A 110,055-nucleotide genomic window follows, 5' to 3' on the forward strand; every position below is an offset into this window, starting at 1 on the left:
TCAGCACGCCCGACAACTGGCTGGGCATCATGGAGACCCAGGGCGACCCGGAGCTGCGCGTGTTCCAGGTGCCCGACACCTCGCCCACCGGCAGCACCGCCCTGGCCCGCGTCACCGTGACGGTGAAGCAGGTGCCGGACGTCGCTTCTTTCCAGGACTACGTCAACGTCGCCACCGCCAAGGCCAAGGGCCTGACCGGCTACCAGCCCGGCAGCAGCCCCGCGCCGAACGCCAGCACCTACACCGCGCAGGAGAACGGCGCGCAGTTCAGCTACGTGGAGCGCTACTGGTTCCGCGAAGGCCACGCCATCCAGCTGCGCTGCGTGCGCCCGGCGCAGAGCCAGGCCGGCGCGGCCTGGAAAACCGCCTTCGACAAGGGCTGCGACGCCATCGCCGAGCGCCTGAAGTAAGCGCGGCGGCAATGCGAAGCCCGGGCCCGGCGCCCGGGCTTTTTCTTTGCCCGCCGGCTTGGCCTAAGCTTTAGCGGTTTTCCGCGTGGGACGAGATCTCGATGTCGACCGCTTACCAAGCCACCCTCGAATGGGCTCGCGCCCAGGACGCCGCCGATCCGCTGCGCGCGTTCCGCGACGAGTTCCTGATTCCGCCGCACCAGGGCCGCGACAGCCACTACTTCTGCGGCAATTCCCTGGGCCTGCAGCCGCGCGCCGTGCGCGAGGCGCTGAACGCCGAACTGGACGACTGGGGCGCGCTGGCGGTGGAAGGGCATTTCAAGGTGCGCCTGCCGTGGCTGGACTATCACGAGTTCGTGCGCGACGACCTCGCCGCCCTGGTCGGCGCCCTGCCGTCCGAAGTGGTGGCGATGAATACGCTGGGCGTGAACCTGCACCTGATGATGGTGAGCTTCTACCGCCCCACCCTGGAGCGCCACGCCATCCTGATCGAGGCCGGCGCCTTCCCCACCGACCGCTACGCGGTGGAATCGCAGATCCGCTTCCACGGCTTCAGCCCCGCGCTGTCGCTGATCGAACTGCAGCCGGACGAACCGAACGGCACGCTGTCGATGGAAGCGATCGAGCGGGCGCTGGCCGAGCATGGTGAGCGCATCGCCCTGGTGCTGCTGCCGGGCGTGCAGTACCGCACCGGGCAGGCCTTCGACTTGAAGGCGATCACCGCGCTGGCGCATGCGCAGGGCTGCGCAGTCGGTTTCGATCTCGCCCATGCGGTGGGCAACCTGCCGCTGCAGTTGCACGACAGCGGCGCCGACTTCGCCGTGTGGTGCAGCTACAAGTACCTCAACTCCGGCCCCGGCGCGGTGGCCGGCACCTTCGTGCACGAGCGCCACGCCAACACCGAGCACCTGCCGCGCTTCGCCGGCTGGTGGGGCCACGACAAGCAGTCGCGCTTCCGCATGGGCCCGGATTTCGTGCCCATGCCCGGCGCGGACGGCTGGCAGATTTCCAACCCGCCGATCCTGTCGCTGGCGCCGCTGCGCGTGTCACTGCAGATCTTCCAGCGCGCCGGCATGGCGCAACTGCGCGAGAAGGCGCTGCGCCTTACCGGTTATCTGGAATGGCTGGTGCAGACGCAACTGGGCGACGTCCTGGAATCGGTGACGCCGCGCGAGCCCTCGCGCCGCGGCTCACAGCTGTCGATTCGCGTGCTGGGCGGGCGCGAACGCGGGCGGGCCTTGTTCCAGTACCTGATGGACCGCGGCATCGTCGGCGACTGGCGCGAGCCGGACGTGATCCGGCTGTCGCCGACGCCGCTGTACAACCGCTTCGAGGACTGCATGGCGCTGGTCGATGCGGTGCGCGAATGGGCGCACCGCATCGCCTGAACTCTCGTAGGTTGGGGTGAGCCGGCAGGCGAACCCCAACATCGCCACCATCAAGCATCGCGCCATGTTGGGGTTCGCCTGCCGGCTCACCCCAACCTACTCGCTAATCGCAGCGCTCACGTTGCGCCTTCAACCCCGGCAGATCCGCATCGTCGAAGGCGAACACGAAGAAGCGGTTCGGATTGTCGGCGCCCTGCGGATGCAGATCGTCGGTGACGGTGGCCAGGAAATCATTGTCGTTGGCGATGAACAGCGTGTGGCGGCGGTGGCCGTCCTGGGTCACGTCCGGGCCGAAGCTGAGGCCTTCGAGCTTGGCGGGAATCTCCGACGGCAGCATGCCGTGGCGGCCGAGCTCCGCGACCACGTCCAGGAACGGCGTCTTCTGCACCGCCACCGCGGCCAGCGCGGCGGCGCCGCTGAGCTTGCCCACTTCCGCCGCGCCATCCAGGTCGATCAGATACACACGCTTGAACTTCGCTTCCGAACCGTCGCCGAAGCCCTTGCCGTCGCGCTCGTCCACCAGTAGCTGGTGGTCGTTCACCGCCAGGATCTCGCTCACGCCGTTGTACTTCGGCTTGGCCGCCGTGCCGGAATTGGTCAGCGGATAGGCGTACTCGCGCACCTGGCGCGTGCGCAGGTCGATACGCGCGATGCGCAGCACCGGTGCGCCGTCGCCGCCATCCTGGATCAGCGGCGCCTGCATCGCGCCGAACAGCACGCGGCCGTCGGGCGAGATGGCCAGACCTTCCATGCCCTTGTTGGCGACGCGCCCGGAAGTGTTGCCGGCGATTTCGTCGGCGCCGCGCGAAGCGGTCTTCGCCACGTAGAAATGCGCCGGCAGCGCGTAGCTGTCGAGGCGGCGGCCGCTGCGGCGGTCGAACTTGTAGACGTAGGGGCCGTATTCGTCGGAGACGAACACCGCGTCGCCATCGGCCGAGACGCGGATGCCTTCCGGATCCAGGCGGCCGTTCAAAGGCCAGCCAGAGTTGCGCGCCGGATCGGCGTTATCGGAGCGGCCGGTGAAGTAATGATGGAAGGCGTGGTTCTCGCGCGGCGCGCCGTTCGGCAGATTCGCCGCCTTGCCGTCGCCGTAGTACAGGCCGAACAGGTCCCACAGCAAGGTGGTGCGTTCCAGCTTCGGCGTCAGCGCGAACGGCAGCGCGGCGCCAGCGCCGGCGGGGCGCAGGTCCATGCGCAAGGTGTGGAAGCGGGCGATGTACGACGAGGTGTCGTCCACGGCGCTGTCGTAGGAGACCGCGTTCGGGCCGCGGTCCGGCAAAGCCACGAACGTGCCGCAACCGGCATAGGCCAGAGCCGAACCCAGGCCGCCGAGCAGGTTGCCCTGCACGCCGTTCTCCAGCGGGCGGGCGGTGCGCATGGCGCGGTCGCCCTGGTGAGCATCGAGGCTGCCGGCGGCGATCAGTTCCACGCCGGCGTGGACGGGAGCAGCGGCGGCGAACGCGGCGAACACAGCGAAAGCGAGCTTGGTACGCATGCGGGGCACTCCAGGCTGGGACAAGCTGCCGAGCGTGCTACCGCTGCGTTGCCGGGGTGTGACGCCCGCGAGCTGCCGCCAACTACCGGCGTAGGTTGGGGTGAGCCATAGGCGACTGCGAAGGCAGGATGCCGTAGCGAACATCCGCGTAGCGGATGGCCCGAAGGGCTGGCTGCTGATGCAGCCAGTAACCCCAACATCGCCAACTCCATGCGTCTCGCACTGTTGGGGTTCGCCTGCGGCTCACCCCAACCTACGCATGGGTATTCACGATTTGCTCTCGGGATGCCGCACCTGCCCTTCCCCGCGCACCACGAAGCGCTCCACCGTCAGCGCTTCCGCGCCCATCGGCCCGTAGGCATGCAGGCGCGTGGTGGAAATGCCGATCTCCGCGCCCAGGCCCAGCTCGCCGCCGTCGCTGAAGCGCGAGGAGGCATTGACCATCACCACCGCCGAACGGATGCCGCGCACGAAGCGGCGCGCGGCTTCGTCGTCGCCGGTGGCGATCACCTCGGTGTGGTCGGAGCTGTAGCGATGGATATGCGCCAGCGCGGCGTCGAGATCGTCGACGATGCGCACGGCGATGATCAGGTCCAGGTACTCGGCCGCGTAATCCGTTTCATCCGCGGCCTTCATCGCCGGCACCAGCGCACGGCTGCGCTCGCAGCCGCGCAGTTCCACCTTGCGCCGGCCCAGCGCATCGGCGGCGCGCGGCAGAAAGTCGGCGGCGATGTCCCGGTGCACCAGCAGCGTCTCCAGCGCATTGCACACGCCGGGGCGCGAGGTCTTGCCGTCCACCAGCAGATCCAGCGCCAATGGCTGGTCGGCGGCGCGGTCCACGTAGAGATGGCAGACACCCTTGTAGTGCTTGATCACCGGCACGCGCGCATGCTCGGCGACAAAGCGGATCAACCCTTCGCCGCCGCGCGGAATCGCCAGGTCGACGATGTCGGTGAGCTGCAGCAGCTCGACCATGGCCTCGCGGCGCAGATCGGTCACCAGGGTCAGCGCCGCTTCCGGCACGCCGTGCGATGCCAGCGCCTGGCGCAGCAACTGCGCGATCGCGGTATTGGAATGCAGCGCCTCCGAACCACCGCGCAGGATCACCCCGTTGCCGGCCATCAGGCACAGCGCCGCCGCGTCGGCGGTGACGTTGGGGCGCGCCTCGTAGATCATCGCGATCACGCCCAGCGGCACGCGCACGCGTTCGACCTGGATGCCGTTGGGCCGCGTCTCGCGGCGCGTGACGATGCCGACCGGGTCGGGCAGCTCCGCCACTTCGCGCAGCGCGGCGACGATCTTCGCGACGCGCTCCTCGTCCAGCCGCAGCCGGTCGAGCATGGCGCCCTGCACGCCCTTCTCCTGCGCCGCGGCCATATCGCGCGCATTCGCCGCCAGCACGCCGGCCGTGCCAGCCAGCAGCGCATCGGCCATGCCCTGCAGCAGGGCGCGCTTGGCCGACGTGCTCAGTTCCGCCATGGCCAGCGCCGCGTCGCGGCAGGCCAGTGCCTGGGTTCGCATCTCGCTCATGAAAGCATCTCCGCCAGGACGACCAGGTCGTCCCGATGCACGATTTCCGCGCCGTAGCTGTAGCCGAGCACCGCATCGATCGCGCTGCTGTGCTTGCCGGCCAGACGGCGTACCTCGGCCGCGCCGTACTGGCACAGGCCGCGCGCCACCGGGCGCCGGGTGACGTCGACGATCTCCACCATGTCGCCGCGGTGGAAATCGCCGTCCGCGCCGACGATGCCGCCCGGCAGCAGCGAGGCGCGGCCGCCGGTCAGTGCGCGCGCGGCGCCGTCGTCGACCAGGATGCTGCCCGGCGCCGCGGGCGCATGGCGCAGCCAGTATTTGCGCGCCTGCATGCGGTTGCGCGGCGCGTCGAACAGCGTGCCGTGCAGCTGGCCCGCGGCCAGCGCCGCCACGGTGTCGGTATTGCGGCCGTCGAACAGCACGGTCGGCACACCGGCCGCACCGGCTTTCACCGCCGCCTCCAGCTTGGTATGCATGCCGCCGGTGCCGACCGCGCTGCCGCTGCCGCCAGCCATCGCCATCACCTCCGGGCTCAGCACCGGCACGTGCGGCACCGGCGCGGCGGTAGGAACACGGCGCGGGTCGGCGTCGTACAGCGCGTCGATATCGGAGGCGATCAGCAACAGGTCGGCATCGACCAGGGCGGCGACGATGGCGGCGAGGTTGTCGTTGTCGCCGAGCTTGAGTTCATCCACCGCCACGGTGTCGTTCTCGTTCACTACCGGCAGCACGTCGAGCAGCAGCAGCTCGCGCAAGGTCGCCCGGGCATTCAAGTAACGGCGGCGATGGCGCAGGTCGTCATGGGTGAGCAGCACCTGCGCCACCGGGCGCGGCGACAGCGATTGCCACAGCGCGATCATCGGCGCCTGGCCCAACGCGGCCAGGGCCTGACGCGCGGCGAGGTCGTCGCCGGGCAGCGCGCGTTCGCGCAGCAGCGCGCGGCCCGCGGCCACCGCGCCGGACGACACCAGCACCACCTGCCGCCCCTGCGCATGGCTGTCGCCGACAAAGGTGGCCAGGGCGCGCGCATGGCGCGGCGTCAGGCCGCCGCCGTCGGCCGCGAGCAGGTTGCTGCCGACCTTCAGCACCGCGCGCCGCCACGCGGGCAAGGCTTGCGCCGGCAGGCGTTCAGCCATCGACCGTCTCCCGGTCGCCATGGCTCTTGGGCGAGGACACCACGATAAAACGCAGCTCGCCGTCCGTTTCGTTGCGCATCTGGTGAGCGGCGCCCGGCGGCACGTGCAGGCCTTCGCGCGCCGCCAGGCGATGCGCCACGCCTTCCAGCTCCAGCACCGCCTCGCCTTCCAGCACGTAGAAGAACTGGCGCGCACGCACGTGGCGGTGGCGCACTTCGGCCGTACCCGGCGGCATGCATTCCTCGATCACGCTGAGGTCGAAGCCTTGCAGCAGATGCCAGCCGTCGCACTGCTGGCCCCAGGTGTAATGCGGTGCGTTGGCAGTGCTGACGGCTTTCATCGCGATGGCCTCAAGTGTGGAGCGCGGCCAGCCGCGCCTTCAGTTCGTCCAGCCGCAGGTCGTGGCCCGCGCCGGGCGATACGCGCGCGGCCAGGCTGCCTTCGGGCGTGCGTCCCTCGCCCGCCGAGGCCGCGGCATCGGCGGCGGCGCGGTAGGCATCGCGGAACGGCACGCCGGCGGCGGCCTGCTCGATCGCCACGTCGGTGGCGTACATGGCCGGCTCGATCGCCGCGCGCATAGCGGCTTCGTTCCAGGCCATCCGCGCCAGCAGGTCCGGCACCAGTTCCAGCGCGGCCAGGCCGTGGCGGCAGCCATGGAAGAGCGAGCCCTTGGAGAACTGCAGGTCGCGCTGGTAGCCGGAAGGCAGCGACAGCAGCTGCTCGATCTCGGTGCGCGCGGCGGCCACGCTGGCGTAGCTGGCGCGCAGCAGCTCCACCACGTCGGGGTTGCGCTTGTTCGGCATGATCGAGCTGCCGGTGGTGTATTCGGACGGCAGCTGCACGAAGCCGAATTCGGCGGTGGTGAACAGCGACAGATCCCAGGCCAGCCGGCGCACGTCCAGCACCGCGGCGGCGATCGCCTCCAGCACCGCCATCTCGAACTTGCCGCGCGAGAGCTGCGCGTAGATCGGCGAGATCTGCATGCGCGCGAAGCCGAGCGCCTGCGTGGTGTGCTCACGGTCCAGCTTCAGGTTCACGCCGTAGCCGGCGGCGGTGCCGAGCGGATTGCAGTCGATCAGCTCGGCGGTCTGGCGGGCGCGCAGCGTATTGTCGATAAACGCTTCGGCGAAGCCGGCGAACCACATCGCGGTGGACGAAACGACGGCGCGCTGGATATGCGTATAGCCCGGCAGCGGCAGCGCCGGCTGCGCGGCACGCTCCAGACACACTTCGGCGATGGCGTGGCAATGCCGCTCCAGCGCCGCCAACTGCTCCTTCAGCCACAGCCGCGTGGCGACCAGGATCTGGTCGTTGCGGCTGCGCCCGGTGTGCACGCGGCGGCCGGCATCGCCGAGGCGCTCGGTCAAGCGCGCTTCGATGGCGGAGTGGCCGTCTTCGTAGCGTTCGTCGAGCACGAAACTACCGGCACGGAAATCGTCGGCCAGCGCATCCAGCTCGCGCTTCAGCGCGGCGGCCTCGTCGGCGCTGACCACGCCGATGTTGGCCAGGCCTTCCACGTGCGCCTTGCTGGCGGTGATGTCATGCAGGAAGAACTCGCGGTCCAGCACCACGTCGTCGCCGGCCAGGAAACGCATGATGCGCGCGTCGATCTGGATGCCGGATTTCTGCCACAGGGGTTGGGTCATGGGGAGGTCCAGAGAGGGGAAGGTCCGGAAAACGTGGGATCAGCCTTCGAGCGGAATGGACGTGTACTCGTCCACGCCGATCGCGCGATTGATGTTCTGGATGGCCTGGGTGGCGGCGCCCTTCAGCAGGTTGTCGAGGGTGGCGACCACCACCACGCGCTTGCCGTCCACCGACACGGCGAAGCCGCCGACGTCCGCATGGTGCTTGTGCGCGATCTGGCTGACCCACGGCGCCTCGTCCACCACCTTCACCAGCTTCTCGCCTTCGTAAGCGTGGCGGAAACGCTGCAGGATCTCCTCGCGCTTCATCGGCCGCACCAGGTACAGATTGGTGGTGACGGTGAGGCCGCGGAAATGCGGCGCGACGTGCGGCATGAATTCCACCGGCAGGCCGAGATGGCGGCTGGCTTCCTGCTCGTGCGTGTGGCCGGTGAGCGAGTACGGCATCAGGTTGTCGCGCAGCTTCTCGGGGTTGTTCTTGTCCGAGGGCGTGGTGCCGGCGCCGGAATAGCCGGACACGCCGAAGCTCACCGGCGGCGCCGCCAGCACGTCCTTCAGCGGCGCGATGGACAGCTGGATCGCGGTGGCGTAGCAGCCGGGATTGCTGATGCGCTTTTCGCCGCGCCACTTGTGCCGGGTGAGTTCCGGCAGGCCGTAGTACCAGCGCTCGTTGAAGCGGTAGTCGGCGGAGAGATCGAGGATCAGCGTGTCGGGCCTGGCCGCATCGATCGCTTCCACATACGGCGCCGCCTTGCCGTTGGGCAGGGCCAGCACCACCACGTCGGCGCCCTGGGCGGCGACGGCGGCGGGGTCGAGGCTGGCGTAGCGCAGCTCGCCGGCGTAGCCGTCGACCTGGTCGGCCACACGCTGGCCGTCGAGTTCGCGCGAAGAGACGAAGCTCAGTTCCAGCGCCGGATGCGCAGCGATCAGGCGGACCAGCTCCGCGCCGGTATGGCCGCGCGCGCCGACGATGCCGATGGTTTTCTTGTCAGTGCTCATGGGCTTTCCGTCCAGCGAATCAATCAACCAGGGTGGCGGGACGCACGGCGCAATGCGCCACGCAGCGCTCGATCTCGGCGAAGTCCTTCAGGCCGTACCAGAACACCTTCCAGCGCTCCTGCTTGAAGCAGCCGTCGGACTCGGCGTAGTAGAAGATATTGACCTGGTTGCCATGGCGCGAACGCCAGAACAGCTGCGGGTTCTCTTCGCGCATCACCTGCCACACGGCGCGGCCGAGGCCTTCGCCCTGCGCGTCGTCCAGCACGGCGAACTTGTCGAGATAGGCCAGGCCTTCTTCCCGGGTGAGGATCATCGCCGCACGGTAGTTCTCGCTCACGTAGATGCGGTACGGCGTGGTGCGGGTGAAGTAATCCGCCACCACCTTGCGGCCGAAGCTGGATTCGATCAGCTCGCGCATGCGCTCCAGATCGATGCCTTCCCACGACTCGTAGCGCAGCACTTTCTCGCCGCGGCGTACCAGGGTGCCGGAACCCTTGTGGGTAAACAGCTCCTTGGCCAATTCCGACGGCTGGGTGATCGAGACCGACGAGGTCAGCGGCAGGCTGGAAAGCAGATCGGCGATCTGTTCGATCTTCACGCGCATGCCGCCGTTGATCCACGGCTGCGCCATCAGGTGCTCGTACTCGGTGCTGAGGTTGATCGAGTCGATGATGCGGCCCTTGTCGTCCAGCAGACCGCCGGTGCCGGTCAGGAACACGATCTTGTACGGCTGCAGCACGCGCACCAGTTCGTTGGCGGCGAAGTCGGCATTGATGTTGAGGATCTGCCCTTCCGCGGTCTCGCCCAGGCTGGCGATCACCGGGATGGAACCGGCGCGCAGGCTGGCTTCGATCGGGGCCAGGTTGATGCTGCTGACCTTGCCGACCAGGCCGTAGACGTCGCGGTCCAGGTATTCGGACGTGAACACGCCGGACGGCACCGAGGTGGCGCGCGTGTCCATGCCCTGCAGCGCCTCGACCAGGCGCAGGTTCTGCTCCTGGAACACCTTGCGCACGATGGCCAGCGCCTTGGGCGAGGTCACGCGCAGGCCGTTGACGGTCTGCTTCTGGATGCCGGCGGCGGACAGCTCCTCGTCCAGCTGCGGGCCGGCGCCGTGCAGCACGATGGGCGTGAGGCCCACCTGCTGCAGGAAGGTCAGCGAGGAAGTGAGCGCCGGCAGATCGTCGCGCAGCACCGCGCCGCCGACTTTCACCACGGCGAAGCGCTTGGCGTCCAGCTGCGAAAAACGCTTGAGGTACTGCTGGATTTCCTTGGCGCTGCCCATGCTCGACAGCAGCCGGACGATGGTCTTGCGGGTGTGCTTATGCGCTTCCACGGTCAACGATCCGGTAGATGGTTTGTGCGTAATGGTCGAGCTGGTCCAGCGCCACCCATTCGTCGGCGGCGTGCGCCTGGGCGATGTCGCCGGGGCCGTAGACGAAGGAGATGTAGCCGGCGGCGGAGAACAGCGCCGCCTCGGTCCAGAAGTTCACGGCATTGCCGACCGGGATGCCCAGTTCGTCGGCGAGGTCGCGCGCGGCGAGGCGGCGCGTTTCGGCGGTGGCGGTGTCGCCGGCCGGCAGCGAATCGCCGCGGAAGGTTTCGCCGAATTCCACCGGCTGCGGATCGACCAGGGTGCGGAAGGTTTCCAGCATCTGGTCCGCGTCCATCGACGGCAGCGGGCGGAAGCCGAAGCGTACGTCGGCGGTGGGCGCGATCACGTTGGCCTTGATGCCGCCCTCGACCTTGCCGATGTTGAAGCGCAGGCCGGTGAGCCCGCCGAAGCGCTCGTGCGCCTGCCGGTCCACGTACTCCAGCGCCGCGGTGCCCCAGCGGATCGCCTGGTGCACCGCGCTGTCGGACGGCTTCTGCTCGCCCGAGGCATGGCCGGCCTTGCCGCTGAAGCGCATCTGCACCGAATGGATGCCGCGATGCGCCAGCACCGCCTCGCCCTTGGTCGGCTCGGCCACGATCACCGCTTCGTACACGGGGTGGTCCTTGAGGAAGCCGGCGATGCAGCGCGCGTCGTTCGCTTCCTCGTCGGTGGACAGCAGCAGCGCCATGTCTCCCTGGGTGGCGTTGGCCACGGCCACCAGCGCGGCGGCCGCGCCCTTGATATCGCAGGCGCCCAGGCCGATGGCGCGGTCGCCTTCCACGCGCAGCACGTGCGGGTCGGCGCTCCAGTGCGGCGAATCGGGCACGGTGTCCAGGTGCACGTTGAACAGGTATTTCGGCGTGCCGCGCACGGCATAGAGGTTCACGGCGCCGGCGCCGAAATCGGTGACGGTCACTTCGAACCCGGCGAGCTGTTCGCGCAGGTAGTCGAAGATGCCGCCGGTGCCGATCTCGCGCGGCGGATTGCGCGTGTCGTAGCTGACCAGGGCCCGGAGATGCCGGAGGGTGTCGTCGAGTAGGTGGCTCATGAAATCCGTCTTGTGTTTGTTATTCCGGGGTGGTCATCGTCGGGCGGCTTGGTAGATGCCCGGTTGGTAGATTTCCATCAGGGTGTCCGGCTTGTGCGGCGGCGTGAAGCCATAGCGGGCGTAGAGCTGGTGCGCGTCGAAGGTGGCCAGGGTGAAGCGGCGCAGCCCCTGCAGTTCGGGGTGGGCTATGACCGCTTCCACCAGCTGCTTGCTGTAGCCCTGCCCGCGATGCGCGGGCAGGACGAACACGTCGACCAGGTTGGCGAAGGTGGCGTAGTCGGAAATGACCCGCGCGAACGCCACCTGCCGGCCGCCGAGATAGCCGCCGAAGCACAGCGAATGCTCGATGGACTTGCGCACCGTATCGAACGAAATGCCCTGCGCCCAGCTGGAGCCGGTGGCAAGGAAATCGTGGATCAGCGCAAGGTCCAACTCGCTTTTATCCGTACCGATGCACAAGGTTTCGCTCATGGCTCAGGCCTTGCGGTTCACTTCGGCCCACAGCGTGCTGCTCATGCCGAACAGCTTGATGAAGCCCTCGGCCTCGGCCACGCCCCAGTCGGCCGACTGCGCGTAGGTGGCGCCCTTGGCGTTGAGGATATGCGGCGAGCGCACTTCCACCGCGGTGACCTGGGCGCCGGCGGTTTCCAGCACCACTTCGCCGTTGACCTGCTGCTGGCTGGAGGCGAGGAAGGCTTCGAGGTCGGTCTTGACCGGATCGTGGAAGAAGCCTTCGTACACCACTTCCACCCACTTGCGCGCGATCTCCGGCTTGAAGCGGTTCTGCTGCTTGGTCAGCACGGCTTCTTCCAGCGCGCGGTGCGCGGCCAGCAGCGAGATCAGGCCCGGCGCTTCGTACACGATGCGGCCCTTCAGGCCGATGGTGGTGTCGCCGGTGTACATGCCGCGGCCCACGCCGTAGGGCGCGAACAGCTCGTTGAGCTTGGCCAGGATCTTCGCGCCCGCCAGCTTCTCGCCGTTGAGCGAAACCGCTTCACCGTGTTCGAAGCCGAGCGTGACGCTGAGCTTTTCGGACGGCCATTCGGCGCGCGGCTTGCACCAGCCGCGGGCGCCTTCGCCCGGCGCCTTCCACAGGTCGATCTCGCCGCCGGACAGGGTGACGCCCAGCAGGTTCTCGTTGATGGTGTAGCTCTTCTGCTTGGCGCGCACGGGGAAGCCGCGCTCTTCCAGATAGGCCTGCTCGTAGGCGCGGGTCTGGGTGTGTTCCTTCTGGATCTCGCGGATCGGCGCCACGATCTCGTAGTCGCCCAGCGCCTTCACGGCGAGGTCGAAACGCACCTGGTCGTTGCCCATGCCGGTGCAGCCGTGCGCGATGGCGCGCGTGCCCAGTTCCGCGCAGCGCTGGATCGCCGCGTCGACGATCAGATAGCGGTCGGACACCAGCAGCGGATACTGGCCCTGATAACCCTCGCCCGCCCACACGAACGGCTTGACGAAGCCGTTCCAGATCGCCGGGCCGCCGTCGACGGTGACATGGCTGGCCACGCCCAGCTCCTTGGCGCGGGCCTCGATATAGGCGCGCTCCTCGGCGTCCACGCCGCCGGTGTCGGCGAACACGGTATGCACGTTCCAGCCGCGCTCCTTCAGGTAGGGCACGCAGAAGCTGGTGTCGAGGCCGCCGGAGAAGGCGAGGACGATGTCTTTGCTCATGGCTTTCGATGATCCTGGATGAAAAAGAACGTTCAGGCGGAAACGACGATGCGCGGGGCGCAGCGCACGGGGAAATTCATGGAATTGGCGATAAAGCAGGCGTGGTGCGCGTCTTCGTGCAGCGCTTCCGCTTTCGCGGCGTCGCCCGCCGCGATGGTGACTTCCGGATGCAGCACCACTTCGCTGAAGCGGCCGCCGTTCGCATCGACCACCAGCTTGCCTTCGGCGCGGTCGACGTAATGCGTGACCACGATGCCGGCGTCCGCGGCCAGGTGCAGGTACCACAGCATGTGGCACGCGGAGAGCGAGGCGACCAGCAGGTCTTCCGGGTTGTGCTTGCTGGCGTCGCCGCGGAAGGCGGCATCGGAAGAACCGGCGATGACCGGGCGGCCTTCGACGCGGATCTCGTGCTCGCGGCCATAGCCTTGATACGTGCGCGTGCCGTCGCCGCGGTTGCCGGTCCACACGACTTCGACCGGGTAGTGGTGTTCATGCGCCATCGGTGGATTCCTTGGTGGCGAGCATCAAGGCGGCGAGGTCGCCGTCGTGGCGATGCGCGCGTGCGCGCAGCCCGTCGACGACGCCGGCCTGGTTGCGCTCGGGGTGGTTCTGGCTGAGCTTGAACTTGCCTTCGATGCGTTCGATGGCGATGTCCAGGCCGCTGATCGCGCCGAGCATTTTTTCGACGTGGTCGGCCGGTGCGTCGTCGACCCGCCACGGTTTGGCCTGCCCCGCTTCATGGCGGTCGGTGAGGCGTTCGAGCAGCGCGCGCAGCCAGGCCTTGTCTTCGACCACGCGCAGGCGGCCGTGCACATGCACCACCGCGTAGTTCCAGGTGGGCACTTCGCGGCCGGTCTCGTGCTTGCTCGGGTACCAGTTGGGGCTGACGTAGGCGTCGGGCCCCTGGAAGATCGCCAGCACCTGCGCGCCGTCGGCCTTGGCCAGTTCGTTGCCGCGCGCCACGTGGCCGTGCAGCCGGCCGTCGACCAGCTCCAGCGGCAGGTGGTTGGCGGCCAGCCCTGCGGCGCCGGCGGTGACTACCGTGGCGAACGGGTAATCGCGCAGCAACGCCTGCAGGGCGTGTTCGCGCGTCTCCTGGAACGAACGCGGCAGATACATGTCAGCGCTGGCCGAGCAAGGTCGCCATCACCGCCTTCTGCACGTGCAGGCGGTTTTCGGCTTCGTCGATGGCGATGCAGTACGGCGCATCCATCACGGCATCCGTCGCCTTGACGTTGCGGCGCAGCGGCAGGCAGTGGCTGAACAGGCCGTTGTTGGTCAGCGCCATCTTCCGCTCGTCGACGATGAAGTGCTTGTGCGCGTCGCGGATCGGCTTTTCCTGTTCCCAGCGGCCGAAGAACGGCAGCGCGCCCCAGCTCTTGGCATAGACCACCTCGGCGCCGCTGTAGGCCTCGTCGATATCGTGGCTGACGCGCAGCGAGCCGCCATTGGCCTGGGCGTTGGCGTAGCCGGCCTGCATGTAGCGCTCGTCCAGCACGTAGTCCGGCGTGGGGCACAGCAGGGTCACGTCCATGCCCATCTTGGTGGCGATCAGCAGCGCGGAATTGGCCACCGCGGTGTTGAGCGGCTTGGGATGGTAGGTCCAGGTCAGCACGTACTTCTTGTTCTGCAGGCTGCCCAGGTGTTCCTGCATGGCCAGCGCGTGGGCGAGTTCCTGGCAGGGGTGGGTGATCGTTTCCATATTGATCACCGGCACCGTCGCGTATTGGGCGAAGGCCTTGATCACGCGGTCCTCGCGGTCCACCGACCAGTCCTGGAACTTCGGGAAAGCGCGCACGGCGATCAGGTCGACATAGCGGCTGAGCACGCGTGCGACTTCGGCGATGTGCTCCTCGGTGTCGCCGTCCATCACGGTGCCGACGTCGAATTCGATCGGCCACGCGTCCTTGCCCGGCGCCAGCACGATGGCATGGCCGCCGAGATGGAAGGTGCCGAGCTCGAAGCTGGTGCGGGTGCGCATGGAGGGATTGAAGAACAGCAGGGCCACCGACTTGCCGGCGAGCTGCTGGCCGCGCGGGGAGCGCTTGAACGCAGCGGCCTGCTCGAGCAGGGCGTCGATCTCGGCGCGGCTGTAATCCTGGGTGGTGAGGAAGTGGCGAAGCGTCATGTGATGTCTCTGCTAGTCCATCCGGTATTCGAAACGATGGTTCGGCAACGGCCGGAACCACGGTGAGCAACTCCCGGCCGAGCCGGTTTTCCCCTGCGTACCCCAAAACCGAAACACAAAAAAACCCGGCGCGATGGCCGGGTTCCTTTGTCGTCTATACGCATGAAACGCGTGCGACAGCCTACCCGGCCGAATGTCGGACCAGCGGTCGGCGCGCACGCGACGTCATGCCAGCAGCCATACGGGCGCTGGTGAGGACGGTGGCGGTATAGACGGCTGAGGACATGGGTGGCTCGGGTAGAAGAATCGGCATGATGACGGGAATTTCGCTGCTCCGCAACAGGGAATCCGTCCGAAAGAGAGACGCCCAAAAGAAACCGCCGCCCGAAGGCGGCGGCTGGACTCCCCTACGACAGGTCCGGCGCTCAGTCCGCCGGGGCCACGCTGACGCGGACGCGCAGGCGCTCGCCCGGGTCGTAATTCAGCCGCGACACGTAAACCTCGCCGCGATAGCGGTATTCCACGTCGTAGCCCATGATGCGGCGCTGCTCGCTCACGGCGGAGACTTGGCGGCAATGGGTTTCGGTGGACTCGTACTCACCACCGCCGCTGCGCGACACGCCGTTGCCCACGGCGCCGCCGACCACCGCGCCGGCCACGGTGGCGGCCCTGCGGCCGTCGCCCTTGCCCACGGTGTTGCCCAGCACGCCGCCGACCACGGCGCCCAGGATGGTGCCCGCGGCACTGCCCGAACCCGGGTCGCGGCGGACGACCTGCTGGTCGTAGCACTCCTGGCGCGGGACTTCGGTGCGGGCGACGCCGTAGACCGGGTCCACGCGCAGCACGTCGGCCCAGCCGTAGTGGGTGTTGTCGTCATTGGGGTAACGCGCGTCCTGCGCACCGACGCTGGCGGCTGCGAGACTCAGCACCAGTGCGGGAATGAACAGCTTGATCATCGCGGTCCTCCGACGGGACTATCACGGCGCTCCGTTGCGCTTATGTGAATTGCAGCAAAACATCTCTGAATCGTCGCTTAGAATAAACGGCTCCCAGCGGGCCCGCTTACAGCTTGTTAAGATGCCCGGCTGGCCCGCGCGCCGCGCGGCCCTCACCGGACCGGAACCGATGCCGATCACGCTCTACAACAGCCTCACCCGCCGCCCCGAGCCGTTCGCCCCGCGCGATCCGCAGCGAGTGACCATGTATGTGTGCGGCCCCACGGTCTACAACTACGTGCATATCGGCAATGCGCGCGGCCCGGTGGTGTTCGACGTGCTGGCCAACCTGCTGCGGCGGCATTACCCGCGGCTGGTCTATGCCCGCAACATCACCGACGTGGACGACAAGATCAACGCCGCCGCCAAGGAAGCCGGCTGCCCGATCGGCGACATCACCGGGCGCTACACCGAGGCCTACCGCGAGGACATGGCCGCGCTCGGCATCGCCCCGCCGGACATCGAGCCCAAGGCCACCGCGCATATCGAGCGGATCGTCGCCATGATCGAAAGCCTGATCGCCGGCGGCCACGCCTATGCGGCCGAGGGCCACGTGCTGTTCGAGGTGGGCACCTACCCCGCCTATGGCGAGTTGTCGGGCCGCGATACCGAGGAACTGATCGCCGGCGCCCGCGTCGAGGTCGCTCCTTATAAGAAAAACCCCGGCGATTTCGTCCTGTGGAAACCCTCCACTCCGGACCTGCCGGGTTGGGACAGCCCCTGGGGCGTCGGCCGCCCGGGCTGGCATATCGAATGCTCGGCCATGTGCGAGGCGCACCTGGGCGACACCATCGACATCCACGCCGGCGGCGTCGACCTGCAGTTCCCGCACCACGAGAACGAGATCGCCCAGTCCACCTGCGCGCATGGCGGCAAGGTGTTCGCGCGCTGGTGGCTGCACAACGGCATGCTCACCTTCGACGGCCGCAAGATGTCCAAGTCGCTGGGCAACGTGCTGAAGGTGCACGAGCTGGTGCAGCAGCATCCGCCGGAGGCGCTGCGCCTGGTGCTGCTGCGCGGCCACTACCGCCAGCCGCTGGACTGGTCCGACGACGCGGTCGCCCAGTCGGTGAGCACGCTCGACGGCTGGTACCGCGTGCTGCGCGACCTGGCCGAAGTGACCCTGCCCGAAGGCGCGCTGCCGATACCGGCGGCGGTCGAAGCGGCGCTGTGCGACGACCTCAATACCCCGCAGGCACTGGCCGAGCTGTCGCAGCTGGCCGACGCCGCGCGCCAGACCGATGCGGCCGGGCGCCAGGCCGCCAAGGCCGCCCTGCTCGGCGGCGGCGCCCTGCTCGGCCTGCTGCAGCAGGATCCGGAAACCTGGTTCAAGCACGGCGGTTCCACCGCGGTGGACGCGGCCCAGGTCGAATCCCTGCTGGAAGCACGCCGCACCGCCCGCGCCGCGCGCGACTTCAAGCGCGCCGACGCGATCCGCGAGGAGCTGACCGCGATGGGCGTGGTGATCGAGGACGGCGCACAGGGCACGCGCTGGAGCGTCGCCAAGGGCTGATGCAAGCGCGAACAGGTGGCCGCACGGTCGCCTGTTCGCCGTGGTTTCGTCCGAAACGCGCGATAATGTGCGGATGAACACCACCGTATCGAGCGCCGGGCAGGCGCAGCAGGACATCGTCGACGAGTTCGCCTTCTTCGGCGACTGGACCGAGCGCTACCAGTACCTGATCGACCTGGGCAAGCAGCTGCCGCCCTTCCCCGAGGACCTGAAGACCGAGGCCTACCGCGTGCACGGCTGCCAGTCGATGGTGTGGCTGGTGCCCGAGGGCGATGCCGCGCGCATGCATTTCCAGGCAGCCAGCGACTCGGCCATCGTGTCCGGCCTGATCGCCCTGGTGCTGCGCGTGTATTCGGACCGTTCCGCGCGGGAAATCGTCGACACCGAGCCCCGCTTCATCGACGCCATCGGCCTGGCCAAGCATCTCTCGCCCACCCGCTCCAACGGCCTGGCCGCGATGCTGGCCAAGCTGAAGTCCTACGCCGCCGCGGCGCTCTGAGCGGCGTGTTCCCTGCAAGCGGACACGCAAAAAGCCCCGCCGGAGGCGGGGCTTGGCGATCCGTCATGACAGACGGACCTTAGTCGCCCATCTGCTTCTGCAGATGCTCGCGACGCTCCTGCGCATCCAGCGAGAGCGTGGCGATGGGGCGCGCTTCGAGGCGCTCCACGCCGATCTCTTCGTCGGTTTCTTCGCAGTAACCGTAGCGGCCTTCCTCGATCCGGCGCAGGGCCTTGTCGATCTTGGAAATGAGCTTGCGGTAGCGGTCGCGGGTGCGCAGCTCCAGCGAGTTCTCCGTTTCGCGGGTGGCGCGCTCGGCTTCGTCGCCGACGTCACGCACCTCGTCGCGGAGGTTCTCCATGGTCTGGCGCGACTCTTCCACCAACTGCTCGCGCCATTCGCGGAGCTTGTTGCGGAAGTAGGCGAGCTGCCGCGGGTTCATGTACTCCTCGTCGTCCAGGGGCTTGTAGCCCTTGGGCAGGTCGATGGAGGTCGTGGAAGGCAGGGCGTAGCGCCCGTCTTCCTTGGTGATGCCATTGTCGAGTACGGCTGTGGAACTATTCATCGAGGACTGCGGGGTCTTCTGCTTTTTGGAGGGGGTATGGCGCGCGGTAGCGGTTGCTACTTTGGGGGGCGCCACGGCGATGGCGCTCGCCACCTTGCCCGGAGGGGGCGCGGCGACGGGCTTCGGTGTTTCCTTGGCGGCGGCCGGAGCCGGCGCGGCGACTTTCTTTTCCACCACGGCCGGCTTCGCAGCTGGCTTGGGCGCCACCGGCGCCTTGGCGGGCGCGGGCTTCACGGCAGGCTGCTTGGCGGCGGGCTGCTTAACGACGGGCTTAGGCGGCGGCGCCTTCTTGGCGGCGACCGGCTTGGCGGGCGGCGCGGCCTTCTTGGGCGCCGGCTTGGCGGCTTGCTTCACGGGAGCGGATTTCACAGGGGCCTTTTTCGCGGCCGGCTTGGGGGCCGGTTTCTTGGCCGGGGCCGGCTTCTTGGCGGCCACGGTCTTTACGGGTGCCTTCTTGGCCGCGGGCTGCTTGGCCGGCGCCGCCTTCTTGGCGGGCGCGACCTTGGCGGGGGGTTTCTTGGCCGTCGTCTTGACCGCCTTGGCGGCGACTTTCGACTTGCTGGGCTTGACCTCTTTGGCCTTGGCCGCAGGCTTTCCCTTCTGCGTCTTGGCAGCTGTCGAACTACGCGTCGTTTTCGCCATTTCCCTTCACCATTTTGGCCTTGGCGGCCGGGTGTTATAGCCCATGTGACCTACCCCGGCAACCATGCATCTGGAATACTTCACACCTGCTCTGCCAACCTCACCGCACGCTGTTTCGGCAGCGTAAAACTGTCGTGACACGACTCTTACTTCTACTGCTCAGCCTGTACAAGCGCCTGTTGAGCCCCCTGCTCGGTCCGCGCTGCCGGTTCCATCCGAGCTGCTCGGATTATGCACGGATCGCCGTGGCGCGCTTCGGCCCCCTGCGCGGCAGCCTGCTGGCCGGCTGGCGCCTGTTGCGCTGCCAGCCGCTGTGCGACGGTGGCATGGATCCGGTGCCCGAGCAATTCACTTTCCGCCGTTGCCGCAACCACGAGGAACCTCATGTCCACTGACTGGCTGATCAAGAACGCCGAACTGGTCAACGAAGGCCGCCGCTTCCATGCCGACCTGCGCGTGAAGCACGGCCGCATCGAAACCATCGCCGGCGACCTCGACGCCCGCCCCGGCGAGCAGGTGGTCGACGCCGCCGGCCTGTGGCTGCTGCCCGGCATGATCGACGACCAGGTGCACTTCCGCGAACCCGGCCTCACCCACAAGGCCGACATCGCCCACGAATCGGCCGCCTGCGCCGTCGGCGGCATCACCAGCTACATGGAGATGCCCAACACCAAGCCGCCCGCGCTGGACCGCGACACGCTGGAAGCCAAGTACGCGCGCGCCGCCGAGGTGTCCGCGGTGAACTACGCCTTCTACATGGGCGCCAGCAACGACAACCTCGAGGCGATCCGCTCGCTCGACCCGCTGGCCGCCCCGGGCGTCAAGGTGTTCATGGGCGCCTCCACCGGCAACATGCTGGTGGACAACCCCGAGGTGCTCGACGGCATCTTCCGCGAGGCGCCCACGCCGATCATCACGCACTGCGAAGACACCCCGATGATCGACGCGCTGCACGCCAAGGCGCGCGAGAAGTACGGCGACAACATCCCGGCCTGGGAACACCCGCTGATCCGCTCGCGCGAGGCCTGCATCAAGTCCACCCGCCTGGCCATCTCGCTGGCGCAGAAGCACGGCAGCCGCCTGCACGTGCTGCATATCTCCACCGCGGACGAACTCGCGCTGTTCCAGCCCGGCCCGCTCAAGGGCAAGCGGATCACCGCGGAAACCTGCGTGCACTTTTTGCACTTCGACGACCGCGACTACGAGCGCCTGGGCTTCCTGATCAAGTGCAACCCGGCGATCAAGGCCCCGTCCGACCGCGAGGCGATCATCCGCGCCCTGGCCGAGGGCCGCCTCGACGTGCTGGCCACCGACCACGCCCCCCACCTGCTGGAAGAAAAGGCGCAGCTGTACGACAAGGCGCCGTCCGGCCTGCCGCTGGTGCAGTTCGCGCTGCAGGCGGCGCTGCAGCGGGTGTTCGAGGGCAAGCTGTCGCTGGAGCGCGTGGCCGAGGCGGTGACGCATGCGCCGGCCACGCTGTTCGACGTGAAAGAGCGCGGCTACCTGCGCGAAGGCTATGCGGCCGACCTGGTGCTGATCGACCCGAACAAGCCGCATACGGTGCGCCGCGAGGAAGTGCTGTCCAAGTGCGGCTGGTCGCCGTTCGAGGGCTACACCTTCAACAGCTCGATCGCCGCTACCTTCGTCAACGGCCAGCGCGTGTGGGATGGCCGCACCGTCGATCCCTCGGTGCGCGGCCAGCGCCTGGCTTTCGCCCGATGAGGCGATGGTGCCTGGCCGTGCTCGCGCTGATGTGCGCGGGCGCGGCCCAAGCGGCGGGCAGTGCACTGCCCGCCAGCGTTTCGCAGGGTGGGCTGATCGTCGGCAAATTGCCCGGGCTGGCCCACGCCACCGTCGGCGGCAAGCCGGTGCGCGTCGGTGCGGACGGCATCCTGGTGTTCGGCGCCGGGCGCGATGACAAGGGCCCGTTGCTGGTCAACCTGGCTTATCGCGACGGCCGCCGCGAAACCGCGCGCATCGCGGTGACGCCGCGCGACTGGCCGACGGAACGCGTCAACGGCGTGCCGCCGAAGACGGTCAACCCACCGCCGGACCTGGCCGCGCGCATCCAGCGCGAGCAGGCCGAGGTAGCCGCCGCGCGCAACCGCGACGACGACCGCGAGGACTTCCTCGCCGGCTTCGCCTGGCCGGTGCACGGCCGCATCAGCGGCCGCTTCGGCAGCCAGCGCATCTACAACGGCGATCCGAAGTCGCCGCATCCGGGCATGGATATCGCGGTGCCGCAGGGCACGCCGGTGCAGGCGCCGGCGGACGGCATCGTCACCTTCGCCAAGCCCGGCCTGTATCTCACCGGCGGCACCGTGCTGCTCGACCACGGCTACGGGCTCAGCTCGAGCTTCCTGCACCTGTCGCGGCTGGACGTGAAGGCGGGACAGCGCGTGCACCGGGGCGAGGTGCTCGGCGCGGCCGGCATGACCGGGCGTGCGACCGGCCCGCATGTGCACTGGGGCGTCAACTGGTTCGGCGTGCGGCTGGATCCGTTGCTGTTGCCCGGTATCGCCAAGCCATGAAAAAAGGCGCCCGAGGGCGCCTTTTTTCATGATCCAGGAACACGCTCAACCGCGCGGCGCGCTGCCGAAACCACCGGCCACACCCTTGCTGGCATAGGCCACCGCATCGTGCGGATGCAGGCTTTCCTGGTGCTCCACGCGGATATGGAAATCGCTCAAGGCCGCGTCGGCATCCAGCGCCTTCTGGATGCGGCGCGCCGCATCCTCGCAGAACATCAGGTTGCCGCCGTTGGCCAGCGCGAAGGCCTGTTCGTCCTCGCGCTTCACCGCGGTCTGCACCGGCGTGCCCAGCGCCTGCTCGGCGCGGTCGATCAGCTTGATCAGGTCGAAGCTGCCGCCTTCGGCGATGCGCACACGCAGCCGCGCCACGCTGCGCTGCGCATGCGGCGTGGCGACGATGCCGCGCTCTGAGCCGAGCCAGGCCAGCACGGCGGCATGGTCGAGCGGTGCGGTGGCGGCGAAGTCCCTGGCGAACTGGTCCTGGATCAGCTGCCGCGACAGCGCGGCCGAAGCCGGACAGGTGGACGAATAGACCACCTCGGTGCCGTACTCCAGCAGGAACTCCTCGCCCACCATGCTCGCTTCGATGCACACCGGATACGCGCGCCAGCCGCTGTTGCCGCTGCGCAAGGCCGGGCGGCGCACCAGCTGTTCGAAGCGGATGCTGAGGCAGGCGCGGTCGGATAGATCCTTGTGCGATTCCAGGAAGGCCCCCAGCAGTTCGCGCAGCGACTGCGCCGTCACCGCCTGCGTGCTCAGCGCATGTTCCACCAGCAGATACAGCCGCGACATATGGATGCCGCGCTGATCCGGCCGATGCAGGTTGACGAAGGCGCCGACCCGCGCGCTGGCGCGCTGCGGCTCGCCGTCGCCGGCGTCGAAGCGCACCGGCACCTCGATGCCGTCCATGCCGACCCAGTCCAGCGCACCGGCCAGATGCGGCTGCGCGTGATGGGCGACGTCGGGAAGCAGGCGTGCGGTTTGTTCGTGGGTGTACATGGGAAACCCTTCAGACGGGCATCGTAGCCGCGTGCCCTGACCTGCCTATCTTGGGACAGTGCAGGCCCGCGGCAATAGCACGGGCTCGGAAATGCCGCGCCGGCCGGCGCTCAGCCGGCCGAGCGCTGCCATTGGCGCGCCGCACGCCAGGCCTGCCAGGCCGTGCCGAAGCCGCTGCGCGACAGGCCGCTGCGCAGCACCGCCAGCGGGTCGGTGGCCTTGGCGGCGCGGCGGGCCAGCACGCGGCCGGTATCCGATTCCAGTGCGCGGAACACGCTCAGCGGCCCCAGCAGGCGCCCGGCGTCGCGCCAGGCGGCGGCGAGGTCGCCGAGCTGGGCGCGGATCGCCTGCTCGCGTGCAGGGCTGTCCTTGCGCAGGTCGCCGCGACTGAGGCCGAAACGCGCCATGCGCGCCATCGGCAGCGACAGGCGGTCGCGGTCGGCGTCTTCCTCCACCCGCAGCAGGGCGAACAGCAGGTGCGACAGCGTGGCGACCCGCGCGGCCTGTTCGGCGGACGCGGATTCGCCATACCACCAAGCCGTTTCCAGCCCGGCCAGCGCGCCATGCAATTGGCCGCTGGCGGCGAGCTGCGCATCGAAGTCGGCGGCGGTGCCCTCTTCCAGCTGCGCCATGCCGGCCAGCACCGGCGCCAGCCAGCGTTCGGCGGGGATGCGGCGCGCGCGTTCGTCGTCGAACAGCACCTGGGTCAGCGGATGGCGGCCGCCGCTGGCGGCGGCGCCGGAGAGTTCCTCGGCCCACCAGTTCAGCTTGACCGCGGCCACCTGCGGCTCGCGGATGCCGTAGGCGGCGGACAGCAGTTCCTGTTCCAGCGCAGCCAGCGCGATATGCCCGGGATAGCGCGCGCCATCCACGAAGGCCAGCGCGATGCGCTGGCGCGGCTGTACCGCCAGCCACTTGTCGACGTAGCTCTGCAGCGGGCCGCTGGGTTCGGCAGCGGTCATGCCGCGACGGTGCCGCGCTGGAGCAGCGCGGTGAGTTCGGACGGCGCGTCCAGCACCAGGTCGGCGTTCCAGGCATGCGGATCGCCGCCATCCAGATAACCCCAGGCCGCGGCCACCGTGTAGCAACCGGCGGCAGCGCCGGCCAGCACGTCGCGGCGGTCGTCGCCGACGAACAGGCAGGGCGCCGGATCCAGCCCCGCGCGTTCGCAGGCCAGCAGCACCGGCGCGGGGTCCGGCTTTTTCACCGGCAAGGTGTCGCCCGACACCACCGCGCAGGCGCGCTCGGCCCAGCCGATCTGCCGCACGATCTCGTCGGTGAGGAAGCCGGGCTTGTTGGTGACGATGCCCCAGCGCAGGCCTTGCGCCTCGATCAGGGCGAGCAGTGGTTCCACACCGTCGAAAGCGCGTGTCTGGCGTGACATGACGTCCTGGTAGAGCTCCAGGTAGCGCGGCACCAGGGCCAGCACGCCGGCTTCGTCGAGAGCAGGAAAGCCGACGCCGATCAGCGCGCGCGAACCGCGCGACACCACGTCGCGCACCGGCTCGTAGGCCGGCACGGGAGCGCCCTGCTCCGCGCACAGCGCCACCAGGGCGTCGTACAGATCGGGGGCGCTGTCGAGCAGGGTGCCGTCGAGGTCGAACAGCACGCCTTGAAGGTCTTGCGGGAGTGGTTTCATCAGGAGCGGGGCTTTATGCAGGTTTGCGCGCGCACAGCACGTAGTTGACCGAAGTGATGCGGCCCAGCCAGGCCTTGCGGTTCACCGGGTTGTAGCCGAGGCCGGTGACGTCCTCCAGTTCCAGTCCGGTGTGGCGCAGCAGGCGGCCCAGCTCGGACGGCTTGAGGAACTTGCCGTAGTGGTGCGTGCCGCGCGGCAGCATGCGCAGCAGGTATTCGGCGCCCAGGATGGCCGCGCCGAACGCGGCCGGCGTGCGGTTGATGGTGGACATGAAGACCAGGCCGCCGGGGCGCACCATGTTCGCCAGGTCCGCCACCAGCGCGGCCGGATCCGGCACGTGCTCGATCAGCTCCATGCAGCACACCGCATCGAACGAAGCCGGTTCCGTGGCGGCCAGCGCGGCCGAGGACTGCACGCGGTAATCCACGTTCAAGTTGGATTCGTGCAGATGCAGCCTGGCGACTTCGATGACCTTCTCGCCCAGGTCGATGCCGGTGACTTCGGCGCCGGAGCGCGCCAGCGCCTCGCTGAGCAGGCCGCCGCCGCAGCCCACGTCGGCGACGCGGGCGCCGCGCAGGTCCATGCGGGCCGCCACGTAGCCCAGGCGCACCGGGTTGAGGTCGTGCAAGGGACGCGATTCGCCGTCGGGATCCCACCAGCGGGCGGCCAGCTTGCCGAAGCGGGCGATTTCGTCGGGGCTGACGTTAGGCGAGGCTTGCATGGGGGTACCTCTGGGGGTGTTGCTTGCGGGGAGGCCGTAGCTTAACGCGCGTGCCACTCGTGAACGGTGAAATCCCACCCGCCGCTGACATAGGCCGGATCGGCATGGACCATCGCCATGGCCTGGGCCAGGTCGTCGCCGAACAGCAGGTAGGCGCCGCCGCTGCCATCGGCGAAGCCGCCGGTCAGTTCCAGCCCGCCGCCGGCACGCAGGCCTTCCAGGTAGTCGCGGTGCGGCTGCACCACGGCCGGGTCGAACCGCGCGTTGCGCATCACCAGCACCAGATAACGCTGCATGGGCTCAGGCCCCCGCATCGATGGCGGCGATGCGGTCGCGCCAGGCATGGGTGCGGGCGCGGATGCCGTCCACGTCCATGTCCACCAGCACGCGCCCGGCCAGTTTGCGGCGGCCGGCGATCCACACGTCGGTGACCTGGTGGCGGCCGGTGGCGTAGACCAGCTGCGAGGCCACGTGGAACAGCGGCTGGGTTTCCAGGTCCGACAGCCGCACCGCGGCGAAATCCGCCTGCTTGCCGGGTTCGATCGAACCGATCTTGTCTTCCAGGCCCATCGCCTTGGCGCCGTTGAGCGTGGCCGCGCGCAGCGCATAGGCCGCATCGAAGGCGGCGGCGTCGTTCGACACCGCCTTGGCCAGCATGGCGGCGGTGCGCATCTCGCCGAACATGTCCAGGTCGTTGTTGGAGGCGCAGCCGTCGGTGCCGATCGCCACGTTGACGCCGGCCCGGCGCAGCTGCTCGGCCGGGCAGAAGCCGGAGGCGAGCTTGAGGTTGGACTCCGGGCAATGCACCACCGACACGCCGGCCTCGGCGCAGGCGGCGATCTCGCCCTCGGTCAGCTGGGTCATGTGCACGGCGATCAAGCGGTCGTTGACCAGGCCCAGCTTCTGCAGGCGCTGGAACGGACGCAGGCCGGACTTCTGCTTCTCTTCTTCCACCTCGTGCGCGGTCTCGTGCGTATGCAGGTGCACCGGGATGTCGAGCTGGTCGGCGAGCACGCGGATGCGCTCGAAACTCTGGTCCGACACGGTGTACGGCGCATGCGGCGCAAACGCGGTGCCGATCAGCGCGTCGCCGCGGAAGCTGTCGTGCACTTCGGCCGCGCGCTCGAAGTATTCGTCCTGGCTCTTGGCCCAGGCGGTGGGGAACTCGATCACCGGCAGGCCGACCGTGGCGCGGAAGCCCAGGCGCCGGTAGGTGGCGCCGATCACGTCGGGGAAGAAATAGTTTTCGTTGGCGCAGGTGGTGCCGCCGCGCAGCATCTCGGCCACCGCCAGCTCCACGCCGTCGCGCACGAACTCCGGCCCGATCACCTGTCCTTCCACCGGCCAGATGTGCTGCTGCAGCCACACCATCAGCGGCAGGTCGTCGGCCAGGCCGCGCAGCAGGGTCATGGGGTTGTGCGTATGCGTATTGACCAGGCCGGGGATCAGCGCGTGCTCGCCCAGCTCGACGCGTTCGCGCGGCGCGTAGGCGGCGCGCGCGTCGGCGATCGGCAGCACGGCCAGGATGGCGCCCTGGTCCACCGCCACGGCGTGGTTTTCCAGCACGACGGCGTGCGGCTCGACGGGGACGACCCAGCGCGCTTCGATGAGAAGATCAATCACGGTGCTGCCGGGGTTCATGCATTACCTCGCCGATTCGATGCCGGAAAACCTATAAAAAACGGCACGGCGTCCGTGAGGCTGCCGTGCCGTTCGATACCGCTGCCGCGCTTACTTGCCGACGCGGCTGACGTATTCGCCCGTGCGGGTGTCGACCTTGATCACTTCGTCGGTGGTGACGAACAGCGGCACGCGCACCACGGCGCCGGTTTCCAGCGTGGCCGGCTTGCCGCCACCGCCGGAGGTGTCGCCGCGCAGGCCGGGGTCGGTCTCGGTGATCTTCAGCTCGACGAAGTTCGGCGGCTGCACCACGATGATCTCGCCATTGAACAGGGTGACCACGCACTCTTCCTCGCCCTTCAGCCACTTCGCCGCGTCGCCCATGCCGACCTTGCCGGCCTGGTGCTGCTCGAAGGTTTCCTGCTGCATGAAGTGCCAGTACTCGCCGTCGGAGTACAGGTACTGCATGTCGGTGTCGACCACGTCGGCGACTTCGAAGCTGTCGCTGGACTTCATGGTCTGCTCGGTGGTGCGGCCGTTCTTCAGGTTGCGGATGAAGATGCGGGTGAAGGCCTGGCCCTTACCGGGCTTGATGAAGTCCGCGTCGGTGATGACCCACGGGTCGTTGTTGTGAAGGATCTTCATACCCTTCTTGACGTCGTTGAGACCGACGGTGGCCATGCGCTTCTGCTCCAGAGGTGACACCGCCCGGGGGCGGCTACAATAGGGGATTGTCCGGGCCCTGGGCCCGATCCAAGGCCCGACATGATAACCGCAAGCCCCGCCGCCCGCCTATTGCCGACCGCCGCCGACTGGCGCGAGCTGTGGCGCGCGTCGATCACCGATGCCGGCGAACTGCTGCGCAGCGTGGGCCTGGAACACCTGGCCGGGCGCCTGCCGCCCGCCGACGCCGGCTTCGCCCTGCGCGTGCCGCGTGGTTTCGCGGCGCGCATGCGGCCGGGCGACGCCGGCGACCCGCTGCTGCTGCAGGTGCTGCCCCAGCTGGCCGAACTGGAGCAGGCCCCGGGCTATCTGATCGACCCGGTCGGCGACCTCGCCGCGCGCGAGGCGCAGGGCCTGCTGCACAAGTACGAAGGCCGCGCCCTGCTGATCGCCAGCGGCAGCTGCGCGGTGAACTGCCGCTACTGCTTCCGCCGCCATTTCCCCTACGGCGAGGAGATGGCCGCGGCCGGGCAGTGGCGCAAGGCGCTGGAGCATCTGCGCCAGGACGCCTCCATCACGGAGCTGATCCTGTCCGGCGGCGACCCGCTCTCCCTGGCCACACCCAAGCTGGAAGAACTCAGCCGCGGCCTGGCCGGCATCCCCCACGTGACCCGCCTGCGCATCCATACGCGCCTGCCGGTGGTGCTGCCCGAGCGCATCGACGACGCCTTCCTGGCCTGGTTCGCGGCACTGCCGCTGCAGAAGGTGGTGGTGCTGCACGCCAACCACGCCAACGAATTCGATGCCGCCGTGGATGCCGCCTGCCGCCGCCTGCGCGAGGCCGGCGCCACGGTGCTCAATCAATCGGTGCTGCTAAAGCAGATCAACGACGATGCCGATACGCTGGTGAAGCTCTCGGAGCGTCTGTTCACCGCGGGGGTCCTGCCCTACTACCTGCACCAGCTGGACCGCGTGCAGGGCGCGGCGCACTTCGAGGTGGACGACGCGCGCGCGCTGGAGCTGGTCGAGGCGATGCGCCGCCGGCTGCCGGGGTACCTGGTGCCGAAGCTGGTGCGCGAGGTCGGCGGAGACGCTTCCAAGCGCCCTGTCTGAAACTGAGTGCGCCGCGTCACTCCTAGGACTTTTTCGCTGGCGGATGTCATACGAATCCGTTAAAACCAAGCGCTGCCGGCCGGCGCCATGCCGGCCAGCCCCATCGACAGCTCGGGCGCCCATGGACCGTACAACGTGCCAATGAAGACAGACCTGGTCATCAAGATTCTTTTCATCGAGAAATCGGTCGAAGACGCGGAACAGATCGTCAGCCTGCTGCGCAACAACGGCATTGCCGTCCGGCCTGCGCGCGCCACCAATGCGGAACAGGTGCAGACCGCGCTGGAGGAACTGGGCCCCGACGTGGTGCTCTACGATCCCTCCGTCGGCACGGTCGCCCTGGCCGACCTGCTCCACCAGCTCGACGCCAACGGCCGCGACATCTCGGTGATCGCGGTGGTGCCGCAGGTGGACAACACCATCGTCTCGGACTTCTTCGTCAACGGCGTGCGCGCCATCGCGCTGCGCCCGCAGCCCAAGCAGCTGCTGGCGGTGGTGCAGCGCGAGTTCGAATCGCTCAACACGCGCCGCCAGGTGCGCCGCCTGGAGACCGCGCTGCGCGAATCCGAGCGCCGCTGCGATGCCTTGCTCGATTCCTCCACCGACGCCATCGCCTACGTGCACGAAGGCATGCACGTGCGCGCCAACCAGGCGTATCTGGACACCTTCGGCTACGCCGAATTCGACGACCTGCTCGGCCTGCCGGTGCTGGACATGATCGGCTCCACCCATGCCGAGGACTTCAAGGCCACGCTGAAGAGCCTGTCGCGCGGCGAGAAGCCCTCTTCGCCGATGGAGCTGCAGGCGCGCCGCGCCGACGCCAGCAGCTTCAAGGCCATGGTCGAATTCGCGCACGCCACCTTCGAGGGCGAGCCCTGCGTGCAGATCGTGTTCCGCCGGCAGCAGGTGGACCCGTCGGTGCTGGAGCAATTGCAGCGCGACCCGGTCACCGGCCTGTTCAACCGCGCGCGCATGCTCGAGTGCATCGACCAGGCGGTCGCCGCCGCTACTGAAGGCACCAAGGGCCAGTCGCTGCTGCTGATCGAGCCGGACAACTGGCAGGCGATCGTCTCCGGCATCGGCCTGGGCAAGGCGGACGAGCTGCTGGCGGCCTTCGCCGCACGCATCAACGCCCTGCTCGGCCTGGAAGACACCGCCGGCCTGCTGGCCGAGCACACCGTCGGCGTGATCCTGCATTCGCGCAACGACGACGGCATCAAGGAATGGATCGCCAGCCTGCAGCAGGCGGTGGCCAGCGAGATCTTCGACGTTGGCTCGCGCTCGCTCACCGTCACCACCAGCATCGGCGGCAGCCTGCTGGGCGAGAAGAACGCCAATACCGAACTGCTGCTGGAACAGGCCGGGCAGTCGCTGCGCAATGCGCAGAGCCTGGGCGGCAGCCGCTACGACCTGCACGACCCGGCGGCGCGCGAGAAGGCCGACGCCGAGCGCGAACGCTACTGGCTGGGCCAGCTGAAGCAGGCGCTGAGCCAGGACGAGTTCGTGCTGTACCACCAGCACATCATCAGCCTGCAGGATGCCGAGGGCGAGTTCTCCGAGATCCTGCTGCGCCTCAACGGTCCGCAGGGCGAAGTGCTGCCCGGCTTCTTCATGCCGATCGCGGAGAAGTACAACCTCACCCCGGCGATCGACCGCTGGGTGCTGAACCAGGCCATCCAGGCGCTGACCTCGCGCGAGCGGCTGGCCTCGCCGACCACGTTCTTCGTCAAGCTCACGTCCGGCTCGCTACAGGACGAGCAGCTAATTCCGTGGCTGTCGCAACGCCTGAAGCAGGCCAATCTGAAGCACGGCAAAATCGTGCTGGAGATGACCGAGAGCAAGGTGGTGACTTCGATGCGTCCGGCCCAGGTGTTCGTGCGGGCGTGGAAGCAGCTCGGCGGCCAGTTCGCGCTGGAGCAGTTCGGCTCGGGCCTCAATTCGTTCCAGCTGCTCAACCATATCGACGCGGACTACGTGAAGATCGACCGTAGCTACATGTCCAACCTGCCGCAGCAGCCGGACAGCCAGAAGAAGGTGGCCGAGCTGTGCCGCCAGGCGCGCGAGATCAAGCGCCTGACCATCGCCGAATGGGTGGAGGACGCGGCCAGCACCTCGCTGCTGTTCGCCTGCGGCGTGGACTTCGTGCAGGGCAACTTCCTGCAGGAGCCGCAGCGGCTGGCGATCACGCCGTAATCGTTCCGGGCCGCATCCGATCGATGCGGCCCGCCTGTCGCACAGGCATGAAAAAACCCGCGGATGCCAGGCATCCGCGGGTTTTTCTTCATGCGTTTTCCTGAAGCGGAAGCAGCAGCCGGATTACTCGGCGGCAGCGGCCTTCGCCTTGGCGGCGGCGGCGACGTCTTCCTTGATGCGGGCAGCCTTGCCTTCCAGGCCACGCAGGTAATACAGCTTCGCGCCGCGGACCTTGCCCTTGCGCTTCACCTGCACCGACTCGATGGCGGCGCTGTGCGACTGGAACACGCGCTCCACGCCGGTGCCGTGCGAGATCTTGCGCACGGTGAAGGCGGAGTTGAGGCCGCGGCTGCGCTTGGCGATGACCACGCCCTCGAAGGCCTGCACGCGCTCGCGGTTGCCTTCCTTCACCTTGACGTTGACGACCACGGTGTCACCAGGGCCGAACTCCGGCAGCTGGCGGGTGATCTGCTCGGCTTCGAACTGTTCGATGATCTTGTTCATGGCAACACCTATCTGATTTCAATGGCTGCGGTTACTGCTTGGCCGCATCGTTAGCTTGCCGCGTGAGCTCCGCTTGAGCGTGTTCGCGACGGAATTCTTCCAACAACGCACGGGATTCTTTATCCAGCGCACGTTGCACCAAGAGGTCCGGACGCCGCAGCCAGGTCCGTCCCAGGGCCTGCTTCAGGCGCCAGCGGCGGATCGCCGCGTGGTCGCCGGACAGCAATACCTCCGGCACGTCACCCAGTGCGTGGCGCACCGGCTTCGCGTAGTGCGGGCAATCCAGCAATCCGTCCGAGAACGAATCCTGCTGCGCCGACTGCGCGTCGTTGAGCGCCCCTTCCTGCAAGCGGCCGACCGCGTCGATGATCACCGCCGCGCCCAGCTCGCCGCCTGACAGCACATAATCGCCGATAGAAAGCTCTTCGTCGACCTCGTGCGCCAGCAGACGCTCGTCCACACCTTCGTAACGTCCGCAGAGCAGTGCGATGCGCGGCAGTTTCGCCAGCGCCTCCACCCTGCCTTGCGTCAGCCGCGCACCTTGCGGGCTGAGGTAAATCACGTGCACCGGTTCCGGTGCGGCCTCGCGCATGGCCTGGAGGGCCGCGCGCAGAGGATCGATCAGCATCACCATCCCGGGTCCGCCGCCACAGGTGCGGCCGTCCACGGTGCGGTAATTATCGGTGGCGTAGTCGCGCGGGTTCCAGGTTTCCACCTGGAGCAGCTCGCGCTGCTGGGCGCGCCCGACGACACCGACGGCAGCGCACTGGCGCACGAAGTCGGGAAACAGCGTGACGACGTCGAAGCGCATGACCCTCAAACTCCAGCTGCGGCGCAACCGCCGTCAGAATTCAGGATCCCAGTCCACCACCATGCGTCCGCCGGACAGGTCCACCGAACGCACGTAAGAACCCTGGACGAAGGGAATCAGCCGCTCGCGCTCGCCGTCCCTCACCACCACGACGTCGTTGGCCCCGGTAGCGAACAGGTGAGTCACCCGTCCCAGGACCACGTTCTCCGTGGTGACGACCTCGAGGCCCTCGAGATCGACCCAGTAATACTCGTCCTTGCCGGGAGGTGGCAGCTGCTCGCGGGGGACGTAGATGTCCTGCCCGATGAGCGCTGCCGCCGCGTCGCGTTCGTCGATGCCGGGAAAATAGGCGACTAAGCCCTTGCCCTGCGGACGACCTTTGACCCCGTGCAGTTCCTTTACCTCACCCGGCGCCGTGATGAGCAGCCAGGGCTGGTAGCGGAAAATCTGGGTGCGGGGCTCGGTCCAGGATTCGATCTTGAGCCAGCCCTGCACTCCGTACAGCCCGACGATGCGTCCTACCAGGACGCGCCGGCCGGCTGCGGTCACGCTCAGGCAGCCTGCTGCTTGCCGGCTTCCTTCACCAGGGAGGCGACCTTGTCGCTCAGCTGGGCGCCCTTGGACACCCACTCCTGGATGCGCACGACGTTCAGCTCAAGGCGCTTGTCCTTGCCCGAGGCAACCGGGTTGTAGAAGCCCACGTTTTCGATGTTGCGGCCGTCGCGCGCGCTGCGCGAGTCCGTGACGATGACGTGGTAGAACGGACGGCCCTTGGCGCCGCCGCGCGAAAGACGAATCTTGACCATAAGTAAAAGCTCCAGAGATGCCGGCTGTACCGGCAGCACGCCCGAGCACGGGCGCGGTAAACGCGGCATTTTAGGGAAGGAATGGAAAAAAGGGAATAGGCAGCGTTAAGAACGGGCAAAGAATACAGCCCGTTATCCCGCTTCCCGGCAAATCTTCAGCGCATGGGAGGCAGGCCGCCCATGCCGCCCATGCCCTTCATGGCGCCGCGCATCTGGCGCAGCAGGCCCTTCGAGCCGCCCTTGGACAGCTTGGACATCATCTTTTCCATCTGCATGTACTGCTTGAGCAGGCGGTTGACGTCGGCCGGCTGGGTGCCCGAGCCGCGCGCCACGCGGGCGCGGCGCGAACCGTTCAGCAGGTCGGGATGGCGGCGCTCTTTCTTGGTCATCGAATTGATGATGGCGACCATGCGCTTGATCTCGCCGTCGTTGACCTTGGATTTGACGTTGTCCGGCAGGTTGGAGACGCCCGGCAGCTTGTCCATCAGGCCGGCCAGGCCGCCCATGTTGGACATCTGCTCGAGCTGGTCGCGCATGTCGTTGAGATCGAAGCGCTTGCCCTTGATGACCTTCTCGGCCAGCTTCTGGGCCTTCTCCTGGTCGACCTTGCGCTCGACTTCCTCGACCAGCGACAGCACGTCGCCCATGCCGAGGATGCGCTGGGCCACGCGGTCCGGATGGAACGGCTCCAGCGCGTCGGTCTTCTCGCCGGCGCCCAGGAACTTGATCGGGCGGCCGGTGACGTAGCGCACCGACAGCGCGGCGCCGCCGCGGGCGTCGCCGTCGGTCTTGGTCAGCACCACGCCGGTGAGCGGCAGCGCCTCGGCGAAAGCCTTGGCGGTGTTGGCCGCGTCCTGGCCGGTCATGGAGTCGACCACGAACAGGGTTTCGACCGGGGTGATCGCGGCATGCAGCGCCTTGATCTCGGCCATCATCGCCTCGTCCACGTGCAGGCGGCCGGCGGTGTCGACCAGCAGCACGTCGATCACTTCGCGGCGCGCCGCGGCGATCGCGTTCCTGGCGATGTCGACCGGGTTCTGGCCGGTCTCGGACGGGAAGAACTTCACGCCGACCTGCTCGGCCAGCGTGCGCAGCTGCTCGATGGCGGCCGGACGGTAGACGTCGCAGCTCACCACCATGACTTTCTTTTTCTTGCGCTCGGTGAGGAAGCGCGCCAGCTTGGCCACCGTGGTGGTCTTGCCCGCGCCCTGCAGGCCAGCCATCAGCACCACCGCCGGCGGCTGCTGCGCCAGGTTCAGTTCGGTGTTGGCGGTGCCCATCACCGCGGTCAGCTCGTCGCTGACCACCTTCACCAGGGCCTGGCCGGGGCTCAGGCTCTTAAGCACTTCCTGGCCGACCGCGCGCACCTTCACGCGCTCGACCAGCGCCTGCACCACCGGCAGGGCCACGTCGGCTTCCAGCAGGGCGATGCGCACTTCGCGCAGGGCCTCGCGGATGTTCTCCTCGGTCAGGCGGCCGCGGCCGCGCAGGCGGTTGACGGTGGCGGAGAGGCGTTGGCTGAGCGACTCGAACATGGCGGAGTACGGCAGAGGGAAAGTGGGCAAGTATAGCGGAGTGCGCCTGGGCCGCATTCACCTGTCCCGGGGGCCTATGCGACACTCAGCGGTCATGGCCATTCCCCTCCTTTCCGTGCTCGCCGTCGTGCTCTACCTCGCCGCTGCCGGCGGGCTCGCCCGGCCGCTGCTGGGCGGCGGGCAGCCGCTGAACAAGTCGGCGCTGGGCCTGGGCGGCGCGGCCGTGCTGATCCATGCGGGCATCCTGCTGGGCGTGCACCGCGGCGCGCTGGACCTGCACTTCTTCGCGGCGCTGTCGCTGGTGGCCTGCGTGGTGTCGGCGCTCACCCTGATGGTCAACCTGACCCGGCCGGTGGCCGCGCTGGGCGTGATCGTGTTTCCGCTCAGCGCCCTGCTGCTGGCGGCGGACAGTTTCATGGCGCCGGCCACCGTGCCGCTGGCGATGGGCTGGCAGATCAAGCTGCACGTGACGGTGGCCCTGCTCGCCTTCAGCGTGCTGTCGATCGCCGCGGTGCTGGCGATTCTGCTGGCGATACAGGAACGCGCACTGCGCCATCGCCACTTCGGCCCCTGGCTGCGCGCGCTGCCGCCGCTGACCCTGACCGAATCGCTGCTGTTCCGCCTGATCGGCGCCGGCTTCGTGCTGCTCACCTTCACCCTGCTGACCGGTGCGCTGTTCGTTGGCGACCTGTTCGGCCAGCACCTGATCCACAAGACCGTGCTGTCGATCATCGCCTGGCTGGTGTTCGGCGCCCTGCTGTTCGGACGCTGGCGCTACGGCTGGCGCGGGCGCCGCGCGGTCAATCTCACCCTGGTCGGCATGGGCGTGCTGCTGCTGGCCTTCTTCGGCACCAAGGCCGTGCTGGAACTGATCCTCCATCGCACGGCCTGAAGAAATGGCCGGTGTAGGTTGGGGTGAGCCAACGGCGAACCCCAACACCGCGCAGCCTGTGAATGGTGGCGACGTTGGGGTTCGCTGTGCTCACCCCAACCTACGCCGACGTTTTTCGCAATCCGGGAGATAGCAGATGAAGCTGATCGGCATGCTCGACTCTCCCTTCGTCCGGCGCGCGGCGATCACGCTGCACCTGAAAGGCCTGCCGTTCGAACACCAATCGCTGTCGGTGTTCCGCAACTTCGACGAGTTCCAGGCGATCAATCCGCTGGTGAAGGCGCCGACCCTGGTCGGCGACGAAGGCTGGCAGCTGGTCGATTCCTCGCTGATCATCGACTGGGCCGAAAGCACCGGCAGCGGCCCCAGCCTGATGCCCAGCGACCCCGGCGAACGCCTGCGCGCGCTGCGCCTCACCGGCCTGGCGCTGATCGCCGCCGAGAAGAGCGTGCAGATCGTCTACGAAGGCAAGCGCAGCGAAGACCACCGCGACACCGGCTGGCTGGCGCGCGTCGAAGGCCAGCTCAAGGCCGCGTACGCGGGACTGGAACGCGAAGCCAGGGGCCGCGACGGCTGGCTGGTGAACAGCACGCTGACCCAGGCCGACATCACCATCGCCGTGGCCTGGCGCTTTACCCAGCTGATGCAGCCGGAACTCATCACGCCGCAGGACTACCCTGCCCTGGCCGCGCATTCGGCGCGGGCCGAGCTGCTGCCGGCGTTCGTGGCGCTGCCGCCGGTCTGAGCCGCTAGGCGCGTTCGGCCGCGGCGTTTTCCATCGCCGGTTCCTGCCTGCGCACGAAGGCGCGGCGCGCAAGGTGATACGCCGGATCCGCGCCGAAGAAATTGCGCCGCATCTCCGCCAGCTCTTCTTCGGCATAGCGTTCCAGCGGCTTGCGCTGTTCGTCCTCTGCGCGGCGCGCGGCCTTGCGCGCCAGTTCGTCGCGCCAATGCCGCGCCTCGTTGCCGGGCGCAAGGATTGCTTCCATCGCGCCGGGCAGTTCGCTTGCCGGCAGCACACCGTCGACCAGACCGATGCGCTTGGCTCGCGCGGTGCCCAATGGCTGCAGCGATTCGGTAAGCAGGCGCGCGGCGGTTTCGCCGACGCGGCGCGGCAGCAGGTAGGTCCAGTATTCCGAACCGTACAGGCCACCCATGCCCTTGTAGTGCGGATTGAGCACGATGCCTTCGCGGGCGTAGACCAGGTCCGCGGCCAGCGCCAGGATCACCCCGCCCGCGCCGGCATTGCCGCGCATCAGCGCCACCGTGCGCTTGTCATGGGTAAGCACGATCTCCTGCACCAGCGCATTCATCGCCAGGATATTGCGCCACGATGCCTCGGCCGGATCCTGCGCCGCTTCGATCGCGTTGAGGTCGATGCCGTTCGACCAGAAATCCTCGCCGCCGCACAGCACCAGGGTGCGGGTAGGACGCGAGCGCGCATGCCGATACGCGGCAAGCAGCCGCTCCAGCAGCGCGGTGCCCATGGCGCCATTGAGCACGTCGAAATGCAGATAGCCGTTGTGGCCGCGTTCGCGGTAGCGGATCGGCTGCCAGGTGGAAGCGGAAGGCCGCGCCTCCGGCGCGAGCGGCAGTTCCGGCACGCCATCGAGTCGCTCGGCGAGCGCCAGTGTCGCGGGAAGCTTCACGTCGAAGCGCGGATCGTCAAGCGACAGGCCATGCTTCCTGCGCACATGGCTGATCCACAGCGCGCCATCGGCGCAGGCCACGCAGACGGCATCGTCGCGCCGTCCCAGCAACTGGCCCGGCTTGCCGCGCAGCTTCGCTTCGGGCTGTGCACCGAACGCGCGCAGCTTCACGCCAGCCATCGCCACCAGCAGGCCCGGCGCACTGTCGGCCGAACGGATATGCCGCAACAGCTGTTCCGCCGGCGCATCCCAGCCAAGCTGGCGATCGGACTGCCGGCAAGGCGGACGTTCGTGTCCCCGCGCATCGATGCGCTCGCCGAACGGCGGACGCTGGCCGCGCTGATAGCGCTCCAACGCTTCGCGGATCGCGGCCATTGCCGCATCGGTGGTTTCACGGCGGTAGATCGCGCTCTTGCTCGCCACACGCAAAGGAAAGAAACGATGCGCCCACACCGGGCCGCCATCCAGTTCGTCGCGTGCCTCCAGCACGGTGACGCCCCACTGCGGCGCGTCTTCCAGCAAGGCCCAGTCGAGCGCGGAAGGGCCGCGGTCGCCGGGAATGCCGGGGTGCACGATCAGGCAGGTATAGCGCTGCCACACGCTGGCGGGGATCGCCGACTTCAGCATCGGCGCCAGGATCAGATCGGGGCGGAAACGCTGCGCCGCGGCTTCCATCTGCGCGCCGCTGGCGACTTCGGCGATATCGAGGTGATGCCCCAGTTCTTCCAGTTCGACCTGTGCGCGCTGGGACAGTCCATTGTGCTTGGTGGACAGGAACAGGATCCGCATAGCCCCCTCTCCTTGCAGTGCGTTCCTCGCACTTGAGTGGGCGATGCTGCCAGCGCGCGATGGCGGCTTAAGTTGATGCAACGCACAGCTTCAAAAAAATCGAAAACGATGCAAGGTGCGCGAACTTTTTTCACGCCGTATCGACGCAGGCCATGATCGCCGCGCCACTGTCGATACTTACCGGCAGGCGTCGATCGCCTGCGCAAGACGTTCCACGCCGATCACTTCCATCTCGCCCACCTTGCCCTTCTTCGGCGCATTCGCCTTCGGCACGATCGCGCGCTGGAAGCCGTGATGCGCGGCTTCCTTCAAGCGCTCCTCGCCATTGGGCACCGGACGGATCTCGCCCGACAGGCCCACTTCGCCGAAGGCGATCGTCTTCTCCGGCAAGGGCCGATCGCGCAGGCTGGACAGCACCGCCAGCAGCACGGGCAGATCCGCCGCGGTTTCCTGCACGCGGATGCCGCCAACCACGTTGACGAACACGTCCTGGTCGTACGCCGCCACGCCGCCGTGGCGATGCAGCACCGCCAGCAGCATGGCGAGGCGGTTCTGTTCCAGACCCAGCGCGACGCGGCGCGGATTGCCCAGCGAGGACTGATCCACCAGCGCCTGCACTTCCACCAGCAGCGGCCGCGTGCCTTCGCGCGTGACCATCACCGCGCTGCCCGACGTGGGACCGGCGTGCGCGGAAAGAAAGATCGCCGATGGATTGGGCACTTCGCGCAGGCCCTTCTCCGACATGGCGAACACGCCCAGCTCGTTCACCGCGCCGAAGCGGTTCTTGAACGCGCGCAGCACACGGAAGCGGCTGCCGGATTCGCCTTCGAAGTACAGCACCGCGTCCACCATGTGCTCGAGCACGCGCGGGCCGGCGATGCCGCCTTCCTTGGTGACATGGCCGACCAGGAATACCGAGGTGCCGGTTTCCTTGGCGAAGCGGGTGAGCTTGGCCGCGGATTCGCGTACCTGGCTGACCGAACCCGGCGCGGCGGTGAGCAGCTCCGTCCAGATGGTCTGGATCGAATCGATCACCAGCACGCGCGGCCGCGTCGCCACCGCCTGCTCCAGGATGCGCTCGATGCAGGTCTCGGCCAGCGCATGCAATGGACCCAGCGGCAGGTCCAGGCGCTGCGCGCGCGCCGCGACCTGGCCCAGCGATTCCTCGCCGGTGACGTAGACGCTGGCCAGATGCTCGCCGAGCTTGCCGAGCATCTGCAGCAGCAAGGTGGACTTGCCGATGCCGGGATCGCCGCCGATCAGCACCACCGAGCCATCCACCAGGCCGCCGCCGAGCACGCGATCGAGTTCGCCGATGCCGGTGAGCGAGCGCGTCTCGGCGGTCTGCGCCACCGAGGTGAGCGGCGTCACCTTCGGCGCGCCCGCCGCGGCGCCGGCATAGCCCGAGCTGCGCGCGGCGCCGGCCGACTTCACCGCCGGCTGCACCACGAATTCGCTCAGCGTGTTCCAGGCACCGCATTCGATGCACTGGCCCTGCCACTTGGAATGCTCCGCCCCGCAATCGGCGCAGACGTAGGCGGTCTTGGCCTTGGCCATGGATTCGAACTCTGCAAAAACGAAAGGCGAGCTTAGCCCGCCTTGATCGCAATCGGCGAGACGGGGAATAACGACGTCAGCTGTCGTCCTCGACGAACAGCACGCGTCGGGTCATGCCGCAGGTGAGGTCGTAGGAGATCGTGCCGGCCTGTGCGGCGATCTGCTCCACGGGCAGTTCGTCGCCCCACAGGGTGACGCGGTCGCCGACTTTCGCCTGCGGCGCTTCGCGCAGGTCCAAGGTGATCAGGTCCATCGACACGCGCCCGACCAGGGGCACGCGCCGGTCGCCGACCAGCACCGGCGTACCGCTGGCGGCGCTGCGCGGATAGCCGTCGCCGTAGCCGACCGCGGCCACGCCGATCGGCATGTCTTCCGGGCAGGTCCAGGTGCCGTTGTAGCCGACGCGTTCGCCGCGGCGGATCCAGTTCACCGCGATCAGCCGCGTGGTCAGGGTCATGGCCGGGCGGAAGCCGAAGTCCGCACCGCTCTTGCCCGGCACTACCGACAAGCCGTACAGCAGTCCACCGGTGCGCACCCAGTCGCCGTGCGCCTCCGGCCAGCCCAGCACGCCGGCCGAATTGGACAGCGCGCGCGGGCCGCTGAGGTCTTTCACCGCTTCGTTGAAGCGGCGGATCTGCGCACGCGTTTCCTCGCCTTCGAACTCTTCCGATTCGGAGAAATGCGTGAGCAGGCCGACCTCGGGATCGATGCCGGGCATGGCCGACAGGCGCGCATGGATTTCCGCCGCACGTTCGGGCGGAAAGCCCAGGCGATGCATGCCGGTGTCGACCTTCAGCCAGACGCGCAGCGGACCGCGCGACGACGATGCGCCGTCCAGCCAGGCGAGCTGGGATTCGTGATGGATCGCCGCGTCCAGCTGCAGGCGCTGCATCTCGGCGATATCGCTGGCGCGGTCCGGGCCGGACAGCACCACGATGCGCTGCCGGTGCCCCGCCGCGCGCAGGCGCAGGCCATCGCCCTGCGCCGCCACCGCGAAGGCGTCGGCGGCGCCGTCCAGCGCGCGCGCCACGCGTTCCAGGCCGTGCCCGTAGGCGTCGGCCTTGACCACCGCCATGACCTTGGCCGGCGCGGCCATCGCCTTGATGCGGGCGAGGTTGTGACGCAGAGCGCCGAGGTGGATGGTGGCGACGGTGGTACGGCTCATGATTCCTTGGCGCCGCGCGCGGAAGGCGGCGGCTGTGTGACGGCGGGCGTGATCGCGGAAAAGCTTAGCAGGCCGGGTCTGCGGCAGCCGGGGCCGGCCCGGGGAAATTCCGGGGCAAGCTCGCGCGTAGGTTGGGGTGAGCCAAAGGCGAACCCCAACAGGCCTGGCCAGGCGGTCGCAACGTTGGGGTTCGCTGCGCTCACCCCAACCTACGCCGCGCGCAGCACCAGCACGCCGCCCACGATCAACACGATGCCCGCGATCCGCCCCAACGTCAGCGCCTCGCCGAAGCACGCCGCGCCGAGCAGGGCCGTGCCAGCCGCGCCCAGGCCGGTCCATACCGCATAGGCGCTGCCCACCGGCAGCACCGACAACGCCCGCCCCAGCAGCCAGACGAAGGCCGCCAGCGCGGCCAGCGACAAGGCCGTCCAGCCCGGGCGCGTATAGCCCTGGGCGAACTTCATCGACAGCGCCCACAGCACGTCGAGCCCGCCGGCGGCCAGCAGCATCAGCCATGCGGTCGAGGTTTTCATCGCAGCCGCTCGGCCTGCAGCGCGGCCTGCACGAAGGGCCGGGCGGCCACGCGTTCCAGCCATGCCTGCAGATGCGGGAAAGCATCCAGCGGCACCTTGCACAGCTTCGCCCAGCTGACGATGGCGAACAGATAAGCGTCGGCCACGGTGAAGGCCTGGCCGAGCAGGTAATCCCGCCCGTCGAGCTGCCGCTCCACCAGCTCCAGCCGCTTGGCGATCTTTCCGCGCGCCACCTCGGCGGCCTGCTCGCCGTATTCCGGATGGAACAGCCAGGGGCTGAACATCTTGTGCAGCTCGGAGCTGATGTAGACCAGCCAGCGCATGGATTCGTAGCGCTGCAGCGGCGTTGCCGCCGGCAACAGGCCGGCTTCGGGGTGCAGGTCGGCCAGGTATTGCAGGATCGCCACGCCTTCGGTCAGCAGGCTGCCGTCGTCGAGTTCCAGCAGCGGCACGTAGCCGTTGGGATTGAGCGTGCGGTAGTCGGCCTGCGTCGCGGCGATCACCGGCGGGGCACCCAGGCGCACGCGCACCAGTTCGGCCTCGAGGCCGAGTTCGCGCAGCACGATGTGCGGAGCGAGGGAACAGGTACCGGGGGTGAAGTAGAGTTTCATACGAGCCTCCGTTGGGGAGGCGGCAGCATCCCGCCACGGGCACGCCGGCACCATGTGTCGCCGGCACAAGGAAAGCTTGCGCATGAAGTCAGGCGATTGGTCACTCGACGATCTGGCCCTGGTGCGCGCCATCGCGGCGCACGGCAGCCTGGCCGGCGCGGCGCGCGAACTGGGCGTGGATCACTCCAATGCGTTCCGCCGCCTCGGCGCGCTGGAAGCGCGCACCGGCGTGACGCTGTTCCGGCGCAGCCGCCGCGGCTACGAAGCCACCGAAGCGGGCGAACTGGCCGCGGCCGCCGGCGAGCGCGTGCTGGCCGAAACCGCACTGCTCGCGCGCGAACTGCAGGGACACGACCAGCGCGTGCAGGGGCTGCTGCGCATCACCGCGCCGGACACCCTGGTGCGCCACGTGGTGGCACTGTGCAACGCGTTCGAGGCGCAGCACCCGTCGGTGCGCTTCGAGCTGGTGATCAACAACGCCTTCCTGACCTTGCAGAAGCGCGATGCGGATGTCGCGCTGCGGCCGGCGCGCAGCTCGCCCACCGGGCTTTCCGTACGCAAGCTGGCGCCGATCGCCACCGCTGTGTACCAGGCCAAGGGCAAGCGCGGAACGGTGAACAAGGAACGCTGGATCGGCCTGGGCGATGCGCTCGCCCATCTCGATGCCGCGCAATGGCTGCATGCGCATGTCGACCCGTCGCAGATCGCCATCGTGGTCGACACCCTGCCCGCCGCGCTCGCCGCCTGCGAGGCCGGCATGGGGCGTGCGCTGCTGCCGTGCTTCTACGCCGAAGCGTCGCCCAAGCTGCGCCGCCTCGGCGCGCCGCTGGCGGAGGTGCAATCGCAGCTATGGTTCGTCACACATCCGGATCTGCGCCGCTCGACCCGCGTGCGGCTGTTCCGCGATTTCACCCAGGGCTGGGTGCAGCAGCATGCGGCGGAATTCTGGCCGGCCGCTTGAGCCGGCGCCGCGCTTACTCGAACGCCCCGACGAAGGAATCCGGCGCGTAGTTCATGAACTTGGTGTAGTGGCCCAGGAAGGTCAGCTTCACCGTATCGGTAGGACCGTTACGCTGCTTGCCGATGATGATCTCGGCCAGGCCCTTATCCGGCGATTCCTTGTTGTAGTAGTCGTCGCGGTAAATGAACATGATCACGTCCGCGTCCTGCTCGATAGCGCCGGATTCGCGCAGGTCCGACATCATCGGACGCTTGTCGGCGCGCTGTTCCAGCGAGCGGTTGAGCTGCGACAGCGCGATCACCGGACAGTTGAGCTCCTTGGCCAGGCCCTTCAGCGAGCGCGAGATCTCGGAGATCTCGGTGGCGCGGTTTTCCTTGTTGCCGGGCACCTGCATCAGCTGCAGGTAGTCGATCACGATCAGGCCCAGGCCGCCGTGCTCGCGGTGCAGGCGGCGCGAGCGCGAGCGCAGTTCCACCGGCGAAAGACCCGGCGTGTCGTCGATGAAGATCTTGGCCTCGGACAGCAGCGCGATCGCATTGGTGACGCGCGGCCAGTCCTCTTCGGCCAGGTCGCCGTTGCGCAGGTGCTGCGCATGGATGCGGCCGACCGAGGAAATCATACGGAAGGCCAGCTGCGAGGCCGACATTTCCATCGAGAAGATCGCCACGGCCTTCTTGGCGCCCAGCGCGGCAGCCTCGGCGATGTTCACCGAGAACGCGGTCTTGCCCATCGAGGGGCGCGCCGCGACGATGATCAGGTCCGACGGCTGCAGGCCCGAGGTGAGTTCGTCCAGGTCGGTGAAGCCGGTGGAAATGCCGGTGAGCTGGCCGCGGTTTTCGTAGCGCTCGGACAGGATGCGGAAGGCGTCCTTCACCGCCTCGCGCATCGACACGGTGTCCTTCTTGCCGCGTGCGCCGGACTCGGCGATCTTGAACACGCGCTGCTCGGCGCTTTCCAGCACCTCCTGCACGCTGCGGCCTTCGGGCTGGTAGCCGTCTTCGGTGGTTTCGGTGCCGGCGTCGATCAGCTGCCGCAGGATCGACTTCTCGCGCACGATGTCGGCATAGGCGCCGATATTGGCCGCGCTCGGCGTGGAATTGGCCAGCTCCACCAGATACGTGACGCCGCCGACCAGCTCGGCCAGGCCGTTGGCCTCGAACCAGTCGCCCAGGGTCACCGCGTCGCAGGGCATGCCCTTGTTGGCCAGCTCGGTGATGGCGCGCCAGATCAGGCGGTGGTCCTTGCGGTAGAAATCGCGCTCGCCGAGGCGGTCGGCCACCTTGTCCAGCGAATCGGGCGACAGCATCAGGCCGCCGAGCACGGCCTGCTCGGCGTCGATGGAATGCGGCGGCACGCGCAGCGCTTCGATGGCGGAGTTGCCGTGCTTGCGATCGGGGGCAAAGGACATCGAGTCTCCTCGCGAGTTGCCGGGCGAGTCCGACCAACGCGGATCGTCGCCATCAGAGGATACGCGGCGTTTTCTCATGCGACGAGACCATAACTCTGTGGATAAGCTGTGGGCACCGGTGGATAACCCCGCCGGTGAGCATTGCCTTGCGCCCAAAACAAACGGGCGCCCTGGGGCGCCCGTCTGCTCAGCCAGGGCTGGGGACCGGCTTACTTCTCGCCGATCACCGTCACCTTGACGGTCGACTGCACGTCAGCGTGCAGCGCGACGATCACTTCGAACTCACCGGTGGTGCGGATCGGGCCTTCGCCCTGGATCACTTCGTTCTTGTTGACGTCGTGGCCGGCGGCCTGCAGGGCGTCGGCGATTTCGCGCGGACCGACCGAGCCGTACAGCTTGCCTTCCGGGCTGGCGTTGACGGTGATGGTCACCGCCGCGTCGGCCAGCTTGGCCTGGCGCGCGCTGGCGTCGGACAGCTGCTTGTTGGCCTTGGCTTCGTACTCGGCGCGGCGCTTCTCGAAGCTTTCGAGGTTGGCGGCGGTGGCCGGCGCGGCCTTGCCCTGCGGCAGCAGGTAGTTACGGCCGTAGCCCGGCTTCACCTTGACCTTGTCGCCCAGGTTGCCGAGGCCGCGGACTTTCTCGAGGAGGATCAGATCCATGGTTTATTCCTTTTCGTTAGCACCGGAGAGTGGCCCGGCGCAGCCGTGGACGGTTGTCCGAAGAAGTTGAGGAAGCGCCCGGTGAAGGCCGGGCGCGGTCCATCAGACGTCGTGGTTGTCGGTGTACGGCAGCAGCGCCAGGAAGCGCGCGCGCTTGACCGCGGTGGCCAGCTGGCGCTGGTAGCGCGCCTTGGTGCCGGTGATGCGGCTCGGCACGATCTTGCCGTTCTCGGTGATGTACTGGCGCAGCGTGTTGAGATCCTTGTAGTCGATCTCCTTCACGTTTTCGGCCGTGAAGCGGCAGAACTTGCGGCGGCGGAAGAACTTGGACATGGCTGTGCTCCTGATCAGTCGTCGCTGTCGCGATCGTTGTCGTTGCGGCTGCTGCGACGGTCGTCGCTGCCTTCACCATCGCTGTCGTCGTCGCGGCGGCGCAAGGACTTGGCGTCATCCTTTTCCTTGGACTTCAGGATGAAGGACGGCTCGGTGTCGGCGACGTCGCGCTTGATCACCAGGTGGCGCAGCACGGCGTCGTTGAAGCGGAAGCCCGACTCCAGCTCGTTCAGCGCGTTCTGGCCGACTTCGATGTTGAGCATGACGTAGTGAGCCTTGGCCAGGTTCACGATCGGGTAGGCCAGCTGGCGGCGGCCCCAGTCTTCCAGGCGGTGGATCTTGCCGCCGTCGGTCTCGATCAGCGCCTTGTAGCGCTCGATCATGGCCGGGACCTGCTCGCTCTGGTCAGGGTGGACCAGGAACACAACTTCGTAATGACGGAGAGTCGTCATTGGTAGGTAACTCCTTGCGGATGCGGCCCTTTCGGGGCCTGGCAGCCTCCCGCCGGATGCGGTGAGGCAAGGGCCTGCCCGGACCTTTTTCGCCTGGGCAGAAGCGGAATTGTAAACAACTGCGGGGATTTACCGCAAGCGGCCGGCGCCGCCGGGCTCAGGAGACGGTGAAACTCTCGCCGCAGCCGCACTCGCCGGTGGCATTGGGGTTGTGGAACACGAAGGCCGCGTTGAGGCCCTGGCGCTGGAAGTCGATCACGGTGCCGTCCACCAGGGGCAGGCTCTTGGCGTCGACGATCAGGCGCACGCCGTCCACGTCCAGCGCCTGGTCCTCGGCGGAGACGCTGGCGGCCAGGTCCACCACGTAGGCGAAGCCCGAGCAGCCGGTGCGCTTGACGCCGAAGCGGATGCCGGCGGCACCCGGCGTGGTGGCCAGGAAGTGGCGCATGCGTTCGCTGGCGGCGGGGGTGATGCTGATGCTCATGGCGGGAACTGATGGCACGAAATGGGGATCGGAACGTCGCGGTCCGGACGAAGCCTACATTATGATGCAGGTTTGCCCCTGACGCTGCGATGCGGCGGGGCATTCAAGCCCGGTCCTACAACGATTACATGTGCCAGATGCGGCACCCCAGCAGGAGTTTCAATCCATGACGGTGGTCAGTGTCAAACAGGCCCTCTCCGGCAAGCTCGAGGCCGGCAGCAAGGTGACGGTCCGGGGCTGGGTGCGTACCCGGCGCGATTCCAAGGCCGGCCTGTCCTTCGTCAATATCACGGACGGCTCCTGCTTCGCCCCGATCCAGGCCGTGGTGCCGGCCACCCTGGCCAACTACGAAACCGAGGTGAAGCACCTCACCGCCGGCGCCGGCCTGATCGTCAGCGGCATCCTGGTGCCCTCGCAGGGCCAGGGCCAGAGCTTCGAGCTGCAGGCGGACCGGGTCGAGGTCACCGGCTTCGTCGACGACCCGGAAACCTACCCGATCCAGCCCAAGCAGCACTCCATGGAGTTCCTGCGCGAGGTCGCCCACCTGCGTCCGCGCACCAACCTGTTCGGCGCGGTCACCCGCGTGCGCCACACGATGATGACGGCGATCCACCGCCACCTCACCGAGCAGGGCTTCTTCTGGATCAACACGCCGATCATCACCACCTCCGATGCCGAAGGCGCCGGCGACATGTTCCGCCTGTCCACCCTGGACCTGGCCAACCTGCCGCGCACGCCGGACGGCAAGATCGACTTCCGCAAGGATTTCTTCGGGCGCGAGGCCTTCCTCACCGTGTCCGGCCAGCTCAACGTCGAGGCGTACGCGCTGGCGATGAGCAAGGTCTACACCTTCGGCCCCACCTTCCGCGCCGAGAACTCCAACACGCCGCGCCACCTGGCCGAGTTCTGGATGGTCGAGCCGGAGATCGCCTTCGCCGACCTCGCCGCCGACGCCGACTGCGCCGAAACCTTCCTCAAGGCCATCTTCAAAGCCGTGCTGGACGAGCGCGCGGACGACATGGCGTTCTTCGCCGAGCGCGTGCTGCCGGAAGCGGTCACGCGCCTGGAGAACTTCATCGCCCAGCCGTTCGAGCGCATCGACTACACCGACGCGGTGGAGATCCTGAAGAACTGCGGCCAGAAGTTCGAATTCCCGGTGGCCTGGGGCATCGACCTGCAGACCGAGCACGAGCGCTACCTCGCCGAGAAGCACGTCGGCCGCCCGGTGGTGGTGATGAACTACCCGGAGCAGATCAAGGCCTTCTACATGCGCCTCAACGACGACGAGAAAACCGTCGCCGCGATGGACGTGCTGGCCCCCGGCATCGGCGAGATCATCGGCGGCAGCCAGCGCGAGGAGCGCCTGGACTACCTCGACCGCCGCATGGCCAAGTTCGGTCTCGATGCTGCCACCTACGGCTGGTACCGTGACCTGCGCCGCTACGGCAGCGTGCCGCATGCGGGCTTCGGGCTGGGCTTCGAGCGCCTGCTGGTTTACGTTTGCGGTCTTGCCAACATCCGCGACGCCATCCCCTACCCGCGTGCCGCGGGCACCGCCGAGTTCTGATATCGAAGATGCGCTCCAGCCGACTGCTTCTCGCTCCGTTGCTTGCCCTGGGCCTGTTGGCCCTCGGCGCCTGCCACCAGGTCAGGAAGCTGGTGCCGCCGAACTTCCGGCCGCCGGAAGACAGCAGCACCGCGCTTGAACAGGCCAAGGCCACGCTGCAGCAGGCCACGCCCTGCTGCAGCAGCTATGCCGACTTCTCGTTCCAGAACCTGCTGCCGTGGGAACCCAAGCGCTTCGAGCTGGGCCCGGGCAGCCTGGTCGCCAGCATCAACGGCGAGCGCAGCTATTTCATCAGCTTCCGCCTGCCGCCCGACAGCAAGCTGCCGTACCGCATCGCGATCAAGTCCGAATTGAACGGCCGCTGGCTGCGCGCCAGCTATCTGTTCGGCCCCACCGTCACCCTGCTGGACGAAGCCTTCCAGCCGATCAGCAGCGAAGACGTCACGCTGTGCGAGCACATGGGCTGGACCAGCGAGACCACCGGCGCATTCGGCAGCGTCAAGGTCACCAGCAAGCAGGCGCACTACCTGGTGCTGTACAGCTCGGCCAAGCAGCAGGCCGGCAACACGTATTGGGAACAGTCGCCGGCGGCGTTCTCCGCCGAGGCGCCGGTGAAGATGGCCACCGCGGGCAGCTTCACCATTCCGCACGGGCCGGATGGCTCGGTGTGGGTCGGCCTGATGAACAGCACCTTCGCCGACGCGGTGGACAGCGCCATCTGCGGCAAGGCGGCGAAGGGCGACGGCGTGCTCAACACGCTGCGCACCGCGCTGCCGGTACCGCTGTGGCCCGGTGCGGATGCGGCCGCCAAGCCCGGCGCGGTCAATACGCCGGCGGCCGACACACCGGCCAAGCCCGACGACACCACCAAGCCGCGCTGATCGTCCGCGCCGACGCTTACGCATACACCCGGAATCGCCCGCATGCTCACGCTCTATCTCTCGCTCCTGCTCGCCGGCGTGGTGTTCTTCCTGCTGCATTTCTTCGCGCAGCTGCGCATCGCCAAACGGCTGCGCGATCACCATCCTTCGCAGTGGAAGATCATCGCCGAAACGGAAACCGGCCGCGCCGGCCTGTTCGGCATCTGGATACGGCTGCAGCTCGCGCTGCGTTCGCCGATCCTGCCCGCGCTGGAAGATGCCACCGTCACCCGCTGGCGACGGGTGTGGCGCTACGCTTTGTGGGGCGCATGGCTATGCTGGTTCGCCGCGCTGGCCCTGCAGTGGATGGCGCGCTGATTCACCGATCGCCACCCGATCACCGCCGGTAACTGGGCCGGTAGCAAGCAGGCAACAGGCAGGCCACAGGAGAGCGTCGTCATGCAGCTGGATCTGAGCGGGCGTCACGCCCTGGTATGCGGCGCCTCGCAAGGCATCGGCCGCGCCGCCGCCGTCGAACTGGCCGCCCTCGGCGCCAACGTCACCCTGCTGGCGCGTTCCGCCGAAGCGCTCAAGGCGTTGGCCGCCGAACTGCCGCGCACGCATGCCGCGCAACAGCACCGCTGGCAGGCGGCCGACATGCTCGATACCGCGAAGCTGCTTACCGCCGCCACCGACACGGTCGCGGCAGAACCCGTGCAGATCCTGATCAACAACACCGGCGGCCCCCCGGGTGGTACGGCATACACCGCCGAAGGCGCGGCGTTCGAAGCCGCGTTCCGCCAGCATCTGCTGGCCGGCCAGGCGCTGGTGCAGTCGGTGCTGCCGGGCATGCGCGACAGCGGCTACGGCCGCATCGTCAATGTGATTTCCACCTCGGTGAAAGAACCGATCCCGGGCCTGGGCGTGTCCAACACCATCCGCGCCGCCGTCGCCGCCTGGGCCAAGACCCTGGCCGGCGAACTGGCCGCCGACGGCATCACCGTCAACAACGTGCTGCCGGGCTATACCCGCACCGCGCGCCTGGACGGCCTGCTGGACACTCAAGTCGCCAGCAGCGGCCGCAGCCGCGAGGAACTGGAGCGCGGCATGCTGGCCACGGTGCCGGCGCGGCGCTTCGGCGAGCCGGAGGAAATCGCCTCGGTCATCGCCTTCCTGTGCACGCCCGCGGCGGCTTACGTCAACGGCGTGAGCATCGCGGTCGACGGCGGCCGCACGCGCGCGCTGGCCTGAGGCCATACCGCCGCGTCCGGTGCATTCAACTGCCTCAGGGATTAAGCTTCAGCGGATGCCCAGCCTGCGCCTCGCCAACCTGATCGACGGTCGCCTGCAGGCGCCGCGCCAGGATCGTTGGCTCGATGTGTTCGAGCCGGCCAGCGGCGAGGTTTTCGCGCATTGCCCCGACTCCACGGCCGACGACGTCGACGCCGCCGTCGCCGCCGCATACGCCGCGGCACCCGCCTGGGCCGCCACGCCGAGCGAACAGCGCGCCCGCCTGCTGCAGCGCCTGGCGGATCTGATCGAAGCGCGCCTGGACGAATTCGCCGCACTGGAATCGCGCGACAGCGGCAAGCCGCTGAGCCTGGCGCGCAGCCTCGACATCCCGCGCGCGGTGAGCAACCTGCGCTACTTCGCCGCGGCGATCGTGCCGTGGAGCAGCGAGTCGCATGCGATGGAGCTGGGCGCGATCAACTACACGCTGCGCCAGCCGCTCGGCGTGGTGGGCTGCATCAGTCCGTGGAACCTGCCGCTGTACCTGTTCACCTGGAAGATCGCGCCCGCGCTGGCCGCCGGCAATGCGGTGGTGGCCAAGCCGTCGGAGATCACGCCCTGCACCGCCGCCCTGCTCGGCGAGCTGAGCATCGAGGCCGGCTTTCCGCCGGGCGTGCTGAATATCGTGCAGGGCCGCGGCCCCAGCGTGGGACAGGCGCTGGTCGAGCATGCGCAGGTGAAGGCGATTTCCTTCACCGGCAGCACGCGCACCGGCGCGCAGATCGCCGCCGCGGCCGCGCCGCGCTTCAAGAAGCTGTCGCTGGAACTGGGCGGTAAGAATCCGGCGATCGTGTTCGCCGATGCGGACTTGAGCGACGCCAACCTCGACACCATCGTGCGCTCCGGTTTCGCCAACCAGGGCGAGATCTGCCTGTGCGGTTCGCGCCTGCTGGTGCAGCGCTCGATCTACGACGATTTCCGCGCACGCTATCTGGCCAAGGTGCGCGCGCTGCGCGTCGGCGATCCGCGCGAAGCGTCCAGCGATCTCGGCGCACTGGTCTCGCGCGAGCATTTCGAAAAAGTCATGGGCTGCATCGAGCAGGCCCGCAAGGAAGGCGGCCAGCTGCTGTGCGGCGGCGAAGCCATCGCCCTGCCCGGCCCGCTGTCCGGCGGCTGGTACGTGGCGCCGACGGTGGTCGAAGGCCTGGCGCCGGAAGCGGTCACCAACCAGCACGAGATCTTCGGCCCCGTGGTGAGCCTGATCCCGTTCGACGACGAAGCCGAGGCGCTGGCGATTGCCAACGGCACCGGCTACGGCCTGGCCGCCTCGCTGTGGACCGCCGACCTCTCACGCGCGCATCGCTTCGGTGCGCGGCTGGATGTCGGCATCGTCTGGATCAACTGCTGGCTGCTGCGCGACCTGCGCACGCCATTCGGCGGCACCCGGCAATCCGGAGTCGGCCGCGAAGGCGGCGTCGAGGCGCTGCGCTTCTTCACCGAACCCAAGAACATCTGCATCCGCTACTGAAGAGGCCTCGCCTTGAACAGCCCCCTGCAAGACCTGCTCGACAGCAACCGCCGCTGGTCCGCCGCCGTGCGCGGCGAGGACCCGCACTTCTTCGAACGCCTCGCCCAGCAGCAGGCGCCGAAGTATCTGTGGATCGGCTGCTCCGATTCGCGCGTGCCGGCCACGCAGATCGTCGACCTGCCGCCGGGCGACATCTTCGTGCAGCGCAATGTCGCCAACGTGGTTTCGCACACCGATCTGAACTGCTTGAGCGCCATCCAGTTCGCGGTGGACGTGCTGAAGGTCGAACACATCCTGGTGGTCGGCCACTATGGCTGCGGCGGCGTGCAGGCGGTGCTGGACGATCGCCGCCTGGGCCTGGTCGACAACTGGCTGCGCCACGTAGCCGACGTCGCGCAGAAGCACACCGGCATGCTCGCCTCGCTGGATCTGATGCAGCTGCGCAATACGCGCCTGTGCGAACTCAACGCGATCGAGCAGGTGGTCAACGTCTGCCACACCACCATGGTGATGGACGCATGGGAGCGCGGGCAGAAGCTGTCCGTGCACGCCTGGTGCTACAGCCTGTTCGACGGCCATATCAACGACCTCGGTCTACACGTCAATTCGCGCGAGCAGCTGTATCCGGCCTACCAGGACGCGCTGCGGCGCCTGACCACCGGCCCGGCCCTGCCGCGATGAACGACGGCGTCGTCCGCACCGACAGCGCGCCCGCCCCGGTGGGCGCGTATCCGCATGCGCGGCGCGTAGGCAACCTGCTGTTTCTTTCCGGCGTGGGTCCGCGCATGCCGGGCAGCAACGGCATTCCGGGCAATGTCACCGATGCCGACGGACGCCTGCTCAGCTACGACATCGAGGCGCAGTGCCGGCAGGTGTTCGCCAACGTGCGCCATGTGCTGGAAGCCAGCGGCGCGCGCTGGGAAGACCTGGTCGACGTCACCGTCTTCCTCACCGACATGGCGCGCGACTTTCCGGTCTACAACCGCCTCTACGCGGAATACTTCGCCGGCGTCGACGCCTGCCGCACCACGCTGGGCATCACCGATCTGCCGACGCCGATCGCGATCGAGCTGAAGTGCATCGCGGCGTTGTCCTCGAAATAGTTGAATGTGGGTCCTTCTCCCTCCGGGAGAAGGTGGCGGCAGCCGGATGAGGGTTCGGCCGGAGCGGCGCACATCACTCTTGCTACTCCGCCCGTACCCTCACCCCAACCCCTCTCCCGGTGGGAGAGGGGCTTCAAGCGCGCAAAGAAAAGCCCCGGCGGCCTGAGCCCCGGGGCTTCGATCCACCGGCCTGCGCTCAGGGCGTGGTGGTGGTGGCCGGCATGGCGCTCTTCTTGGAGCTCTTGGAGCCCTTCGCGGCCTTGTGGCCCTTGCTCTTGGAATGCTTGGCGTGATGCGTCGCCGACTTGGTCGTGCCCGTCTGCGGCGCGGCCGCGCCATCCTGGGCGAACGCCGATCCGGTAAGAGCCATACCCGCGATCAGCAGAGAAACGATGGCCAGTTTGCGCATGGGGAAAACCTCGAAATCCTTAAGTCGCCGCGGGCCCGGCCGGAACCCGGCGTCGCGGGTGGCGCGGCGGGTTTACCTTGGCACGTTCCGCGCCGCGCTGGAACCGGAAAATCAGCGCGCGCGGCGCATGCAAATGCCGCGCGCTGCTTGACTTTCCGCTGGCGCGTTAACGGTCGAAATTCCTTGCGCTCACGCCACGCACAGGCGCAGCAGCGAGAGGATCAGCGGCTGCAGCCGCGCGGCCTTCGCTTCGTCGTAGGCGAAGCTTTCCTCGTCCATGTAATTGAGCTGGGCCAGTTCCAGCTGCACGGTCTGCACGCCCTGTTCCGGCCGCGCGTAGTGCCGCGTGATGTAGCCGCCCTTGAAGCGGCCGTTGACCACGCAGGCGTAGTCGGCCTGCGCCTTCAGGCAGGCCGCCAGCTGTGCCTGCAGCGCGGGCGTGCAGCTGGCGCCGTCGGCGGTGCCGAGATTGAGGTCGGGCAGCCGGCCTTCGAACAGCATCGGCACGCGGCTGCGGATCGAATGGCCTTCCCACACCACCACGCGGCCGTGCGCCGCCAGCAGCCGCGCAATTTCCTGCGCGAGCGCCTGGTGATACGGGCGCCAATAATCGTTTACCCGCTGTTGAACTTCCGCCGCATCGGGCTCCTGTCCGTCCAGATACAGCGGCTCGCCATCGAAGCCGATGGTGGAGACCAGGCCCGTCTCGCGCTGCCCCGGATACAGCGCGTGCCCGTCGGCCGGACGGTTGAGATCGACCACATAGCGCGACGCGTGCGGACGGATCACGCTCGCGCCGAGCAGCTCGGCCAGCGGCTGGTACAGGCGGCCGACGTGCCAGTCGGTGTCCGGCGCGCGGCGCGCCTCCGGATGCAGGCGCGCCGCGATGGATGCGGGAATGAAGCTGCCGTCGTGCGGCAGGCTGATCAGCAGCGGAGCGCTGCCTTGATGCAGGGTGTAGGTATCCATCGGCGCAGTGTACCGGCGGCGCGGCCGTAGGTTGGAGTGAGCGCAGCGAACTCCAACAGACCGCGCATGGGGAATGCCACGTTGGGGTTCGCTGCGCTCACCCCAACCTACGACATCAGCACCAGCTCTTCGCCGGAGCTGGGATGGATTGCCACCGTGGCATCGAGGTCGCGCTTGCACGCGCCCATCTTCACCGCCACCGCGAAGCCCTGCAGCATTTCGTCCGCGCCCGGCCCCAGCACGTGCACGCCGGCGACGCGCTCGTCCGCGCCGACGCAGACCAGTTTCATCAGGGTCTGGCCGTGCAGGCCGGCCAGCGACCACTGCATCGGCGTGAAACGGCTGCGGTAGACGCGCACGCTGTCGCCGAACTTCGCGCGCGCCTGCGCCTCGGTCAGGCCCACCGCGCCCAGCGGCGGCTCGGAGAACACCACGCTGGGCACGTCGTCGTAATCGAGCTTCGCCTCGTTCATGCCGCCGAACCAGCGGTCGGCCAGGCGCCGCGCCGCGGCCACCGCCACCGGCGTGAGCGCGAGGCGGCCGGTGACGTCGCCGAGCGCGGCGATACCGGGCACGTTGGTGTTCTGCCAGGGGTCGGTGAGCACCTGGCCGAGTTCGTCGCAGTGCACACCGGCGGCGTCGAGATCCAGCCGTTCGGTATTCGGCACGCGGCCCAGCGCCCACAGCACGGCGTCGTAAGGACCGCGCTCGCCGCAGCTGGCGTCGTCCAGCACGATCGCATCGCCGTCGCGGCGCGCACCGGCGATGCGCGCGCCGTCGGCGAAGGTGATGCCCTGGGTGCGCATGTGTTCTTCCAGCGAAGCGACCACCTCGTCGTCGAACGTGCGCAGCATGCGATCGCGCACGTGCAAGGTCACCTCGCTGCCGAGCGCGCGCAGCAGGCCGGCGAATTCCACCGCGATATAGCCGCCGCCGACGACGGCCACGCGCCGCGGCAGTTCGCGCAGCGCGAACATGTCGTCGGACACCAGGCCCAGCTCGAAACCCGGCAGCGGCAGGCGCTGCGGCCGCGCGCCGGTGGCGATCACGATCTGCGGCGCGCGCAGCTCGGCGCCGCTGTCGGTGGCGATGGTGTCCGGCGCCACGAAACGCCCGGCTTCGCGCAGCCAGTGCACGCCGGCGGCGGCGAGGCGCTCTTCGTAGCGCAGCTTGATGCCGTCGATATAAGCCAACCGCCGCTGCCGGAAATGTTCCCAGTCGAACTTGCCCGGCCCGCCTTCGAAACCGTAGGGACCTGCCAGTTGCATCGCATGCGCGAGCTGGGCAGCGAACCACAGCGATTTCTTCGGCACGCAGCCGACATTGACGCAGGTGCCGCCCAGCGCGCCGGGATCCAGCAGCGCCACGCGCGCGCCGTGCCGCGCCGAGCGGAAGGCCATGGCCAGTCCGCCGGAGCCGGCGCCGAGCACGATCAGGTCGTAGGTGTCGGCCATGCGTCGAGGTTCCTCGCGATCGGGCTACGGTACGAAACGGGGCAAGCTAACGGCCGCTGCTGTAAGTCCACGTCAAGGTCTCACAGGCGGAAGCGTGCCGGTGCATAAGGCGCCGGGTCGATCGCCGGCGCGCCGCGCCCGGCCAGCGCGGCGACCAGTTCGCCGGTGGCCGCCGACATGCTCACGCCGAGCATGCCGTGCGCGGTGGCCAGCAGCAGGTTCGACCAGCGCGTGCTCGGGCCGATCAGCGGCACCTCGTCCATGCTCATCGGCCGCCAGCCCCACCACTCTTCCACCACCTCCGGGCCTTCCGGCTCGCGCAGCGCGGCGGCCGCGCCGCGGCGCAAGGCATCCAGGCGCGTGCGGTTCAGGCCTTCGGCATAGCCGGAGAACTCCATCGTGCTGCCCAGGCGATAGCCGCTGCCCCAGGTGGTGACGCATACCGCCGCCTCGCGCAGCACCAGCGCATGGCGCGGTGCGAGTTCCGGACGGGTGTAAGTGATCGAATAGCCCTTGCCCGGCTGCATCGGCAGGCGCAGGTCCAGCAGCTTGCCCAGCAGCGGCGACCAGGCGCCCAGCGCCATCACCACCTGCTCGCCATGGAACACGCCGCGCGTGGTGCGCACATGCGAGATGCGGCCGCCCTGCAGGCCGAACTGGTCGATGCGCGCGCCGCTCTCGATCACGCCGCCGAGCTCGCGCACTCGGCGCGCCAGTTCCGCCGCATAGCGGTTGGGCCGCAGTTGCGCGTCGCCCGGGTGGAACAGGCCGCCCGCCACGCCGGGCAGCAGGGCCGGCTCCAGGGCTTCCACCGCGTCGCCGCGCAGGCGTTCCACCTCGATGCCGAGGCGGTCCAGCACCTGGGCGTGATGGCGCTCGTCGGCCTCCATCTGCGCGCGGCCGCGGTAGACATAGAGCTCGCCGCCGGGCACGAATTCGCAGTCCAGCGCCTCGTCGCGCACCAGCGCTTCGAGCAGTCCGCGCGAGCGCTGCAGGATCGCCGAGCGGGCCCGCGTGGCGCGTTCGAAATCGCGCCAGTTGCAGCGCCGCGCGAAACCCAGCAGCCAGCGCAGCCGCTCCGGGTCGGGCCGGGGATTGAGATAAAGCGGCGCGTCGGCGCGGAACATCGAGCGCAGCGCCACCCCGACCATGCCCGGCATCGCCAGCGGCGCCGCGTGGCTGGGCGTGATGGTGCCGCAGTTGCCGTGCGAACTGCCGCAGCCGGGCGTCCCCTGCTCCAGCACGCGGACCGAGGCGCCGGCCCGCAACAGGTAATAGGCACTGGCGAGGCCGATCACGCCGCCGCCGAGGATCAGAACATCACTGCGCGAAGCATCCATACGGGCTATTGTAGCGGCGCGAGGCTGCTCCCCCGCCGGCCTCGTATCCGGGGGTAGGCATGGACATGCAGCTGGGCGTGGCGCGCCGGTACCTGCGGCTGGGCCTCGCCATGGGATTGGGCTTATGCAGTGCCGGCTTCGCCGCGGCCGCCGGCAATCCGGCGCAGGCGCGCGACCTGTACGCCGAGCTGCAGCCGCTGAAGTCCGACCTGCAGCGCTACCAGCACCTGGTCGACGCCATCCCGCGGCTGGAACACGACGACCGCATCGTGCCGCTGCAGCTGCTGGCCGCGGTCGAGGACGAGCTGGGGCTGTACGACGAAGCGATCCGCGACTTCCCGTTCGACAACCGCGTCAGCTACGAAGGCGAGCTTCCGCAGCCGGAGCAATGGCGCGCGGACGATGCCGCCGAGGTCATCGCCAGGCTCGCCGCGGACCGCCGCATCGTGATGATCAACGAGGCCCACCACGACGGCCACACCCGCGCGCTCACCCTGGCCCTGCTGCCGCGCCTGCGCGCCGCGGGCTTCACCCATTTCGCGGCCGAGGCGCTGCACGACGGCGATCCGGAACTCGCCAAACGCGGCTACCCGATTCCCGCCAGCGGCAGCCAGTACCTGCACGAACCGCTGTACGGCGAGATCGTGCGGCAGGCGCTGAAGCTGGGCTTCGTGGTGGTGTCCTACGAGTCGGACGCCAACACCGCGGGCGAACGCGAGAGCGGCCAGGCGCGCCAGCTCTATCGCAAGGTGTTCGAGGCCGACCCCAAGGCCAGGCTGTTCATCCACGCCGGCTATGCGCATATCGACAAGGCGCCCGGCAATCTCGGCGCCGGCGTGCAGCCGATGGCGATGCAGCTGAAGCAGCTCACCGGCTTCGATCCGCTCAGCATCGACCAGACGCGCTGGCGCGACATCGGTGTGAAGCTGGACAACGATCCGTATCGCCAGCTGCTCGCGCTGTACAAGCCGGAACGCGCGGTGGTGCTGGTGCGCCGCGACGACGGCAGCGCCTGGAGCGCCGACCGCACGCGCCACGACGTCGACGTGATCCTGCCGCCGCCCGGCCACCAGCGCCGGCCACGCTGGCTCACCCTGGACGGCAAGCGCAGTTCGCGGCTCATCACTAGCGATCTGTGCGCAGGACATATCCCCTGCGCGGTGGAAGCGCGCTATGCGGACGAGAACGACGAGGCGATCCCCGCCGACCGCTTCGCCTTCCTCGCCGCGGACGGGATGAGCTCGCTTTATCTGTATCCCGGCAAATACGTGCTGCGCGCCATGGATGCGCAAGGCCGCACGCTGGCGGAGCGCAGGCTGGAGGTCGCTCCCTGACACGGTTTGTTGCAGTGCTTTTGCATTTTTCGTTTCGGTGCAACTAGTTTTCACGCATCCAGGGGGGGAACGGATTCATGCCATCGAGTCATCGGGTTTCGCGCATTGCCGCGGCCATCTGCTGTGCATTCGGACTGCTGTACGGCGGCGCGCCGCGCGCCAGCGACATCGACCCTTCCACGCTCGCCTTGCTGCGCGACCTCAAGCCGCTCACCGACGATCTGGCGCGCTATCGCTATCTGCTGGTGGCCATGCACAAGCTGCCGCTGAACCAGCGCCTGGTGGCCAAGCAGCTGCTGGCCACCACCGAAAGCGAGCTGGGCCTGTACAGCCAGGCGCTGCGCGATTTCCCGATCGACAGCCGCAAGGTCTACAGCGACCCGCTGCCCGCGCCCTCCGACTGGCAGGCGGTGGATGCCGCCACGGCGATCACGCGCCTCGCGGCGGGGCGCCGGCTGGTGCTGATCAACGAGGCGCACCACGACCCGCACACGCGCGAACTCACCCTGGCCCTGCTGCCGCGGCTGAAGGCCGCTGGCTTCACCCACTTCGCGGTGGAAGCGCTGGGCGACGAGGACACCGAACTGGCCAAGCGCGGCTATCCGCTGACCAACAGCGGCAGCGAATACCTGCACGAGCCGCTGTACGGCGAGCTGGTGCGCCGCGCGCTGCAGCTGGGCTTCGTGGTGGTGCCGTACGAATCAGACAACTCCTCGACCGCGGGGCGCGAAACCGGCCAGGCCAAGAACCTCTACAAGCGCGTGCTCGCCGATCATCCGCAGGCGCGCCTGTTCGTGCATGCCGGCTACGCGCATATCGACAAGGCCAAGGGCCGGCTGGGCTGGGCGGCGCCGATGGCCGCCGAGCTGGCTCGCTTAAGTGGCATCGAGCCGCTGTCGATCGACCAGACGCAGTTCCGCGAAGCCAATCCGCGCGTGCCGCACGCGGCTTACGACCAGCTGGTGGCGAACTTCCATCCCACCGTGCCGGTGGTGCTGGAGCGCAAGCCCGAGGCGGGCGCATCCGGCCCTGCGGCATGGACTTCGGATCCGGCGCTGCACGACGTGTCGGTGATCCTGCCCCCCGACGGCAACGCCCCGAAGGACGCCAAGGCCGTCCCTGGCTGGTACACGCTGGACGGCGCGCTGATTCCCGCCAAGCCCCCGGGCGAAGACGAGAAGCGGCCCGACTGGCTGGGGCTGGGCGGGCAGCGCCTGCCGCTGGCCGTCGATGGCGGCTTGTGCAAGGAGAAATTCCCCTGCCTGGTGGAAGCGTTCTACGCCAAAGAATCCGACACGGCCGTGGCCGCGGACCGCTTCGCCTTCCTCGACTCCGACGCGCAGAGCGCGCTCTACCTGTTCCCCGGCGACTACCGCGTGCGCGTGCGCGATGCGGACGGCAAGGTGCTGGAGGAGCGGGCCGTCACCGTGGCCAGAACCCCGGCCAAGTGAACGGCGATCTCAAGCGCCATCGAGCTTCAGATCAATCCTCAAGACTTCCATCCAACTTATTGATTTGCTAGCCTCGCGCCGTCGCTCGCCAGGGAATTCCGATGCGCCAGGCCACCGCCGCCCCGACCACCCGCCCGCCGCTCGCGCTGCGGCATGCGGCGCTGGCCGTGGTGCTGCTGGCGCTGGCAGCTTGCTCCAGCGCCCCGCGCCGGCCGCAGCCCACGTATAAGGAATCGCGCTCCTCGCTGGCCAACCTGCCGGCGCGCGCGCCGGACGGCGCCGCGGGCACGGCCAACGACGTGCTGTTCCGCGCCATCGCCCTGGTCGGCACGCCGTACCGCTGGGGCGGCAATACGCCGGACGGCGGCTTCGACTGCAGCGGCCTGGTCGACTACATCTATCGCCAGGCGGCCGGCCTGCAGTTGCCGCGTACCTCGCGCGAGATGTCGGCCATGAACGGCCGCCGGGTCGGCACCATGACCGACCTGATGAGCGGCGACCTGGTGTTCTTCGGCAGCGGCAGCGGCATCAGCCACGTCGGCGTCTACGTCGGCAAGGGGCGCTTCGTGCATGCGCCCAACAGCGGCGGCACGGTGCGGCTGGACGATATCGACGGTCCGTACTGGAAGGACCATTTCGCCTTCGGCAAACGGCTGCTGGACTAGCCTCCCCTGGTTTCTCCCTTCGCTTCGGCGCGCCCGCAGGGGTGCCGCCTATCGCAGCGATTGAAAAATTGAATTGTACACAATTGAATTTTGCACCTAAGGTTCGCTGCCATGAAGACCGCCAAGCCCACCACCAGCCCGGACGCCCTGCTGCTCGACCAGCAGCTCTGCTTCGCGCTCTACGCCGCCTCGCGCGCCGTGACCGCGGCGTACCGGCCGCTGCTGGAGTCGCTGGACCTCACCTACCCGCAGTACCTGACCATGCTGGTGCTGTGGGAGCAGGACGGCCTGGCGGTACGCGAACTGGGCCGCCGCCTGCAGCTGGACTCCGGCACGCTCACCCCGCTGCTCAAGCGCCTGCAGCAGGCCGGCCTGGTGTCGCGCGAACGCCGCACCAGCGACGAGCGCGAAGTGGAAATTCGCCTTACCCCGGCCGGCCGCGAGCTGCGCGCCTCGGCCGAATCGATCCCCGCCTGTCTGGCGGCCCGGCTCTGCGTCGGTCCCGACGACATGCGCCGCCTGCGCGACGAACTGCGAGAGCTCGCCGCGCGGGTGCTGAGCCCCACCGACGTCTGACCTTACCCATCACCCACCCCGCACCACATCACACCCACCGAGGAAACGATCATGAGCAACGGCACTGTCAGCAAGATCCTCTACACCGCCACCGCCACTGCCCACGGCGGCCGCGAAGGCCATATCAAGAGCAGCGACGGCGTGCTCGATTTCGACCTGAAGGTGCCGAAGGAACTCGGCGGCCCAGGCGGCCACGGCAGCAACCCGGAACAGCTGTTCGCCGCCGGCTACGCGGCCTGCTTCGAAGGTGCGGTGCGCTACGTGGCGCGCGAGCAGAAGGTGGCGCTGAAGGATGCTTCGGTCACCGCCCAGGTCGGCATCGGCCCGCGCGAACCGACCGGCTTCGGCATCGCCGTGAAGCTGGAAGTGAGCCTGCCGGGCATCGACCGCGAGGTGGCGCAGAAGCTGATCGATACCGCGCACAGCGACATCTGCCCCTACTCGCACGCCACCCGCGGCAATGTGGACGTGCAGATCACCCTGGCGGCCTGATCGCTCCACCGCCAGGCGAAAAAAAACGGCGCCCCAGGCGCCGTTTTTCATGCCATCGCGAACGATGCGCTCAGTGCGCCTCGGCGCCCGGCGGATGCGCGTGGCCGTGCTGGATTTCTTCCTCGCTGCCGTCGCGCACTTCGTTGACGGTGACGTCGAAGTGCAGGGTCTTGCCGGCCATCGGATGGTTGAGGTCCACGTCGACCGCGCTCATGCCCACCTTGTGCACCACCACCACGCGGTGGCCGCCCTGCTTCAGCGCCAGCACGGTGGTGTCGCCGGCCTTCAGCTTCTGGCCGTTCTGGAAGTACTTCTTGGGCACGCGCTGGATCTGGCCTTCCTGGCGCACGCCGTAGCCTTCTTCCGGCGCCACTTCCACCTGCAGCTGGGCGCCGGCCTCGTGGCCTTCGAGCGCCTTCTCCAGGCCGGGGATCAGCTGGCCATGGCCCAGCAGCACCCACAGCGGCTCGTTGCGATCGAGCGAGCTTTCCACCTTCTCGCCGTCCACCGTCAAGGTGTAGTGGAGCGAGATGACCTTGTCCTTGCCAGCCTTCATTGCCTGTCTCGTGATGTGCGAAAAGACGACATTCTAGCAGAGGCCTTGAGCCCCTCTCCCTCCGGCGACCCGAAGGTAGTCCCTGTGGGAGAGAGGGGTTGGGGTGAGGGTACGGGCGGAGCGCAAGGGTGGTGTGCACCGCTCCGGCCGAACCCTCATCCGGCTGCCGCCACCTTCCTCGCTCCTCAAAGCCGGGCACATCCCTGTGCCCTCCCTGCGTGCTCCCGGAGGGAGAAGGGTTCACTAGCTAGCGCTCTCCGAACCCCACACCATGCTTCTCCGGCCCCAGCCACACCAGAAAAGCCAGAATTAGCGCGATCCCGGCGATCCACGCGCCCATGGCGAAGGCCAGGTCGCCGCCGCGCCACTCCGAGATCAGGTTCTGCGCATTGGCCGTATAAGCCGCCAGCAGGTTGCCCAGCTGGTAGGCCACCCCGGGCAGGGTGCCGCGCACGGCGTCGGGCGACAGCTCGTTCAGATGGGTGGGGACCACGCCCCAGGCGCCCTGCACCATCACCTGGATCAGGAAGGCGCCGACCGACAGCCACAGCATCGAGCCGCCGTACATCCAGAGCGGAATCACCGGAATCGCCAGCAATGCCGCGGTCATCATGGTGCGCCGCCGCCCGTAGCGTTCGGACAGGCCGCCGAAGAACAGGCCGCCGAACATCGCGCCGAGATTGAGCATGGCCACCAGCAGGAAGGCCGCGCCGGAGCCGGTCGGCAGGTGCAGGACCTCTTCCTCGAAGGTGTGGTACAGGTCCTGCGAGCCATGGCTGAACATGTTGAACGCGGCCATCAGCAGGGTCAGGTAGAAGGCCAGTTTCCAGTGGCCGCGCATCTGCTCGAACAGGCCGCGCTTGGCGCGCTCCTCGCGCCCCGCTTCCCACACCGGCGATTCCGGCACGCTGGCGCGGATGTACACCACCAGCAGCGCCGGCGCGGCGCCGACGATGAACAGTCCGCGCCAGCCGATGTGATCCACCAGCAGCCAGTTCACCAGCGCGCCGAGAAAGAACCCGCACGGATACCCGCTCTGCAGCAGCCCCGAGACCAGCCCGCGCGTGCGCGCCGGAATGCTCTCCATCGCCAGCGACGCGCCCAGGCCCCATTCACCGCCCATCGCCACGCCGAACAGAAAGCGCAGCACCAGGAACACGGTGAGCGTAGGCGCGAACGCGGTGGCCAGTTCGAACAGCGAGAACAGCACCACGTCGATCATCAGCACCGGCCGCCGCCCGTAGCGATCGGCCAGCCGTCCGAACAGGAAGGCGCCGAGCGGCCGCGCCGCCAGGGTGAGGAACAGGCCGTACAGCACCTGCGCCTTGTCGGCGTGGAATTCCTTCGACACCGCGACGATCACGAAGGTCAGCAGGAAGTAGTCGAACGCATCCAGCGTCCAGCCCAGGAAACTCGCCAGCACGGTGTGGCGCTGCGTGGAATTGAGTTCGCGCAAGGGCTCGAACAGGCGCATGGAAGCTCCATCGATGGCGGCGAGTGGCGCCACAAGACACCAATGCGCTCCACGGTGCAAGGCCGCTTCCGCTCAGTACGGAACATTCACGCCATGCCAATGGAATCGCTGCAAGGCGGAGGCTAGTCTGCGGGACCCGGAATTTTTTGCGGACCGATGGATTCCCTCTCGCACCGAGACATCGCCGCCTGCTACGACAGCCGTTTCCAGCGCGGCTATGTGCGCGGCAAGCTCGCTTCCGATCCGGTCTATGCGGCCACCGCCCAGGCCATCGGCGGCAGCGCCCTGCCCCTGCTCGACATCGGCTGCGGCATCGGCCTGCTCGGCCTGTACCTGCATGCGCGCGGCATGCTGCCGCGCTACCTGGGCCTGGACCGCGACGAGCGCAAGATCGCCGAAGGCCGCGCCGCGGTGCGCCGCGCCGGCCTGGAACAGGCGATCGAACTGCGCACCGCCGATGCAGCCGCGCTGCCGGCGCTGCAGGGCCACGTGGCGCTGCTGGACATGCTGCATTACCTGCCGCGCCGCGAGCAGGCCGCGCTGCTGCGCGCGGCCATCGCCCATCTCGCGCCCGGCGGCACCCTGGTGATCCGCAGCGTGCTGCGCGACGGCAGCTGGCGTTTCCACGCCACCCGGGCCGAGGAGCTGTGGCTGCGCCTCAGCGGACTGATCCGTGGCGGCGCCCAGCACTACCCCTCCACCGACGAGCTGCGCCGGCCGCTGGAAGCGGCCGGGCTGGCCGTTTCGGTGAGCCCCCTGTTCGGCTACACCCCGTTCAACAGCTACCTGCTGGTGGCGCGCCGGCCCGGTCAGGCAGCCGCGTAACAATTCGGTTATACTTGGCGGCGCGGCAACCGCCGCCCTCCCCTTTTGAACACTGCAACGCGGTTCGCAAGACGCTCCGGGTTGCGCCTGGAGCCATCCATCATGTCTTTCGAATCGCTGGGCCTCGCGCCCGCGTTGCTGCGTGCGCTTGCCGAACAAGGCTACGCCAACCCCACCCCCATCCAGGCCGGCGCCATTCCGGTCGTACTGGAAGGCCACGACCTGCTCGCCGCCGCCCAGACCGGCACCGGCAAGACCGCCGCGTTCGCGCTGCCGCTGCTGCACAAGCTGTCGTCGGCCCGCCCGGCCACCACGCGCCGTCCGCATGCGCTGGTGCTCACCCCCACCCGCGAGCTGGCAGCCCAGGTCAACGACAACCTGCGCGACTACGGCCGCCACCTGCGCGTGAGCAGCACCACCATCTTCGGCGGCGTCAGCATGGGCCCGCAGATGCAGGCGCTGCGCCGCGGCGTCGACGTGGTGATCGCCACGCCGGGCCGCCTGATCGACCACATGCAGCAGCGCAGCATCGACCTGTCCGGCATCGACACGCTGATCCTGGACGAAGCCGACCGCATGCTCGACATGGGCTTCCTGCCGGCGCTCAAGCGCATCCTCGCGGCGCTGCCGAAGCAGCGCCAGACCCTGCTGTTCTCGGCCACCTTCGCGCCGCCGATCAAGGCGCTGGCGATGCAGTTCATGCACGAGCCGCGCGAGGTGTCGGTAACGCCGCCCAATACCGTGGCCACCACGGTGAGCCACCACGTGCATCCGGTGGACGCGGCGCGCAAGCGCGACCTGCTGCTGCACGTGCTGGCCCAGGACAGCCGCCGCCAGACCCTGGTGTTCAGCCGCACCAAGCACGGCGCCGACAAGCTGGTGCGTTATCTGGAAACCGCCGGCCTGCGCGCCGCCGCCATCCACGGCAACAAGAGCCAGAACGCCCGCACCCGCGCGCTCAGCGACTTCAAGACCGGCCGCGTCACCGTGCTGGTGGCCACCGATATCGCCGCGCGCGGCATCGACATCGACCAGCTGCCGATCGTGATCAACTTCGACCTGCCGATGGTGGCCGAGGACTACGTGCACCGCATCGGCCGCACCGGCCGCGCCGGCGCCGACGGCCTGGCCGTGTCGCTGGTGAGCCACGACGAATCGGGCCTGCTGCGCGACATCCGCCGCCTGCTCAAGCAGGAGATCGCGATCACCGACGTGGCCGGCTTCGAACCCTCGCAGCCGCTGCGCCTGGATGCCGGCGCGCCGCGTCCGGTGCAGGGCCAGCGCCAGCCGCAGGGCCAGCGCCAGCAGCGTCCGTCGCGGCCGGCGCCGTCGCATCGTCCGCACGGACATGCCCAGCAGGGCAGTGCCGAACGCGCCAGCGACGGCAACCACAAGCGCCGTCGCCGCCGCCGGCCGGCCGCGAAGGCCTGAACTTCGCGAAAGCCCGACGTAGGTTGGGGTGAGCCGCAGGCGAACCCCAAAACGACCCCGCTCATAAGTTTAGCGCTGTTGGGGTTCGCCTGCGGCTCACCCCAACCTACCCTCTGGGATGGATCAGCGCCGTGAGTACGTGATCCTCCCACTTGCCGCCGATGCACAGATAGCGCTTCGCATAACCCTCGCGCTCGAAACCCAGCCGCTCCAGCAGGCGTCCGCTGCGTTCGTTGCGCGGCATGTAGTTCGCCATCACGCGATGCAGCCCCAGCGGACCGAACGCCCAGGCCAGCCCGCTTTCCAGCGCTTCGCGCATCAGGCCCTGCCCCTGCCAGCGCTGCGCCACCGCGTAGCCGAGATGGCAGGCCTGGAACACGCCGCGCACCAGGTTGGCGAGATTGAACGTACCGATCACTTCGCGCTCGTCGTGGCCGAGCACCAGGAAGGCGTAGCCGCGATCGAGCCGGATCGCTTCGCGCCAGTCCGCGATGGTCTGCGCGCCGTGGCCCAGCGTGTAGTAGCGCTCCTCGCGCAGCGGTTCCCACGGCGCCAGGTGCTCGCGGTTCTCCATGCGGAAACGCCACAGCGCGGCCGCATCCGCCTCGTTGGCGTGGCGGATGCGCGTGCGCGGCGTCAGCAGGATGGTCATGCCTCCAGCGCCCGCGCGTGGTGGCGCAGGTGGTCCTCGATCAGGCTGGCGATGAACCAATAACTGTGGTCGTAGCCGGCGTGGCGGCGCAGCTGCAGCGCCTGGCCGGATTCGGCGCAGGCCTGGTCGAACAGTTCCGGACGCAATTGCTCGGCCAGGAATTTATCCGCCTCGCCCTGATCGATCAGGATCTCGCCGCCGAAGCTGCGCTCGCGCACCAGCTCGCAGGCGTCGTACGCCGCCCATGCGGCGGGGTCTGCGCCGAGATAGCGCGGCAGCGCCTTGCGTCCCCACGGCACCTGGGTGGGCGCGACGATCGGCGCGAACGCCGACACCGAGCGATAGCGTTCGGGATGCTTCAGCGCGAGGGTCAGCGCGCCATGCCCGCCCATCGAATGGCCGCAGATGCCGCTGCGTTCGAGTTCCACCGGAAAGTGCCGCGCCAGCAGCGCGGGCAGTTCGTCCACCACGTAGCTGTGCATGCGGAAGCGCGAAGACCACGGCGCCTGCGTGGCGTCCACGTAGAAACCCGCGCCTTCGCCGAATTCCCAATCGCCGGTGGCGCCTTCGATGCCGGTGTCGCGCGGGCTGGTATCCGGCATCACCAGCACCAGGCCCAGCTCCGCCGCCACGCGCTGCGCGCCGGCCTTGATGGTGGCGGTTTCCTCGGTGCAGGTCAGGCCGGCCAGGAAGTACAGCACCGGGCAGGCGCGCGATGCGGCCTGCGGCGGCTGGTACACCGCGAAGCGCATCGGGCCGCCGCAGGCGGACGACGCGTGGCGGTAGAAACCCTGCACGCCGTCGAAGCTGCGCTGCTCGGCGATGATCTCGATCTCGGACATACCCCTTCCTTCATCCATAGTCTGCGGCTTCGTTCAGCCGCTCTGATCGGCCGCTCCGATCAACCGCTCCGATCAGCCGCTCCGATCAACGCTCCTGATCGGTCGGCCGCATCAGCACTTCGTTGATGTTGACGTGCGCGGGCCGCGTCACGCAGAACGCGATCGTCTCGGCCACGTCCTGCGCCTGCAGCTGGCGCATGTTTTCCGCCCAGCTGTTGGTGGCCTGGCGCGCGGCCTCGTGGCCGATATGCTCGCGCAGCTCGGTGGCCACCGCGCCCGGCTCGATCACGCTCACGCGGATGTTGTGCTGGTACACCTCGCGCCGCAGCGATTCGGAAAACGCATTGACGCCGAACTTGGTGGCCGAATACGCCGCCGCGTTCGGATTGGACACGCGCCCGGCGGTGGACGAGATATTCACGACGTGCCCGTCGCACCGCTCGCGCATGCCCGGCAGCGCGGCCTGGGTGGCGGCGATCAGGCTCATCAGGTTGAGCTGCAGCATGCGTTCCCAGCGTCCCAGGTCGGCCTCGATGATCGGCTCCAGGTACATCACGCCGGCGTTGTTCACCAGGATATCCAACCGGCCGTAATGCGCTTCCGTCTCGCGCACCACGCGCTGCGCCTCGGCGCTGGACTCCAGGTCGGCCGTCAGCACCAGCGGCTCGGCGCCCAGGCCGGCCAGGCGCACGGCCAGTTCGTCCAGCCGCTCGCGGCGCCTGGCGGCGATCGCCACCCGGGCGCCGGCCTCGGCCAGGGCCAGCGCGGTGGCCGCGCCGATGCCCGAAGAAGCTCCCGTGACCAGGGCTACGCGCCCCTGCAAACGCCGCTGCATACGAATTCCTTAAGGGGAATGGGGGTTTTTCACCTTACATCCCGCGGCTTGGGGCGGCCAGGCTGCTACAATGGCCGCCTTCTCACGCATGCGCGCCGCGCCTGCCCTGTCGAGGTTCCCCATGTCCTCCCCGTCCTCCGAATCCCAGCCGGCGGCCGCCGGCTTCGCTGCGCTCGCGCTCAAGCCGGAAGTGCTCAAGGCGTTGTCCGACGTCGGCTACGAGTCGCCGTCGCCGATCCAGGCCGCCACCATCCCGCCGCTGCTGGAAGGCCGCGACGTGCTGGGCCAGGCGCAGACCGGCACCGGCAAGACCGCCGCGTTCGCGCTGCCGATCCTGTCGCGCATCGAACTCAAGCCCGGCAAGCCGCAGGCGCTGGTGCTGGCGCCCACGCGCGAGCTGGCCATCCAGGTGGCCGAAGCGTTCCAGCGCTATGCCGCGCACATGCCCGGCCTGCAGGTGCTGCCGATCTACGGCGGCCAGAGCTACGGCCCGCAGCTGCACGCGCTCAAGCGCGGCGTGCAGATCGTGGTGGGCACGCCCGGCCGCGTGATCGACCATCTGGAACGCGGCACGCTGGACCTCTCCGAACTCAGCTACCTGGTGCTGGACGAAGCCGACGAAATGCTGCGCATGGGCTTCATCGACGACGTCGAGAAGGTGCTCGAAGCCACCCCGCCGGAGCGCCGCGTGGCGCTGTTCTCGGCCACCATGCCGCAGCCGATCCGCAAGATCGCGCAGCGCCACCTGAAGGATCCGGTCGAGGTCACCATCAAGGCGGCCACCACCACCAATACCAATATCCGCCAGCGCTACTGGTTCGTCAGCGGCCTGCACAAGCTGGACGCGATGACGCGCATCCTCGAGGCCGAGCCGTTCGACGCGATGATCATCTTCGCGCGCACCAAGCAGGCCACCGAGGAACTCGCCGAGAAGCTGCAGGCGCGCGGTTTCGCCGCCGCCGCCATCAACGGCGACATCGCCCAGGCGCAGCGCGAGCGCGTGATCCAGCAGCTGAAGGAAGGCAAGCTCGACGTGCTCGTCGCCACCGACGTGGCCGCGCGCGGCCTGGACGTGGAGCGCATCAGCCACGTGCTGAACTACGACATCCCGTACGACACCGAAAGCTACGTGCACCGCGTCGGCCGCACCGGCCGCGCCGGTCGCAGCGGCGAGGCGATCCTGTTCGTCACGCCGCGCGAGAAGGGCATGCTGCGCGCGATCGAGCGCGCCACGCGCCAGCCGATCGAGGAAATGCGCCTGCCCACCGTCGAGGCGGTGAACGACGTGCGCATCGCCAAGTTCAAGCAGCGCATCAGCGACACGCTGGCGGTGGGCGAGCTGGGCATGTTCCAGCAGCTGATCGAGCAGTACGAGCAGGAACACAACATCCCCGCGATCGAGATCGCCGCCGCGCTGGCGCGCATCTCCCAGGGCGACCAGCCGCTGCTGCTGAGCCCGCCGCCCAAGCGCGAGCAGGCACCGCGCGAACATGGCTTTCGAGAGCAGTCCCCGCGCGAGCAGCGCGAACACCGCGACGACCGCCACGGCGGCGACCGCGAACGCGCACCGCGCCAGCAGCGCGAGCGCGACGGCGCGCCGCGCGAATTCGGCACGCGCCCGGTGCGCGCGCACCAGACCGAGCAGGGCAAGCGCACCTATCGCGTGGAAGTCGGCCACGAGCACGGCGTGAAGCCGGGCAACATCATCGGCGCCATCGCCAACGAAGCAGGCCTGGAAAGCCAGCACATCGGCCGCCTCAGCATCCGCAGCGAATACAGCCTGATCGACCTGCCCGACGGCATGCCCAAGGAAGTGTTCGAGCACCTGAAGAAGGTGTGGGTGGCGCAGCAGCAGCTGCGCATCCGCGAATGGGACGGCGACGACAGCGGCGCGGGCGAGGCGCCGCCGCGCCGTGCCGGTGGCGGTGGCGGCTACCGTCCGGGCGGCTTCAAGGGCGGCCAGGGCGGCCCCGGCGGCAAGCGTCCCGGCGGTGGCAAGCCGTTCAAGAAGCGCTGACTCTTCAGGCGTTGCGCATCGTTTCGCATGCGCAACGCTTAGTCCGAATCGGCACGGCTACCGCCTGCTGACAGCGCCCATACTCTAGGACGGTCCCCCAGAGACCGTCCCCATGACCGCCCTCCCCAGCCTCTACATCTCCCACGGCTCGCCGATGACCGCCCTGCATCCGGGCCAGGTCGGCGAGCGCCTGGCCGAGCTGGCCCAGGCCATGCCGCGCCCGCGCGCCATCGTGATCGCCTCCGCCCACTGGCTGGCGCGCCAGCCCACCGTGGGCGGTGCGGCCCGGCCGGAAACCGTGCACGACTTCTACGGCTTCCCGCGCGAACTGTTCGAACTGCGCTACCCCGCGCCGGGCGACCCGGCGCTGGCCGCGCGCGCGGTGGAACTGCTGGACCGCGCCGGCCTGCCCACCATGCTCGACCCGCGCCAGGGCCTGGACCACGGCGCCTGGGTGCCGCTGCGCCTGCTCTATCCGAACGCCGATATCCCGGTGGTGCCGCTGTCGATCCAGCCGCAGCTCGGTCCGCGCCACCAGTACGAGGTCGGCCGCGCGCTGGCGCCGCTGCGCGAGGAAGGCGTGCTGGTGATCGGCTCGGGCAGCATCACCCACAACCTGCACGATTTCCGCGCCGGCTTCAGCGAAGACAACGAAGCGCCCTACGTGCGCCCGTTCATCGGCTGGATCGAAGAAAAGCTCGCCGCGGGCGATGTCGACGCCCTGCTCGACTACCGCCGCCAGGCACCGTTCGCCGAACGCGCGCATCCCACCGACGAACACCTGCAGCCGCTGTTCCTGGCGCTCGGCGCCGCCGGTGCCGATGCCCGCGCCGAACGTATCGACGCGGGTATCGACCTGGGCTTCCTGGCGATGGATATCTACCGCTTCAGCGCACGATGATGGTGCCCACCATGTGCGGGTGGATCGAGCAGAAGTAGGCATAGGTGCCGGGCTTGTCGAACACCGTCGCGTAGGTCTCGTCGGTGTCCATCGCCTTCGACGAGGCGAAGCGGTTGCCGGCGCTGACCACGATGTGCGGCTCGTCGTCGCGGTTGGTCCACACCACGCGCGTGCCCGCGCTCACCGTCAGCGCCTCCGGCACGAAGGCGAAATGCTTGATCTCGACCTTGGCCTGCGCCGGCTTGCCGGCGGCAGCCGCGGAACCTGCGCCCAGCGCTGCCACGCCCAGCGCCAGCGCCCGCCACCATGCGCGTGCGCCGCTCATGCCAGCACCTCCTCGGTCACGGCCAGCGCCTGCTTGCCGCGCACGTGGCTCACCTCGCGCACGCCCAGGTATTTCTGCAGCGAGCCGGGCGCGATGTCTTTCAACGGCCCCGGTGCATCCGCCTTGCCCGGCGCCGGTTGCGGATACGCGGTGGAGCGCGCGGTGTAGAAGGTGATCTTGCCTTCCACCTTCTGCTGGATCTGGTGGATATGCCCGTTGAGCACGCTGACCGAACCGAAGCGGCGCAGGTAAGTCATGGCCTCGGCGCTGTCGTCGGTGCCCCAGCCCCACTGCGGATACACCGTCCACATCGGCATGTGCGCGAACACCACCACCGGCATTTCCGCCGACAGCCCGGCGAGGTCTTTCTTCAGCCACGCCAGCTGGTCCGCGCCGAGCGAACCGAAGCCGCCGGCCTTGAGGTTCAGCACATTGATCAGCCCGACGAAATGCACGCCGCGGTGGTCGAAGCTGTACCAGCCGCCGGACTGCTGGTTCTGGCCGAAGCGGCGGAAGAATTCCGCGCCGTTGTCGCCGATCACGTCGTGCTCGCCGGGCACGTAGAAGGTGTGCGGCGCCTTCGCTTCCTGCATCAGGCCGGACAACGTGTCGAACTCCTCCGGCTTGGACAGGTGGGTGAGGTCGCCGGTGTGCAGCAGGAAATCCGGCTTGGTCGAGCGTGCGTTGATCTTGGCCAGCGAGGCGCGCAGCGTGGCGGCCACGTCGGGGTTCGGTTCCTTGTGGAAGCCGATATGCGAATCGCTGATCTGCACGAAGCTGAAGCTGGCATCGGCCGCCTCGCCGCCGGCCAGGCCGTCCAGGGCATGCGCCTGCAGCACCCCGCCCTTCATCAGCCATAAGGTGCCGGCCCCGGCCCAGGCCATGCATTGCAGGAACTGGCGGCGGCCGTGCACCGCCTTGTCGTCTTGTTTATCGTCGTGGTCTCGCATGGTGCGCTCCGAATGGACGGCCGGCTGGCCTGGTGACCGGCATCGACACGACCCCGGCGATTCGCAATACCGGCGGCACGGGCGGCCTATTCCCGCTTTTCGTCCACGGGAATAAAGTCGCGCGCAGCCAGGTATAAGCCCCCATGACCCTCGATGCGCCCCTGCCGCAGCACCGCGCCGAAGCCGCCTCCAACGCGCGCTTCCAGGCCCTGGTGCTGCCGTACCTGGACGCGGCCTACAACCTCGCCCACTGGCTGACCCGCAACGACGCGGATGCGCAGGACGTAGTGCAGGAGGCGATGGTGCGGGCGCTGCGCTATTTCGGCAGCTTCCACGGCACCGATGCGCGGGTGTGGCTGCTGGCGATCGTGCGCAACACCTTCTACACGCTGCGCGCCAAGCACGCGCCGGAGCTGGCGCGCGATCCGCTGGACGACGACAACCATCCGCTGGTCGACCCCGGCCCGTCGCCGGAAAGCGTGGCCCTGCTAGCGGTGGACGTGGGCGCCCTGCAGGAGGCGCTGGCGCGCCTGCCGGAAACCTGGCGCGAAGTGCTGGTGCTGCGGGAGCTCGAAGAGTGTTCGTACAAGGAAATCGCCGCGATCACCGGCCACAAGATGGGCACGGTGATGTCGCGGCTGGCGCGGGCGCGCGAGAAACTGCGCGAAGAACTCACGCATCGACCGAAAGAGGGGCGCCGCCATGACCTGCGATGAGTCGCGCCTGCTGCTGCACGCTTATCTCGACGACGAACTGGACGCCGCGCAAAGCGTGGAGATGGAACGCCACGTCGCCGCCTGCCCCGCCTGCGCCGCCGCGCAGCGCGAGCACGAGCGGCTGCGCAAGGCGCTGGCCCAGCCCGAGCTGTACCGCCGCGCGCCGGATGCGCTGCGGCGCCAGTGGGAGGCGCCACCCGCCGTTGCTGCCGTGCCGCGCCGCCGCCGTCCGCTGGCCCTGGCTGCCGCCGCCGGCTTTATCGGCGCCCTGCTGCTGTCGACGCCGGCCTGGCTGTGGCTGGCGCGGCCCGATGCGGCGCCGGCCACGGTGGTCGACGAGGCGATCTCCGGCCATCTGCGCTCGCTGCAGCCGCAGCATCTGATGGACGTGGTCTCCACCGACCAGCACACGGTGAAGCCCTGGTTCGAGGGCAAGCTGGATTTCGCGCCGCGGGTGAAGGAACTGGCCGAGGAAGGCTTCCCGCTGGCCGGCGGCCGGCTGGATGCGATCGGCGGGCGCAGCGTGGCGGCCCTGGTGTATCGCCGCCGCATGCACGCGATCAACCTGTACCAGTGGCCGGCGGACGGCGCGGATACACCGCAGTCGATCGCGCAGCGGCACGGCTATACGGTGATCGACTGGCGCCAGGGCGGCATGCGCTTCCTGGCGGTGTCGGACCTCAACGAAGGTGAGTTGAAGCAGTTCGCGCTGGCGTTCGATAACACCCCACATTGAATCAGGGCGCCGCGCTGAATCAGGCGGTCTGAGGCTCCGCCCAGTCCGCCGGCGTCAGTGGTGACAGCCCATACGCCGCCCGCGCCTTGTCGCACTGCGCACTGGGTGTGCCGAACTCCCACGCCGGAATCACCTCGCGGCACACCGACGGCCGCTGCGCGTAGATGCCGCAATGCACCGATTCCCCCACCGCGCCCTGCAGCGCCACGCAATGCGGCTGGCGCGCCTGGGTGCCGCGCATGGCCAGGCGGTGCGGGTCGATCTGCTCGGTCAGTTCGGACGGCACCGCGCCGCCCATGAAGGACTCGGCTTCGGACCAGTGGAAAGCCACGCGGAAGTGGGCACAGCACGCGCCGCAGCGCTGGCACGGATGGCTCATCGCGGTTGACCGAAGCGCACCCCCTGGCGCGCGGCGGCAGGATTGTGCCTGGGCGTGCCGGCCCACGGGAATATGACGTAGGTTGGGGTGAGCGCCAGCGAACCCCAACACTGCGATCACGTGCGGGGTCTGTTGGGGTTCGCCTTCGGCTCACCCCAACCTACGGCTCGCTACGGTTCGCCGGCGAAGGTGTTGCAGCTGCTCACCTTGCCGCTTTCGAAACCGGTGCGGAACCACTTCACGCGCTGCGCCGAGGTGCCGTGGGTGAACGAGTCCGGCACCACGCGGCCGCGCGCCTGCTGCTGCAGGGCGTCGTCGCCGATCTTGCTGGCGGCGTTGAGCGCCGACTCGATATCGCCCGCCTGCAGCCAGTGCAGGCGTTCCTGGCTGTGGTACGCCCACACGCCGGCGAAGCAGTCCGCCTGCAGTTCCTGGCGCACCGACAGGCCGTCGGCGCCTTCCATGCGCGCGCCCTGGCGGCGCGCCTGCTCGGCGCGGTCGAACACGCCCAGCAGGTTCTGCACGTGGTGGCCGACTTCGTGCGCGATCACGTAGGCGCGGGCGAAGTCGCCGGCGGCGTGGAAGCGGTCCTGCAATTCCTGGAAGAAGGCCAGGTCCAGGTACACCTTCTGGTCGCCGGGGCAGTAGAACGGGCCTACCGCGGTGGACGCCGCGCCGCAGGCGGTGTTCACGCCGCCGTTGAACAGCACCAGCCGCGGCTGCGTGTACTGCTTGCCGTTGGCGGCGAAGATGTCGCCCCAGGTCTTCTCGGTGGAACCGAGGATCGCGCTGACGAAGTCCCGCTGCTGCGGATCCACCTGCGCCGGCGGGCCGCTGGGCGCGGCGACCTGGCCGCCGCCCTGATCCACCTGGCTGAGCAAGGCGGTGGGGTCCTTGAAGAACACCATGCCGAGGATGGCCAGGATCACGATGCCGCCGATGCCTAAGCCGCGCCCGCCGCCGAAGCGCGGGCCACCGCCGCCGCTGTCGACATCGACGTTCTGACTGCGTTCGCCTTTCTGCCAATCCATGTGAGTGCCTTGTCTGCCGTGGGCGTCGCCGCGGACGATAACCCCATGCGCCCATACGCGCCACGTAGGTTGGGGTGATAACCCCAACAACCGGTGCGGTCAGCGGTGGTGTGATGTTGGGGTTCGCTATGCTCACCCCAACCTACGCCGATCCTTTTCGAGGCATCTATGTTCCAGCACCTCCCCGCCGTGGTCGTCCTGCTCACCGTGCTGCTGCAGGGCGGCACCGCCTACGCGGTGGGCCGCGCCCGCGCGCTGTACGGCGTGAAGGCACCGGCCACCAGCGGGCATCCGCTGTTCGAGCGCGCCTTCCGCGTGCAGATGAACACGCTGGAATCGACCCTGATGTTCCTGCCCGCGCTGTGGCTCGCCGCCACCTACGGCGCGCCGCTGTGGAGCGGCATCGCCGGGCTGGTGTGGGTGCTCGGGCGGGTGTGGTACGCGGTGGGTTATCTGCGCGATCCGGCCAAGCGCGAAGGCGGCTTCATCGTGGCGGCGGTCGGCCTGCTGGCGGTGCTGGGGATGGGCGCGATCGGCCTGGGCAAGGCGCTGCTGCTGGGCTGAGCCTCAGCCGGGCGCGACCGCGCTCAGCACCCATACGCAGTGCGGCACCGCCATCGGTTCCTGCGGATGGCGCGCGGCCAGCAAGGCCGCCAGTTCGCGGTCGAAACGCTCCACCGCATCCGGCGCCAGCGAGGCGCCGACACCCGCGCTGGCGCGGATGCGCCCGCGCCAGTCCGCGTGGCTGTACGGCACGGCCAGATCGAAGGAGAACGTGCGCACGTCGCCGAAGCCGGCCTGCCGCACGTCCTGCAGCCAGGCCGGATACAGGCCGCTGCCGCCGCCCAGCTTCCAGGCGGGGTTGTGCGTGCGGATCAGGCGCTCGGTGTCGTCGACCATGTTGCCTTCGAGCGGCAGCCAGTCGAAATGCGCGATCGCCAGCCGGCCGCCGGGACGCAGCCACTGCCGCACCAGGGCCGCCGCGCGCGGGCGGTCGAACCAGTGCCAGCACTGGCCGGCGGTGATCAGGTCGAAGCTGGCCGCGGGCAGCTGCGCATCCTCCACTCGTGCCTGCACTTGCCGCACCTGCACGCCGGCCGCGCGATCCAGCTCGGCCGCCTGCGCCAGCAAGGGCGCGGAAGGATCCAGGCCGGTGACATGGCAACCGCCCAGCGCCAGCCCGCGCGCCACCGTGCCGGTGCCGGTACCGAGATCCAGCGCCTGCTCGCCGGCGCGCGCCAGGCCTTCGTCGAACAGGCGCTGGAAGAATGCCGGCGGGAAACCCATGCGATGCCGCGCGTAGTCGCCCGCCGTCTTGCCGAAATCGACCTGCATGCGAAGACCTCCGTCAGTCCGCGGCTGTCACCCTGAGCCGCTCGATGCGCGCGCCGTCCATCGCCACCACTTCGAAACGCAGCCCTTCGCTGTCCAGGCTGTCGCCTTCGCGCGGCAGCCGGCCCAGCTGTTGCAGCACGTAGCCGGCCAGGGTGGAGAAGCTGCCGTCGCCGCTCAGCGTGCGGTCCAGCAGGTGCTCGGCGCGGCGCAGGTCCAGGCTGCCGTCGAGCAGCCAGGCGCCGCTGGTTTCCTGCATGGCGGAAGGGTCGCCGCTGTCGCCGCCGGGAAATTCGCCGGCGATGGTTTCCAGCACGTCGGTGGGCGTGACCAGGCCGAGCACGCTGCCGTATTCGTCCACCACCAGGGCGACTTGCAGCGGCGAGTGGCGGAAGGCGTCGATCAGGCGCAGCACGCTGAGCGACTCCAGCACGGTGAGCGGCTTGCGCACCACTTGTTCGGCCTCGATGCGGCCGTGTTCCAGCAGGCTGGCCAGCAGGTCGCGCGAGGAGGCCACGCCGACCAGCTGGTCGAGGTCGTCGCCCGCCACCGGCAGCCACGCATGCGAGGACGCGGTGAGTTCCGCGCGCAGCGTGTCGGCGCTTTCGCGCGGGTCGACCCAGTTGATCTCGGTGCGCGGGGTCATGATCGAGCGCACCGGGCGGTGCGCCAGATCGAGCACGCCGCGCACCATCGCCAGTTCGTCCTTGCCGAACACGCCCATGCCCACGTCGGCGGCCGCATCGGCGGCCTTGGGCGTGTCTTCTTCTTCCTCGCCGCCGGTGCCGAGCAGGCGCAGCACCGCACGCGCGGTGCGGTCGCGCAGCTTGCGCGGGCTGCTGAACAGCGCGCGCCGGCGATTGCGCTGCATGGTCTGGTTGAACACCTCGATCATGATCGAGAAGCCGATCGCGGCGTACAGATAGCCCTTCGGGATGTGGAAGCCCAAGCCTTCCGCGACCAGGCTGAAGCCGATCATCAGCAGGAAGGACAGGCACAGGATCACCACCGTCGGCCGCGCGTTGACGAAGGCGGTGAGCGGCTTGCTGGCGCTGATCATCAGGATCATCGCCACCACCACCGCGACCATCATCACCGACAGCTGGTCGACCATGCCGACCGCGGTGATCACCGAGTCGAGCGAGAACACCGCGTCCAGTACCACGATCTGCGTCACCACCAGCCAGAACCTGGCGTGGGCGCGGTTGCCCGCTTCGTGATCGTCGCCGCCTTCGAGCCGTTCGTGCAGTTCCAGCGTGGCCTTGAACAGCAGGAACAGGCCGCCCAGCAGCAGGATGATGTCGCGCCAGGACAGCGTGAAGCTCTGCCAGGACAGGATCGGCTCGGTCAGCTTGACCAGCCAGGACATCGCGCCCAGCAGCACCAGCCGCATCGCCAGCGCCAGGCCCAGGCCCATCAGGCGCGCCCGGTCGCGCTGCTGCGGCGGCAGCTTGTCGGCCAGGATCGCGATGAACACGAGGTTGTCGATGCCCAGCACGATCTCCAGCACCACCAGGGTGAGGAGACCGGCCCAGGCAGTGGGGTCGGCCAGCCAATCGAATGCGAACATGGGTCGGCGCCAGGACGCCTGCTTCCTCCGTATGAACCTCGGCACTATACAGGCCGTGTCCGCGGCAACCATGACGAAGGGCAGGATTGCGCGGCCGCGGCGGCGGCGATTAGCGTGAGTGCGTCGGCAACGGTCAGGGAGATGGGGAAAGGCCAGGCCTGGACTTCGGGCTTGCAGCCACACCACCCGCACAGGATGAACCCGATGGAAGCCCCCCGCCTCGACTCCGCCTTCACGCCCGCCGCAGCGCCGGCCGCGCCCAGCCTGTGGGCCGCGCTGGGCCTGATCGCGCTGTACTTCCTGCTGCAATACCTGGTGGGCGCGGTGGTGGGGCTGCTGGTCGGCCTGACCGTCGGCCTGCTGCACGGCTTCCGCCATGGCGAGGCGCTGGCGCAGATCCAGCAGTGGTTAGTGCAGCCGGACGTCAACGCGCTGATGGTGATCCTCACCCTGCTGATCACCGCCACCGTAACCCTGCTGCTGGCGCGCCGCCGCTGGCCCGCGCTATGGCCGCTGCCGGCGCCGCCCGGCTTCGGTTTCGCCGCGCCCGCGCAGCCCGGCTATTACGCGCTGGCCTTCGCGCTCGGCCTGATGCTGCCGTTCCTCGGCGGCCTGCTCACGCAGTGGTTCGCGCAGGGCCACGAAGTGAGCCAGGACATCAAGCAACTCGGCGCCGCCGCCTCGCCCCTGCTGCGCTTTCCGCTGGCCCTGCTGGTGGTGACGGTGGGTCCGCTGGTGGAAGAACTGCTGTTCCGCGGCGTGCTGTTCTCGGCAGCGCTGCGCTACGCGCCGCCGGGCGTGGCGATGTTCATCACCGCCGCACTGTTCGCCTGCGTGCACCTGCCGGACCTCGGTTTCCTCTGGTACGCCCTGCCCAACCTGCTGGTGCTGGGCATGGTGCTGGCGTGGCTGCGGCTGGCCTCGGGTTCGGTGTGGCCGGCGGTGCTGGCGCATGCCGTCAACAATGCGCTGGCGGTGGTGTCGTGGTTTCTGGTGACCGGGCAGACGCCGGGGACTTAAGCCACGCCGAAACGCCGCAGCAGCCGCGCGGTTTCGAATACCGGCAGGCCCATCACGCCGGTGTAGCTGCCTTCCAGATGCTCGATCAGCGTCGCGCCCAGGCCTTGGATCGCATACGCACCGGCGCGGCCGAACGGTTCGCCGCTGGCGACGTAGGCGGCGATGTCTTCGTCGCTGAGCGCCGCGAAGCGCACGCGGGAAATGCTGGTGGCGCTTTCCGCGCGCGCGCCCTGCACGGCCCACACCACCGAGATGGTTTCGTGCGTGCGGCCCGAAAGGCGGCGCAGCATGGCGCCGGCGTCGGCGGCATCGGCGGGCTTGCCGAAGACTTCGTCGTCGAGCACCACCTCGGTATCCGCGCTCAGCACCAGCGCGTCGTGCGGCAGCCCCGCGCGGCCCGCCTGCGCCTTGTCGCGCGCGACGCGGCTGACATAGTCCAGCGGCGATTCGCCGGGCGCGCGCTGTTCCGGCACGTCCACGTCCACCGGCTGGAACGCCACGCCGATCTGCTCCAGCAGCTGGCGGCGGCGCGGCGATTGCGAGGCGAGATAAAGCATCGGGGTTCCTTTCACAGCGTGAGGTGGTACTCGCGGAAGCCCTGCTCCAGCTCCCAGCCCATCGATTCGTACAAGCGCTGCGCCGCCACGTTGTCGTTGGCGGTGGACAGCGACATGCCGGACACGCCCATCGCCCGCGCATGCGCGGTGGCCGCATGCAGCAGCGCCGCGGCCACGCCGAAGCGGCGCCTGGCGGGTGTCACGAACAGGTCGTTGAGCAGATAGCGGCGCGTGGCGCGCACCGAGGAAAACAGCGGATAGAGCTGGGTGAAGCCCACGCCCTCGCCGTCCGCTTCATTCAAGGCCAGCAGGATCACCGACTCCGCATGCTGGAAACGCTCGGCCAGGAAGCGGCGCGACAGCGCGAGATCCGCCGGCTGCGCATAGAACTGGCGGTACGCGTCGAACAGCGGCGCGACAACGTCAAGATCATGGATGGTGGCCTGCCGCACGATGATGGACATGGAATGATCCGCCGCGGGAAAAGTGCGGGGAGCATAGCAAGGCCGCACGCTCGAACAGGACGGTCAGGCGCGGTGGTAGGGATGTCCCGCCAGCAGCGTAGTGGCGCGATACAGCTGCTCCGCCAGCACCAGCCGCACCAGCATGTGCGGCAAGGTGAGCGGACCGAGCGACCAGCTCTGGTCCGCACGCGCCAGCACCTCCGGCGCATGGCCGTCCGGCCCGCCGATCAGGAACGCGAGATCGCGGCCGGACATGCGCCACTTCGCCAGCTGCGCGGCCAGCTCTTCGCTGGACCAGGTCTTGCCGCGCCCGTCCAGCGCGATGACGTGGATGTCGCGCGGCAGCGCCGCGAGGATCGCGGCGCCTTCGTCCTGGATCGCGCGCGCGTCGTCGCGCCCCTTGCCGCGCGTGCCGGGCTTGAGCTCGACCAGCTCCAGCGGCAGCTCGTGCGAAAGGCGCTTGCGGTATTCGGCGAAGCCCTCGGCGACCCAGGCGGGCATGCGTTCGCCGACGGCGATCAGGCGGGCGCGCATAAGCGGAAGATCATCGGGAAAAAGAGGTGACGAAGCTATGGCGCGCACCGTCGCCGGTGCCGCGCGAAGCGAACCTGGCGCGGGCGCTCAGCCCGCGCCGACGGCCTGGCTGTCCTGCTCGCGGTCGCCCACGGTCCACAGCCGTTCGAGGCCATAGAACTCGCGGATGCGCGGCAGCATCACGTGGACGATCACGTCGCCCAGGTCCACCAGGACCCATTCGGCTTCCTGCTCGCCTTCCACGCCGATCGGCATCACGCCCGCCTTCTTGGCGAACTTGACCACTTCGTCGGCAATGGATTTGACGTGGCGCGCGGAAGTGCCGGAGGCGATGACCAGCAGGTCGGCGATGGAGGTTTTGCCGCGGACGTCGATTTCGCGGATGTCCTTGGCTTTCAGTTCTTCAAGCGCGTCGATGACGTGCTTGCGGAGGGTGGCGGTGTCGGCCGCCTTGTTGCGCTGGGAAGTCTGACTCAAGTGGGCGTGCCCTCGATGCGGATCGGCGCGCCCCACGCGTTGGGCGGAGGCGCGGGCGCAGTATACCGCCCCGCCCGGGAAGCCGCGTCAAGCCTGGGTTCTCCCCAGGTTTCAGTCGAACGCGCGGCGCGCCTGGGCGTACTCGTCCATCAGTACGGCGACCAGCTCGGCGGCCGGCATGGCGCGCGACAGCCCGGCGCCCTGCCCGCACCATTCGTTGATGAGGTCGGCGCGCCCCGCGGCGACCGCGGCCTTGCGCAGCGGCGAGGTCAGCGCATTGGTCACCGGATAGGCCGGCAGGCCGGCCTCGATGCCGGCCATGGCCTTTACGTAGGTGTTGCGCAGCCCGCGCGCGGCGCGGCCGGAAAACGTGGTGATGGTGGTGACCTCGTGCTCGGCCGAGGCCGGCAGGTCGCGCTTCCAGCCCGCCGCCGCGCCGCCTTCCGGGCAGGCCAGGAAGGCCGTGCCGAGCTGGCTGGCGGCGGCGCCCAGCACTTCGGCGGCGAGCATGCCGCGCCCGTCCATGATGCCGCCCGCGGCGATCAGCGGGACTTTCACCGCGCGCCGCGCCAGCGGCAGCAGGGCGAACAGGCCGATCATGCCGTCCTGCGCGTCGTGCAGGAACGTGCCGCGATGGCCACCGGCTTCCGCGCTCTGCAGGCTGATCGCGTCGGCGCCGCGCTCTTCCCAGGCGCGCGCCTCGTCGACCGTGGTGGCGGTGCCCACCACCACGATGCCGAGCTGCTTGAGCTGGCGCACCTGCGCCACGCTGAGCAGGTCGAAGGCGAAGCTGGCCACCGCGGGCCGCGCCTCGCACAGCGCGGCGAACTGGTCGTGGAAGGACGGCGCCCAGCGCGCGGGGATCGCCGTGCGGATGGACAGGCCTTCGCGTTCCATCAAGGCGTCGAGCGCGCGGCGCGCGTGGTCGACCGCGGCCATGTCCACCTCGAAGTTTTCCGGCAGCACGAACAGGTTGAGCCCGAACGGCTTGTCGCTGAGCGTGCGCACTTCGTCGGCCTGGTTGAGCAGCGCCTGCGGTTCCAGGTAACCCGCGCCCAGCGAACCCAGCGCGCCGGCATTGGACACCGCGGCAACCAGGGCCGGCGTGTTGGAGCCGGACATCGGCGCCTGGATCAACGGATGCTCGATGCCGAGCCGCGCGACGAAGGAGGGAGCCATGGCGTTTCTCCGCAAAGCGAAACCCGCGTATTACACCATGGAAAACACGACGGCCCCCGCTGTTGCCAGCGGGGGCCGTGGTTGCAGACGCTAGCGATCGATCAATGCGAACTGCTGGCCGCAGCCGGTTCGGCCGCTTTCTTGTGGCCTTTCTTGTGATGCGGCTTGGCCGCGGCGTCGGACTTCATCGAATCGCCGGAGCTCATCGAATCGTTGGACTTCATGGAGTCTTTCTTCATATGCATGTCGGACTTCATCGCCGAGGACGAAGACGACGCGGGGGTGGTTTCCTGCGCGCTGGCCTGGCCGATGCCGACAGCGAGTGCGAGAGAAAGACCGAGGACGGCGTAACGGGAAACGTTCATGGATGCGTACTCCTTCAGTCGGTGAATGTCGTGCGGCGCGAACCGCGCTTCCCCAAAACTTTCGAAGATGTCGCTCAACTCAACTGCTGTCGAAAGAGCCGGGGCGGCCCCCTCCCGGGCCGCCCCGGCGGTACCGCTGCCGGAATTAACCGGCGGCGGGCTCGCTGCGTCTGCTGGCGGGTCGGTGCACAACGGCCCCGCGCGAGACGCCGCGGCAGCGCCCCCTCTAGCGCCGCCGACGCGGGCTAGCCTAGCTCGACGGCTTGCGCGAGCTTCGTGGGAAAAAACCGCGCTGTTCAGCGTCAATACCGTCTCGCGGCGCATGCGCGCGCGGCGTGTTGCGATGCGCAGAGCGGGGCTTTGTCGAAGCCAAGGAACATGTCCGCGACAGCAACCGGCGCGAACACCGCTGCGATGGGCTTTCGCGTCCGGCGCGCCACGGCACGGCGCGAATGCCGTCGAGTGCCTGGCACATTCAGCGTTGCGACGCACCAGAGAAACGAAAGTTTCTGCGTCTTTCGCGAACCTGACGATCCGCGTGAAGAAAAACTCAGCGCGAGCGCAGCAGGCGCCCGCCCATCGCGGCATTGATGCCGATGACCACCACCACGGCCAGCGCGTGAGTGAGCAGATCCGAGGCCGCCGCGTCGTATTCGTGGCAGATCTCCAGCAGGCTGGCAGAGGCCGCCGCGCTGGCCAGGCCGATCAGCACGGCGGTGAGCACCGGCCGCAGCGGGCAGGCGCGGCGCAGCAGCCAGATCAGCAGCGCCGACAGCGGCACCGAGAAAGCGATGATGAATTGCAGGCAGCCGATCGGCTGATGCGGACCGGCCACCACGGTGCCCTGCGCGATCCAGTCGCGCAGGCAGCCCAATCCGCTGGCCCCCACCCACAGCAGCGCCGGCGCCACCGGCAGCCACGCCCAGCGCGCGCTGCGCCCCGGCACGCCGAGCGCGAACGCGGCCCAGGCGGCGGTGATCGCGGTCAGCACCGCACCGACGCCGGCCCAGGCCAGGTCCGGCGCGCCCGCCCAGCGGCGCAGCATGCCGCCGCTGCCGTAATGCGCGAACAACAGCGCCGCGATGGCCGCCACCACCAGCAGCCACCCGGCCGCGCGCCGCCACGGCGGCGGCAGGCGGCGCACCGGCACCAGCTCGGCGCCGAGCGCGTCGATCAGGCGGTGGTGGTTGCTTGGTTCGGACATGGTGCTCAGGAATCTCCGTGGAAGCGGTTGCGCAGCGCCTTCAGCGCGCGATGCAGGTTGACCTTCAGCGCACCGGCGTTGCGGCCGGTGTGTTCGGCCGCCTCGGCCAGCGAGCGCTCGCGCAGGGCCAGCTGTTCCACCGCCTCGCGCTGGCCCGGCGGCAAGGTGGCGATGGCCGCGCGCAGGCGCCGTGCTTCCTGCTCGCGTTCGGTGTCGCGCGCGGCGTCGGCGTGGTCGGTCTGCATGTCGAGCACCTGCTCGTCATGCAGCTCGCGGCGATCGCGGCGGCCGTGGCTGCGCAGCGCATCGATGGCGCGGCGCGAAGCGATGGCGGTGATCCAGGCATCGTACGAACGCGACGGATCGTAGGTATGGCGCACCCGATGCACGGTGAGCAGGGTTTCCTGCACCACGTCGTCGATGTTGTCGGTGGCCACGCCCTGCCGCCGCGCGGCGGCGCGGATCAGCGGCAGCGAATCGGCCAGCACGCGCTCGTAGGCGCGGCGGTCGCCGGCCTGCGCGGCAGCCATCCACGCGGCGCGGCGCTGGTCGGCTTCCTGCTGGGCGCTGGCGGGGGTGGCGGACAAGGCTGCGCGTGAATCCGGACGGCGGAATACGCCATCTAGACCCAAGGCGCCGTCCGCGGTCAAGCTCGCATGCATGGCCGGCTCGCGGCTGGGGGTTCGGCCGTTATTCGCGCGAAGCCTGCGCAGGGTTACCCGCAGTGAAAAATCCCCCTGCGAGGTAACTCCCCCGCGTTCCATTCCGAATAGCCCATCAACCTGCTTGCGGACTTCCTTCCATGCTCGTGCTCATCCTGGCCTATCTCGGCGGCGTGCTGACCATCCTCAGCCCGTGCATCCTGCCGGTGCTGCCCTTCGTGTTCGCCCGCGCCGACCGGCCGTTCCTGCGCAACGGCCTGCCGATGCTGCTGGGCATGGCGCTGACCTTCGCCCTGGTCGCCACGCTGGCCGCGGTCGGCGGCGGCTGGGCGGTGCGCGCCAACCAGTACGGGCGCTGGGTGGCCCTGGTGGTGCTGGCGGTGCTGGGCCTGACCTTGCTGTCGCCGCGCGTGGCCGAATGGATCGCACGCCCGTTCGTGGCGCTGGGCAACCGCCTTACGCAGCGCGCGGACCGCGACGAAGGCTCGTCGCTGTCCGCCGCCGGCCTGGGCGTCGCCACCGGCCTGCTATGGGCGCCGTGCGCCGGCCCGATCCTGGGCCTGCTGCTTACCGGCGCCGCGCTCAACGGCGCGAGCGTGCAGACCACCTTGCTGCTGCTCACCTATTCGGCCGGCGCGGCCACGTCGCTGGCGCTGGCGCTGCTGGTCGGCGGCAAGGTGTTCGCGGTGATGAAGCGCTCGCTCGGCGCCGGCGAATGGGTGCGGCGCGTGCTCGGCGTGCTGGTGCTGGCCGGCGTGGCGGCGATCGGGCTGGGACTGGATACCGGCGTGCTCACCCGCGTGTCGCTGGCGAGCACCGGCGGCATCGAGCAGAAGCTGGTCGACGCCGTGACTCCGCCGCCCGCGCCGCAGCCGGAACGCAAGGCCGGCGAAGCGCTGCCGGTGGAAGGCGAACTGCCTTCGCTGGCCGGCGCCACCGCCTGGATCAACAGCGCGCCGCTGACCGCCGCTTCGCTGCGCGGCAAGGTGGTGCTGGTGGATTTCTGGACCTACTCCTGCATCAACTGCATCCGCGCCCTGCCCTACGTGCGCGCCTGGGCCGACAAGTACAAGGACCACGGCCTGGTGATACTCGGCGTGCACGCACCGGAGTTCGCCTTCGAGAAAGACCTGGGCAATGTGCAGCGCGCGGTGAAGGACCTGGGCGTGGATTATCCGGTCGCCCTCGATAACGACTACGCGATCTGGCAGGGCTTCAACAACCGCTACTGGCCCGCGCATTACTTCATCGACACGCAGGGCCGCATCCGCCACCACCATTTCGGCGAGGGCGGCTATGCGCAGAGCGAGGACGTGATCCGCCAGCTGCTCACCGAAGCGGGCCAGAAAGACTTGCCCACCGGCTATGTGCAGCCCGATGCCAAGGGCGCCGAAGCCGCCGATTCGAAAGCCGCCGACCGCTCGCCGGAAACCTACGTGGGCTATGCGCGCGCGCAGAACTTCGTCGGCGGCCCGCTGATCCGCAACGACCGCGAGACCTACCACGCGCCCGCCACGCTGCTCGCCAACCAGTGGTCGTTCGACGGCGACTGGACCGTGTCCTCCGAAGACGCGCAGCTCGCCGCGTCCGGCGGCCGCATCGTCTACCGCTTCCGCGGCCGCGACCTGCACCTGGTGCTGGGCCCCGGCGCCGATGGCAAGCCCGTGCGCTTCCGCGTACGCATCGACGGCCAGGCGCCCGGCACCGACCACGGCATGGACACCGACGCCGGCGGCAACGGCACCGTCACCACGCAGCGCCTGTACCAGCTGGTGCGCCAGGCACAAGGCACCGGCGAGCGCCAGTTCGAGATCGAATTCCTCGACCCGAACGTGCGCGCCTACGCCTTCACTTTCGGTTGATCGCTTCGATCCCCCCGTCGAGGTTCCCCATGAGCACCCGCACGATCCGCCAACTGCAAAACGACCAACGCCGCTCCTTCCTCCGCCTCCTGGCGCTCGGCGGCGGCGCCGCCGCCGTCGGCACCCTGCTCTGGCCCCGCGGCCCCTCCCCCATAGCCACCGCCTCCGCGGCGCCCACCGCCACCGGCAAAGACCTCCTCCTCGAATGCTTCGCCGACACCGACGGCCGCCACCTCGGCCCCTGCCACGTGCAGAAGCTGGTACTCACCGACACCCAATGGCGCCAACGCCTCTCCGCCGACGCGTTCGACGTCATGCGCCGCGAAGCCACCGAACGCCCCTTCAGCGGCCCATACTGGAACCTCCACGCAAAAGGCCTGTTCCGCTGCCCCGGCTGCGACACCGCACTCTTCGACGCCTCCACCAAATTCGACTCCGGCACCGGCTGGCCAAGCTTCTGGCAGCCGATAGCCAAAGCGAACATCGTCGAGAGCAACGACTACAGCCTCGGCATGGTACGCACCAAGGTGAATTGCGCCGGGTGCGATAGCCATCTCGGGCATGTGTTTACCGATGGGCCACGCCCTACCGGCCTTCGTTACTGCATGAATTCAGTGGCGCTGAGGTTTGTGCCGCGAGGGGCTTGAGGTTATTCGAGTGTTTCGCTCCGCCCGGCCCCTCACCCCGGCCCTCTCCCCGGAGGGGAGAGGGAGAAGTGTGGTGGTGGGGCATACAGGAACGAAGAGCAAAAGCTGGCCGCGGTTCTTGAACGTCCTCTCGGCGACGGCACGTTGAAGCGCGCGCCACGTAAACGCACGGTCGTTTCGTGTCGACTCTGGTTAATCCATTTCCACGGACGTCACTGCTCGTTCTAGTCGCGTCGCGAGCCTTGGCTCTCAGGCCATTTCTTTTGGGTTACTTTTTCTTTGGGCCAGCAAAGAAAAAGTGACTCGGGCGCCGGCAGGCGCACGAAATGCCCGCTGCATAAGCGGCCCATTCGCGATAACGCGAAAACCAAGCGATACCGCTACTGGATCCCGGCCTACGCCAGGATGACGATCAAGCGCGATACGGCGCCAACAACCCCGGATCCTCAAACAGCCCACAGGGCAACAAATAACGCGGATCCCGCCCCCCCGCCAACAACTCCCGAATCCGAGTCGCAGAAATCTCAATCGGCGTCACCGCCAACTCAATCACCCGCCCCGCCGGACGCCCATGCAACTCAGAAACGTCGTCAGTACGACGCCCCCCCATCTCCGCCCACAACGCATGCGGCAACTCCGGCTCAACCCCCGGCCGACTCAACACCCCGAGATGCGCCACCTCGAACAACTCGCGCCAACGATGCCACCCAGGCAACCCCGCAAACGCGTCAACGCCCAGTAACAACACCAGCGGCCGCGCGCCAACCTCAGCCCGCAACTCACACAACGTGTCATACGTATAAGACGGCCCAGCCCGCCGCAACTCGCGCGCATCCACCGCCAGGCGATCCTGCCCCCGCAACGCGGCATCCAGCATCGCCACCCGCTGCTCCGCACTCGCCAACGGCGCCGCCTTATGCGGCGGCACATTCGCCGGCATCAGCCGCACCTCGGCATCGAGCAACTCCGCAGCCTCCCAGGCCACGCTCAGATGCCCCAGATGCACCGGATCGAAAGTGCCGCCAAACAGCGCCAGAGGCTTCATGCGAGCGCGCTGGCAGCCCGCGGCTCGGCGATCGCGGCGATCAGGCGTTCCGCCTCCAGCCAGGCATCGCCCGACTCGCGTCCCTTGGCGATGCGATCGATCCGCGCCGCCCGCGCCAGGCACTGCAGCCAGTGCTCGCGCGGCGCGCGCCGCAGCGCCTTGCGGAACAGCTGCTCGCGCGCCGGCCACAGCCGCTCGGCGCGTGCCTGCGCGGCGAAATCGTGCGCATTGGCCAGGCGCAGCGCCAGCTGCAATTGATTCACCAGCCAGCCCATCAACGCGATCAGCTCGTCGCCTTCGGCGCGCAGGCCGGCCAGGATATGCAACGCACGTCCGCCGTCGCCGGCGAACGCCGCATCGGTGAGCTTGAATGCGTCGTAGCGCGCGCTGTCGGCCACCAGATGCTCCATCTCGGTGGCATCGATGCGCGCACCGCCGCCCTCGCCGCGCAGCACGGCGAGCTTGTCGATCTCCTGCGCGGCGGCCAGCAGATTGCCTTCCACGCGTTCGGCCAGCAGCGCGGCGGCGTCCGGCGTGGCGCTGAGGCCGCGCGAGGTCAGCCGCGCGCCGACCCAGGCCGCCCATTCGTGCGGCTTGGGCGCGTTGAACACCACCAGCGCACCGGCGGCGTCCAGGTTCCTGGTCCAGGCGCCTTCGTGCTTGCTGCTCCACTCGGTGGCGGTGATCAGCAGGGTCACGTCCGGCGGCGGCTTGGCGCAGAACTCGTTGATGGCCTTGGCGCCCTCGGTGCCGGGACGGCCGGTGGGCAGGCGCAGGTCGAGCAGGCGGCGGGTGGCGAACAGCGACATGCCGGCGGCGGAACGCGCCAGGTCGTCCCAGTCGAAATGATTACCGACGTCGAGCACTTCGCGCTCGGCATAGCCCAGGCGGCGCGCCTGCGCGCGCAGCGCGTCGGCGGCTTCCAGCACCAGCAGCTCCTCGCCCGCCAGCAGGTACACCGGCCGCAGGCTGTCGCCCGCCAGCGCCTTCTGCCACTGGACGGCATTCAGCGGCATCGGATTACGGCGCGGACGAGGAAGCGGACGCCGGCGCGACCGTGCCGCCGCCGTGCTTCTGCAGCGCCTGCAGCCGGAACAGGATGGCCTGCACCATGTCGTCGTTGAGGCTGCGCTGGATCTCTTCCACCTGCGCCGTGGTGCCCACGGTATTGGTGGCGTCGTAGCTGAATTCGCGCGACATGCTGACGTTCTGCGCCGGCAGCAGGATCTGGCCGGCGCCGTCGTTCAACTGGAACTGCACCTGGTAGCGCACGGCGTATTCGGTGACGCGCGCATAGCCGCTGACGGTCAGCGTCTCGGTGCTGAAGGTGGCCAGCGGCACGCGCAGTTCGGCGATGCCGGGGCCGGGCTTCTCTTCCACCGTTACGCCGGAGCTTTCCAGCGCACGGGCCAGGTCGCGCTGCAGGTCGAGGCCGCCGTTCACCGTCAGGTGCACGCGCTGCATCGCGGACGGCAGCGCGGCGCTCTGGCGGAGATGAAAGCCGCACGCGGTAAGCGCGAGGATCGACACCAGCATCAGCGTAGCTTTGAACATGCGGCTCATGGATTTCATCCTGCGACGATGTTGACGATCTTGCCCGGGACCACGATCACCTTGCGCACGCTCTGGCCCTCCATGAACGCGATCACGTTCGGATGCGCCAGGGCCAGCTGCTCGGCGGCTTCCTTCGAGGCGCCGGCGGCGACCTCGATGGTACCGCGCAACTTGCCGTTGACCTGCACCGCCAGGGTGAGCGAATCGCGCACCAGCGCGGCTTCGTCCGCCTTCGGCCAGGGCTGGTCTTCCAGCACCTCGGCCGGATGGCCCAGCACCTGCCACAGCGCGTGGCTGACGTGCGGCACCACCGGATTGAGCAGCAGCACCATCGCTTCCAGCGCCTCGTGGCGCACGGCGCGGCCCTGCTCGCTCTGGTCGTCGAACTTGCCCAGCGCGTTCAGCAGTTCCATCAGCGCGGCGATGGCGGTGTTGAAGGCATGGCGGCGGCCGACGTCGTCGCCCACCTTCTGGATGGTCTCGTGCAGCTGGCGGCGCAGCGCCTTCTGCCCGGCGTCCAGCGCGGCCGGGTCGACCACGGCGTGGTCGGGACCGGCGGCATGCGTGGCCACTTCGCGCCAGAAGCGGCGCAGGAAGCGCGCCATGCCTTCCACGCCGGCCTCGCTCCATTCCAGCGACTGCTCCGGCGGCGCGGCGAACATGGAGAACAGGCGCACCGTGTCGGCGCCGAACTTCTCCACCATCGCCTGCGGGTCGATGCCGTTGTTCTTGGACTTGGACATCTTCTCGGTGCCGCCGATGCTCACCGGCTGGCCGTCGCTCTTGAGCACCGCGCCGACCACGCGCGCCTTTTCGTCGCGCTGGATTTCCACGTCGGCGGGATTGATCCAGTCCTTCGAACCGTCGGCGTTGTCGCGGTAGAAAGTCTCGGCGATCACCATGCCCTGGCACAGCAGGTTGGTGGCCGGTTCGTCGGCCTTTACCAGGCCCGCGTCGCGCATCAGCTTGTGATAGAAGCGGAAGTACAGCAGATGCAGGATGGCGTGCTCGATGCCGCCGATGTACTGGTCCACCGGCAGCCAGTAATTGGCGCGCGCGTCGACCTGCTCGTTGGCGCCGGGGCTGGTGTAGCGCGCGTAGTACCAGCTCGACTCCATGAAGGTGTCGAAGGTGTCGGTCTCGCGCTCGGCCGGGCCGCCGCACTGCGGGCAGCTGGTCTTGCGCCACTCGGGGTCGGCCTTGATCGGCGACTGCACGCCAGAGAACGCAACGTCTTCCGGCAGTACGACGGGCAGCTGGTCTTCCGGCACCGGCACCGCATCGCACTTCGGGCAGTAGATGACCGGGATCGGGCAGCCCCAGTAGCGCTGGCGGCTGACGCCCCAGTCGCGCAGGCGATAGTTCACACGGCGAGCAAGTTCCAGCTTGTCCTGCACAGCCTTGAACGCACCATTGAAATCCAGTCCCCACAAGGCATCGGAGACTCCAACGGTATCTTTATCGAGCAGAGGTAACCGGAGGTTTTCTGCGAACACGGCGATGCTGTCGATAATGACCCGGTCATTTTGAGGATCGAGCTGACCTACAACAGCATTGATATCTGCCAGGTCCCGTGGATACCTGGGCGCACTGATTCCTCGAATACCCAATGCGCTTCGAATAGCCGCCCATTCGACTACCCAGTCGCGTCGTGCAACAACGTTACGGATGGGAAGGTTATAGCTCAGCGCAACCTCATGATCTCGTTGATCGTGAGCCGGCACCGCCATTACCGCACCAGTGCCATAGCCCATCAGCACGAAGTTGGCGACCCATACCTGCACTTTTTCGCCGGTAATAGGATGAATAGCGGATAGGCCAGTCGCCATGCCACGCTTCTCTTGCGTCTCCAGCTCCGCCTCGGACACGCCGCCGTGGCGCAGTTCGTCGAGGAAGGAAGCCAGCTCGCTATTGCCCTGCGCGGCCTTCAGCGCCAGCGGATGCTCGCCGGCAATGGACACGAAGGTCACGCCCATCAGCGTGTCGGGGCGCGTGGTGAACACGGTCAGCGGCTCGGCCTCGCCTTCCACCGCGAAGTGGATCTCCAGGCCTTCGGAGCGGCCGATCCAGTTGCGCTGCATGGTCTTCACCGCGTCGGGCCAGCCGGGCAGCGTGTCCAGGCCGTCGAGCAGTTCCTGCGCGTAGTCGGTGATCTTCAGGAACCACTGCGGGATCTCGCGCTTCTCGACCAGGGCGCCGGAGCGCCAGCCGCGGCCGTCGACCACCTGCTCGTTGGCCAGCACGGTCTGGTCGACCGGGTCCCAGTTCACTACCGCGTTCTTGCGGTAGGCCAGGCCCTTCTTCATCAGCCGGGTGAACATCAGCTGTTCCCAGCGGTAGTACTCCGGGCGACAGGTGGCGAACTCGCGGGTCCAGTCGTAGGCGAAGCCCATGCGCTGCAGCTGGACGCGCATGTGTTCGATGTTCTGGTAGGTCCACTTGGCCGGCGCGGTCTTGTTCTTGATCGCGGCGTTCTCGGCCGGCAGGCCGAACGCGTCCCAGCCCATCGGCTGCAGCACGTTCTTGCCGTTCATGCGCTGATAGCGGCTGATCACGTCGCCGATCGTGTAGTTGCGCACGTGGCCCATGTGCAGGGCGCCCGACGGGTACGGCAGCATCGAGAGGCAGTAGAACTTCGGGCGCGAAGGGTCTTCCTTCACCTCGTAGGCGCGCTGCTCGCGCCAGTACTGCTGCGCGGCGGCTTCCACCGCCTGCGCTTGATAGGCCTGTTCGCCGGCCTGGTCGGTGCTGCCCTGTGCTTGGTTGTCCTGCATGTGTCCGGCGCCTGAACTCGTTTACGGCAGCTTGAGCCGGAGTCCGCCGGCGGCTGCGGGTGAACGCGGCAGACTAGCAGATGCGAGGGGGGCCGGGGACCGGGGAACGGGCGCGAACCCGCTCGCCGGCCATGCCGCGCTCAGCCGGCGGGACAGGCGCCGGCCTGGCCGGCGGCCAGCGCCTGCGCGGCGGTGGCGATCTGCGCGGCCAGCCCGTCCAGCGCCCGCTGGTGGCCCTGCACCAGGGCCGCATAGCCCTGGCCCACGCTTTCCTGCACGCGGCTGGTGCAGGACAGCGCCGCGCCGCCCTTGAGCGGGCGCACGCTCCACGCCGCGTCCAGCAGCGCGTACGCGCCCGGCACGGAATCGAAGCGGCGCAGGTCCACCTTGATGCGCAGCACCGGCTTCGCTCCCGCCGGCAGGCCGCTGATGTCCTGGGTATGCAGCTGGCGCGCGAGATCCGCCGACAGCGCGCCGCGCACCTCGTCGCCCAGCGGGGCGATCCAGCGCTCGCCGTCCAGCACCGCCACGCCCTGCCCGCCCTGGCGCACCACCAGCTGCGGCTGGTCGACCTGGGCCGGCACGCCCACCGGCAGCAGTTCGAACTGGAACGGCGCGGCGGCGGGCGTAATGGTGGATTGCGTGGCCGTGCCCACGTAGGCATCCGCCGCCGGCACCAGTGTGTAGTAGCGCACCGGCGCCGAGCCGCCGCACGCGGCCAGGGCCAGCGCGCCGCCCAGGATGGCGAGGAGATATCCGGTGCGGATCATGGCTTGCTCCCTTCTTGCGTCGAAGCCGGCGGCGCGTTGCGTTCCGGCGGGGCGTCCGCGCGGCGGCCGCGCAGCAGCGCGTCCGGATGGGCGCCCAGGTAATCGGTGAGCACGCGCAGCGAGCGCACCGTGCGCTGCATCTCCTGCATGGTGCCGCCCAGGTTCTGCTGCAGCGGGGAATCCGCCGACAACGCGTTGTTGGCATTGCCCAGGGTCTGCTGCGCGCCCTGCAGAGTGCTCTTGAATTCCGGCAGCACGTCGTCGTTGACCTTCTTCAGCGTGCGATTGAGCTCGGCCAGCGTCGCATTGGCGTTCTGGCCGATGCTGTCGAACGGGATCTTCTGGATCTTGTCGACGATCTCCGCCATCTGCTCCTGCAGCTTGTCGAAGCTGCCGGGCACGGTGGGAATCTCCAGCGGCTTCATGGTCGGGTCGTACGGCACCTTGTCCGCCTTCGGCACGAAGTCCAGCGCGATGTACAGCTGGCCGGTCAGCAGGTTGCCGCTGCGCGCCTGCGCGCGCAGGCCGTGTTCGATCAGCCGGCCCATCATCTGCGACAGCTGCGCGTCGTCGCCGCGCGCCTTGGCCAGCGCCACCAGCTTGTCGTGCGCACGGCCCAGGCGCTGCGGATACACCACCGCGCCGACGATCACCGGGAAGGTCTGGGTCTTCTCGTCGAAATCGAGGTTGATCGACACCACGCGGCCGAACGGCACGCCGAGGAATTCCACCGGCGCATCCACCTTCAGCCCGCGCAGCGACTGGTCGAAGCGCATGCGGATATAGCGCGGCTCGCCGTCCGGCGGCGCCATCGCGGTGGCCTGGTCGCCGAACAGCCGGAACTCCGCGCCCTGATCCGCCGGCGTCTCGTCGTGCGGACCCAGCGGCGAACCGAACGCCACGCCGCCGGCCAGCACGGTGGCCAGCGATTGCGTGTTGAGCTTCACGCCGTCGGCGCCGATCGACACGTCCACGCCGCTGGCATTCCAGAAGCGCGCGGACTTGCTGACGAATTCGTCGTTCGGCCCGTCGACGAAGATCTGCAGGCTCACGCCCTTGCCGTCCTTGTCCAGCTGGTAGGTGACCACGCGGCCGACCTGGATGCGGCGGTAGTACACCGGCGAGCCGATATCCAGCGAACCGAGGTCGTCGGTATGCAGCTTGAAGGTCTTGCCCGGCGCGCCGTGGGTCACGGCGGGCGGTTCTTCCAGGCCGGTGAATTCGTCGCGCGATTCCTTCGACTCGCCCACGTCCGCACCGATGAAGGCGCCGGACAGCAGGGTATCGATGCCGGACACGCCGCCTAAGCCGATGCGCGGTCGCACCACCCAGAAGCGCGTGTCGGCGGTGGCGAAACCTTCGGCGCTCTTTTCCAGCGAGACCTTGGCGGTGACGTGGCTGCGGTCCTTGGACAAGGTCACCGAGGTGACGCGGCCGATCACCACGTTCTTGTATTTCACCGGCGTCTTGCCCGGATCCAGGCCTTCGGCGCTCTGGAAGCTGATGCTGATCTTGGGACCGGCCTGCATCCACGCATTGATCACCAGCGACAAGCCGACCAGCGCGGCCAGCACCGGGATCAGCCACACGAAGGAGGCATTGATGCGCGGCTTGTGGACGACCGGCTCCGGCAAGTCGCTGCCGGGGGATGTGGGTTGTTCAGTCATCGGATTCCCTGCCATCCCAGATCAGCCTGGGGTCGAAACTCATCGAGGCGAACATGGTGAGGATCACCGTGAGGCCGAAAAACACCACGCCCGGCAAGGGTTCCACCAGGCTCAGCACACCGAATTGCACCAGCGCCGTAAGCAGCGCCACCACGAACACGTCCAGCATCGACCAGTAGCCGATCAGCTCCACCAGCCGGTAGAGCTTGGCGCGCTGGCGCCGCGCCCACGGCGTGGCGCGGCGCGAACTCCACAGCAGCAGGCCCAGCGCCAGGAACTTCAGCATCGGCACCATGATGCTGGCGGTGAACACGATCACCGCGAGGTCCGGCGAGCCTTTCACCCACAGCTCGACCACGCCGCTGAGGATGGTGTTGTCGTCGATATCGCCCACGCTGGCGGTGCGCATGATCGGCAGCACGTTGGCGGGGATGTACAGCATGAAGGCGGCCAGCAGCAGCGCCAGCGTGCGGCTGTAGCTGGCGTGCTTGCGCCGGTGCAGGGCCGAATGGCAGCGCGGGCAATGCGCGCCTTCGACGCCGGTGTCGCGGCAGACCAGCCCGCAGACGTGGCAGCCGATCAGGCCCAGTTCGCCGGCGCGCGGCAGGTCGGCGCTCATGCCTGCTGCTCCGGCACCAGGTCCCACAGGCGGCGCAGGTCGATGCTGGCGAAGACGGTGATCAGCAGGGTGAGCCCGGCGTAGGCGAAGATGCCCGGGTTGAGGATCACGTCGAAATACAGCCGCGCCTTGACGATCGCCACCAGCGCGCCGAGCACGAACACCTCGCTCATGGTCCACGGCCCCAGCCGGTACAGCGCCACCATGGCCAGCCGGAAACCCGGCGCGCGGCGTCCCTGCCGGGCGAAGTACAGCACCCAGCCCAGCAGCAGCATCTTGCACAGCGGAAAGAAGAACAGCGTGGCGGCGGCCAGCACCGAGACCACCTGCGAATGCTCGCGCCACATCATCACGATGGCGCCCCACAGGGTGGTGCTGATCATCGTCCCGCCGAGGCCGAGGGTGACGATGGGCCACACATTGGCCTGCACGAAGACCAGCATCGCCGTGACCACCAGGGCGAACATGCCGCCCACGCCCAGGCGGTGGTGCCGCTCCAGGATGGCGTCGCAGCGCTGGCAGCGTGCGACCTCGCCGCAGCACAGCTCGCGCCGCCGATACACGGTGTCGCAGTGCTCGCAGATCAGCAGCGGTGGGCTCTGGGCCACGGAGGTCCTTAAGGTCAGGTCCGGCTCGTCATCCCCGGGATTCTCTCAAATCCGCGCAGGCCGCGGCCACCTGACGATCAGGCCATTCAGCGCCCGCCCGGCTGTGCCAGGCCCACCACTTGATATGCACCGTGCCGCCCTGATCTGATTCCGATTCCCTTGCCCCCGGAGCTTCAGCCGTGACCAGCGACGCCCCCACCCACGTGTTCGACGTCGACCAGGACAACTTCGAAGCCGAGGTGCTGCAGGCCTCGCTGACGACGCCGATCCTGATCGACTTCTGGGCGACCTGGTGCGGCCCCTGCAAGACCTTGGGCCCGCTGCTGGAAAAGCTGGCCACCGCCTTCAACGGTGCGTTCCGCCTGGCCAAGATCGACGTGGACAAGAACCAGCAGCTGGCCGGCATGTTCGGCGTGCGCAGCATTCCCACGGTGATCCTGGTGAAGGACGGCCAGATCGTCGACGGCTTCGCCGGCGCCCTGCCCGAAGGCCAGCTGCGCGAATTCCTGGAACGCCACCTGCAGCCGCGCGAAAGCGAGGGCGAAGAGGCCGAGCTCGCCCCGGCCGAAACGCCGGAGCAGGCGATCGAACGCCTGCGCGCCGAGATCGCAGAATCAGATAACTCCGAACTCAAGCTCGACCTCGCCCTGGCCTTGATGAAGGCCGGCCAGGCCGACGCCGCCGAAGCGGAACTGACCGCCCTGCCGGCCAACCTGGCCACCGACTCGCGCGCCGTGCGCCTGCGCAGCCAGCTCGACCTGGCCCGCGCCCTCCAGGGCGCGCCGGCGCAGAGCGAACTGCAGCAGCGCGTGCAGGCCGACGCCGCCGACTGGCAGGCGCGCGACCTGCTCGGCGTGCGCCTGCTGCTGGACGGCAACGCCGCGGCCGGCCTGGAGCAGTTCCTGGCCATCCTGGAAAAGGCCCGCGACTGGAACGACGGCCAGGCCAAGAAGCGCCTGCTGGCCGCCTTCGCCACGCTCGACGATGCCGAACTGGTCGGCAAATACCGCCGGCGGATGGCTTCGCTGCTGTTCTGAGCAGCCGGCCGCGGGGGACGGACGGGGATGAAACAGCGCAGCTTCGACCTGCTGGCGATGGCCGGCATCTTCGCGGCCTATACGGTCACGATCCGGCTGGCGCTGGGTACCGACCTGGCCGGCAGCCTGCTCGGCGGGCTGGCCAACACCCTTCCTGTGGTGATCTTCGGCCTGGCGGTGCGGCGCATCGTGCTGCGCTGGCTGGTCGGCCGGCCGGTGGCGCTGCAGCTGGGCGCGCATCTGCTGCTGTGCGCGGCCTTCGCCACTTTGTCGTACTGGCTGCTGATCATGCTGCTGGGCCTGTTCGTCGGCGCCAGCCCCGAGGGCTTCGTCATCCGGCCGTTCAAGGCCGGCGCCGTGGCGTGGCAGACGCTGGAGAACGTGACGACTTACGCGCTGATCGCGGCGATTTCGCATCTGCAGGCCATGCATAAGGCGGCACCGGCGGCGGCGGACCCCACGCCCGCGGCGGTCGATGCCGTTCCCGCCGACAGCACGGACGCCGCCCCTTCCCGCTATTTCGTGCGCATCGGCGACGAGCTGCGCCCGCTCGATCTCGACACCGTGGTGAGCATCGGCGGTGCCGACGACTACGCCGAAGTGCGCACGCTCACCGGCAAGCACCTGGTGCGGGTGACGCTGGCGGAGTTCGCCCGCTCGCTCGATCCGGCCAAGTTCGCGCGCGTACACCGCTCCTGGATCGTCAACACCCATTACATCGCCAGCGCCGAGCCGGCCGGCGGCGGACGCCTGCTGCTGCACCTGGAGAACGGCCAGACCGTCTCCACCAGCCGCGACGGCGCCCGGTTGCTGCGCGACCGCGTGATTTGACCCGCCGGCGGCTGCGGTTCGCCGCGCCGCCGTGTCCGTTCGCCGAATTTTTCCGCCGCGGCAGGCGCTGGTGGCGATCCTCCGGCCCGTTCCCCCACGGAGTCGAGGACCGCATGAAATCCACCTTGCGCTGGCTGCTGGCCAGCTGTCTCGCCCTTTCCGCCCATGCGGCGCAGCCGCCATCCGCCGCCTCGGCCGCCCCCCGCGCCGACGCGGAGCAGCCCTTCCTGATCGACGACCAGATGCTGATCCCCACCCCGGACGGCGCGCAGATCGCCGCGCTGATCGTGCGCCCGCGCAACGCACCGGCGAAGCTGACCGCCCTGCTCAACTTCACCATCTACGCCCGCGACCGCTGGAGCCTGGCCGATGCGAAGAAGATGGCGGCGCACGGCTATGCGGGCGTGGTCGCCTACACGCGCGGCAAGGGCCGCAGCGGCGGACCCGTCGTTCCCTACGTGCACGACGGCGAAGACGCGGCCACGGTGATCGCCTGGCTGGCGCGCCAGCCGTGGAGCGATGGCCGCGTGGGCATGTTCAGCGGCAGCTACAACGGCTTCACCCAGTGGGCCGCGGCCAAGCACCGGCCGCCCGCGCTGAAGGCGATGGCCACGCACGCGACCAATGCGCCGGGCATCGATACGCCGATGCAGGGCAACGTGTTCCAGAGCTTTATCTACCCCTGGCCGTTCTACACCACCGACGACAAGGAACTCGACGACGCCATCTATGGCGACCGCGAACGCTGGGCGCGGCTGCAGCGGGCCTGGTATGCCAGCGGGCGGCCGTATCGCGACATGGACAAGATCGACGGCAAGCCCAATCCGATCTTCGATGAGTGGCTGCAGCATCCGTCCTACGACGCGTACTGGCAGCGGCTGATTCCGTATGAGCGCGAGTTCGCCGATATCGATATCCCGGTGTTCGTGGAGACCGGCTATTACGACGGCGGCATGGTCGGCGCGCTGTACTACCTGCAGGAACACTACAAATACCGTCCCTCCGCCGATCACCGCCTGCTGGTCGGCCCCTACCACCACATCGCCATGCAGACCGGCGTGCTGCCCGAGATCGACGGCTACCGGGTGGACCAGGCCGCGATGATCGACCTGCAGGAAGTGCGGCTGCAGTGGTTCGATCATGTGTTCCGCGGTGCGCCGCTGCCCGCCGTGCTCAGCGGCAGGATCAATTTCGAAGTGATGGGGGCGAACCGCTGGCGGCATGTATCGACGCTGGCGGAGATGGCGACCGGGCGGCGGCGGCTGTATCTGACTGGCGCCGGCAAACCGGGCCATCTGCGCTTCGGCGATACCGCGGGCAAACAGGCGCCGCCGGTGCTGACCGTCGATTTCGCCGATCGCCGCGACGTGGATTTCCGCCCCGCGCCCGGCATGCCGGATATGCGCAACGCCCTGGTGTTCGAAACCGAAGCGCTGAAGGCGCCGCTGGAAGTGGATGGCCTGTTCGACGGCCGCTTCGAAGTGACGATCAACAAGCGCGACTTCGACCTGGCGGTGAATTTCTACGAGCTGACCGCCGATGGGCGCTACCTCGACCTGGCTTCGTATCTGGGCCGCGCCAGCTATATGCAGGACCGCAGCCAGCGGCAGCTGCTGCAGCCGGGCAAGCCGCAGACGCTCGCCTTCACCAGCCAGATGCTTACCGCGCGGCGGCTCGCGGCCGGCAGCCGGATCGTGGCCGTGGTCGGCGTGCCCAAGCAGCCCCGGATCCAGATCAACTACGGCACCGGCGGCGACGTCAGCGCCGAATCGATCGCCGATGCGAAGGAGCCGCTGCGCATCCGCTGGGCAGCGGGCAGCTATCTGGATATCGGCGTCCGGGAGCAGCCCGATGGGCCCTGAGCAGGCAACCATACGCAAACGTATGTAGACTGCGTTTCCCTGTCCTGGCCCATGAAGACGCCCGATGCGCGCCTCCACCTTCCGCCGCCTGCTCAACCTCTGGCCGCCCTTCCTGTTCAACAGCATCCGCGTGCAGCACGTGGCGGAGGACTGGTCCCAGGCGCGGGTGGTGCTGCGGCTGCGGCCGTGGAACCGCAACTACGTGCGCACCCAGTTCGGCGGCAATCTGTTCTCCATGACCGACCCGTTCTGGATGCTGCTGGTGATGCACCAGCTGGGCGGCGAGTACTTCGTGTGGGACAAGGCCGGCGCCATCGATTTTGTGGCGCCGGGGCGCGAAGACGTCTATGCGGACTTCAAGCTGGAGCCGGCCGTGATGGAAGAACTGCGCGCCGCCGCGGCGAATGGCGAGAAGGTGCTGCGCTGGTTCGAAACGGAAGTGAAAACCGCGGGCGGCGAGGTAGTGGCGAAGGTACGCAAGCAGCTGTACGTGCGCCTCAAGCCCCGCGCCCGCGAGGCTGCGTAGGTTGGGGTGAGCCGCCGGCGAACCCCAACACCGCCACATTCGAGTGCAGCGCAACGTTGGGGTTCGCCTTCGGCTCACCCCAACCTACGCCGGCGGATTCAGTCGTTCTCGAAGCGGCGCACTTCGTCCAGCACCGCTTCCGCGCGGCGCACGCTGTAGCCGGCCGCTTCGCGTTCCAGCACCCGTGCGCCCCAGATGCGCTTGATCGCCTGCATCCCCAGCCACACCAGCAGCACGCTGGCCACGCCGCTCGCGCACAGCCACAGCACCACGTCCGGATGCAGTTTCCACACGTCCGCGCCCAGGCCGGCGAACAGCATCAGCAGCGCGGGAATCCATACGAAGCAGCCGGTGACCAGGAAGACCGGCGCCTCGACCCTGGTCTTCCATGCGCGCAGTTCCGCCAGCCGCCGCTGGATGTCCAGCACCGGCGCCGCGTAATCGATCTGCTTGACCAGATGCAGGTTGCGCGCCGCGAACACGATCATCAGCACACCGTACAGATGCACCAGCACGCCGCAGAACAACAGGTGCGGATACTGCCGGTGCTCGAACCAGAAATTGCCGGCGACCAGGCTGAGCAGCGCGCCCGCCACGATCTGCACGATCTGCCCCCCCCACAGCGGGCGCAGGCCGTGGCGCATTTTTTCCAGCCGGCTTTCGCGCTGCAGCTGCAAGGTCAAGGCGTGCTGCTGCGCCATGCGGCGGTCCAGCGCCTGCCAGCTCTGCTTGAGTTCATCCAGTTCCATCGTCATGCCTCCGCGGCGACCATGCGGTCGCGAAGTGTCTGCTTGATGCGACCGAGCTTGGTCGCGACATTGGTGGCGCTGATGCCGAGCACCTCGGCGATCTCGGCGTAGCTGCGGTCTTCCAGGTACAGCAGGATCAGCGCGCGGTTGAGCGGTTCGAGCTGGCCGATAAAGGCGTACAGCGCGACCAGGCGCTCGTCTCGTTCTGGCCCGGCTTCCGCGCCGATGGTGTCCAGGTGATGCAGCTGCAGCGGTTCGAGCTGGCCCGCCTGCGCCGCGCCGCCGCGGCGCAACTGCGAGATCGCCACGTTGAGCGCGATGCGGTACATCCAGGTGGAGAAGCGGGCGCGGCTTTCGTCATAGCCGGGCCAGGCACGCCACAGCTGCACGCAGATTTCCTGTTCCAGGTCGCGCCGGTCTTCCGCGCCGGCGGCGTAGACGCTCGCCACCTTGGCGATCAGCCGCCGGTGCTCCTGCAACCGCTGTTCGAATTCGCGCTGGTCCGGCCTGCTGCCCATGCTTGTTTCCCCTGGTCTCCCTTTGATGATTCGCAGCGCCTCCAAAAAAATCACAGGGCGCGGCGAAAGGGCCGAACGTCACGCCCGGCCGGCCGCCCCCGCCCCCTACAATGCCCGCTTCCCCGCCTTCCGAGGGTCCGCCCCATGCGGCGACTGCGCATCAAACGCTATCTGCTCACCGGCCTGCTTACGTTTATCCCGCTGTGGGTGACCTGGCTGGTGTTCAAGTTCGTGCTCGGCCTGCTGGCCGGGATCGGCACGCCGGTGGTAGGCGCCCTGGTCGGCGCGGTGGGGCAGGCCTCGCCCGCGCTGGGCACCTCGCTCAACCGCGGCTGGCTGCTGTTCGTGCTGGCCCTGGTGCTGACCGTGGTGGCGCTGTACCTGCTCGGCTGGCTGGCCAACCGGGTGATCGGCCAGCGCCTGCTGGAAGCCTTCGACGGCTTGCTGGCGCGCATCCCGCTGGTGCAGACCATCTACGGCGGCACCAAGAAACTGATGGCGGTGCTGCAGCAGAAGCCTTCGGGCGTGCAGCGCGTGGTGCTGATCGATTTCCCGCGCCAGGGCATGAAGGTGGTCGGTTTTGTCACCCGCGTGATGATCGAGGAAGGCACCGGCCGCGAGATGGCCGCGGTGTACATCCCCACCACGCCCAACCCCACCGGCGGCTATCTGGAAGTGGTGCCGGTGGACGAACTCACGCCCACCGACTGGACCATGGACCAGGCCATGGCCTTCATCATCTCCGGCGGCGCGGTGGCACCCGACACCCTGCCCGCCTCGCCTGCCTCGCTGACACAACGCCAGGACCAAGCATGAACCGACTGCTGCTCGCCGCCCTGCTCGCCGCCGCCGCGGGCCATGCCCAGGCCGCCGACTGGACCACGCCCGCCGAGGCCGCGCATTTCCGCACCACGCCGAGCTATGCCGACACGGTGGCCTATCTGCACAAGCTGGCCGATGCGGCGCCGGGCAAGTTGAAAGTGGAAAGCTTCGGCACCTCGCCGCAGGGCCGCCCGATGACGGTGGTGATCGCCAGCGGCGACGGCACGTTTACGCCGGAAGCGGCGCACCGGTCCGGCAAACCCGTGGTGCTGGTGCAGGCCGGCATCCATCCCGGCGAGATCGAAGGCAAGGACGCCGGCCTGATGCTGCTGCGCGACTTCGCCGTGAGCGGCAAGCTGCCGCATCTGCTCGATCATGCGGTGCTGGTGTTCATTCCGGTGTTCAGCGTGGACGGGCACGAGAACTCCAGCCCCTATCACCGCATCAACCAGAACGGCCCGGACAGCATGGGTTTCCGCGGCCAGTCGCAGTACCTCAACCTCAACCGCGACTACGTCAAGGCCGACGCGCCGGAGATGCGCGACTGGCTGAAGCTGTGGCAGCGCTGGCAGCCGGACCTGCTGATGGACATCCACACCACCGACGGTGCGGATTACCAGTACGACCTGACCTGGTATCTGGAAGACCCGCACAAGCTCGATGCCGGCGTCAGCGCATGGCAGCAACGCCTGCTCAACGACAAGGTGATTCCGGCCTACGAGAAGCGCGGCCATCTCGCTTCGATCTACCTGGAATTCAAGGACGGCCGCGATCCGCGCAAGGGCATCGTCAATTTCGGTTCCGGCCCGCGCTTCTCCACCGGCTACGCGGCGCTGCAGAACCGCCCGGCCCTGCTGGTGGAGACGCATATGCTGAAAAGCTACGAGGTGCGCGTGCGCGGCACCTACGACCTGGTCGCCCTGATGCTGGAGCAGACCGGCGCGGATGCGGCGAACCTGCTCGCGATCAACCGCAAGGCGGACGAAGCCGTGGTGGCGCGGGCGCGCGATGCGAAGGCGCAGGTGGCGTTGACGTTCAAGGACGATCCGGCATCGACGCCGTTCAAGTTCAAGGGCTATGAGTTCAGCCTCACGCACAGCGACGTATCGAACAGCGAGTGGATCCGGTACGACCCGTCGAAGCCGCGCACCTACGACGTCCAGAACTGGAACGGCCTGCTGCCGGATGCGTCGATCGCGCCACCGGCCGCGTATGTGATTCCCGCGCAGTGGACGCAGGCGATCGACAAGCTCGACGCGCACGGCATCGCGTATCGCCGCCTGGCCAGGCCGGAGAAACTCAAGGTGCAGGCGTATCAGCTGGACAAGCCGCAGTGGGCGTCCAAGCCGTTCGAAGGCCATCTGATGCTGCGCGACTTCGCCCAGTCCAGCACGGCGCGCGAGGTGGAGCTGCCGGCCGGTTCGGTGATCGTGCCGATGGATCAGCGCGCGGCCAACGTGGCGATCGAGCTGCTGGAGCCGCAGGCGCCGGATTCGCTGCTGCACTGGGGTTTCCTGGATGCGGTGTTCGAACCGAAGGAATACGGCGAGCCGCGCGTGCTGGAGAAGCTGGCGCGCGACATGATGGCCAAGGACCCGGCGCTGAAGGCCGCGTTCGAGCAAAAGCTGCGCGAAGACGCCGCCTTCGCCGCCAGCCCCTCGCAGCGGCTGTTCTATTTCTTCGAGCGCTCGCCCTGGTACACGGCCCAGGACGTGGGCGCCTACCCGGTCTACCGGATCGACGCCGCCACCCTGCAGGGCCTGGTGCCGTAACCCCTTGCGGCGGGCGCAACGCAGCCCGCCGCCATCCCCCGCCCCTGACCTTTGACACTGGGCCGGCCCGTGACCTTTGGCCTAGGGTCGAAGGTCGCGGCCGTGACAGGGGATACCCGCGGTACCGGCCGTACCAGCATTTTTCGCCCCGCGGGGGCGCCATTCGTATGAGAGGGAGATCCATGACCAAGCCGTACCTGAAGCCGCTCGCCCTTGCGGTGAGCCTGGCCCTGACGCTGTCCGCCTGCGGCAAGCACGAGGCCGAGCAGAACGCCCCCGCCGCCGCCGGCAGCGCACCGGCCCCGGCCGCGACCACCGCCGCCGCGCCGGCCGCCAAGAAGAGTCCCTTCGACGTCAGCGAGCTGGATACCGGCATCAATGCGTGCCAGGACTTCAACGGCTTCGTCAACGCCAAGTGGGTCGCCGCCAACCCGATCCCCGAAGACCGCACCCGCTGGGGCGCCTTCGACCAGTTGAACGAGAACAGCCTCAACACCCAGCACGACATCGTCGACGCCGCCGCCAAGGGCGCCGCGCAGGCGCAGGCCGGCTCGATCGAGCAGAAGATCGGCCTGCTGTACCAGTCGGGCATGAACGAGGACGCGATCGAGAAGGCCGGCTTCGAGCCGATCAAGCCCAAGCTCGACGCCATCGGCGCGCTGAAGAGCGGCGCGGACGTGGCTGACTACCTCACCAAGAGCTACGCCGAAGGCGACGGCCAGGTGTTCCAGTTCGGCTCCGGCGCGGACTTCAAGCATGCCGACATGCAGATCGGCTACGCCAACCAGGCCGGCCTGGGCCTGCCGACCAAGGATTACTACCTCGATCCGAAGTACAAGGAAATCCGCGACGCCTACGTGGCCCACGTCGCCCAGGCGCTGCAGCTGACCGGCACCGCCGAAGCCGACGCCAAGAAGCAGGCCGACGACGTGCTGAAGTTCGAGACCGAACTTGCCAAGGCTTCGCTGGCGCCGGTGGAAGAGCGCGACCCGAAGAACCAGTACCACTTCGTCAGCGTGAAGGAGGCCGACAAGGTCACTCCGCACTTCAGCTGGGAGAAGTTCTTCAGCGCCCAGGGCGTGACCGTCGACAAGGGCTTCTCGCTGTCGCAGCCGAAGTTCTTCGCCGAGTTCGACAAGCTGCTGGCCGCCGCGCCGCTGGAGCAGTGGCAGGCCTACCTGCGATTCCACACCATCAGCGACGCCTCGCCGTACCTGAGCAAGAATTTCCAGGACAACAAGTTCGACTTCTACGGCAAGACCCTGGCCGGCCAGCCGCTGCAGAAGCCGCGCTGGAAGCGCGTGCTGGGCGCGGTGAACGGCTCGATGGGCGAAGCGCTGGGCCAGCTGTACGTGGCCAAGGTGTTCAAGCCCGAAGCCAAGGAGCGTGCGCAGGAGCTGGTCGACAACGTGCGCAACGCGCTGAAGGCGCGCATCGAGAAGCTGGACTGGATGAGCGATGCCACCAAGGAAAAGGCCATCGCCAAGTGGAACACCTTCCTGCCCAAGATCGGCTATCCGGACAAGTGGCGTGACTGGTCGGGCCTGAACATCAGCGGCGACAACTTCTACGCCAACGTGGAAGCCGCCTCGAAGTTCAACTACGACTACGACATCGCCAAGATCGGCAAGCCCACCGACCGCAAGGAGTGGGGCATGACGCCGCAGACGGTGAACGCGTATTACAACCCCACCGACAACACCATCAACTTCCCGGCCGCGATCCTGCAGCCGCCGTTCTTCGACGCCAGCGCCGACGACGCCATCAACTACGGCGGCATCGGCGCCGTGATCGGCCACGAGGCCAGCCACGGCTTCGACGACGAAGGCAGCCAGTTCGACGGCGCCGGCAACCAGGAAAACTGGTGGACCAAGGACGACCGCGCCAAGTTCGACGCGCGCACCGACAAGCTGGTGGCGCAGTTCAACGACTACACGCCGATCAAGGAAAAGCCGGACGCGCACGTCAACGGCAAGCTGACCCTGGGCGAGAACATCGCGGACCTGGGCGGCATGAACGTGGCCTACGACGCGCTGCAGAGCGTGCTGTCCAAGACGCCGGGTTCGGCCGAGCAGAAGATCGAAGGCTATACGCCGGACCAGCGCTTCTTCCTCAACTGGGCTCGCGTGTGGCGCGGCCACGCCCGCGAGAAGCAGGCGCTGCTGTCGCTCAACACCGACCCGCACGCACCGGTCTCGCTGCGCGCGATCGGCGCACCGTCGAACATGGAAGCCTTCGCCAAGGCGTTCCAGTGCAAGCCGGGCGATGCGATGGTGCGGGATGGCGAGAAGCAGGTGAAGATCTGGTAAGTGGGGTTGCCGCGGCGTGAGTCGCGGCGCTTCGTGGCTGACAAAAAAGCGCCGCACGAGAGTGCGGCGCTTTTTCTTTTTGCCGTCATCCCGGCGCAGGCCGGGATCCAGTAGCGCCGCCGCATGATTTTCGCGAAGAGCTCCACGGACGGCTTTTCGCCTGCAGGTATTGCCTCGCCACTGGATCCCGGCCTGCGCCGGGATGACGAGCTTTAAGCCGTGCGGGCGCGGCGGTTCTCGTAAGCCTTCAAGTGCGCATACGCCATGCGCAGCAGCGGCAGCGCGGTACCCGTCGCAGCGCGGGCGATCAGGTCGCCGATGACGTGGTCGGCTTCGACGGGGCCGCCTTGTTCGAGATCGCGCATCATCGAAGCGCTGAGCGTCGAGCCTTCTTCGGTGAGCACGCCGCGCGCTTTCGCCAGCACGTTCTCGGCGGGAGCGTGGCCGTGATCGGAGGCGACACGGCGGCAGTCTTCCAGCATCGCCAGCGTGGCTTCCAGGCCGCCCGGCGCGGCGACGATATCGCCGACCGGCGCACGCATCAGGCAGGTGATGCCGGCGAGCGAGGCGAGGAAGACCCATTTGTCCCACATGTCCTGCAGCACTTCGCTGCTGAGCCGCGCGTCGAACTTCACGCCTTCCATCGCCTGCGCGATGCGCTCCACCCGTGCCGAGCGCGAGCCGTCGCGTTCACCGAAGGTGAGGCTGTGCGAGCGGTTGAGGTGGCGGATCTCACCGTCCTGGCCCAGCGTCGCGGCGATCACGCACAAGCCGCCGAGCACGCGCGCGGCGCCGAAGCGCGCGTCCAGCGCATCCAGGTGCCGCAGGCCGTTGAGCAGCGGCAGGATCGCCGTGCCCTCGCCCACCGCCGGCGCGACGTCGGCGATCACCTGCGGCAGGTGGTAGGCCTTGCAGCTGAGCAGGACCAGGTCGTAAGGCCCGCGCAGTTCGCCGGCGGTGACAGTGGGCGCGCGCAGCGTGGCGTCGCCGAGCGCGCTGCGGATGGCCAGGCCGTGCGCGGCCAGCGCCTGGGCGCGCGCGGGGCGGACCAGGAAGCTCACGTCCTGCCCGCTTTCCAGCAGGCGTCCGCCGAAATAGCCGCCGGTCGCGCCGGCGCCGACTACCAGGATGCGCATCGAGAGATCTCCTTGGAGCGGCAGGCCCGCTGAGGCACGGACCTGCGAGGGGGAGCCGGAAGTGTACGCCGTGGCGCCATCGGCCCCGGCTGGCGGCCTGCTCCTGAACGGAATGATTGCAAATCATTCTCATTAAAAATACGATGTGAAGATCACGGCCTACCCAGGGGATCCGCCGGCAGCGCCGTGACCGACAACTCCTGCAGCCCCTGCCGCGCGATCGCCGCGGCGGCACGGGCGCACGCGCGCATCGCCTGCCGCGCCCCTTATCGATGCATCTGGAAGCCCCATGGCCTACATCAAAAGCCGCAAGCACCCCGCCCCCACCGCCCGGCTGCAGCCCGGCCAGCTCGCCGCGGCCACCGCCGCGCTGCTGACCGGCCTGGCGCTGGCGACGCCTGCGCTGGCGTCGGACGACACCGCCGCGGATCCGCAGTCCAAGGCCAAGAGCCTGTCGGCAGTGAATGTGGAAGCGACGCGCGGCAGCGACTACGTGGCCGACAAAGTGGACTCCCCCAAGTTCACCCAACCCCTGCTCGACACCACCCAGACCATCTCGGTGATCACCAAGGACCTGTTCCTGCAGCAGGGCGCCACCACGCTTTCCGAGGCGCTGCGCAACACCCCGGGCGTGGGCACCTTCTATGCCGGCGAGAACGGCACCACCACCACCGGCGACGGCATCTACATGCGTGGCTTCGACACCTCCAACAGCATCTTCGTGGACGGCGTGCGCGACACCGGCAGCATCTCGCGCGACATCTTCAATATCGAACAGGTGGAAGTGACCAAGGGCCCCGCCGGCACCGACTACGGCCGCACCGCGCCGACCGGCGCGATCAACCTGGTGACCAAGCAGCCGCTGCTGCAGAACGCCGTCTCCGGCCAGGTCGCCTACGGCAGCTCCGACCGCAAGCGCGCCACCGCCGACTGGAACCAGGTGCTCGGCGCAAGCAGTGCGTTCCGCCTGAACCTGATGGCGCAGAACAGCGGCGTGCCCGGCCGCGACGAAGTGGAAAACAACCGCTGGGGCGTCGCGCCCTCGCTGGCCTTCGGCCTGGGCACCGCCACGCGCGTCTATATCGACTACCTGCACGTCAAGCAGAACAACATCCCCGACGGCGGCGTCTCCACCATCGGCCTGCCCGGCTACAGCAGCCCCGATCCCAAGCGTCCGTGGCTGGCCAATGCGCGCCCGGTCGATCCGTCGAACTTCTACGGCACCGACGCCGACCACGACCACGTCAAGGCCGATCTCTTCACCGTGCGCGTCGAGCACGACATCAGCGACGACCTGGCCCTGCACAACACCCTGCGCTGGGGCCGCACCAAGCAGGATTACCTGCTGACCTCGTACATGGCCACCGCGGCCAACCTGCTTACGCCGAACCCGAACGACCCGTCGACCTGGACCGTCGCCCGCAGCAACCCGACGTTCAAGGATCAGACCAACAAGATCCTCACCGACCAGTTCAACTTCACCGCCAACTTCCAGACCGGCAGCATCACGCACAACCTGAGCTCCGGCATCGAGCTGACCCGCGAGGAAGCGAACACCACCGGCATCGTCTCGCTGCTCAACACCTGGCCCGCGGCCAGCGTGTACCGCCCCAACCCGCACGTGTCGGGCATGCAGTGGGTCCGCAACGGCACCTACACGCACGGCAAGACCGACACCTATTCGGCGTATGTGTTCGACACGCTGAAGTTCAACGAACAGTGGCAGGTCAACGCCGGCGTGCGCCTGGATCACTACAAGACCGACTTCGACAGCGCCGTCACCTGCGGCGGCCGCAACGCGCCGGCATGCGGCGCCCTGCCCGCCAACTCGGCGGTGCCGGGCCTGGATGCGCGCAAGAGCGGCAACCTCACCAACTGGAAGGTCGGCGTGCTGTACAAGCCGGCCGCCAATGGCAGCGTGTATGTCAACTACGCGATCTCGCAGCAGCCGCCGGGCGGCAGCACGCTCACGCTCAGCAGCTCGGCCAACAGCGCCGACAATCCCAACTTCAATCCGCAGAAGGCCAAGACCGCCGAAGCGGGCACCAAGTGGGAGTTCTACGACAGCCGCCTGATGCTGACCGGCGCCATCTATCGCACCGAGATCAACAACGACGTGGTGCAGGATCCGACCGACCTGCAGTACTACCAGACCGGCAAGAAGCGCGTGCAGGGCGTGGAGCTCAGCGCGGTGGGCAAGCTCACCGAGCACTGGGCCATCAGCGCCGGCTACACGGTGATGGACAGCAAGGTGCTCAGCGGCAGCGTGGTCACCAGCGACGGCAGTTCGGATCTGGCGTACACGCCGAAGTCCGCCTTCACTGCGTGGACCACCTACACCTTGCCGTTCGGCCTGACCATCGGCGGCGGCGCGCGCTACAACGACCAGCTCAAGCGCGGCACCGACGGTGCGATCGGCACGCCGGCGTATACCAAGTCGTACTGGGTGTTCGACGCGGTGGCCACCTACCCGGTCAACAAGCACGTCGACCTGCAGTTGAACGTGTACAACCTGTTCGACAAAGAATACGTTTCGGCCATCAACAAGAGCGGCTACCGCTACACGCCCGGCGCGCCGCGTTCGGCTATGCTCACGGCCAACGTGCGCTTCTGACGTCCCGCGACACGGCGGAAACGGAACCAACGCGGGGAGCCTTCCACACCGGAAGGCTCCCCTTTTCGTTCGAGGATCGCCCATGCTGCTGCACATCCCCAACGTGCTCTCGCCGGAACAAGTGCGGCATGTCCGCGCCGAACTGGATCGCGCCGACTGGACCGACGGCCGCCAGACCGTCGGCGCGCAAGGCGCCCAGGTCAAGCGCAACCTGCAGTTGCCGGAAGCCTCGCCGGTGCGCGAAGCGCTCGGCCGCCTGATCCTCGACGCACTCGCGCAGCACCCGCTCTATCACGCCGCCGCGCTGCCGCTGCGCACGCTGGCGCCGCGCTTCAACCGCTACGAAGGCGGCGGGCATTACGGCTATCACGTCGACGGCGCGGTGATGGCGCTGCCCGGCGGCGGGCAGCTGCGCAGCGATCTCTCCTGCACGCTGTTCCTGGCCGAGCCGGACGAATACGACGGCGGCGAACTGGTCGTCAACGACACCTATGGCGAGCACGAGGCGAGACTGCCCGCGGGCGATCTGCTGCTCTATCCGTCGAGCAGCCTGCACGAAGTGCGTCCGGTGACGCGCGGCGCGCGCCTGGCAGCGTTCTTCTGGATCCAGAGCCTGGTGCGCGACGACGGCCGGCGCCGGCTGCTGTTCG

At 68.5% G+C, this 110,055-nt stretch carries 114 protein-coding genes (2 of these 114 cut by a window edge); 43 read left to right on the forward strand and 71 right to left on the reverse strand.

Annotation, left to right across the window (positions count from 1 at the left end):
* Together KK141_RS12335 and kynU are read left to right on the forward strand one after the other, a co-directional pair.
* Positions 1-410 carry the 3' portion of a hypothetical protein gene (locus KK141_RS12335; RefSeq protein ID WP_214572416.1) on the forward strand. 97 nt of this gene lie to the left of the window's left edge, so only the last 410 of its 507 coding nucleotides appear in the window; its start codon lies beyond the left edge, outside the window; it ends in the stop codon at positions 408-410.
* A 101-nt stretch (positions 411-511) separates the two neighbouring features.
* Positions 512-1,798, forward strand: a complete 1,287-nt coding sequence (gene kynU, locus KK141_RS12340; protein WP_214572417.1) for a kynureninase — start codon at positions 512-514, stop codon at positions 1,796-1,798.
* 103 nt (positions 1,799-1,901) lie between these two features.
* Here the strand turns inward: kynU and KK141_RS12345 are convergent, their stop codons facing one another.
* The 14 genes from KK141_RS12345 to KK141_RS12410 all read right to left on the reverse strand — a co-directional run bounded on the left by KK141_RS12345 (position 1,902) and on the right by KK141_RS12410 (position 15,785).
* Positions 1,902-3,293 (reverse strand): esterase-like activity of phytase family protein, encoded by a 1,392-nt coding sequence (locus tag KK141_RS12345; protein ID WP_214572418.1) that lies wholly within the window; start codon positions 3,291-3,293, stop codon positions 1,902-1,904.
* Positions 3,294-3,560: 267 nt separating this feature from the next.
* The gene (locus KK141_RS12350) at positions 3,561-4,823 is read right to left on the reverse strand and encodes a glutamate-5-semialdehyde dehydrogenase (protein ID WP_214572419.1); all 1,263 of its coding nucleotides are present in this window, start codon (positions 4,821-4,823) and stop codon (positions 3,561-3,563) included.
* Positions 4,820-5,983, reverse strand: coding sequence for a glutamate 5-kinase (gene proB / locus KK141_RS12355; protein WP_214572420.1), 1,164 nt, complete (start codon positions 5,981-5,983; stop codon positions 4,820-4,822). Before proB ends, KK141_RS12350 begins: the two co-directional genes overlap by 4 nt.
* Entirely contained in the window at positions 5,955-6,302 is a 348-nt protein-coding gene (locus KK141_RS12360) for a cupin domain-containing protein (RefSeq protein ID WP_214572421.1), read from the reverse strand. Before KK141_RS12360 ends, proB begins: the two co-directional genes overlap by 29 nt.
* Positions 6,303-6,312: 10 nt before the next feature.
* Positions 6,313-7,608: an argininosuccinate lyase gene (gene argH / locus KK141_RS12365; RefSeq protein WP_214572422.1), complete on the reverse strand. Its 1,296-nt coding sequence runs from the start codon at positions 7,606-7,608 to the stop codon at positions 6,313-6,315.
* Between the two features lie 39 nt (positions 7,609-7,647).
* Positions 7,648-8,607, reverse strand: a complete 960-nt coding sequence (gene argC, locus KK141_RS12370; RefSeq protein WP_214572423.1) for an N-acetyl-gamma-glutamyl-phosphate reductase — start codon at positions 8,605-8,607, stop codon at positions 7,648-7,650.
* A gap of 19 nt (positions 8,608-8,626) precedes the next feature.
* Positions 8,627-9,892, reverse strand: a complete 1,266-nt coding sequence (locus KK141_RS12375; protein WP_250901738.1) for an acetylglutamate kinase — start codon at positions 9,890-9,892, stop codon at positions 8,627-8,629.
* Positions 9,893-9,929: 37 nt separating this feature from the next.
* On the reverse strand, positions 9,930-11,030 hold the full coding sequence (locus tag KK141_RS12380; protein ID WP_214572425.1) for an acetylornithine deacetylase: 1,101 nt from the start codon (positions 11,028-11,030) through the stop codon (positions 9,930-9,932).
* Positions 11,031-11,063: 33 nt separating this feature from the next.
* On the reverse strand, positions 11,064-11,501 hold the full coding sequence (locus KK141_RS12385) for a GNAT family N-acetyltransferase (RefSeq protein WP_214572426.1): 438 nt from the start codon (positions 11,499-11,501) through the stop codon (positions 11,064-11,066).
* 3 nt (positions 11,502-11,504) lie between these two features.
* On the reverse strand, positions 11,505-12,701 hold the full coding sequence (locus tag KK141_RS12390; RefSeq protein ID WP_214572427.1) for an argininosuccinate synthase: 1,197 nt from the start codon (positions 12,699-12,701) through the stop codon (positions 11,505-11,507).
* Positions 12,702-12,733: 32 nt separating this feature from the next.
* Entirely contained in the window at positions 12,734-13,201 is a 468-nt protein-coding gene (locus tag KK141_RS12395; RefSeq protein WP_214572428.1) for an OsmC family protein, read from the reverse strand.
* Positions 13,191-13,820 carry an FMN-binding negative transcriptional regulator gene (locus KK141_RS12400; protein WP_214572429.1) on the reverse strand — a complete coding sequence of 210 codons (630 nt, stop codon included), beginning with the start codon at positions 13,818-13,820 and terminating at the stop codon, positions 13,191-13,193. Before KK141_RS12400 ends, KK141_RS12395 begins: the two co-directional genes overlap by 11 nt.
* A 1-nt stretch (position 13,821) precedes the next feature.
* Complete coding sequence (locus KK141_RS12405; protein ID WP_214572430.1) at positions 13,822-14,829, reverse strand: N-acetylornithine carbamoyltransferase; 1,008 nt, start codon at positions 14,827-14,829, stop codon at positions 13,822-13,824.
* Between the two features lie 425 nt (positions 14,830-15,254).
* On the reverse strand, positions 15,255-15,785 hold the full coding sequence (locus KK141_RS12410; RefSeq protein WP_167258102.1) for a glycine zipper 2TM domain-containing protein: 531 nt from the start codon (positions 15,783-15,785) through the stop codon (positions 15,255-15,257).
* A gap of 169 nt (positions 15,786-15,954) precedes the next feature.
* Between KK141_RS12410 and cysS the strand changes: the two genes are divergently transcribed.
* Positions 15,955-17,337, forward strand: a complete 1,383-nt coding sequence (cysS, locus tag KK141_RS12415; RefSeq protein ID WP_214572431.1) for a cysteine--tRNA ligase — start codon at positions 15,955-15,957, stop codon at positions 17,335-17,337.
* 73 nt (positions 17,338-17,410) lie between these two features.
* Positions 17,411-17,836 (forward strand): SufE family protein, encoded by a 426-nt coding sequence (locus tag KK141_RS12420; RefSeq protein ID WP_214572432.1) that lies wholly within the window; start codon positions 17,411-17,413, stop codon positions 17,834-17,836.
* A 79-nt stretch (positions 17,837-17,915) separates the two neighbouring features.
* On the opposite strand, the gene dksA is transcribed toward KK141_RS12420, so the two are convergent.
* Entirely contained in the window at positions 17,916-19,043 is a 1,128-nt protein-coding gene (gene dksA / locus KK141_RS12425) for an RNA polymerase-binding protein DksA (RefSeq protein ID WP_214572433.1), read from the reverse strand.
* Between the two features lie 110 nt (positions 19,044-19,153).
* On the opposite strand from dksA, the gene yidD reads away from it, so the two are divergent.
* From yidD to KK141_RS12440, 3 genes are read left to right on the forward strand one after another with little or no spacing between them, the layout of a single operon-like run.
* Positions 19,154-19,438, forward strand: a complete 285-nt coding sequence (gene yidD / locus KK141_RS12430; RefSeq protein ID WP_167258164.1) for a membrane protein insertion efficiency factor YidD — start codon at positions 19,154-19,156, stop codon at positions 19,436-19,438.
* Complete coding sequence (locus tag KK141_RS12435) at positions 19,428-20,765, forward strand: dihydroorotase (protein ID WP_214572435.1); 1,338 nt, start codon at positions 19,428-19,430, stop codon at positions 20,763-20,765. The genes yidD and KK141_RS12435 overlap by 11 nt, the downstream gene beginning before the upstream one ends.
* Positions 20,766-20,794: 29 nt before the next feature.
* Positions 20,795-21,574, forward strand: coding sequence for a M23 family metallopeptidase (locus tag KK141_RS12440; RefSeq protein WP_250901739.1), 780 nt, complete (start codon positions 20,795-20,797; stop codon positions 21,572-21,574).
* 45 nt (positions 21,575-21,619) lie between these two features.
* Here the strand turns inward: KK141_RS12440 and folE2 are convergent, their stop codons facing one another.
* The 7 genes from folE2 to efp form a co-directional block, all read right to left on the reverse strand.
* Entirely contained in the window at positions 21,620-22,573 is a 954-nt protein-coding gene (gene folE2, locus KK141_RS12445) for a GTP cyclohydrolase FolE2 (protein WP_214572437.1), read from the reverse strand.
* Positions 22,574-22,683: 110 nt separating this feature from the next.
* Positions 22,684-23,535, reverse strand: coding sequence for a squalene/phytoene synthase family protein (locus tag KK141_RS12450; protein WP_214572438.1), 852 nt, complete (start codon positions 23,533-23,535; stop codon positions 22,684-22,686).
* On the reverse strand, positions 23,532-24,212 hold the full coding sequence (gene gph / locus KK141_RS12455; RefSeq protein WP_214572439.1) for a phosphoglycolate phosphatase: 681 nt from the start codon (positions 24,210-24,212) through the stop codon (positions 23,532-23,534). The genes KK141_RS12450 and gph overlap by 4 nt, the downstream gene beginning before the upstream one ends.
* A 13-nt stretch (positions 24,213-24,225) precedes the next feature.
* The gene (gene ubiG / locus KK141_RS12460; RefSeq protein ID WP_214572440.1) at positions 24,226-24,933 is read right to left on the reverse strand and encodes a bifunctional 2-polyprenyl-6-hydroxyphenol methylase/3-demethylubiquinol 3-O-methyltransferase UbiG; all 708 of its coding nucleotides are present in this window, start codon (positions 24,931-24,933) and stop codon (positions 24,226-24,228) included.
* A gap of 41 nt (positions 24,934-24,974) precedes the next feature.
* Entirely contained in the window at positions 24,975-25,229 is a 255-nt protein-coding gene (locus KK141_RS12465) for a YciI family protein (RefSeq protein WP_214572441.1), read from the reverse strand.
* A 4-nt stretch (positions 25,230-25,233) separates the two neighbouring features.
* A complete protein-coding gene (locus KK141_RS12470; protein WP_214572442.1) occupies positions 25,234-26,574 on the reverse strand; it encodes a TRZ/ATZ family hydrolase in 1,341 nt (446 codons plus the stop codon).
* A 90-nt stretch (positions 26,575-26,664) separates the two neighbouring features.
* Entirely contained in the window at positions 26,665-27,234 is a 570-nt protein-coding gene (gene efp / locus KK141_RS12475) for an elongation factor P (protein ID WP_214572443.1), read from the reverse strand.
* 84 nt (positions 27,235-27,318) lie between these two features.
* Here efp and epmB point away from each other — a divergent pair, with 84 nt between their 5' ends.
* Both epmB and KK141_RS12485 read left to right on the forward strand, forming a co-directional pair.
* On the forward strand, positions 27,319-28,329 hold the full coding sequence (gene epmB / locus KK141_RS12480; protein WP_214572444.1) for an EF-P beta-lysylation protein EpmB: 1,011 nt from the start codon (positions 27,319-27,321) through the stop codon (positions 28,327-28,329).
* Between the two features lie 141 nt (positions 28,330-28,470).
* Complete coding sequence (locus KK141_RS12485; protein ID WP_214572520.1) at positions 28,471-30,522, forward strand: bifunctional diguanylate cyclase/phosphodiesterase; 2,052 nt, start codon at positions 28,471-28,473, stop codon at positions 30,520-30,522.
* A gap of 123 nt (positions 30,523-30,645) precedes the next feature.
* Here KK141_RS12485 and rplS read toward each other — a convergent pair whose 3' ends face one another.
* The 5 genes from rplS to ffh all read right to left on the reverse strand — a co-directional run bounded on the left by rplS (position 30,646) and on the right by ffh (position 34,178).
* Positions 30,646-31,026: a 50S ribosomal protein L19 gene (rplS, locus tag KK141_RS12490; protein WP_214572445.1), complete on the reverse strand. Its 381-nt coding sequence runs from the start codon at positions 31,024-31,026 to the stop codon at positions 30,646-30,648.
* A 31-nt stretch (positions 31,027-31,057) separates the two neighbouring features.
* Positions 31,058-31,837 (reverse strand): tRNA (guanosine(37)-N1)-methyltransferase TrmD, encoded by a 780-nt coding sequence (gene trmD, locus KK141_RS12495; protein ID WP_167258072.1) that lies wholly within the window; start codon positions 31,835-31,837, stop codon positions 31,058-31,060.
* A 33-nt stretch (positions 31,838-31,870) separates the two neighbouring features.
* Positions 31,871-32,386, reverse strand: coding sequence for a ribosome maturation factor RimM (gene rimM / locus KK141_RS12500; protein ID WP_214572446.1), 516 nt, complete (start codon positions 32,384-32,386; stop codon positions 31,871-31,873).
* Positions 32,387-32,388: 2 nt separating this feature from the next.
* Entirely contained in the window at positions 32,389-32,643 is a 255-nt protein-coding gene (gene rpsP / locus KK141_RS12505; RefSeq protein WP_026635253.1) for a 30S ribosomal protein S16, read from the reverse strand.
* 155 nt (positions 32,644-32,798) lie between these two features.
* On the reverse strand, positions 32,799-34,178 hold the full coding sequence (gene ffh / locus KK141_RS12510) for a signal recognition particle protein (RefSeq protein ID WP_214572521.1): 1,380 nt from the start codon (positions 34,176-34,178) through the stop codon (positions 32,799-32,801).
* Between the two features lie 94 nt (positions 34,179-34,272).
* Between ffh and ccsA the strand changes: the two genes are divergently transcribed.
* Positions 34,273-35,070 carry a cytochrome c biogenesis protein CcsA gene (gene ccsA / locus KK141_RS12515; protein WP_214572447.1) on the forward strand — a complete coding sequence of 266 codons (798 nt, stop codon included), beginning with the start codon at positions 34,273-34,275 and terminating at the stop codon, positions 35,068-35,070.
* 136 nt (positions 35,071-35,206) lie between these two features.
* Positions 35,207-35,815, forward strand: coding sequence for a glutathione S-transferase family protein (locus KK141_RS12520; protein WP_214572448.1), 609 nt, complete (start codon positions 35,207-35,209; stop codon positions 35,813-35,815).
* Between the two features lie 4 nt (positions 35,816-35,819).
* Here KK141_RS12520 and KK141_RS12525 read toward each other — a convergent pair whose 3' ends face one another.
* The 5 genes from KK141_RS12525 to gstA form a co-directional block, all read right to left on the reverse strand.
* Positions 35,820-37,508 carry an enoyl-CoA hydratase-related protein gene (locus KK141_RS12525; RefSeq protein ID WP_214572449.1) on the reverse strand — a complete coding sequence of 563 codons (1,689 nt, stop codon included), beginning with the start codon at positions 37,506-37,508 and terminating at the stop codon, positions 35,820-35,822.
* 177 nt (positions 37,509-37,685) lie between these two features.
* A complete protein-coding gene (radA, locus tag KK141_RS12530; RefSeq protein WP_214572450.1) occupies positions 37,686-39,065 on the reverse strand; it encodes a DNA repair protein RadA in 1,380 nt (459 codons plus the stop codon).
* 76 nt (positions 39,066-39,141) lie between these two features.
* The gene (alr, locus tag KK141_RS12535; RefSeq protein ID WP_214572451.1) at positions 39,142-40,230 is read right to left on the reverse strand and encodes an alanine racemase; all 1,089 of its coding nucleotides are present in this window, start codon (positions 40,228-40,230) and stop codon (positions 39,142-39,144) included.
* Between the two features lie 209 nt (positions 40,231-40,439).
* Positions 40,440-40,763, reverse strand: a complete 324-nt coding sequence (locus KK141_RS12540) for an SMR family transporter (RefSeq protein WP_168649428.1) — start codon at positions 40,761-40,763, stop codon at positions 40,440-40,442.
* Positions 40,760-41,374: a glutathione transferase GstA gene (gstA, locus tag KK141_RS12545; protein WP_214572452.1), complete on the reverse strand. Its 615-nt coding sequence runs from the start codon at positions 41,372-41,374 to the stop codon at positions 40,760-40,762. The genes KK141_RS12540 and gstA overlap by 4 nt, the downstream gene beginning before the upstream one ends.
* An 82-nt stretch (positions 41,375-41,456) precedes the next feature.
* Here gstA and KK141_RS12550 point away from each other — a divergent pair, with 82 nt between their 5' ends.
* Positions 41,457-42,335, forward strand: coding sequence for a LysR family transcriptional regulator (locus KK141_RS12550; protein ID WP_214572453.1), 879 nt, complete (start codon positions 41,457-41,459; stop codon positions 42,333-42,335).
* 13 nt (positions 42,336-42,348) lie between these two features.
* Here KK141_RS12550 and KK141_RS12555 read toward each other — a convergent pair whose 3' ends face one another.
* From KK141_RS12555 to KK141_RS12575, 5 genes are all read right to left on the reverse strand, one after another.
* Complete coding sequence (locus KK141_RS12555; RefSeq protein WP_214572454.1) at positions 42,349-43,743, reverse strand: replicative DNA helicase; 1,395 nt, start codon at positions 43,741-43,743, stop codon at positions 42,349-42,351.
* A 209-nt stretch (positions 43,744-43,952) separates the two neighbouring features.
* Positions 43,953-44,402: a 50S ribosomal protein L9 gene (rplI, locus tag KK141_RS12560; RefSeq protein WP_214572455.1), complete on the reverse strand. Its 450-nt coding sequence runs from the start codon at positions 44,400-44,402 to the stop codon at positions 43,953-43,955.
* Between the two features lie 102 nt (positions 44,403-44,504).
* Positions 44,505-44,735 (reverse strand): 30S ribosomal protein S18, encoded by a 231-nt coding sequence (gene rpsR / locus KK141_RS12565; RefSeq protein ID WP_131150740.1) that lies wholly within the window; start codon positions 44,733-44,735, stop codon positions 44,505-44,507.
* Between the two features lie 14 nt (positions 44,736-44,749).
* Complete coding sequence (rpsF, locus tag KK141_RS12570; protein WP_214572456.1) at positions 44,750-45,187, reverse strand: 30S ribosomal protein S6; 438 nt, start codon at positions 45,185-45,187, stop codon at positions 44,750-44,752.
* A gap of 157 nt (positions 45,188-45,344) precedes the next feature.
* Positions 45,345-45,671 (reverse strand): iron-sulfur cluster assembly accessory protein, encoded by a 327-nt coding sequence (locus tag KK141_RS12575; protein WP_168649431.1) that lies wholly within the window; start codon positions 45,669-45,671, stop codon positions 45,345-45,347.
* 166 nt (positions 45,672-45,837) lie between these two features.
* On the opposite strand from KK141_RS12575, the gene asnS reads away from it, so the two are divergent.
* The 7 genes from asnS to KK141_RS12610 all read left to right on the forward strand — a co-directional run bounded on the left by asnS (position 45,838) and on the right by KK141_RS12610 (position 51,959).
* Positions 45,838-47,238: an asparagine--tRNA ligase gene (asnS, locus tag KK141_RS12580; protein ID WP_214572457.1), complete on the forward strand. Its 1,401-nt coding sequence runs from the start codon at positions 45,838-45,840 to the stop codon at positions 47,236-47,238.
* 8 nt (positions 47,239-47,246) lie between these two features.
* Positions 47,247-48,119, forward strand: a complete 873-nt coding sequence (locus KK141_RS12585; RefSeq protein ID WP_214572458.1) for a MalM family protein — start codon at positions 47,247-47,249, stop codon at positions 48,117-48,119.
* 42 nt (positions 48,120-48,161) lie between these two features.
* Positions 48,162-48,476, forward strand: a complete 315-nt coding sequence (locus KK141_RS12590; RefSeq protein ID WP_214572459.1) for a hypothetical protein — start codon at positions 48,162-48,164, stop codon at positions 48,474-48,476.
* An 81-nt stretch (positions 48,477-48,557) separates the two neighbouring features.
* Positions 48,558-49,349, forward strand: coding sequence for an SDR family oxidoreductase (locus KK141_RS12595; protein ID WP_214572460.1), 792 nt, complete (start codon positions 48,558-48,560; stop codon positions 49,347-49,349).
* Between the two features lie 55 nt (positions 49,350-49,404).
* Positions 49,405-50,856, forward strand: a complete 1,452-nt coding sequence (locus KK141_RS12600) for an aldehyde dehydrogenase (RefSeq protein WP_214572461.1) — start codon at positions 49,405-49,407, stop codon at positions 50,854-50,856.
* Positions 50,857-50,868: 12 nt separating this feature from the next.
* Positions 50,869-51,537 carry a carbonate dehydratase gene (can, locus tag KK141_RS12605; RefSeq protein ID WP_214572462.1) on the forward strand — a complete coding sequence of 223 codons (669 nt, stop codon included), beginning with the start codon at positions 50,869-50,871 and terminating at the stop codon, positions 51,535-51,537.
* Positions 51,534-51,959, forward strand: a complete 426-nt coding sequence (locus KK141_RS12610) for a Rid family hydrolase (protein WP_214572463.1) — start codon at positions 51,534-51,536, stop codon at positions 51,957-51,959. Before can ends, KK141_RS12610 begins: the two co-directional genes overlap by 4 nt.
* 196 nt (positions 51,960-52,155) lie before the next feature.
* Here KK141_RS12610 and KK141_RS12615 read toward each other — a convergent pair whose 3' ends face one another.
* From KK141_RS12615 to KK141_RS12630, 4 genes are all read right to left on the reverse strand, one after another.
* Positions 52,156-52,368, reverse strand: coding sequence for a hypothetical protein (locus KK141_RS12615; RefSeq protein WP_167258026.1), 213 nt, complete (start codon positions 52,366-52,368; stop codon positions 52,156-52,158).
* Positions 52,369-52,557: 189 nt separating this feature from the next.
* Positions 52,558-53,337, reverse strand: a complete 780-nt coding sequence (hutG, locus tag KK141_RS12620; RefSeq protein WP_214572464.1) for an N-formylglutamate deformylase — start codon at positions 53,335-53,337, stop codon at positions 52,558-52,560.
* Positions 53,338-53,444: 107 nt separating this feature from the next.
* Positions 53,445-54,791 carry a glutathione-disulfide reductase gene (gene gorA, locus KK141_RS12625; protein ID WP_214572465.1) on the reverse strand — a complete coding sequence of 449 codons (1,347 nt, stop codon included), beginning with the start codon at positions 54,789-54,791 and terminating at the stop codon, positions 53,445-53,447.
* Positions 54,792-54,871: 80 nt separating this feature from the next.
* Positions 54,872-56,131 (reverse strand): FAD-dependent oxidoreductase, encoded by a 1,260-nt coding sequence (locus KK141_RS12630; RefSeq protein ID WP_214572466.1) that lies wholly within the window; start codon positions 56,129-56,131, stop codon positions 54,872-54,874.
* 59 nt (positions 56,132-56,190) lie between these two features.
* Between KK141_RS12630 and KK141_RS12635 the strand changes: the two genes are divergently transcribed.
* The 5 genes from KK141_RS12635 to KK141_RS12655 all read left to right on the forward strand — a co-directional run bounded on the left by KK141_RS12635 (position 56,191) and on the right by KK141_RS12655 (position 60,649).
* Positions 56,191-57,465 carry a hypothetical protein gene (locus KK141_RS12635; RefSeq protein ID WP_250901719.1) on the forward strand — a complete coding sequence of 425 codons (1,275 nt, stop codon included), beginning with the start codon at positions 56,191-56,193 and terminating at the stop codon, positions 57,463-57,465.
* Between the two features lie 77 nt (positions 57,466-57,542).
* On the forward strand, positions 57,543-58,916 hold the full coding sequence (locus KK141_RS12640) for a hypothetical protein (protein WP_250901720.1): 1,374 nt from the start codon (positions 57,543-57,545) through the stop codon (positions 58,914-58,916).
* A 101-nt stretch (positions 58,917-59,017) separates the two neighbouring features.
* Entirely contained in the window at positions 59,018-59,581 is a 564-nt protein-coding gene (locus KK141_RS12645; RefSeq protein WP_214572467.1) for a C40 family peptidase, read from the forward strand.
* Positions 59,582-59,692: 111 nt separating this feature from the next.
* Positions 59,693-60,157: a MarR family transcriptional regulator gene (locus KK141_RS12650; RefSeq protein WP_214572468.1), complete on the forward strand. Its 465-nt coding sequence runs from the start codon at positions 59,693-59,695 to the stop codon at positions 60,155-60,157.
* Between the two features lie 51 nt (positions 60,158-60,208).
* Complete coding sequence (locus KK141_RS12655; RefSeq protein WP_167258014.1) at positions 60,209-60,649, forward strand: organic hydroperoxide resistance protein; 441 nt, start codon at positions 60,209-60,211, stop codon at positions 60,647-60,649.
* Between the two features lie 70 nt (positions 60,650-60,719).
* On the opposite strand, the gene KK141_RS12660 is transcribed toward KK141_RS12655, so the two are convergent.
* Together KK141_RS12660 and KK141_RS12665 are read right to left on the reverse strand one after the other, a co-directional pair.
* Positions 60,720-61,205, reverse strand: a complete 486-nt coding sequence (locus tag KK141_RS12660; RefSeq protein WP_214572469.1) for a peptidylprolyl isomerase — start codon at positions 61,203-61,205, stop codon at positions 60,720-60,722.
* Positions 61,206-61,452: 247 nt separating this feature from the next.
* Positions 61,453-62,679, reverse strand: coding sequence for an MFS transporter (locus tag KK141_RS12665; protein WP_214572470.1), 1,227 nt, complete (start codon positions 62,677-62,679; stop codon positions 61,453-61,455).
* Positions 62,680-62,835: 156 nt separating this feature from the next.
* On the opposite strand from KK141_RS12665, the gene KK141_RS12670 reads away from it, so the two are divergent.
* Positions 62,836-63,504 carry a class I SAM-dependent methyltransferase gene (locus KK141_RS12670; RefSeq protein WP_214572471.1) on the forward strand — a complete coding sequence of 223 codons (669 nt, stop codon included), beginning with the start codon at positions 62,836-62,838 and terminating at the stop codon, positions 63,502-63,504.
* Between the two features lie 102 nt (positions 63,505-63,606).
* Complete coding sequence (locus tag KK141_RS12675; protein ID WP_214572472.1) at positions 63,607-64,935, forward strand: DEAD/DEAH box helicase; 1,329 nt, start codon at positions 63,607-63,609, stop codon at positions 64,933-64,935.
* A gap of 106 nt (positions 64,936-65,041) precedes the next feature.
* Here the strand turns inward: KK141_RS12675 and rimJ are convergent, their stop codons facing one another.
* From rimJ to KK141_RS12690, 3 genes are all read right to left on the reverse strand, one after another.
* Positions 65,042-65,587 (reverse strand): ribosomal protein S5-alanine N-acetyltransferase, encoded by a 546-nt coding sequence (gene rimJ, locus KK141_RS12680; RefSeq protein WP_214572473.1) that lies wholly within the window; start codon positions 65,585-65,587, stop codon positions 65,042-65,044.
* A complete protein-coding gene (fghA, locus tag KK141_RS12685; protein WP_250901721.1) occupies positions 65,584-66,429 on the reverse strand; it encodes an S-formylglutathione hydrolase in 846 nt (281 codons plus the stop codon). Before fghA ends, rimJ begins: the two co-directional genes overlap by 4 nt.
* A gap of 85 nt (positions 66,430-66,514) precedes the next feature.
* Entirely contained in the window at positions 66,515-67,264 is a 750-nt protein-coding gene (locus tag KK141_RS12690; protein WP_214572474.1) for an SDR family NAD(P)-dependent oxidoreductase, read from the reverse strand.
* 121 nt (positions 67,265-67,385) lie between these two features.
* On the opposite strand from KK141_RS12690, the gene KK141_RS12695 reads away from it, so the two are divergent.
* Positions 67,386-69,281 (forward strand): DEAD/DEAH box helicase, encoded by a 1,896-nt coding sequence (locus KK141_RS12695; RefSeq protein WP_214572475.1) that lies wholly within the window; start codon positions 67,386-67,388, stop codon positions 69,279-69,281.
* Positions 69,282-69,393: 112 nt separating this feature from the next.
* Positions 69,394-70,182 (forward strand): class III extradiol ring-cleavage dioxygenase, encoded by a 789-nt coding sequence (locus KK141_RS12700; RefSeq protein ID WP_214572476.1) that lies wholly within the window; start codon positions 69,394-69,396, stop codon positions 70,180-70,182.
* Here KK141_RS12700 and KK141_RS12705 read toward each other — a convergent pair.
* Both KK141_RS12705 and KK141_RS12710 read right to left on the reverse strand, forming a co-directional pair.
* Positions 70,169-70,507 (reverse strand): cupredoxin domain-containing protein, encoded by a 339-nt coding sequence (locus tag KK141_RS12705; RefSeq protein WP_167257996.1) that lies wholly within the window; start codon positions 70,505-70,507, stop codon positions 70,169-70,171. The two genes, KK141_RS12700 and KK141_RS12705, sit on opposite strands and share 14 nt — an antisense overlap.
* On the reverse strand, positions 70,504-71,457 hold the full coding sequence (locus tag KK141_RS12710) for a metallophosphoesterase (protein WP_214572477.1): 954 nt from the start codon (positions 71,455-71,457) through the stop codon (positions 70,504-70,506). Before KK141_RS12710 ends, KK141_RS12705 begins: the two co-directional genes overlap by 4 nt.
* Before the next feature lie 143 nt (positions 71,458-71,600).
* Between KK141_RS12710 and KK141_RS12715 the strand changes: the two genes are divergently transcribed.
* On the forward strand, positions 71,601-72,173 hold the full coding sequence (locus KK141_RS12715; protein ID WP_214572478.1) for a sigma-70 family RNA polymerase sigma factor: 573 nt from the start codon (positions 71,601-71,603) through the stop codon (positions 72,171-72,173).
* The gene (locus KK141_RS12720; protein WP_214572479.1) at positions 72,160-72,909 is read left to right on the forward strand and encodes a zf-HC2 domain-containing protein; all 750 of its coding nucleotides are present in this window, start codon (positions 72,160-72,162) and stop codon (positions 72,907-72,909) included. The genes KK141_RS12715 and KK141_RS12720 overlap by 14 nt, the downstream gene beginning before the upstream one ends.
* A gap of 19 nt (positions 72,910-72,928) precedes the next feature.
* On the opposite strand, the gene KK141_RS12725 is transcribed toward KK141_RS12720, so the two are convergent.
* The gene (locus tag KK141_RS12725; protein ID WP_214572480.1) at positions 72,929-73,288 is read right to left on the reverse strand and encodes a YkgJ family cysteine cluster protein; all 360 of its coding nucleotides are present in this window, start codon (positions 73,286-73,288) and stop codon (positions 72,929-72,931) included.
* 170 nt (positions 73,289-73,458) lie between these two features.
* Positions 73,459-74,319: a neutral zinc metallopeptidase gene (locus KK141_RS12730; RefSeq protein WP_214572481.1), complete on the reverse strand. Its 861-nt coding sequence runs from the start codon at positions 74,317-74,319 to the stop codon at positions 73,459-73,461.
* 168 nt (positions 74,320-74,487) lie between these two features.
* Here KK141_RS12730 and KK141_RS12735 point away from each other — a divergent pair, with 168 nt between their 5' ends.
* A complete protein-coding gene (locus tag KK141_RS12735) occupies positions 74,488-74,883 on the forward strand; it encodes an MAPEG family protein (protein ID WP_214572482.1) in 396 nt (131 codons plus the stop codon).
* Between the two features lie 3 nt (positions 74,884-74,886).
* On the opposite strand, the gene KK141_RS12740 is transcribed toward KK141_RS12735, so the two are convergent.
* Both KK141_RS12740 and KK141_RS12745 read right to left on the reverse strand, forming a co-directional pair.
* On the reverse strand, positions 74,887-75,654 hold the full coding sequence (locus tag KK141_RS12740) for a class I SAM-dependent methyltransferase (RefSeq protein ID WP_214572483.1): 768 nt from the start codon (positions 75,652-75,654) through the stop codon (positions 74,887-74,889).
* Positions 75,655-75,667: 13 nt separating this feature from the next.
* On the reverse strand, positions 75,668-77,221 hold the full coding sequence (locus KK141_RS12745; protein WP_214572484.1) for a TerC family protein: 1,554 nt from the start codon (positions 77,219-77,221) through the stop codon (positions 75,668-75,670).
* A 204-nt stretch (positions 77,222-77,425) separates the two neighbouring features.
* Between KK141_RS12745 and KK141_RS12750 the strand changes: the two genes are divergently transcribed.
* Complete coding sequence (locus KK141_RS12750) at positions 77,426-78,241, forward strand: type II CAAX endopeptidase family protein (protein WP_214572485.1); 816 nt, start codon at positions 77,426-77,428, stop codon at positions 78,239-78,241.
* Here KK141_RS12750 and KK141_RS12755 read toward each other — a convergent pair.
* From KK141_RS12755 to KK141_RS12790, 8 genes are all read right to left on the reverse strand, one after another.
* The gene (locus KK141_RS12755) at positions 78,238-78,798 is read right to left on the reverse strand and encodes a Maf family protein (RefSeq protein WP_214572486.1); all 561 of its coding nucleotides are present in this window, start codon (positions 78,796-78,798) and stop codon (positions 78,238-78,240) included. The two genes, KK141_RS12750 and KK141_RS12755, sit on opposite strands and share 4 nt — an antisense overlap.
* Before the next feature lie 11 nt (positions 78,799-78,809).
* Positions 78,810-79,262 (reverse strand): GNAT family N-acetyltransferase, encoded by a 453-nt coding sequence (locus KK141_RS12760; protein WP_167257977.1) that lies wholly within the window; start codon positions 79,260-79,262, stop codon positions 78,810-78,812.
* Positions 79,263-79,325: 63 nt separating this feature from the next.
* Positions 79,326-79,796 (reverse strand): 23S rRNA (pseudouridine(1915)-N(3))-methyltransferase RlmH, encoded by a 471-nt coding sequence (gene rlmH / locus KK141_RS12765; protein ID WP_214572487.1) that lies wholly within the window; start codon positions 79,794-79,796, stop codon positions 79,326-79,328.
* Positions 79,797-79,883: 87 nt separating this feature from the next.
* Complete coding sequence (gene rsfS / locus KK141_RS12770; protein WP_167257973.1) at positions 79,884-80,273, reverse strand: ribosome silencing factor; 390 nt, start codon at positions 80,271-80,273, stop codon at positions 79,884-79,886.
* A 111-nt stretch (positions 80,274-80,384) separates the two neighbouring features.
* Positions 80,385-81,452, reverse strand: coding sequence for a nitronate monooxygenase (locus KK141_RS12775; RefSeq protein ID WP_214572488.1), 1,068 nt, complete (start codon positions 81,450-81,452; stop codon positions 80,385-80,387).
* Positions 81,453-81,553: 101 nt separating this feature from the next.
* Positions 81,554-81,817: a hypothetical protein gene (locus tag KK141_RS12780; protein WP_214572489.1), complete on the reverse strand. Its 264-nt coding sequence runs from the start codon at positions 81,815-81,817 to the stop codon at positions 81,554-81,556.
* Between the two features lie 550 nt (positions 81,818-82,367).
* Entirely contained in the window at positions 82,368-83,021 is a 654-nt protein-coding gene (locus KK141_RS12785) for an NrsF family protein (protein ID WP_214572490.1), read from the reverse strand.
* Between the two features lie 5 nt (positions 83,022-83,026).
* Positions 83,027-83,683, reverse strand: a complete 657-nt coding sequence (locus KK141_RS12790) for a sigma-70 family RNA polymerase sigma factor (protein ID WP_214572491.1) — start codon at positions 83,681-83,683, stop codon at positions 83,027-83,029.
* A gap of 140 nt (positions 83,684-83,823) precedes the next feature.
* Between KK141_RS12790 and KK141_RS12795 the strand changes: the two genes are divergently transcribed.
* Positions 83,824-85,545 (forward strand): cytochrome c biogenesis protein DipZ, encoded by a 1,722-nt coding sequence (locus KK141_RS12795; RefSeq protein ID WP_214572492.1) that lies wholly within the window; start codon positions 83,824-83,826, stop codon positions 85,543-85,545.
* A gap of 29 nt (positions 85,546-85,574) precedes the next feature.
* Positions 85,575-86,192 carry a peptide-methionine (R)-S-oxide reductase MsrB gene (msrB, locus tag KK141_RS12800; protein ID WP_214572493.1) on the forward strand — a complete coding sequence of 206 codons (618 nt, stop codon included), beginning with the start codon at positions 85,575-85,577 and terminating at the stop codon, positions 86,190-86,192.
* Between the two features lie 412 nt (positions 86,193-86,604).
* On the opposite strand, the gene nadD is transcribed toward msrB, so the two are convergent.
* From nadD to KK141_RS12840, 8 genes are all read right to left on the reverse strand, one after another.
* Positions 86,605-87,237 carry a nicotinate-nucleotide adenylyltransferase gene (gene nadD, locus KK141_RS12805; RefSeq protein WP_214572494.1) on the reverse strand — a complete coding sequence of 211 codons (633 nt, stop codon included), beginning with the start codon at positions 87,235-87,237 and terminating at the stop codon, positions 86,605-86,607.
* Positions 87,234-88,253 (reverse strand): DNA polymerase III subunit delta, encoded by a 1,020-nt coding sequence (holA, locus tag KK141_RS12810; protein WP_214572495.1) that lies wholly within the window; start codon positions 88,251-88,253, stop codon positions 87,234-87,236. Before holA ends, nadD begins: the two co-directional genes overlap by 4 nt.
* A 4-nt stretch (positions 88,254-88,257) precedes the next feature.
* Positions 88,258-88,800 carry an LPS assembly lipoprotein LptE gene (gene lptE, locus KK141_RS12815; protein ID WP_214572496.1) on the reverse strand — a complete coding sequence of 181 codons (543 nt, stop codon included), beginning with the start codon at positions 88,798-88,800 and terminating at the stop codon, positions 88,258-88,260.
* A gap of 5 nt (positions 88,801-88,805) precedes the next feature.
* The gene (gene leuS / locus KK141_RS12820; RefSeq protein WP_214572497.1) at positions 88,806-91,565 is read right to left on the reverse strand and encodes a leucine--tRNA ligase; all 2,760 of its coding nucleotides are present in this window, start codon (positions 91,563-91,565) and stop codon (positions 88,806-88,808) included.
* 140 nt (positions 91,566-91,705) lie between these two features.
* Complete coding sequence (locus KK141_RS12825; protein WP_214572498.1) at positions 91,706-92,335, reverse strand: PqiC family protein; 630 nt, start codon at positions 92,333-92,335, stop codon at positions 91,706-91,708.
* On the reverse strand, positions 92,332-94,002 hold the full coding sequence (locus tag KK141_RS12830; protein ID WP_214572499.1) for an MlaD family protein: 1,671 nt from the start codon (positions 94,000-94,002) through the stop codon (positions 92,332-92,334). The genes KK141_RS12825 and KK141_RS12830 overlap by 4 nt, the downstream gene beginning before the upstream one ends.
* The gene (locus tag KK141_RS12835; protein ID WP_214572500.1) at positions 93,995-94,621 is read right to left on the reverse strand and encodes a paraquat-inducible protein A; all 627 of its coding nucleotides are present in this window, start codon (positions 94,619-94,621) and stop codon (positions 93,995-93,997) included. The genes KK141_RS12830 and KK141_RS12835 overlap by 8 nt, the downstream gene beginning before the upstream one ends.
* A complete protein-coding gene (locus KK141_RS12840; protein ID WP_214572501.1) occupies positions 94,618-95,229 on the reverse strand; it encodes a paraquat-inducible protein A in 612 nt (203 codons plus the stop codon). The genes KK141_RS12835 and KK141_RS12840 overlap by 4 nt, the downstream gene beginning before the upstream one ends.
* A gap of 179 nt (positions 95,230-95,408) precedes the next feature.
* On the opposite strand from KK141_RS12840, the gene trxA reads away from it, so the two are divergent.
* The 4 genes from trxA (at position 95,409) to KK141_RS12860 (ending at position 99,485) form a co-directional block, all read left to right on the forward strand.
* A complete protein-coding gene (gene trxA, locus KK141_RS12845) occupies positions 95,409-96,266 on the forward strand; it encodes a thioredoxin (RefSeq protein WP_214572502.1) in 858 nt (285 codons plus the stop codon).
* 27 nt (positions 96,267-96,293) lie between these two features.
* Positions 96,294-97,097: a LytTR family DNA-binding domain-containing protein gene (locus KK141_RS12850; protein WP_214572503.1), complete on the forward strand. Its 804-nt coding sequence runs from the start codon at positions 96,294-96,296 to the stop codon at positions 97,095-97,097.
* A 113-nt stretch (positions 97,098-97,210) separates the two neighbouring features.
* Positions 97,211-98,959, forward strand: a complete 1,749-nt coding sequence (locus KK141_RS12855) for a CocE/NonD family hydrolase (RefSeq protein WP_214572504.1) — start codon at positions 97,211-97,213, stop codon at positions 98,957-98,959.
* A 64-nt stretch (positions 98,960-99,023) separates the two neighbouring features.
* Positions 99,024-99,485, forward strand: a complete 462-nt coding sequence (locus KK141_RS12860) for a DUF4442 domain-containing protein (protein WP_214572505.1) — start codon at positions 99,024-99,026, stop codon at positions 99,483-99,485.
* Between the two features lie 98 nt (positions 99,486-99,583).
* On the opposite strand, the gene KK141_RS12865 is transcribed toward KK141_RS12860, so the two are convergent.
* Positions 99,584-100,234, reverse strand: coding sequence for a hypothetical protein (locus KK141_RS12865; RefSeq protein ID WP_214572506.1), 651 nt, complete (start codon positions 100,232-100,234; stop codon positions 99,584-99,586).
* Between the two features lie 2 nt (positions 100,235-100,236).
* Complete coding sequence (locus KK141_RS12870) at positions 100,237-100,752, reverse strand: sigma-70 family RNA polymerase sigma factor (RefSeq protein WP_214572507.1); 516 nt, start codon at positions 100,750-100,752, stop codon at positions 100,237-100,239.
* 144 nt (positions 100,753-100,896) lie between these two features.
* Here KK141_RS12870 and KK141_RS12875 point away from each other — a divergent pair, with 144 nt between their 5' ends.
* The 3 genes from KK141_RS12875 (at position 100,897) to KK141_RS12885 (ending at position 105,655) form a co-directional block, all read left to right on the forward strand.
* Complete coding sequence (locus tag KK141_RS12875) at positions 100,897-101,568, forward strand: DUF502 domain-containing protein (RefSeq protein WP_214572508.1); 672 nt, start codon at positions 100,897-100,899, stop codon at positions 101,566-101,568.
* Positions 101,565-103,346: a M14 family metallopeptidase gene (locus tag KK141_RS12880; protein WP_214572509.1), complete on the forward strand. Its 1,782-nt coding sequence runs from the start codon at positions 101,565-101,567 to the stop codon at positions 103,344-103,346. The genes KK141_RS12875 and KK141_RS12880 overlap by 4 nt, the downstream gene beginning before the upstream one ends.
* Before the next feature lie 182 nt (positions 103,347-103,528).
* A complete protein-coding gene (locus KK141_RS12885; RefSeq protein WP_214572510.1) occupies positions 103,529-105,655 on the forward strand; it encodes a M13 family metallopeptidase in 2,127 nt (708 codons plus the stop codon).
* A gap of 212 nt (positions 105,656-105,867) precedes the next feature.
* On the opposite strand, the gene panE is transcribed toward KK141_RS12885, so the two are convergent.
* Positions 105,868-106,791, reverse strand: coding sequence for a 2-dehydropantoate 2-reductase (gene panE, locus KK141_RS12890; RefSeq protein ID WP_214572511.1), 924 nt, complete (start codon positions 106,789-106,791; stop codon positions 105,868-105,870).
* A 289-nt stretch (positions 106,792-107,080) separates the two neighbouring features.
* Between panE and KK141_RS12895 the strand changes: the two genes are divergently transcribed.
* Together KK141_RS12895 and KK141_RS12900 are read left to right on the forward strand one after the other, a co-directional pair.
* A complete protein-coding gene (locus KK141_RS12895) occupies positions 107,081-109,405 on the forward strand; it encodes a catecholate siderophore receptor Fiu (RefSeq protein ID WP_214572512.1) in 2,325 nt (774 codons plus the stop codon).
* 82 nt (positions 109,406-109,487) lie between these two features.
* On the forward strand, positions 109,488-110,055 hold the 5' portion of the coding sequence (locus KK141_RS12900) for a Fe2+-dependent dioxygenase (protein ID WP_214572513.1). It continues 113 nt past the right edge of the window; only the first 568 of its 681 coding nucleotides appear in the window; the start codon lies at positions 109,488-109,490; the stop codon falls past the right edge of the window.

Origin of the sequence: Dyella sp. LX-66 (assembly GCF_018599165.1) — a bacterium.
Taxonomy (GTDB): Bacteria; Pseudomonadota; Gammaproteobacteria; order Xanthomonadales; family Rhodanobacteraceae; genus Dyella_D; species Dyella_D marensis.

Bases quoted from the DNA above. Each gene is read 5' to 3' on its own strand.
- kynU (WP_214572417.1), top strand. From the start codon at position 512: ATGTCGACCGCTTACCAAGCCACCCTCGAATGGGCTCGCGCCCAGGAC.
- KK141_RS12345 (WP_214572418.1), bottom strand. From the start codon at position 3,293: ATGCGTACCAAGCTCGCTTTCGCTGTGTTCGCCGCGTTCGCCGCCGCT.
- KK141_RS12350 (WP_214572419.1), bottom strand. From the start codon at position 4,823: ATGAGCGAGATGCGAACCCAGGCACTGGCCTGCCGCGACGCGGCGCTG.
- proB (WP_214572420.1), bottom strand. From the start codon at position 5,983: ATGGCGACCGGGAGACGGTCGATGGCTGAACGCCTGCCGGCGCAAGCC.
- KK141_RS12360 (WP_214572421.1), bottom strand. From the start codon at position 6,302: ATGAAAGCCGTCAGCACTGCCAACGCACCGCATTACACCTGGGGCCAG.
- argH (WP_214572422.1), bottom strand. From the start codon at position 7,608: ATGACCCAACCCCTGTGGCAGAAATCCGGCATCCAGATCGACGCGCGC.
- argC (WP_214572423.1), bottom strand. From the start codon at position 8,607: ATGAGCACTGACAAGAAAACCATCGGCATCGTCGGCGCGCGCGGCCAT.
- KK141_RS12375 (WP_250901738.1), bottom strand. From the start codon at position 9,892: ATGGGCAGCGCCAAGGAAATCCAGCAGTACCTCAAGCGTTTTTCGCAG.
- KK141_RS12380 (WP_214572425.1), bottom strand. From the start codon at position 11,030: ATGAGCCACCTACTCGACGACACCCTCCGGCATCTCCGGGCCCTGGTC.
- KK141_RS12385 (WP_214572426.1), bottom strand. From the start codon at position 11,501: ATGAGCGAAACCTTGTGCATCGGTACGGATAAAAGCGAGTTGGACCTT.
- KK141_RS12390 (WP_214572427.1), bottom strand. From the start codon at position 12,701: ATGAGCAAAGACATCGTCCTCGCCTTCTCCGGCGGCCTCGACACCAGC.
- KK141_RS12395 (WP_214572428.1), bottom strand. From the start codon at position 13,201: ATGGCGCATGAACACCACTACCCGGTCGAAGTCGTGTGGACCGGCAAC.
- KK141_RS12400 (WP_214572429.1), bottom strand. From the start codon at position 13,820: ATGTATCTGCCGCGTTCGTTCCAGGAGACGCGCGAACACGCCCTGCAG.
- KK141_RS12405 (WP_214572430.1), bottom strand. From the start codon at position 14,829: ATGACGCTTCGCCACTTCCTCACCACCCAGGATTACAGCCGCGCCGAG.
- KK141_RS12410 (WP_167258102.1), bottom strand. From the start codon at position 15,785: ATGATCAAGCTGTTCATTCCCGCACTGGTGCTGAGTCTCGCAGCCGCC.
- cysS (WP_214572431.1), top strand. From the start codon at position 15,955: ATGCCGATCACGCTCTACAACAGCCTCACCCGCCGCCCCGAGCCGTTC.
- KK141_RS12420 (WP_214572432.1), top strand. From the start codon at position 17,411: ATGAACACCACCGTATCGAGCGCCGGGCAGGCGCAGCAGGACATCGTC.
- dksA (WP_214572433.1), bottom strand. From the start codon at position 19,043: ATGGCGAAAACGACGCGTAGTTCGACAGCTGCCAAGACGCAGAAGGGA.
- KK141_RS12435 (WP_214572435.1), top strand. From the start codon at position 19,428: ATGTCCACTGACTGGCTGATCAAGAACGCCGAACTGGTCAACGAAGGC.
- KK141_RS12440 (WP_250901739.1), top strand. From the start codon at position 20,795: ATGTGCGCGGGCGCGGCCCAAGCGGCGGGCAGTGCACTGCCCGCCAGC.
- folE2 (WP_214572437.1), bottom strand. From the start codon at position 22,573: ATGTACACCCACGAACAAACCGCACGCCTGCTTCCCGACGTCGCCCAT.
- KK141_RS12450 (WP_214572438.1), bottom strand. From the start codon at position 23,535: ATGACCGCTGCCGAACCCAGCGGCCCGCTGCAGAGCTACGTCGACAAG.
- gph (WP_214572439.1), bottom strand. From the start codon at position 24,212: ATGAAACCACTCCCGCAAGACCTTCAAGGCGTGCTGTTCGACCTCGAC.
- ubiG (WP_214572440.1), bottom strand. From the start codon at position 24,933: ATGCAAGCCTCGCCTAACGTCAGCCCCGACGAAATCGCCCGCTTCGGC.
- KK141_RS12465 (WP_214572441.1), bottom strand. From the start codon at position 25,229: ATGCAGCGTTATCTGGTGCTGGTGATGCGCAACGCGCGGTTCGACCCG.
- KK141_RS12470 (WP_214572442.1), bottom strand. From the start codon at position 26,574: ATGAACCCCGGCAGCACCGTGATTGATCTTCTCATCGAAGCGCGCTGG.
- efp (WP_214572443.1), bottom strand. From the start codon at position 27,234: ATGGCCACCGTCGGTCTCAACGACGTCAAGAAGGGTATGAAGATCCTT.
- epmB (WP_214572444.1), top strand. From the start codon at position 27,319: ATGATAACCGCAAGCCCCGCCGCCCGCCTATTGCCGACCGCCGCCGAC.
- KK141_RS12485 (WP_214572520.1), top strand. From the start codon at position 28,471: ATGAAGACAGACCTGGTCATCAAGATTCTTTTCATCGAGAAATCGGTC.
- rplS (WP_214572445.1), bottom strand. From the start codon at position 31,026: ATGAACAAGATCATCGAACAGTTCGAAGCCGAGCAGATCACCCGCCAG.
- trmD (WP_167258072.1), bottom strand. From the start codon at position 31,837: ATGCGCTTCGACGTCGTCACGCTGTTTCCCGACTTCGTGCGCCAGTGC.
- rpsP (WP_026635253.1), bottom strand. From the start codon at position 32,643: ATGGTCAAGATTCGTCTTTCGCGCGGCGGCGCCAAGGGCCGTCCGTTC.
- ffh (WP_214572521.1), bottom strand. From the start codon at position 34,178: ATGTTCGAGTCGCTCAGCCAACGCCTCTCCGCCACCGTCAACCGCCTG.
- ccsA (WP_214572447.1), top strand. From the start codon at position 34,273: ATGGCCATTCCCCTCCTTTCCGTGCTCGCCGTCGTGCTCTACCTCGCC.
- KK141_RS12520 (WP_214572448.1), top strand. From the start codon at position 35,207: ATGAAGCTGATCGGCATGCTCGACTCTCCCTTCGTCCGGCGCGCGGCG.
- KK141_RS12525 (WP_214572449.1), bottom strand. From the start codon at position 37,508: ATGCGGATCCTGTTCCTGTCCACCAAGCACAATGGACTGTCCCAGCGC.
- radA (WP_214572450.1), bottom strand. From the start codon at position 39,065: ATGGCCAAGGCCAAGACCGCCTACGTCTGCGCCGATTGCGGGGCGGAG.
- alr (WP_214572451.1), bottom strand. From the start codon at position 40,230: ATGAGCCGTACCACCGTCGCCACCATCCACCTCGGCGCTCTGCGTCAC.
- KK141_RS12540 (WP_168649428.1), bottom strand. From the start codon at position 40,763: ATGAAAACCTCGACCGCATGGCTGATGCTGCTGGCCGCCGGCGGGCTC.
- gstA (WP_214572452.1), bottom strand. From the start codon at position 41,374: ATGAAACTCTACTTCACCCCCGGTACCTGTTCCCTCGCTCCGCACATC.
- KK141_RS12550 (WP_214572453.1), top strand. From the start codon at position 41,457: ATGAAGTCAGGCGATTGGTCACTCGACGATCTGGCCCTGGTGCGCGCC.
- KK141_RS12555 (WP_214572454.1), bottom strand. From the start codon at position 43,743: ATGTCCTTTGCCCCCGATCGCAAGCACGGCAACTCCGCCATCGAAGCG.
- rplI (WP_214572455.1), bottom strand. From the start codon at position 44,402: ATGGATCTGATCCTCCTCGAGAAAGTCCGCGGCCTCGGCAACCTGGGC.
- rpsR (WP_131150740.1), bottom strand. From the start codon at position 44,735: ATGTCCAAGTTCTTCCGCCGCCGCAAGTTCTGCCGCTTCACGGCCGAA.
- rpsF (WP_214572456.1), bottom strand. From the start codon at position 45,187: ATGACGACTCTCCGTCATTACGAAGTTGTGTTCCTGGTCCACCCTGAC.
- KK141_RS12575 (WP_168649431.1), bottom strand. From the start codon at position 45,671: ATGAGCATCAGCATCACCCCCGCCGCCAGCGAACGCATGCGCCACTTC.
- asnS (WP_214572457.1), top strand. From the start codon at position 45,838: ATGACGGTGGTCAGTGTCAAACAGGCCCTCTCCGGCAAGCTCGAGGCC.
- KK141_RS12585 (WP_214572458.1), top strand. From the start codon at position 47,247: ATGCGCTCCAGCCGACTGCTTCTCGCTCCGTTGCTTGCCCTGGGCCTG.
- KK141_RS12590 (WP_214572459.1), top strand. From the start codon at position 48,162: ATGCTCACGCTCTATCTCTCGCTCCTGCTCGCCGGCGTGGTGTTCTTC.
- KK141_RS12595 (WP_214572460.1), top strand. From the start codon at position 48,558: ATGCAGCTGGATCTGAGCGGGCGTCACGCCCTGGTATGCGGCGCCTCG.
- KK141_RS12600 (WP_214572461.1), top strand. From the start codon at position 49,405: ATGCCCAGCCTGCGCCTCGCCAACCTGATCGACGGTCGCCTGCAGGCG.
- KK141_RS12610 (WP_214572463.1), top strand. From the start codon at position 51,534: ATGAACGACGGCGTCGTCCGCACCGACAGCGCGCCCGCCCCGGTGGGC.
- KK141_RS12615 (WP_167258026.1), bottom strand. From the start codon at position 52,368: ATGCGCAAACTGGCCATCGTTTCTCTGCTGATCGCGGGTATGGCTCTT.
- hutG (WP_214572464.1), bottom strand. From the start codon at position 53,337: ATGGATACCTACACCCTGCATCAAGGCAGCGCTCCGCTGCTGATCAGC.
- gorA (WP_214572465.1), bottom strand. From the start codon at position 54,791: ATGGCCGACACCTACGACCTGATCGTGCTCGGCGCCGGCTCCGGCGGA.
- KK141_RS12630 (WP_214572466.1), bottom strand. From the start codon at position 56,131: ATGGATGCTTCGCGCAGTGATGTTCTGATCCTCGGCGGCGGCGTGATC.
- KK141_RS12635 (WP_250901719.1), top strand. From the start codon at position 56,191: ATGGACATGCAGCTGGGCGTGGCGCGCCGGTACCTGCGGCTGGGCCTC.
- KK141_RS12640 (WP_250901720.1), top strand. From the start codon at position 57,543: ATGCCATCGAGTCATCGGGTTTCGCGCATTGCCGCGGCCATCTGCTGT.
- KK141_RS12645 (WP_214572467.1), top strand. From the start codon at position 59,018: ATGCGCCAGGCCACCGCCGCCCCGACCACCCGCCCGCCGCTCGCGCTG.
- KK141_RS12650 (WP_214572468.1), top strand. From the start codon at position 59,693: ATGAAGACCGCCAAGCCCACCACCAGCCCGGACGCCCTGCTGCTCGAC.
- KK141_RS12655 (WP_167258014.1), top strand. From the start codon at position 60,209: ATGAGCAACGGCACTGTCAGCAAGATCCTCTACACCGCCACCGCCACT.
- KK141_RS12660 (WP_214572469.1), bottom strand. From the start codon at position 61,205: ATGAAGGCTGGCAAGGACAAGGTCATCTCGCTCCACTACACCTTGACG.
- KK141_RS12665 (WP_214572470.1), bottom strand. From the start codon at position 62,679: ATGCGCCTGTTCGAGCCCTTGCGCGAACTCAATTCCACGCAGCGCCAC.
- KK141_RS12670 (WP_214572471.1), top strand. From the start codon at position 62,836: ATGGATTCCCTCTCGCACCGAGACATCGCCGCCTGCTACGACAGCCGT.
- KK141_RS12675 (WP_214572472.1), top strand. From the start codon at position 63,607: ATGTCTTTCGAATCGCTGGGCCTCGCGCCCGCGTTGCTGCGTGCGCTT.
- rimJ (WP_214572473.1), bottom strand. From the start codon at position 65,587: ATGACCATCCTGCTGACGCCGCGCACGCGCATCCGCCACGCCAACGAG.
- fghA (WP_250901721.1), bottom strand. From the start codon at position 66,429: ATGTCCGAGATCGAGATCATCGCCGAGCAGCGCAGCTTCGACGGCGTG.
- KK141_RS12690 (WP_214572474.1), bottom strand. From the start codon at position 67,264: ATGCAGCGGCGTTTGCAGGGGCGCGTAGCCCTGGTCACGGGAGCTTCT.
- KK141_RS12695 (WP_214572475.1), top strand. From the start codon at position 67,386: ATGTCCTCCCCGTCCTCCGAATCCCAGCCGGCGGCCGCCGGCTTCGCT.
- KK141_RS12700 (WP_214572476.1), top strand. From the start codon at position 69,394: ATGACCGCCCTCCCCAGCCTCTACATCTCCCACGGCTCGCCGATGACC.
- KK141_RS12705 (WP_167257996.1), bottom strand. From the start codon at position 70,507: ATGAGCGGCGCACGCGCATGGTGGCGGGCGCTGGCGCTGGGCGTGGCA.
- KK141_RS12710 (WP_214572477.1), bottom strand. From the start codon at position 71,457: ATGCGAGACCACGACGATAAACAAGACGACAAGGCGGTGCACGGCCGC.
- KK141_RS12715 (WP_214572478.1), top strand. From the start codon at position 71,601: ATGACCCTCGATGCGCCCCTGCCGCAGCACCGCGCCGAAGCCGCCTCC.
- KK141_RS12720 (WP_214572479.1), top strand. From the start codon at position 72,160: ATGACCTGCGATGAGTCGCGCCTGCTGCTGCACGCTTATCTCGACGAC.
- KK141_RS12725 (WP_214572480.1), bottom strand. From the start codon at position 73,288: ATGAGCCATCCGTGCCAGCGCTGCGGCGCGTGCTGTGCCCACTTCCGC.
- KK141_RS12730 (WP_214572481.1), bottom strand. From the start codon at position 74,319: ATGGATTGGCAGAAAGGCGAACGCAGTCAGAACGTCGATGTCGACAGC.
- KK141_RS12735 (WP_214572482.1), top strand. From the start codon at position 74,488: ATGTTCCAGCACCTCCCCGCCGTGGTCGTCCTGCTCACCGTGCTGCTG.
- KK141_RS12740 (WP_214572483.1), bottom strand. From the start codon at position 75,654: ATGCAGGTCGATTTCGGCAAGACGGCGGGCGACTACGCGCGGCATCGC.
- KK141_RS12745 (WP_214572484.1), bottom strand. From the start codon at position 77,221: ATGTTCGCATTCGATTGGCTGGCCGACCCCACTGCCTGGGCCGGTCTC.
- KK141_RS12750 (WP_214572485.1), top strand. From the start codon at position 77,426: ATGGAAGCCCCCCGCCTCGACTCCGCCTTCACGCCCGCCGCAGCGCCG.
- KK141_RS12755 (WP_214572486.1), bottom strand. From the start codon at position 78,798: ATGCTTTATCTCGCCTCGCAATCGCCGCGCCGCCGCCAGCTGCTGGAG.
- KK141_RS12760 (WP_167257977.1), bottom strand. From the start codon at position 79,262: ATGTCCATCATCGTGCGGCAGGCCACCATCCATGATCTTGACGTTGTC.
- rlmH (WP_214572487.1), bottom strand. From the start codon at position 79,796: ATGCGCGCCCGCCTGATCGCCGTCGGCGAACGCATGCCCGCCTGGGTC.
- KK141_RS12775 (WP_214572488.1), bottom strand. From the start codon at position 81,452: ATGGCTCCCTCCTTCGTCGCGCGGCTCGGCATCGAGCATCCGTTGATC.
- KK141_RS12780 (WP_214572489.1), bottom strand. From the start codon at position 81,817: ATGAACGTTTCCCGTTACGCCGTCCTCGGTCTTTCTCTCGCACTCGCT.
- KK141_RS12785 (WP_214572490.1), bottom strand. From the start codon at position 83,021: ATGTCCGAACCAAGCAACCACCACCGCCTGATCGACGCGCTCGGCGCC.
- KK141_RS12790 (WP_214572491.1), bottom strand. From the start codon at position 83,683: ATGCATGCGAGCTTGACCGCGGACGGCGCCTTGGGTCTAGATGGCGTA.
- KK141_RS12795 (WP_214572492.1), top strand. From the start codon at position 83,824: ATGCTCGTGCTCATCCTGGCCTATCTCGGCGGCGTGCTGACCATCCTC.
- msrB (WP_214572493.1), top strand. From the start codon at position 85,575: ATGAGCACCCGCACGATCCGCCAACTGCAAAACGACCAACGCCGCTCC.
- nadD (WP_214572494.1), bottom strand. From the start codon at position 87,237: ATGAAGCCTCTGGCGCTGTTTGGCGGCACTTTCGATCCGGTGCATCTG.
- holA (WP_214572495.1), bottom strand. From the start codon at position 88,253: ATGCCGCTGAATGCCGTCCAGTGGCAGAAGGCGCTGGCGGGCGACAGC.
- lptE (WP_214572496.1), bottom strand. From the start codon at position 88,800: ATGAGCCGCATGTTCAAAGCTACGCTGATGCTGGTGTCGATCCTCGCG.
- leuS (WP_214572497.1), bottom strand. From the start codon at position 91,565: ATGCAGGACAACCAAGCACAGGGCAGCACCGACCAGGCCGGCGAACAG.
- KK141_RS12825 (WP_214572498.1), bottom strand. From the start codon at position 92,335: ATGATCCGCACCGGATATCTCCTCGCCATCCTGGGCGGCGCGCTGGCC.
- KK141_RS12830 (WP_214572499.1), bottom strand. From the start codon at position 94,002: ATGACTGAACAACCCACATCCCCCGGCAGCGACTTGCCGGAGCCGGTC.
- KK141_RS12835 (WP_214572500.1), bottom strand. From the start codon at position 94,621: ATGAGCGCCGACCTGCCGCGCGCCGGCGAACTGGGCCTGATCGGCTGC.
- KK141_RS12850 (WP_214572503.1), top strand. From the start codon at position 96,294: ATGAAACAGCGCAGCTTCGACCTGCTGGCGATGGCCGGCATCTTCGCG.
- KK141_RS12855 (WP_214572504.1), top strand. From the start codon at position 97,211: ATGAAATCCACCTTGCGCTGGCTGCTGGCCAGCTGTCTCGCCCTTTCC.
- KK141_RS12860 (WP_214572505.1), top strand. From the start codon at position 99,024: ATGCGCGCCTCCACCTTCCGCCGCCTGCTCAACCTCTGGCCGCCCTTC.
- KK141_RS12865 (WP_214572506.1), bottom strand. From the start codon at position 100,234: ATGGAACTGGATGAACTCAAGCAGAGCTGGCAGGCGCTGGACCGCCGC.
- KK141_RS12870 (WP_214572507.1), bottom strand. From the start codon at position 100,752: ATGGGCAGCAGGCCGGACCAGCGCGAATTCGAACAGCGGTTGCAGGAG.
- KK141_RS12875 (WP_214572508.1), top strand. From the start codon at position 100,897: ATGCGGCGACTGCGCATCAAACGCTATCTGCTCACCGGCCTGCTTACG.
- KK141_RS12880 (WP_214572509.1), top strand. From the start codon at position 101,565: ATGAACCGACTGCTGCTCGCCGCCCTGCTCGCCGCCGCCGCGGGCCAT.
- KK141_RS12885 (WP_214572510.1), top strand. From the start codon at position 103,529: ATGACCAAGCCGTACCTGAAGCCGCTCGCCCTTGCGGTGAGCCTGGCC.
- panE (WP_214572511.1), bottom strand. From the start codon at position 106,791: ATGCGCATCCTGGTAGTCGGCGCCGGCGCGACCGGCGGCTATTTCGGC.
- KK141_RS12895 (WP_214572512.1), top strand. From the start codon at position 107,081: ATGGCCTACATCAAAAGCCGCAAGCACCCCGCCCCCACCGCCCGGCTG.